Annotated in this window: 104 protein-coding genes, 2 tRNA genes and 1 pseudogene (2 of these 107 only partly in view); 53 read left to right on the forward strand and 54 right to left on the reverse strand. The window is 50.3% G+C overall.

What is annotated here, in order from left to right; translation table 11 throughout:
- Positions 1 to 528, forward strand: the 3' portion of a protein-coding gene (locus tag BLS62_RS21320) for a carbonic anhydrase (protein ID WP_093185565.1). It extends 180 nt beyond the left edge of the window; the window shows 528 of its 708 coding nt (coding positions 181-708); its start codon lies beyond the left edge, outside the window; it ends in the stop codon at positions 526 to 528.
- 47 nt (positions 529 to 575) lie between these two features.
- Here the strand turns inward: BLS62_RS21320 and BLS62_RS21325 are convergent, their stop codons facing one another.
- From BLS62_RS21325 to BLS62_RS21340, 4 genes are all read right to left on the reverse strand, one after another.
- Positions 576 to 2015 carry an APC family permease gene (locus tag BLS62_RS21325; RefSeq protein ID WP_093185570.1) on the reverse strand — a complete coding sequence of 480 codons (1440 nt, stop codon included), beginning with the start codon at positions 2013 to 2015 and terminating at the stop codon, positions 576 to 578.
- The gene (locus BLS62_RS21330) at positions 2015 to 3445 is read right to left on the reverse strand and encodes an amino acid permease (RefSeq protein WP_093185574.1); all 1431 of its coding nucleotides are present in this window, start codon (positions 3443 to 3445) and stop codon (positions 2015 to 2017) included. Before BLS62_RS21330 ends, BLS62_RS21325 begins: the two co-directional genes overlap by 1 nt.
- Before the next feature lie 118 nt (positions 3446 to 3563).
- Positions 3564 to 3899: a VOC family protein gene (locus BLS62_RS21335; protein ID WP_093185580.1), complete on the reverse strand. Its 336-nt coding sequence runs from the start codon at positions 3897 to 3899 to the stop codon at positions 3564 to 3566.
- A complete protein-coding gene (locus tag BLS62_RS21340; protein ID WP_093185584.1) occupies positions 3896 to 4240 on the reverse strand; it encodes a winged helix-turn-helix transcriptional regulator in 345 nt (114 codons plus the stop codon). Before BLS62_RS21340 ends, BLS62_RS21335 begins: the two co-directional genes overlap by 4 nt.
- A 51-nt stretch (positions 4241 to 4291) precedes the next feature.
- Between BLS62_RS21340 and BLS62_RS21345 the strand changes: the two genes are divergently transcribed.
- Complete coding sequence (locus tag BLS62_RS21345; RefSeq protein WP_093185587.1) at positions 4292 to 5179, forward strand: DMT family transporter; 888 nt, start codon at positions 4292 to 4294, stop codon at positions 5177 to 5179.
- Positions 5180 to 5250: 71 nt separating this feature from the next.
- Here the strand turns inward: BLS62_RS21345 and BLS62_RS21350 are convergent, their stop codons facing one another.
- The 3 genes from BLS62_RS21350 to BLS62_RS21360 all read right to left on the reverse strand — a co-directional run bounded on the left by BLS62_RS21350 (position 5251) and on the right by BLS62_RS21360 (position 9264).
- Entirely contained in the window at positions 5251 to 7140 is a 1890-nt protein-coding gene (locus tag BLS62_RS21350) for a hypothetical protein (protein ID WP_093185591.1), read from the reverse strand.
- Complete coding sequence (locus BLS62_RS21355; protein WP_093185596.1) at positions 7137 to 7619, reverse strand: CesT family type III secretion system chaperone; 483 nt, start codon at positions 7617 to 7619, stop codon at positions 7137 to 7139. The genes BLS62_RS21350 and BLS62_RS21355 overlap by 4 nt, the downstream gene beginning before the upstream one ends.
- A gap of 268 nt (positions 7620 to 7887) precedes the next feature.
- Positions 7888 to 9264, reverse strand: coding sequence for an MATE family efflux transporter (locus BLS62_RS21360; protein WP_093189349.1), 1377 nt, complete (start codon positions 9262 to 9264; stop codon positions 7888 to 7890).
- A gap of 284 nt (positions 9265 to 9548) precedes the next feature.
- Here BLS62_RS21360 and BLS62_RS21365 point away from each other — a divergent pair, with 284 nt between their 5' ends.
- Entirely contained in the window at positions 9549 to 9944 is a 396-nt protein-coding gene (locus tag BLS62_RS21365; RefSeq protein WP_093185602.1) for a VOC family protein, read from the forward strand.
- A gap of 18 nt (positions 9945 to 9962) precedes the next feature.
- Here BLS62_RS21365 and BLS62_RS21370 read toward each other — a convergent pair whose 3' ends face one another.
- Entirely contained in the window at positions 9963 to 10886 is a 924-nt protein-coding gene (locus BLS62_RS21370) for an NAD-dependent epimerase/dehydratase family protein (protein ID WP_093185607.1), read from the reverse strand.
- 189 nt (positions 10887 to 11075) lie between these two features.
- On the opposite strand from BLS62_RS21370, the gene leuB reads away from it, so the two are divergent.
- Complete coding sequence (gene leuB / locus BLS62_RS21375) at positions 11076 to 12197, forward strand: 3-isopropylmalate dehydrogenase (protein ID WP_093185612.1); 1122 nt, start codon at positions 11076 to 11078, stop codon at positions 12195 to 12197.
- Positions 12198 to 12267: 70 nt separating this feature from the next.
- Here leuB and BLS62_RS21380 read toward each other — a convergent pair whose 3' ends face one another.
- The gene (locus tag BLS62_RS21380; protein ID WP_093185617.1) at positions 12268 to 13392 is read right to left on the reverse strand and encodes a linear amide C-N hydrolase; all 1125 of its coding nucleotides are present in this window, start codon (positions 13390 to 13392) and stop codon (positions 12268 to 12270) included.
- A gap of 270 nt (positions 13393 to 13662) precedes the next feature.
- Between BLS62_RS21380 and BLS62_RS21385 the strand changes: the two genes are divergently transcribed.
- Complete coding sequence (locus tag BLS62_RS21385; protein WP_093185620.1) at positions 13663 to 14079, forward strand: hypothetical protein; 417 nt, start codon at positions 13663 to 13665, stop codon at positions 14077 to 14079.
- A gap of 74 nt (positions 14080 to 14153) precedes the next feature.
- Positions 14154 to 14663 carry a hypothetical protein gene (locus tag BLS62_RS21390; RefSeq protein ID WP_208991009.1) on the forward strand — a complete coding sequence of 170 codons (510 nt, stop codon included), beginning with the start codon at positions 14154 to 14156 and terminating at the stop codon, positions 14661 to 14663.
- 8 nt (positions 14664 to 14671) lie between these two features.
- On the opposite strand, the gene BLS62_RS21395 is transcribed toward BLS62_RS21390, so the two are convergent.
- Together BLS62_RS21395 and BLS62_RS21400 are read right to left on the reverse strand one after the other, a co-directional pair.
- The gene (locus BLS62_RS21395; protein WP_093185624.1) at positions 14672 to 15181 is read right to left on the reverse strand and encodes a GNAT family N-acetyltransferase; all 510 of its coding nucleotides are present in this window, start codon (positions 15179 to 15181) and stop codon (positions 14672 to 14674) included.
- A gap of 30 nt (positions 15182 to 15211) precedes the next feature.
- A complete protein-coding gene (locus BLS62_RS21400) occupies positions 15212 to 15712 on the reverse strand; it encodes a hypothetical protein (RefSeq protein ID WP_093185627.1) in 501 nt (166 codons plus the stop codon).
- A gap of 569 nt (positions 15713 to 16281) precedes the next feature.
- Between BLS62_RS21400 and BLS62_RS32620 the strand changes: the two genes are divergently transcribed.
- From BLS62_RS32620 to BLS62_RS21430, 7 genes are all read left to right on the forward strand, one after another.
- Positions 16282 to 16416 carry a hypothetical protein gene (locus tag BLS62_RS32620; protein ID WP_280141866.1) on the forward strand — a complete coding sequence of 45 codons (135 nt, stop codon included), beginning with the start codon at positions 16282 to 16284 and terminating at the stop codon, positions 16414 to 16416.
- Positions 16417 to 16522: 106 nt separating this feature from the next.
- Entirely contained in the window at positions 16523 to 17560 is a 1038-nt protein-coding gene (locus BLS62_RS21405; RefSeq protein WP_093185635.1) for an aspartate-semialdehyde dehydrogenase, read from the forward strand.
- Positions 17561 to 17691: 131 nt separating this feature from the next.
- Positions 17692 to 18141 (forward strand): GNAT family N-acetyltransferase, encoded by a 450-nt coding sequence (locus BLS62_RS21410; protein ID WP_093185639.1) that lies wholly within the window; start codon positions 17692 to 17694, stop codon positions 18139 to 18141.
- 169 nt (positions 18142 to 18310) lie between these two features.
- Complete coding sequence (locus BLS62_RS21415) at positions 18311 to 19003, forward strand: TenA family protein (RefSeq protein ID WP_093185642.1); 693 nt, start codon at positions 18311 to 18313, stop codon at positions 19001 to 19003.
- A gap of 421 nt (positions 19004 to 19424) precedes the next feature.
- A complete protein-coding gene (locus BLS62_RS21420; RefSeq protein WP_093185645.1) occupies positions 19425 to 20171 on the forward strand; it encodes an amino acid ABC transporter substrate-binding protein in 747 nt (248 codons plus the stop codon).
- A gap of 39 nt (positions 20172 to 20210) precedes the next feature.
- Positions 20211 to 20885 carry an amino acid ABC transporter permease gene (locus BLS62_RS21425; RefSeq protein ID WP_093185650.1) on the forward strand — a complete coding sequence of 225 codons (675 nt, stop codon included), beginning with the start codon at positions 20211 to 20213 and terminating at the stop codon, positions 20883 to 20885.
- Positions 20882 to 21613 carry an amino acid ABC transporter ATP-binding protein gene (locus tag BLS62_RS21430; protein ID WP_093185654.1) on the forward strand — a complete coding sequence of 244 codons (732 nt, stop codon included), beginning with the start codon at positions 20882 to 20884 and terminating at the stop codon, positions 21611 to 21613. Before BLS62_RS21425 ends, BLS62_RS21430 begins: the two co-directional genes overlap by 4 nt.
- A gap of 47 nt (positions 21614 to 21660) precedes the next feature.
- Here the strand turns inward: BLS62_RS21430 and BLS62_RS21435 are convergent, their stop codons facing one another.
- From BLS62_RS21435 to BLS62_RS21455, 5 genes and pseudogenes are all read right to left on the reverse strand, one after another.
- The gene (locus BLS62_RS21435; protein WP_093185658.1) at positions 21661 to 22611 is read right to left on the reverse strand and encodes a threonine/serine dehydratase; all 951 of its coding nucleotides are present in this window, start codon (positions 22609 to 22611) and stop codon (positions 21661 to 21663) included.
- A gap of 74 nt (positions 22612 to 22685) precedes the next feature.
- Positions 22686 to 23537, reverse strand: coding sequence for an amidohydrolase (locus BLS62_RS21440; protein WP_208991228.1), 852 nt, complete (start codon positions 23535 to 23537; stop codon positions 22686 to 22688).
- Between the two features lie 25 nt (positions 23538 to 23562).
- Positions 23563 to 24390, reverse strand: coding sequence for an IS21-like element helper ATPase IstB (gene istB, locus BLS62_RS21445; RefSeq protein ID WP_093175407.1), 828 nt, complete (start codon positions 24388 to 24390; stop codon positions 23563 to 23565).
- Complete coding sequence (gene istA, locus BLS62_RS21450; RefSeq protein ID WP_093176876.1) at positions 24387 to 25640, reverse strand: IS21 family transposase; 1254 nt, start codon at positions 25638 to 25640, stop codon at positions 24387 to 24389. The genes istB and istA overlap by 4 nt, the downstream gene beginning before the upstream one ends.
- Positions 25641 to 25790: 150 nt before the next feature.
- A pseudogene (locus BLS62_RS21455) lies at positions 25791 to 26177 on the reverse strand (M20/M25/M40 family metallo-hydrolase); the annotation flags it as partial.
- A 240-nt stretch (positions 26178 to 26417) separates the two neighbouring features.
- On the opposite strand from BLS62_RS21455, the gene BLS62_RS21460 reads away from it, so the two are divergent.
- A complete protein-coding gene (locus BLS62_RS21460) occupies positions 26418 to 26783 on the forward strand; it encodes a hypothetical protein (RefSeq protein WP_093185666.1) in 366 nt (121 codons plus the stop codon).
- A 134-nt stretch (positions 26784 to 26917) separates the two neighbouring features.
- Here BLS62_RS21460 and BLS62_RS21465 read toward each other — a convergent pair whose 3' ends face one another.
- The 5 genes from BLS62_RS21465 to tsaD all read right to left on the reverse strand — a co-directional run bounded on the left by BLS62_RS21465 (position 26918) and on the right by tsaD (position 30536).
- On the reverse strand, positions 26918 to 27346 hold the full coding sequence (locus BLS62_RS21465; RefSeq protein ID WP_093189355.1) for an EVE domain-containing protein: 429 nt from the start codon (positions 27344 to 27346) through the stop codon (positions 26918 to 26920).
- A gap of 84 nt (positions 27347 to 27430) precedes the next feature.
- Positions 27431 to 27721: a YciI family protein gene (locus BLS62_RS21470; protein WP_093185671.1), complete on the reverse strand. Its 291-nt coding sequence runs from the start codon at positions 27719 to 27721 to the stop codon at positions 27431 to 27433.
- A gap of 85 nt (positions 27722 to 27806) precedes the next feature.
- On the reverse strand, positions 27807 to 28817 hold the full coding sequence (locus BLS62_RS21475) for an NAD(P)H-dependent glycerol-3-phosphate dehydrogenase (protein ID WP_093185676.1): 1011 nt from the start codon (positions 28815 to 28817) through the stop codon (positions 27807 to 27809).
- A gap of 10 nt (positions 28818 to 28827) precedes the next feature.
- The gene (locus tag BLS62_RS21480; RefSeq protein WP_244283606.1) at positions 28828 to 29295 is read right to left on the reverse strand and encodes an NUDIX hydrolase; all 468 of its coding nucleotides are present in this window, start codon (positions 29293 to 29295) and stop codon (positions 28828 to 28830) included.
- A gap of 128 nt (positions 29296 to 29423) precedes the next feature.
- Complete coding sequence (gene tsaD, locus BLS62_RS21485; protein ID WP_093189358.1) at positions 29424 to 30536, reverse strand: tRNA (adenosine(37)-N6)-threonylcarbamoyltransferase complex transferase subunit TsaD; 1113 nt, start codon at positions 30534 to 30536, stop codon at positions 29424 to 29426.
- A gap of 126 nt (positions 30537 to 30662) precedes the next feature.
- Between tsaD and hemC the strand changes: the two genes are divergently transcribed.
- The 8 genes from hemC to BLS62_RS21525 all read left to right on the forward strand — a co-directional run bounded on the left by hemC (position 30663) and on the right by BLS62_RS21525 (position 41072).
- Positions 30663 to 31586, forward strand: a complete 924-nt coding sequence (hemC, locus tag BLS62_RS21490; protein ID WP_093185685.1) for a hydroxymethylbilane synthase — start codon at positions 30663 to 30665, stop codon at positions 31584 to 31586.
- Positions 31586 to 32305 carry a uroporphyrinogen-III synthase gene (locus BLS62_RS21495; protein WP_093185689.1) on the forward strand — a complete coding sequence of 240 codons (720 nt, stop codon included), beginning with the start codon at positions 31586 to 31588 and terminating at the stop codon, positions 32303 to 32305. The genes hemC and BLS62_RS21495 overlap by 1 nt, the downstream gene beginning before the upstream one ends.
- 193 nt (positions 32306 to 32498) lie before the next feature.
- Positions 32499 to 34343 (forward strand): COG4223 family protein, encoded by a 1845-nt coding sequence (locus BLS62_RS21500; protein ID WP_093185693.1) that lies wholly within the window; start codon positions 32499 to 32501, stop codon positions 34341 to 34343.
- A gap of 21 nt (positions 34344 to 34364) precedes the next feature.
- Entirely contained in the window at positions 34365 to 36179 is a 1815-nt protein-coding gene (locus BLS62_RS21505) for a heme biosynthesis HemY N-terminal domain-containing protein (protein WP_093185699.1), read from the forward strand.
- A gap of 158 nt (positions 36180 to 36337) precedes the next feature.
- Positions 36338 to 36413 (forward strand) — tRNA-Thr (locus tag BLS62_RS21510).
- A gap of 141 nt (positions 36414 to 36554) precedes the next feature.
- The gene (locus tag BLS62_RS21515; RefSeq protein WP_280141867.1) at positions 36555 to 38489 is read left to right on the forward strand and encodes an acyltransferase family protein; all 1935 of its coding nucleotides are present in this window, start codon (positions 36555 to 36557) and stop codon (positions 38487 to 38489) included.
- Between the two features lie 342 nt (positions 38490 to 38831).
- On the forward strand, positions 38832 to 40031 hold the full coding sequence (locus BLS62_RS21520) for an AGE family epimerase/isomerase (protein WP_093189361.1): 1200 nt from the start codon (positions 38832 to 38834) through the stop codon (positions 40029 to 40031).
- A gap of 33 nt (positions 40032 to 40064) precedes the next feature.
- Entirely contained in the window at positions 40065 to 41072 is a 1008-nt protein-coding gene (locus BLS62_RS21525; protein ID WP_093185705.1) for a Gfo/Idh/MocA family protein, read from the forward strand.
- Positions 41073 to 41127: 55 nt separating this feature from the next.
- Here the strand turns inward: BLS62_RS21525 and BLS62_RS21530 are convergent, their stop codons facing one another.
- Together BLS62_RS21530 and BLS62_RS21535 are read right to left on the reverse strand one after the other, a co-directional pair.
- Positions 41128 to 42282, reverse strand: a complete 1155-nt coding sequence (locus BLS62_RS21530) for an alpha-hydroxy acid oxidase (RefSeq protein WP_093185710.1) — start codon at positions 42280 to 42282, stop codon at positions 41128 to 41130.
- 728 nt (positions 42283 to 43010) lie between these two features.
- Positions 43011 to 43087 (reverse strand) — tRNA-Arg (locus tag BLS62_RS21535).
- Positions 43088 to 43351: 264 nt separating this feature from the next.
- Between BLS62_RS21535 and BLS62_RS21540 the strand changes: the two genes are divergently transcribed.
- The gene (locus BLS62_RS21540; RefSeq protein WP_208991011.1) at positions 43352 to 44062 is read left to right on the forward strand and encodes a thermonuclease family protein; all 711 of its coding nucleotides are present in this window, start codon (positions 43352 to 43354) and stop codon (positions 44060 to 44062) included.
- A gap of 21 nt (positions 44063 to 44083) precedes the next feature.
- Positions 44084 to 45553, forward strand: a complete 1470-nt coding sequence (locus tag BLS62_RS21545) for a M48 family metalloprotease (RefSeq protein WP_208991012.1) — start codon at positions 44084 to 44086, stop codon at positions 45551 to 45553.
- Positions 45554 to 45797: 244 nt separating this feature from the next.
- Here BLS62_RS21545 and BLS62_RS21550 read toward each other — a convergent pair whose 3' ends face one another.
- The 4 genes from BLS62_RS21550 to BLS62_RS21565 form a co-directional block, all read right to left on the reverse strand.
- Entirely contained in the window at positions 45798 to 46415 is a 618-nt protein-coding gene (locus tag BLS62_RS21550; protein ID WP_208991013.1) for a CarD family transcriptional regulator, read from the reverse strand.
- Between the two features lie 418 nt (positions 46416 to 46833).
- Positions 46834 to 47172, reverse strand: a complete 339-nt coding sequence (gene fdxA / locus BLS62_RS21555; protein WP_093185716.1) for a ferredoxin FdxA — start codon at positions 47170 to 47172, stop codon at positions 46834 to 46836.
- A 187-nt stretch (positions 47173 to 47359) separates the two neighbouring features.
- Positions 47360 to 47761 carry an RNA-binding S4 domain-containing protein gene (locus tag BLS62_RS21560; RefSeq protein ID WP_093185719.1) on the reverse strand — a complete coding sequence of 134 codons (402 nt, stop codon included), beginning with the start codon at positions 47759 to 47761 and terminating at the stop codon, positions 47360 to 47362.
- A 22-nt stretch (positions 47762 to 47783) separates the two neighbouring features.
- Positions 47784 to 50786, reverse strand: a complete 3003-nt coding sequence (locus tag BLS62_RS21565; RefSeq protein WP_093185722.1) for a helicase-related protein — start codon at positions 50784 to 50786, stop codon at positions 47784 to 47786.
- Between the two features lie 975 nt (positions 50787 to 51761).
- Between BLS62_RS21565 and BLS62_RS21570 the strand changes: the two genes are divergently transcribed.
- The 3 genes from BLS62_RS21570 to BLS62_RS21580 all read left to right on the forward strand — a co-directional run bounded on the left by BLS62_RS21570 (position 51762) and on the right by BLS62_RS21580 (position 57184).
- Positions 51762 to 52481, forward strand: a complete 720-nt coding sequence (locus BLS62_RS21570; RefSeq protein ID WP_093185726.1) for a LuxR family transcriptional regulator — start codon at positions 51762 to 51764, stop codon at positions 52479 to 52481.
- Positions 52482 to 52826: 345 nt separating this feature from the next.
- On the forward strand, positions 52827 to 56273 hold the full coding sequence (pyc, locus tag BLS62_RS21575) for a pyruvate carboxylase (RefSeq protein ID WP_093185730.1): 3447 nt from the start codon (positions 52827 to 52829) through the stop codon (positions 56271 to 56273).
- Between the two features lie 305 nt (positions 56274 to 56578).
- Positions 56579 to 57184 (forward strand): acetate uptake transporter, encoded by a 606-nt coding sequence (locus tag BLS62_RS21580; RefSeq protein ID WP_093185736.1) that lies wholly within the window; start codon positions 56579 to 56581, stop codon positions 57182 to 57184.
- Positions 57185 to 57249: 65 nt separating this feature from the next.
- Here the strand turns inward: BLS62_RS21580 and BLS62_RS21585 are convergent, their stop codons facing one another.
- Together BLS62_RS21585 and BLS62_RS21590 are read right to left on the reverse strand one after the other, a co-directional pair.
- Positions 57250 to 57978, reverse strand: a complete 729-nt coding sequence (locus BLS62_RS21585) for a glutamine amidotransferase (RefSeq protein WP_093185741.1) — start codon at positions 57976 to 57978, stop codon at positions 57250 to 57252.
- Between the two features lie 17 nt (positions 57979 to 57995).
- Entirely contained in the window at positions 57996 to 58472 is a 477-nt protein-coding gene (locus tag BLS62_RS21590; protein ID WP_093185745.1) for a tellurite resistance TerB family protein, read from the reverse strand.
- Positions 58473 to 58842: 370 nt separating this feature from the next.
- Between BLS62_RS21590 and BLS62_RS21595 the strand changes: the two genes are divergently transcribed.
- Positions 58843 to 61824: an AsmA family protein gene (locus BLS62_RS21595; protein ID WP_093185749.1), complete on the forward strand. Its 2982-nt coding sequence runs from the start codon at positions 58843 to 58845 to the stop codon at positions 61822 to 61824.
- A 58-nt stretch (positions 61825 to 61882) separates the two neighbouring features.
- On the opposite strand, the gene BLS62_RS21600 is transcribed toward BLS62_RS21595, so the two are convergent.
- Together BLS62_RS21600 and BLS62_RS21605 are read right to left on the reverse strand one after the other, a co-directional pair.
- Positions 61883 to 64165, reverse strand: coding sequence for a xanthine dehydrogenase family protein molybdopterin-binding subunit (locus BLS62_RS21600; RefSeq protein ID WP_093185752.1), 2283 nt, complete (start codon positions 64163 to 64165; stop codon positions 61883 to 61885).
- Positions 64166 to 64167: 2 nt separating this feature from the next.
- Entirely contained in the window at positions 64168 to 64632 is a 465-nt protein-coding gene (locus BLS62_RS21605) for a (2Fe-2S)-binding protein (protein ID WP_093185757.1), read from the reverse strand.
- Between the two features lie 82 nt (positions 64633 to 64714).
- Here BLS62_RS21605 and BLS62_RS21610 point away from each other — a divergent pair, with 82 nt between their 5' ends.
- The gene (locus BLS62_RS21610; protein WP_208991014.1) at positions 64715 to 65434 is read left to right on the forward strand and encodes a TetR/AcrR family transcriptional regulator; all 720 of its coding nucleotides are present in this window, start codon (positions 64715 to 64717) and stop codon (positions 65432 to 65434) included.
- Here the strand turns inward: BLS62_RS21610 and phnN are convergent.
- From phnN to phnG, 10 genes are read right to left on the reverse strand one after another with little or no spacing between them, the layout of a single operon-like run.
- Positions 65415 to 66011: a phosphonate metabolism protein/1,5-bisphosphokinase (PRPP-forming) PhnN gene (gene phnN / locus BLS62_RS21615; RefSeq protein ID WP_093185765.1), complete on the reverse strand. Its 597-nt coding sequence runs from the start codon at positions 66009 to 66011 to the stop codon at positions 65415 to 65417. The two genes, BLS62_RS21610 and phnN, sit on opposite strands and share 20 nt — an antisense overlap.
- A 24-nt stretch (positions 66012 to 66035) precedes the next feature.
- Positions 66036 to 67229, reverse strand: coding sequence for an alpha-D-ribose 1-methylphosphonate 5-triphosphate diphosphatase (locus BLS62_RS21620; protein WP_093185769.1), 1194 nt, complete (start codon positions 67227 to 67229; stop codon positions 66036 to 66038).
- Positions 67226 to 67924 carry a DUF1045 domain-containing protein gene (locus tag BLS62_RS21625; RefSeq protein WP_093185773.1) on the reverse strand — a complete coding sequence of 233 codons (699 nt, stop codon included), beginning with the start codon at positions 67922 to 67924 and terminating at the stop codon, positions 67226 to 67228. The genes BLS62_RS21620 and BLS62_RS21625 overlap by 4 nt, the downstream gene beginning before the upstream one ends.
- Positions 67925 to 67981: 57 nt before the next feature.
- Positions 67982 to 68605, reverse strand: coding sequence for a DapH/DapD/GlmU-related protein (locus tag BLS62_RS21630; RefSeq protein ID WP_093185777.1), 624 nt, complete (start codon positions 68603 to 68605; stop codon positions 67982 to 67984).
- Between the two features lie 16 nt (positions 68606 to 68621).
- Positions 68622 to 69332 carry a phosphonate C-P lyase system protein PhnL gene (phnL, locus tag BLS62_RS21635; protein WP_093185781.1) on the reverse strand — a complete coding sequence of 237 codons (711 nt, stop codon included), beginning with the start codon at positions 69330 to 69332 and terminating at the stop codon, positions 68622 to 68624.
- A 10-nt stretch (positions 69333 to 69342) separates the two neighbouring features.
- Positions 69343 to 70140: a phosphonate C-P lyase system protein PhnK gene (gene phnK, locus BLS62_RS21640; protein WP_093185786.1), complete on the reverse strand. Its 798-nt coding sequence runs from the start codon at positions 70138 to 70140 to the stop codon at positions 69343 to 69345.
- The gene (locus BLS62_RS21645) at positions 70140 to 71024 is read right to left on the reverse strand and encodes an alpha-D-ribose 1-methylphosphonate 5-phosphate C-P-lyase PhnJ (RefSeq protein WP_093189372.1); all 885 of its coding nucleotides are present in this window, start codon (positions 71022 to 71024) and stop codon (positions 70140 to 70142) included. The genes phnK and BLS62_RS21645 overlap by 1 nt, the downstream gene beginning before the upstream one ends.
- 23 nt (positions 71025 to 71047) lie before the next feature.
- Positions 71048 to 72163, reverse strand: coding sequence for a carbon-phosphorus lyase complex subunit (locus BLS62_RS21650; protein ID WP_093185789.1), 1116 nt, complete (start codon positions 72161 to 72163; stop codon positions 71048 to 71050).
- Between the two features lie 3 nt (positions 72164 to 72166).
- Positions 72167 to 72799 carry a phosphonate C-P lyase system protein PhnH gene (gene phnH, locus BLS62_RS21655; protein WP_093185792.1) on the reverse strand — a complete coding sequence of 211 codons (633 nt, stop codon included), beginning with the start codon at positions 72797 to 72799 and terminating at the stop codon, positions 72167 to 72169.
- A 1-nt stretch (position 72800) separates the two neighbouring features.
- On the reverse strand, positions 72801 to 73271 hold the full coding sequence (gene phnG / locus BLS62_RS21660; protein WP_093185797.1) for a phosphonate C-P lyase system protein PhnG: 471 nt from the start codon (positions 73269 to 73271) through the stop codon (positions 72801 to 72803).
- 185 nt (positions 73272 to 73456) lie between these two features.
- Here phnG and phnF point away from each other — a divergent pair, with 185 nt between their 5' ends.
- Entirely contained in the window at positions 73457 to 74206 is a 750-nt protein-coding gene (gene phnF, locus BLS62_RS21665) for a phosphonate metabolism transcriptional regulator PhnF (RefSeq protein ID WP_208991016.1), read from the forward strand.
- Positions 74207 to 74213: 7 nt separating this feature from the next.
- Here the strand turns inward: phnF and BLS62_RS21670 are convergent, their stop codons facing one another.
- From BLS62_RS21670 to BLS62_RS21680, 3 genes are all read right to left on the reverse strand, one after another.
- Positions 74214 to 75752: a CYTH and CHAD domain-containing protein gene (locus BLS62_RS21670; RefSeq protein WP_093185806.1), complete on the reverse strand. Its 1539-nt coding sequence runs from the start codon at positions 75750 to 75752 to the stop codon at positions 74214 to 74216.
- A 204-nt stretch (positions 75753 to 75956) separates the two neighbouring features.
- A complete protein-coding gene (locus BLS62_RS21675) occupies positions 75957 to 76703 on the reverse strand; it encodes an FCD domain-containing protein (protein WP_093185810.1) in 747 nt (248 codons plus the stop codon).
- Positions 76704 to 77195: 492 nt separating this feature from the next.
- Positions 77196 to 79421 (reverse strand): heavy metal translocating P-type ATPase, encoded by a 2226-nt coding sequence (locus tag BLS62_RS21680; RefSeq protein WP_093185816.1) that lies wholly within the window; start codon positions 79419 to 79421, stop codon positions 77196 to 77198.
- A gap of 290 nt (positions 79422 to 79711) precedes the next feature.
- On the opposite strand from BLS62_RS21680, the gene BLS62_RS32625 reads away from it, so the two are divergent.
- On the forward strand, positions 79712 to 79840 hold the full coding sequence (locus tag BLS62_RS32625) for a hypothetical protein (protein WP_280141870.1): 129 nt from the start codon (positions 79712 to 79714) through the stop codon (positions 79838 to 79840).
- Between the two features lie 3 nt (positions 79841 to 79843).
- Here the strand turns inward: BLS62_RS32625 and BLS62_RS21685 are convergent, their stop codons facing one another.
- Positions 79844 to 80731 (reverse strand): LysR family transcriptional regulator, encoded by an 888-nt coding sequence (locus BLS62_RS21685; protein ID WP_093185821.1) that lies wholly within the window; start codon positions 80729 to 80731, stop codon positions 79844 to 79846.
- 84 nt (positions 80732 to 80815) lie between these two features.
- Here BLS62_RS21685 and BLS62_RS21690 point away from each other — a divergent pair, with 84 nt between their 5' ends.
- Together BLS62_RS21690 and BLS62_RS21695 are read left to right on the forward strand one after the other, a co-directional pair.
- Positions 80816 to 81439, forward strand: coding sequence for a class I SAM-dependent methyltransferase (locus BLS62_RS21690; protein WP_093185826.1), 624 nt, complete (start codon positions 80816 to 80818; stop codon positions 81437 to 81439).
- Positions 81440 to 81775: 336 nt separating this feature from the next.
- Positions 81776 to 82141: a VOC family protein gene (locus BLS62_RS21695; protein WP_093185830.1), complete on the forward strand. Its 366-nt coding sequence runs from the start codon at positions 81776 to 81778 to the stop codon at positions 82139 to 82141.
- Between the two features lie 350 nt (positions 82142 to 82491).
- Here the strand turns inward: BLS62_RS21695 and BLS62_RS21705 are convergent, their stop codons facing one another.
- The 4 genes from BLS62_RS21705 to BLS62_RS21720 all read right to left on the reverse strand — a co-directional run bounded on the left by BLS62_RS21705 (position 82492) and on the right by BLS62_RS21720 (position 87863).
- The gene (locus tag BLS62_RS21705; RefSeq protein WP_093185840.1) at positions 82492 to 84219 is read right to left on the reverse strand and encodes a dipeptide ABC transporter ATP-binding protein; all 1728 of its coding nucleotides are present in this window, start codon (positions 84217 to 84219) and stop codon (positions 82492 to 82494) included.
- A gap of 12 nt (positions 84220 to 84231) precedes the next feature.
- Positions 84232 to 85194 carry an ABC transporter permease gene (locus BLS62_RS21710; RefSeq protein WP_093185850.1) on the reverse strand — a complete coding sequence of 321 codons (963 nt, stop codon included), beginning with the start codon at positions 85192 to 85194 and terminating at the stop codon, positions 84232 to 84234.
- 21 nt (positions 85195 to 85215) lie between these two features.
- A complete protein-coding gene (locus tag BLS62_RS21715; protein WP_093185855.1) occupies positions 85216 to 86196 on the reverse strand; it encodes an ABC transporter permease in 981 nt (326 codons plus the stop codon).
- Between the two features lie 86 nt (positions 86197 to 86282).
- A complete protein-coding gene (locus BLS62_RS21720; RefSeq protein WP_093185860.1) occupies positions 86283 to 87863 on the reverse strand; it encodes an ABC transporter substrate-binding protein in 1581 nt (526 codons plus the stop codon).
- Positions 87864 to 88178: 315 nt separating this feature from the next.
- Here BLS62_RS21720 and BLS62_RS21725 point away from each other — a divergent pair, with 315 nt between their 5' ends.
- Positions 88179 to 88529 carry an ArsC family reductase gene (locus BLS62_RS21725; RefSeq protein ID WP_093185865.1) on the forward strand — a complete coding sequence of 117 codons (351 nt, stop codon included), beginning with the start codon at positions 88179 to 88181 and terminating at the stop codon, positions 88527 to 88529.
- Positions 88530 to 88613: 84 nt separating this feature from the next.
- Here BLS62_RS21725 and BLS62_RS21730 read toward each other — a convergent pair whose 3' ends face one another.
- Positions 88614 to 89855: a B12-binding domain-containing radical SAM protein gene (locus tag BLS62_RS21730; RefSeq protein ID WP_093189375.1), complete on the reverse strand. Its 1242-nt coding sequence runs from the start codon at positions 89853 to 89855 to the stop codon at positions 88614 to 88616.
- Positions 89856 to 89963: 108 nt separating this feature from the next.
- Positions 89964 to 90773, reverse strand: coding sequence for a creatininase family protein (locus BLS62_RS21735; RefSeq protein ID WP_093189379.1), 810 nt, complete (start codon positions 90771 to 90773; stop codon positions 89964 to 89966).
- Positions 90774 to 90980: 207 nt separating this feature from the next.
- Between BLS62_RS21735 and BLS62_RS21740 the strand changes: the two genes are divergently transcribed.
- The 3 genes from BLS62_RS21740 (at position 90981) to BLS62_RS21750 (ending at position 93301) form a co-directional block, all read left to right on the forward strand.
- On the forward strand, positions 90981 to 91793 hold the full coding sequence (locus BLS62_RS21740; protein ID WP_093185870.1) for a hypothetical protein: 813 nt from the start codon (positions 90981 to 90983) through the stop codon (positions 91791 to 91793).
- A 32-nt stretch (positions 91794 to 91825) separates the two neighbouring features.
- Positions 91826 to 92596, forward strand: coding sequence for an ABC transporter ATP-binding protein (locus BLS62_RS21745; RefSeq protein ID WP_093185876.1), 771 nt, complete (start codon positions 91826 to 91828; stop codon positions 92594 to 92596).
- A gap of 177 nt (positions 92597 to 92773) precedes the next feature.
- Positions 92774 to 93301, forward strand: a complete 528-nt coding sequence (locus BLS62_RS21750) for a MarR family transcriptional regulator (protein ID WP_093185881.1) — start codon at positions 92774 to 92776, stop codon at positions 93299 to 93301.
- A gap of 52 nt (positions 93302 to 93353) precedes the next feature.
- On the opposite strand, the gene BLS62_RS21755 is transcribed toward BLS62_RS21750, so the two are convergent.
- On the reverse strand, positions 93354 to 93881 hold the full coding sequence (locus BLS62_RS21755; RefSeq protein ID WP_093185886.1) for a DinB family protein: 528 nt from the start codon (positions 93879 to 93881) through the stop codon (positions 93354 to 93356).
- Between the two features lie 196 nt (positions 93882 to 94077).
- Between BLS62_RS21755 and BLS62_RS21760 the strand changes: the two genes are divergently transcribed.
- Complete coding sequence (locus tag BLS62_RS21760; RefSeq protein WP_208991018.1) at positions 94078 to 95151, forward strand: LacI family DNA-binding transcriptional regulator; 1074 nt, start codon at positions 94078 to 94080, stop codon at positions 95149 to 95151.
- Positions 95152 to 95790: 639 nt separating this feature from the next.
- Complete coding sequence (locus tag BLS62_RS21765) at positions 95791 to 96237, forward strand: AprI/Inh family metalloprotease inhibitor (RefSeq protein ID WP_093185891.1); 447 nt, start codon at positions 95791 to 95793, stop codon at positions 96235 to 96237.
- Here the strand turns inward: BLS62_RS21765 and BLS62_RS21770 are convergent, their stop codons facing one another.
- A complete protein-coding gene (locus BLS62_RS21770; RefSeq protein ID WP_093185896.1) occupies positions 96238 to 97419 on the reverse strand; it encodes a pyridoxal phosphate-dependent aminotransferase in 1182 nt (393 codons plus the stop codon).
- A 245-nt stretch (positions 97420 to 97664) separates the two neighbouring features.
- Here BLS62_RS21770 and BLS62_RS21775 point away from each other — a divergent pair, with 245 nt between their 5' ends.
- The 5 genes from BLS62_RS21775 to BLS62_RS21795 all read left to right on the forward strand — a co-directional run bounded on the left by BLS62_RS21775 (position 97665) and on the right by BLS62_RS21795 (position 101742).
- The gene (locus BLS62_RS21775) at positions 97665 to 98744 is read left to right on the forward strand and encodes a CobW family GTP-binding protein (RefSeq protein ID WP_093185901.1); all 1080 of its coding nucleotides are present in this window, start codon (positions 97665 to 97667) and stop codon (positions 98742 to 98744) included.
- A 7-nt stretch (positions 98745 to 98751) separates the two neighbouring features.
- On the forward strand, positions 98752 to 99729 hold the full coding sequence (locus BLS62_RS21780; protein WP_093189387.1) for a WD40 repeat domain-containing protein: 978 nt from the start codon (positions 98752 to 98754) through the stop codon (positions 99727 to 99729).
- Positions 99730 to 99748: 19 nt separating this feature from the next.
- A complete protein-coding gene (locus tag BLS62_RS21785) occupies positions 99749 to 100258 on the forward strand; it encodes a DUF2937 family protein (protein ID WP_093185906.1) in 510 nt (169 codons plus the stop codon).
- A gap of 32 nt (positions 100259 to 100290) precedes the next feature.
- Complete coding sequence (locus BLS62_RS21790) at positions 100291 to 100653, forward strand: hypothetical protein (RefSeq protein WP_093185909.1); 363 nt, start codon at positions 100291 to 100293, stop codon at positions 100651 to 100653.
- A 147-nt stretch (positions 100654 to 100800) separates the two neighbouring features.
- Positions 100801 to 101742 (forward strand): LysR family transcriptional regulator, encoded by a 942-nt coding sequence (locus BLS62_RS21795; protein ID WP_093185913.1) that lies wholly within the window; start codon positions 100801 to 100803, stop codon positions 101740 to 101742.
- Positions 101743 to 101805: 63 nt separating this feature from the next.
- Here the strand turns inward: BLS62_RS21795 and BLS62_RS21800 are convergent, their stop codons facing one another.
- On the reverse strand, positions 101806 to 102894 hold the full coding sequence (locus tag BLS62_RS21800) for a Glu/Leu/Phe/Val family dehydrogenase (protein ID WP_093185918.1): 1089 nt from the start codon (positions 102892 to 102894) through the stop codon (positions 101806 to 101808).
- Positions 102895 to 103124: 230 nt separating this feature from the next.
- On the opposite strand from BLS62_RS21800, the gene BLS62_RS21805 reads away from it, so the two are divergent.
- The 9 genes from BLS62_RS21805 to BLS62_RS21845 all read left to right on the forward strand — a co-directional run.
- Positions 103125 to 104972 carry a HoxN/HupN/NixA family nickel/cobalt transporter gene (locus BLS62_RS21805; protein WP_093185923.1) on the forward strand — a complete coding sequence of 616 codons (1848 nt, stop codon included), beginning with the start codon at positions 103125 to 103127 and terminating at the stop codon, positions 104970 to 104972.
- Between the two features lie 713 nt (positions 104973 to 105685).
- Complete coding sequence (locus BLS62_RS21810) at positions 105686 to 106777, forward strand: TRAP transporter substrate-binding protein (protein WP_093185928.1); 1092 nt, start codon at positions 105686 to 105688, stop codon at positions 106775 to 106777.
- A 128-nt stretch (positions 106778 to 106905) separates the two neighbouring features.
- The gene (locus tag BLS62_RS21815) at positions 106906 to 107439 is read left to right on the forward strand and encodes a TRAP transporter small permease subunit (protein WP_093185933.1); all 534 of its coding nucleotides are present in this window, start codon (positions 106906 to 106908) and stop codon (positions 107437 to 107439) included.
- A gap of 6 nt (positions 107440 to 107445) precedes the next feature.
- A complete protein-coding gene (locus BLS62_RS21820) occupies positions 107446 to 109026 on the forward strand; it encodes a TRAP transporter large permease (RefSeq protein WP_093185938.1) in 1581 nt (526 codons plus the stop codon).
- 450 nt (positions 109027 to 109476) lie between these two features.
- A complete protein-coding gene (locus tag BLS62_RS21825; RefSeq protein WP_200798556.1) occupies positions 109477 to 111459 on the forward strand; it encodes an AMP-dependent synthetase/ligase in 1983 nt (660 codons plus the stop codon).
- A complete protein-coding gene (locus tag BLS62_RS21830) occupies positions 111456 to 112274 on the forward strand; it encodes an ABC transporter ATP-binding protein (protein ID WP_093185943.1) in 819 nt (272 codons plus the stop codon). Before BLS62_RS21825 ends, BLS62_RS21830 begins: the two co-directional genes overlap by 4 nt.
- 9 nt (positions 112275 to 112283) lie before the next feature.
- Entirely contained in the window at positions 112284 to 113267 is a 984-nt protein-coding gene (locus BLS62_RS21835) for a branched-chain amino acid ABC transporter permease (protein ID WP_244283607.1), read from the forward strand.
- Positions 113268 to 113279: 12 nt separating this feature from the next.
- Positions 113280 to 114356, forward strand: coding sequence for a branched-chain amino acid ABC transporter permease (locus BLS62_RS21840; RefSeq protein WP_093185948.1), 1077 nt, complete (start codon positions 113280 to 113282; stop codon positions 114354 to 114356).
- A 73-nt stretch (positions 114357 to 114429) separates the two neighbouring features.
- Positions 114430 to 115343: the 5' portion of an ABC transporter substrate-binding protein gene (locus BLS62_RS21845; protein ID WP_093189397.1), read on the forward strand. The gene runs 400 nt beyond the window's last position; the window shows 914 of its 1314 coding nt (coding positions 1-914); it begins with the start codon at positions 114430 to 114432; its stop codon lies beyond the right edge, outside the window.

Below are 115343 nucleotides of genomic sequence, written 5' to 3' on the forward strand. Positions count from 1 at the left end.
GAGCTGTTTGTGGTGCGCAATGTGGCCAATCTGGTGCCTCCGTTTATGCAAGGTGGTGGGACACATGGTACGAGTGCCGCGCTGGAATATGCAGTCACTAGCCTGCAAGTGAAGCATGTTGTTGTGATGGGCCATTGCAAGTGCGGCGGTGTTCAGGCGTTCCGCGAAAGCAATGGCAAACTCAGCAAAACCGGACAGTTTGTCGGGCCTTGGATCAAGATGCTTGAGCCTGCTGCAATTACGCTGGCTTGTACGCCTGTTGACAAAAACGAAGACCCTCAGCTTGCGCTTGAATATGCTGGCGTACGGCAGAGTGTAATGAACCTGATGACGTTTCCGTTTGTTGAAAAGCTGGTGACACAAGGCAATCTGCAAATCCATGGCGCATGGTTTGATATTGGATCAGGTTCCTTGCGTGTCATGAACAAAGAGACCGAGATCTTTGAGGATGCGCAAGACATCAAAGCACGACTGCAAGAGCAAGAAGCTGCCCTGCCGATTTCTGAAGAGCTTGATGAGAACGAATAAGGTTTTCGCTGAGGTGATTTGCTAGATTTTTACCATGTGACCGCGCTCTACGGATTAGGGCGCGGTTTTTTATGGGCTTTTGGTGCTTTCCAGGAGGGTTTTTTGAGTTTCCAGAGAACAAAGGGAAAGCATAGGGTCAGGACCACACCGGGGACGATGATTGCTAGATAGGTTATGGCTGATAAGTCTGGTTTATCCGGCGGTCTAAATCCGATGATGAAGGCGATCAATGAAATCGTGAAGCCGATGACGCCTAAAATCCAAATACCCCAATTGCCGAATGGAACTTTGTAGGTACGTGGTACGTTGGGGCACTTGTACCGCAAGCGGATCGCTGTGGTGTACAGTAGCAAATACATAACGGAATAAAGCAGAACTGCTGTAGATGTGAGGTAGAGGAACACCTCATTCGTGTTGGTGTGAAACAGGAATGCCGTTGCAATTATTGTTGCGATGATGGCCTGCACGATCATCAGTGGCACTGGCATGTTATAGGCGTTCAACCCATGTAGTATTGGCGGAAGCATCCCGTCGCGACCAGCTTCTACCAAGCCTCGAATAGGCCCAGCCACCCATGTGCTCACTTGTCCCGCTGCTCCAACTGCAATGAGCAGCGTAGCGAAGGGCAGCATCTGTGAGAGACCATAATGATCCAGAAGCATTGTGAAGGTTTGCAAGACACCAAGTGTGTTTGAGATCTCCGAGGCTGGTATGATCAGCGCTATGGTCAGGCCGCCCAGCAATGAAATGGAAAAGCCGATGAGTGCGGAGATGAGGATGGCGAGGGGGTAGGTGCGGCGAACGTATTGGACCTCTGTTGCGTGCCCTGCAGAGACTTCTATTCCGATAAACCCAAAGAGGAAGCTGAGGAACAAAAACAGCGTTGAGGTCTGGGAGAAGGATGGAATGATGTTGCTGGCCGTCAGGCTTACATCAATAACCGGTTGGGCTGGACCCATAACATAGATCAGACCGAGGGTGATCATCACCAGGGATGGGATGATTGTGCCTGCCAAAAGACAATAGGTTGCAATGCGCTTTGTTACTCTGGTGCCTTTGAAGTTGGCGAAGGTTGCTGCCCAGTAGATAATGAGAACGCCAGTGAAGATAATCCATGGATTATCATCCAAGGGACGATCAAATACGAAAGCAAGTGCCGCGGTTGAATAGGCAACTGTTGCGACCATTGCAAAAATGGCCTGAAACCATTGCAGGAAGACAGCCATAAACCCGAAGGGCGGACCAAAGGCTTCCTGTACCCAAGTGTAGACCCCATGTTGAGGCCAACCGGTCGCCAATTCAGCAGAAATCAACGCAACAGGCAGGATGTAACAAAGAATAACAGCCGCGTTGAAAAACAGCATCTTCATGCCTGTTTGTGCCATTAAAGGCATGTTCAACATCGTCATGAAGAGGGCTGTGGTCATAAACACCAGATGCCAAAGGGTAATATGATGCTTTGGCTTGTGGACCGGTGTTTTTGACATCAATTTTGCCCTCCCTTTTCAGAGGAGCGTTGGATGGTTTTGCGGCGTTTTACCCAAATGCTGATAGGAATGAGCAGCGCGAGGAATACCGCAGCAGCCATCAATATTTCAAAATTTTCCATGGAAAACGGCAGGCCGGCAGGGGGAATAAACCCGATGGCAAAGCAACTGATTGCGGTGAGTGCGCCGATGGCTCCAAGCACCCAAATGCCCCAGTTGCCTCCGGGGACCTTATAGGGCCTTGCAATGTGTGGGTGGGTGTAGCGGAGGCGGATCGCTGCCACATACATGAGCAAGTACATCAAGGAATAGAGAAGAACCGCCGTTGAGGTGAGCACCAGAAAGACCAGATTAACGTCCTCAAACAACAAGAAGCTGAAGGCAATGAGGGAGATCAGGGAAGCCTGCAATATGAGCAGGGCGGTTGGCACGTTGTTTTTGTTTGCCTTTGCAAGGCGTGCGGGGAGCAATCCTCTTCGGCTGGCAGCCCACATGCCTTTGACCGGGCCAACAATCCAGGTGCTGACCTGACCCGCTGCTCCCACTGCGACCAGTAGGGCGATAAACGGGATAAGCGCCGTGAGTCCATAGGCGTTGAGGTACGCGGAGAAGGCCTGAAGCGCGCCGTTGATGTTGGAGATGCTGTCTTTTTCCAAAATAAGGGAAACGGCCAATCCGCCTGCCAGAGTAATGATAAAGCCAGCAATCGCTGCGGTGAAGATGGCGCGGGGATAGTTCTTCTGTGGGTTTTCAACCTCATTGGCGTGGCATGCGGAAACCTCAATGCCGACAAAGCCAAAGACAAAGCTCATGAAGAACACAAGACTGCTGGTCTCTGACAGCGAGGGTACCCAGTTGCTTAGGGATGCTGTGGTGTCGAGTGCAATTGGAGTGCCGGAAGCCAGATAGTAGATGCCAAAGGCGACCAATAGGGCAGATGGGAAGAAGACACCTATTGAAACTGCATAACCAGATATCTTCTCTGAGGTTTCTGTGCCTTTGAAATTGATCAGGGTCGCAGCCCAATACAGGACCAGCACAGAGAAGGTTATGTAATAGCGATTGGAGCCTAATTCTGGATCAAACGCATATGTCAGTGTTGCTGTTGCATAGGCGACAATGGAGGTAACGCCGAATATGGATTGGATCCATTGCAGGAAGACGGCGATGAAACCAATGGGCGTTCCAAAAGCTGCCTCTACCCAATGGAAGACACCATTTTGAGGCCAGCCAGTTGCCAGCTCCGCTGATATCAGGGCAGTGGGGAGAAGAAACGCGAAGACGGTGATTGCGTTGAGCAGCACCATCTGTAATCCGGTTTCCGCCATCATGGGCATGTTGCGCAGGGTCAAAAACAGCGCTGTGGTTATCAGCACCAAGGGTATGAATGCGATTTTGTGCTCAGGGCTGGGCGGGTTTTCCTGTTGCATGGGCCACCGACAGTTTTATGGACATGCTGAACCTTAAATTGTGGGCCTGAAAAAAGACTGAGAGAGCAGGTGGGAAGCACTGCTGTAGAATTAAGCTGCTGTTAGGAGTGCGGCTGGGTTAGATCTCTTCCGCGCAACGGGTGCGGTCCACTTCCATCAGCTCAATTGGTGCGCCGTTGACCTCTATGAAGGCCACGACTAGTCCCTCAATGGGGGAGTTGGGGGTGATGATGACCTTCTGGCCTTTCAGCGCGTCCTCCAGATTCTCAACCTCAAACGCAACATGGGCGACTGTCTTCACCAGTTTTGGATAGGGTGCGTCTTTGTCGTAACGTTGCCATTGGATGCCGTAGGGATTGTTTTTGTGATCGCTTACCGTCATGTGCAGGTGAGGCAATGGGATCTCACCTTCAAACCTCTCAGTTGTGGGAATGCCAACGTGGTTGAATTTCATTGCGGTTCCTTTGTTGCTGCGTGGGACCATGTTTGTGACCATGCGCCGAGCGGTTCCAGATAGACAAACAGCTCTCTTCCTTGCTCGGATAATTCATAGCCGTTCTCGCCTGTTGTCACGATCCCGCATTCTCGGAGTTCTTTCAGGCGCGTGTTGAGGACTGTGGGAGAGACGGAGTCACAGTTGGATTGCAGGCTGCGGAAGGTTTGTGGACCGCTCGATAGGTTCCAGACGATTCCCAGCGCCCAACGCCTTCCCAGCAGATCAAACAGGACCATAATTGGTTTGCCGGATTTTGAGCCTCTGACCGGTTTTCCGGTCTTTGGTATCTGTGCGGACATAGGATTTTCCTTTTTGCTACGTTTATTGTAGCACACTTGGGGAGTTTTGCTATGGTTGTTTTAGCGGTGTCATCTGCTGTTGCTGCGTCTTTCGGGTGGGCGTGCGGCTCAATGCTGGCTCATACACCCGTGAAAACTGTTGGTGTCTTTGAGTTTACGCCCATTCAATTGCTCACCTCTGGTGGGATATTGTGCGCACTATGCACGGCGCTGGGCTATTGGCAGAGTGTGGATTGGACGCAATGGCCGGCGTTCGCCATGAGTGTGATTTTAAGCGTGATCATTGGCAATCTCGCCATGATGGAATGTTTGCGCCGAGCCGGACCGCGGAAAACTGAGCTCCTGATTTCTCTCAAGACGCCAATTGTTGCTGTTCTTGCCTTTGTGTTTCTGGATGAAACGCTGAGTTTGGGGGAGATTGCTGGTATTGCGATTGCACTCTTCGGGATTTGTCTCGCGATCCTTTTTGGTGGACCTGGTCAGGACGAGAAGTCTGCGACCAGCGGTGACTTGCCGTTGATCATCGTGCTGGGGATTATTGCTGCTGCATCGCAGGGATTTGGGTTTCTTATCTTAAAACCCGTTTTGAGCGCAGATACCGAGCCTTTGGCGGCTTCAGCCGTGCGTATAACCGGGGCGGCCTTTGTGGTTTCGCTGGTTGGGTTGATGCCGTTGGCGGCGGTGCGTCCAATTGCTAAGATGAATTGGCTGCTGCTGCTGCGCGTGAGTGTTCCCGGTTTTATCGGCTACGGGATTTCAGTCTTGCTGCTGCTTTACGCGTACGCGCATTATGATGCGGCGATCGCGACTGTTCTCGGATCACTCTCTCCGGTGTTTATTTTGCCGCTGTTGTGGTTTCGAACCGGAAACATGCCGCATCCCTTGGCGTGGGGCGGGGCGATCCTCTCGCTTTCAGGCGCTACGGTTATCCTGCTTTAAGTCAAGGTTTGGCTGAATACCTAAATGCCGGCAATGAGGGAGTTGCCAGCATTTAGGTATGTTACATTCGGCTAGAATGTAACGGTGATTCCGTAATCTCTAAATTGGTCTTGGAGGTTCAGAGCTAGTCCAGCTGCGACTTTGCTTCCGTTTTCCTTGTCTTCCTGAGGATCTGCGAAAGCCTGCATAATGCTGTTGTATTTCTGATCCACTTGCTCGTTATGTTTCACTGCAACATCTTTTTGCGCCTGCCCAGTTTCACTGAGATTTGCCAGATCTGCCTGAGCGTTGACGACGGGTAGCTTTTCCTGATTTGAAATTGTGGCAACGAAATTGGAGAGCAGGTAATCGATTGGCCGAGTAGCTGTTGCTGTGAGAGTATTTACCTCCAAAACGGCATAGTCGGGATCGATGCCATCGCGATTGGCTTTAACAATCAGCTGGTTTTCAACTGTGTCTCTTAGCAAGTTAATTCCTGCACCTAATGCATTCGCATGGTTGAGCAGCTGCCCGTTTTCGACTGCTTGTAGAAGCTGCTGCTTTGCCTCAGGTTGCTCTTTGAAAATCTTATTTAGCTGAATATCCAAGATTTTCCCGATATCATCTGCACCACTGGACTTTGCGTTTTCTGCATAACTCTTCGCAACTTCACCAAACTTGCTCGCATCCAACTCCTGATCGGCCAGGAGACCGACGAATTCTTCGAGAGCGTTGCTGGCAGTTTCCAGATGCGTCAACTGGTTCCAGACTTCTGCTTTCGTGGCCCCTGCCACGCCTCCGACTTCGCTAAAGGATTTACCTGCTAACATGTCGGCCTCGACCTGACTTCTGGCAAGGTGCGAAAGCAACTTCTCCAAATAGGCGGTTGTTTTGGGGTCACCTTCCGTATCGAAGTGCGAAATCGCTGCTGTAAATTCGGGAGTTTTCGCTTCCGCTCTGGAAACGTCTTTTAGAAGGGCCATGGAAACAGCTTGAAGAATGATCTTTTTCTCGGTGCTTTTGAGGTCACCTTTGATCTCTTTGGTGCCGTCTTCGCCCAATATGATTTGCAGCTCATGAGATAGGTCATCAGCAAGTTTGCCTTGTACCTGTTCGCTGATGTCCTCTGGAGAAAGACCAAGGTCACCTAAAACTCGATTGAAGAACTCGCTGCCCGGCAGAGCTGTTTTTATTTCGGAGAGAATTTGAAGCTGGTTTGTGGTGGCCAAATCAACTTTTTCATCATTCACGAATTGTCTGGCTTTGGGTTCCTGCGGGTTTGCGTGGCTTTGCTTTATCAGCTTTTTTTCCAGATTGGCCAGCAACGCAGTTTTGTCTTCTGCACTTACAGTACCCCAATCGATGTCAATCGATGCGCTCGTAGCTATCGCTTCAAGAGCACCGGGTTCTTTGAGCTGGCTAATTCTAGCTGTGATGTCTTCGTTGATGAGGCCAAGATGTTCCTGAAAGACGCCTTTTGCGATTTCGCCGATTGTTTCTTTGAGTTGACCTGTGTTTTCACTTGTCCTAGCAAATTTGCTGGACCCTTCCAGCAGTGTGGTCACCTTAGCAGCGACGGCATCGCCATAGGTTTTACGGGTGCCAGCGAGGATATCTGAGCCGGCATCCTTATTTTGCTGTTTGGTGTTGTTTTCTTCTTTGGTCAGGCCGAATTCAACACTGTCCAGAACCTGCGTTTTCGTCAGGCTGTGAGATTTGCCGTCAGATGGTGCGAAGGCATTGTAGGCTGCTTCGCCAACTTCTGCGCCGAATTTGTCCTTCAGAGCTTCCTGAAAACGGGATTGGTCCGCTGATTTTTGGCTGTCGCCTGTGGTGTTGAGTTTGGCCCATGAGAGCAGCTTACCGCCGACAGCAGTGTGGGACGTGCGCTCTGTTACTGCGTTTTCTACTGTATGCAGCTTGTCCAACCCACTGTCGATCTGTGCTGCGTTTACAAAGCTGGAGAGTTCAATCGCGCTCATACTCTGGCTCCAAATGTTTCAAAGTCATTGTTGTTGTTGTTGATTTTGGTGAGGTTCGGGTGTTCCCAATTCGGGGCTAATGCCTCCGGATTTTTGAGGGAACTGTGCCAGGCGGCAGCGGTTCTAATAAACATGTCCAGCTTGTTGTGCAGGGCATAGGAAGATCTGTCAGAGATCGTCACAACCATGGAAAGGTTGATGTGATTGTTGGCCGGACTGATGTTGAAGGCCATGGCATGGCTGTCAGCGAAAACGCAATTGGCCTGCATCAGCGTTTGCAGCAGTTGCAGATTGTTGCCCTCTCGCGAATTTACGAGAGAGTTGAAAAGTAGGGTTTCTGTCTCTTCGCGCCAGATGATGCTCATGGTGAGTTCGTTTTCCAGACCAAGGAAAAGCTGGTTCTCTGCATTTAAAGAGAAGTCGTCAAACCCGATTCTGTTGCCAACCTCGGTAAGTAACGTGTTCACTAAATCAGTCATAAAGTCCCGCTCGCCTCACCTTGTAAAGTGTAAGTCGTCATGTGCTCTACCTTTTGTGGAAGACGTAATCTTCTCACCTTCGGGGGTGGAGCTGTTGACTTTGAGATCTAGCGGGTCAAACGAGGTGTTACTGTCTTGTTTGGTACACCTTGACGGAAAAAGTGTATTTTAATCCCCCGCAGGTGCAACGCGCACTGCGGGGGACGTTATTTGCTGGAGATACTTGTGCCTATTTCTTTCTGATAGAATTTATCAGGGAGAATGGACTCTAACTCGCCACTGCGGGCTTGGGACTCATTGGGCTTTTGCGTGTGGCGAGGACAACCAGTGTGAGGCCAAGGAGCAAGAACTCTGCGATGACGCCGCTGTACCAAATTCCGCTTTCGCCTGTTGCCAACGGCAAAAGGAAAGTGAGGGGAATTGAGAACATGTATGTTCTCGACAACATCAAAATACTGGCACGAGATGCATCACCAATGGCTTGAAAGAAGGCGCCGATCATCATCAACGGGCCAAACAGAAAGAAGACCATGGTGATGATAGGCGTAATACGGGCTACGTCTGCAATGATCTTGGGGTCATCGACAAATATGGCTCCGAGTTGCGCGCTGAACAGGAAGTACAGCACCTGCACGACACTACAATAAATGAGAGCGATAATGATCGCGGTCTTTATTGAGCTTGCTGTTCTGTCATGTTTTTGCGCACCGTGGTTGTTTCCCACTATGGATTGAAGCGCCATACTGAGGCCGAGCAGAGGCAAAAACGTGAAGGTCGACATTCTTGTTGTGATGCCATAGGCGCCTGCAATTGTTTCGTAGTCGTTTCCGGCCCAAAGTTGCAGGGCATATAGTGTTGCAGCGGCCAGCAGTGATACGCCAATATACCCAAGGCTGTGCGGAATACCGAGTGCGAGCAGGGAGTTCCACTGAAAGCGGACAGGTCTCCATCTGAAGAAGGAGAAGTGCTTGTGCTTCACCGTGTAGTAGGTGACCATAGCTACCAATGAGAACAACTGTGCGGTGAGTGTGCCATAAGCTGACCCGGCCACGCCCCACCCAAACTGTGCAACATACAACCAATCAAAAAAGATATTCAGGAACGCAGACCCCAGAGTGATTGCCGCCATCAGAGATAACAGGCCTTCGCAGCGAAGTCTGTCGATGTTGATGGAGAGCACAAACCCCACTGGTGACCCAATGATGAGAATAGCCATGTAGAGATAGCCAGTCTCTGCCAACTCTGAAGAGCCATTGGTTAGAAAGAGCGCGAGCTTGAACCCAAGCGTGATGAAAAACAGGATGAGTGCTGCGCAGACAATCAAGGAGAGGAAGATTGAGCTGTCGATGATCCTCTTTGCGGTGCGGTGGTTATTTGCCCCTAACGCTCTGGAATATATGCTGGCGAAGCCGTTGGACACCAAGGTGAACAACGCAACAAGCACCATGAACAGTGGGAACATGAGTGTGACGCCCGTTAAGGCTTCAGTGCCGACATAGGTTCCTAAAAAATAGGCATCGACGACTGTGTGAAGACCGTTGACCAGCATCACAATTGTGAGCGGTACTGCGGTTTTGACAAACAATAGCGGTATGGAACCAGACAAGAATATATTGTCTGGCTTAGGCGGAGATATTGTAGACATCAAAACGACTTTCAGTTTCTGATGCGGGGAAATGCTGGTGCTCGCGTTGCCAACGAACCGCAAAATATGTGCGGTTTGATGTTGAAAAATGGAACTTCACCAAAGCAGAATGCTTGCGAGCGGCGGGTGCCCTGACCAGCCAGAACCATAGATCGCGGTTCCGCTTAGGGCAAGAGGGTCAAGTACATAGAGCAAGAAATGCAAAGTGTGGTTGTTGCGCTTGACGAGGGCCATCCCGAAGATTTACCAGTGATCCAAAGTTTAATGCTGAAGAGGTCCTTCCCATGGCAAAAGCAATTCACATGATGATCCGGGTTTTGGATGAGGCGCGCTCAGTTGCGTTTTATCGCACTGCATTTGGGCTGGACGTGGCTGAGCGGTTGGATTTCGACAGCTTCACGCTGGTTTATCTGCGCAATGCGGAAAATGACTTTGAGGTTGAGCTCACCGTTAACAAAGACCGCACTGAGGCGTACACGCTTGGTGACGGGTATGGTCACATTGCGTTCTGCGTTGATAACCTTGATGCTGAGCACAAGCGTTTTCAAGCGGAAGGGCTTGCGCCAGAAGATGTCAAAGAATTCATTGTGGAAGGAAAGCTGTTGGCACGGTTCTTCTTTGTGAGTGACCCTGATGGATACCGCATTGAGATGCTGGCACGGCACGGCAGATACCAATAGGCTTGCTGTATCTGAGGACTAATATTCAATAGTTTTTTCAGCCGTTGTTGAAGGGGAGCTTCTTGCAAGCTCTTCTCTGGAATAGCTGTTGAATGTGTGCGTGAAACCTTCTCGTAGCTTGTAGTGTGGCTGCCAGTCGAAGTTTTCCTGATAGTTGGTTACATCTAAGGCGCAGTCGTAGTCTGTGTAAGGGAAATATTCTCGCGCTGGTATATTGGGTGCTATCTCATAGCCGAGGAGGATTTCCGGTGTGAGCTCTGCAATATCGCAGAGTGTCTTGACCCACTTTTCAATGGTCAGGATATGCGGATCTGCCAGATTGATTGCGCCGGTTGGCATGGAATGTAACGCGAGCAGATGCAGAATGAAGCTTGCCAGATCATCCTCATGCAAAAACTGTAGTTTGGTTTGACCATCAGCAGGCAGAATAATGGGGCGCTTTGTGAGGGCGCGTGCCCAAACGAATTGCTCGCGATCAATGTCATTGTTCGGGCCATAAAGGTAGGGCGGGCGAATGGCGACTGCTTGTGTAATATCCTGATTGAGCAGGAAATGGTCAGCCGCAGATTTCTCTCTGCCGTATTCACCCCAAACAGCTGCGCCGCCAATGCAATCTTTCTCGCTTGGTAGATGATCTCTGGTTTCTTTGTAAACTGCTGCGCTGGACAGGTGGATCCACTTTTTGGCGTGATGCCCGAAAACGGAGAAGGCGATTTCTGCCTGTCGTTTGGTATAGGCGCTGGTGTCAATCACAGCTTCGAACTTCTGCGCAACCCGCTGCATGGCCTTCAGGTCGTTGCGATCCGCAGTTAGTTGGGCTGTACCGGGGATAGGTCGTGAGCCTCTGTTGAGCAGGGTTACAGTGTAGCCCCTCGAAAGCAACATGGGTACAAGCGCTGCGCCAACGAAACCAGACCCACCAATGACCAATAAACTATGCATATTTTACAGTGCCTTAGTTTTATATCTTTACCAGAATGGTTTTATAACACGAAGTCTTTGAGAAAACGTATCCAGCTGGGAATAGTTGAGAACCCATCCATTTTCGTTGAATTATTGAGCCTTGCAATGAGCGAGGTGAAACGGCACAAATGGGCAACTTCAATTTGCAGTAAACGGGGATATTGACCCATGGCTACCAACACACTTCTTCTTCTTCCTGGTGACGGAATTGGTCCGGAAATCATGGTCGAGGTGAAAAAGGTTATCGCTTGGCTCAACGGACAGGGCGAAGATACTTACGAGTATGACGAAGGCCTTGTTGGTGGGAGCGCATACGACGCACATGGCGTTGCTATCTCTGAAGAAGATATGGTGAAAGCAGAGGCTGCTGACGCTGTTATTTTTGGTGCTGTTGGCGGCCCTAAATGGGATAGCGTGCCTTATGAGCACCGCCCTGAAGCTGGCTTGCTGCGCCTGCGTAAAGATCTTGGCTTGTTTGCGAACCTGCGCCCTGCGATTTGTTACCCTGCGCTGGCGGACGCCTCTTCTTTGAAGAAGGATATCATCGAAGGTCTGGACATCCTGATCGTTCGCGAGTTGACCGGCGGTGTTTACTTCGGTGAACCAAAAGAGATCATTGATCTTGGCAATGGCCAGAAGCGCGGTATCGATACGCAGGTTTATGACACCTACGAGATTGACCGCATTGCAGGCGTTGCTTTCGATCTGGCGCGGACCCGTGGCAACAAAGTTTGTTCCATGGAAAAACGCAATGTGATGAAGTCCGGCGTGCTCTGGAACGATGTTGTAACTGCAACGCACAAGGCCAACTACTCTGACGTGACACTGGAACATATGCTGGCGGATGCTGGTGGTATGCAGCTGGTGCGTTGGCCGAAACAGTTCGACGTGATCGTCACGGATAACCTGTTTGGCGATATGCTCTCTGACATTGCAGCGATGCTGACCGGTTCTCTTGGCATGTTGCCATCTGCATCCTTGGGTGCTCCAGATGCTGCGACTGGCAAGCGCAAAGCAATGTATGAGCCTGTGCATGGCTCTGCACCAGATATCTCCGGGACTGGCGCTGCGAACCCGATTGCGATGATTGCAAGCTTTGCTATGGCACTGCGCTACTCGTTCCAGAAGATCGCTGAGGCAGATATGCTGGAAAAAGCGATCTCCAACGCTTTGGATAAGGGCCTGCGCACCAAAGACATCGCAAACGCTGATGAGGCGACTGTTTCTACCAGCGAGATGGGTGATGCGATTATTGCTGAGCTGAACGCTCTTGTTGGCGTTTCTGCATAAGTTAAGCAATCAGACGAATAGATTTTGAAACAGGGCCTCCATCAGATTGGAGGCCCTGTTTTCGCATGGCTTATTGAGCTGGTTTAATCAATGGCACAGATGGGACTGGTCCTGGTAGGTCGACCAGTTTCATTTCTGTTCCTGACACGTCGAAATCATCAAAACTGATTTTAAAGAGTGTCTGGTTCTCGTAGGTCTTGATGTAATACAGCTTCTCTTCCAGATCCGCGATGACGCTCCACTGGGTGTAGTCGCTGATCTCTTCTTTTTGCTGAATTGGAGAGATAGCTGGGCGAACGAACCCTTTGGGAATGTCGAAGTTGTTCAGCACATGCTCTGTGGTGAGGAGGCGACTCTTGTTCAGCTCCGCGGCATCAATGGTGGAGATAAAGCCAATAGCGCGGATAAAGCGTGAGGGTGGGGTTGGATCTCCCGGAATGCCCAGCAGGCCTGAGCCCTGACCAAACGGGGATACTTCCTGACCTAAGATGTCGGTTGTGCCGATGTTGTAGGGCGAAAGATTGATGTAGTTGCGGATATTTTGAACATGCCACTCAAAACTGGGTGAGTTTGTGAGCACGGTGTACGGATTATCGTAGACCTTTAATTCCCCATCAACCGGCTCTATGACAATGGAAAAGCCTGCTGCATCATGCAGAGTATAGTGTACTGGTGGAACGACCTTTAGTGTTTCGTTGTAAACGCCGACCAGAGATATTTTATCTAGATTGGCTTTGACCTCTTCGACCGTTTTGAAGTTGGAGAGGGCCCAGGCGAGAAAGTCGATCTGGTTGAGCTCTTGCGCGCGGTCGCTCGCGCTTTTTGCCGGGTCTTTGTAACTTGCAAAGCCGGGAAAGTAGAGGATGCCACCGGTCAGGCCATATTCGTTCATGCCATCCGCTATGGTTGTGCCGCTAAAGACCCTTGCGCCAATCACAGCGATTGAGCCTTTCCAGCTGTAGCCCGGTTTGCCGTCGATCTCGGACTGGTACTTGTAATCACGCGGGATCAATCCAATCTTTGTTGGAATAAGCTGGCCAAATTCCATGGTCCGGCCATACATGTGCTTTTCATCTGTGGTGGTCAGGACAAAGCTGGTGCAGGCATTTGCGACGATTGGTTGCACGAGAAGTGCAGTTGTTGCGATGGTGAGCTTAAGCAGCGCAAAGGATTTGTTGGCAAAGCGTCTGATCATGGGGCCTCCTGAGCCTTGGGTCTGAGCATATTTTCTTCTGGGAACTGGTATGCACTTTCTGGAATGGGCAATCCTCTTGCGCTTGATGCTACGACAAGGGTGCGAAGGCATCGGTTAGATGCGCATGCGGATTTAACTTTGGTTTTTTTGAGTTTTGCGAGACAGTGTTAATCACGGAGTTTGGCAAAGCTCATGGTTGCGCTGTTTCTTCTGGTGCGGCATAAGCCTTGGCCAAGACACTCACTGCATAGAATTGCTGAAAGACAGAGCATGGACGAACGTTTGAATCCCTTCCTTGGCACATGGATCCTTGATCCAGACCTCTCTCAATACGAGCAGGGTGGTGTGCCGCTGGGTGGCAGCATGAAAATTCTTGAGAAGAATGGTGAAATCGGTTTCTTCATGAAAACCGTTGAAGATGACGGAGAGACTGTGGAAGCAAACTTTGCGGGTATCCCGGATGGTGAAGACCGCACAATGCCGCAGAATCCGTTTGCCGATACTCTCAGTTTGAGCCTTGAAATGGGGCATATTCTGACATCAGAAGCTAAGCGCGGCGGGTTGACCGTTATGGTTGCCAAGCGTGAGCTGAATGATGACAGCACCCAGTTGACAATTTACCAGACGGTGCATTTGCTGGATGCGGGATCGTTTACCAACGAAGCGGTTTATGTGCGCGCCCACTAAGCGCCTTAAGAGGACTCTAGGCCTGCCGGTTTAGTCTGCTGCATAAGCAACCAGATCAGACAGGGAGAGTGGCTATGAGAAATTTGAAAAAAGCGGTCGGGTTATGCCTTTGTATTGGAGGCGGCCTGACCGTTTTTGCATCCGCCGCCGGATCGCAAGCTTTAGTGTTTCAAGGCATTCCATACATGGATGACCGCAGCACTCCGCAAAGTCTGATGGAGAGCTATTACAACGCGATCAACCGCAAGGCCTATGTTCAGGCATTCACCTATCTGAGGTCTCCCAAGCAGAGTTTTGAGGATTTTCAGAAAGGCTATGCGACAACAACATCCGTTGAGTTGAGGTATGGCATCACGCAGCCGGACCCTGGCGCGGGTCAGATTTACTGGGCGTTGCCGGTCGCGATCCGCTCTCACACCAGTGATGGGAAATTTCAGGTCTTTGCAGGGTGCTACACCCTTCACCTGACCAATCCCGGCATACCAACGGACCCGCCTTATGAACCGATGGGCATTGATAGTGGCGAGCTCACACCTTCTAATGAACCGTTTGAGAAAGCTGTGCCGTTGAGCTGTGAACGCTAGGGTTCAGACTAAATCGCAGAAAATGCTTCTGAATAGGCAACAGTGCCTGAGGGCGTAGCACCATCAATTGGTTTTGCCATGAAATACTGCGCGGGTACGCCCGGCAGGATTAGCCTATCAACAGGTTGGAAGCCGAACTGACCGTAATAGCCCGGCTCTCCCAATAGAACGATGCCTTTTGCGCCGAGCCTTTGGAGCTGTGCCATGCCTTCGGTGATGAGTTGCTTGCCAATGCCCTTGCTTTGATGATCAGGGCTGACTGCAACTGGGCCAAGACCAAACCAACCAAGGCTGTTTCCATCGTTTGTGACGGGCGAAAAGGCAATGTGTCCCAAAAGCATTTCAGCCTCTTCAGCAACCAATGACAGAGTAAGCTCACCATTGGCCCGCAGCAGGTCAACAATCAGATGCTCTGTTGGCTTTGCGCCACTCTCATGATGGGGATGATTTTCAAACGCGGCATAGATAAGTGCGCGAATGAAAGCTTCATCCTGAGTTTGTTCAGCACGAATGATCATTGTAACCTCGGTAGTCTTGGTGTTTGGCGGTTATAAGTAGCCGAACAGCCGTCCGCAGATGAGCACGCCGAGCCAGCTGAACAGTGAGATGAAGCCCGTTGTTTTGAAGCGTGGGATTGTGCCTCTAGAATCTACTTGGGCCAGATAACGCCATGGTTTGTTAAAACGCAGCATCAACGCGTTGAGCAGGGCCAGCGTGAAGAAACCAGACTTTGCCCAGAATATGGGTGAGTTGATGTAGACCTGAGCTTTGGCGGAAAGCAGAAAAACGCCTGTTGTGATGGCGATCAGGCTCCCTAGAAGCGCCATTTTTGTAAGCGGGCGGGCTAGATCATGCAGTGGAATTGAGCGCCACATACCCATCATGCGCAGGTCCAGCGGAACAATGGAGCCGAACAATAGCGCAAGGCCAACGATGTGGCCTGTGTTGATTGCCGGATAAACCCACCATGCGTATTTGAAAACCTCAGGAAGCTGGGAGCGTTCAAGATCAGCAGCAAGTGCTTGCAATTGGTAAAGTAGATCCATCATTATTCCGTTGTGATTTTGATCGCTCCATTCAACCTGATTGTAGATTGAGAGCGACGCAAGGATTGATTGGCGTACTTTATTGTGTGCCCACGGTTTTATCAGGGAGAGACTGCTTATGGCTGACTTTGTGCATTTGGAATGGGGTGGAAATGCATGCCGTGAGGGGTATACCGCGACTGTTATTGTGGATTGCTTTTCTACTGCAACTCTGTGGCCTGTCAGGCCGGTGCGCAAGTGGTGCCTGTTGCTGACCGGGAGGTGGGCTTCTCAATTGGATTCGGGCAGCTGTGTCCCTGAGCTGATGTGTTTATCGATTGGCGGACAGCAGGTGATGGCTTTTCAGGATGTTAAGTGAGGCCTTGCGCTGGTTCTCATTGTTGAGCTTACATCAGGTTTATTGGCCTGAATGAAAGTTCTTCCTTGGGAAGTCCCGAAAATCCTCGGTTTTGTTGATACATTGGCGCCACGGTTAGCCAACCGTGGAGGGTCGTGCCGCCAAAGGGAGTTGACAAATGATGCGTGTGAAGGCATGAAACTGGCGATCTATTATTGGGAAAGAGTTACGCGGAATGTTTCTTCGTAAGACCGACATGACAAAAACTATGCGCATTGCAGCTAAAGCTGCGGGCATGATGTCGGCTGCCACATTGACCGCGACGACTACCAAGACAACCATCACTAAAACGACAAAGACCACCGTCTAAGGTGCTTCTCTTTCCCGCGTTCTCCCCGGGAGGGAGGGTGCCAGAGGGCTCACCGGGCGCAGTCAGCCTCCGGAAGCCAGCGGGGGAGACGAAGAGGATAAGACCAATGGGTTATAAGATTGCGATTGCAGGTGCTACCGGCAATGTGGGTGCGGAAATGCTCGACATTTTAGCAGAGCGCGGCTTCCCAGCTGATGAAGTGATTGCACTGGCATCTCGCCGGTCTCAGGGCAAAGAAATTTCCTTTGGTGACAGAACGCTGAAAGTTAAAGCGATGGAGAATTTTGATTTCTCCGACGTGGATATTTGCCTCATGTCTGCTGGTGGCTCTGTTGCAAAAGAATGGGCTCCGAAGATCGCAGCTAAAGGCTGTGTTGTCATCGATAACTCTTCTGCATGGCGTTATGATCAGGACGTGCCGCTCATCGTACCTGAAGTGAATCCTGACGATATCGTTGATTTCAAGAAGAAAAACATCATTGCGAACCCTAACTGTTCTACTGCACAGCTGGTTGTTGCTCTGAATCCAATCCACGAACAAGCTGGCATTAAGCGCCTTGTTGTCTCCACTTACCAGTCCGTTTCTGGTGGCGGTAAAGATGCAATGGACGAGCTGTTTAACCAGACCCGAGCTATTTTCGTAAATGATCCAGTTGAGTCCCATAAGTTCACTAAACGCATCGCGTTTAACGTGATCCCGCATATCGATGATTTTATGGAGGATGGTTACACCAAGGAAGAGTGGAAGGTTCTTGCGGAAACCAAGAAGATCCTCGATCCAGCCATCAAAGTGACCTGTACTGCTGTTCGTGTTCCTGTGTTTGTTGGGCATGGAGAGAGCGTGAATATAGAGCTGGAAAATCCACTTTCCGCTGAAGAAGCACGCGATCTCCTGCGTGAAGCGCCGGGTGTTCTGGTGATTGATAAGCACGAGGATGGTGGCTACATCACTCCATACGAGTGTGCTGGTGAAGATGCGACCTACGTTTCCCGTATCCGCGAAGATGCGACTGTTGAGAACGGCCTGAATATGTGGATTGTTTCAGATAACCTGCGTAAAGGCGCGGCTCTGAACACTGTGCAGATTGCCGAACTTCTGGTGGCCCGCGGCTTGATCAAGCCAAAATCCGAAGCCGTTGCATAAGCTGATTTCGTTTATTTGAGAATTTTGAGGGCACCTTTGGGTGCCCTTTTTGTTTGGTGAACTAACTGTCAGATAACTCCGCAGTACTTTGCAAATTTGTAGTGCTAAGTTCTCCCGGTATTGGAGGGATTATGCAGACTTTGGAAATTAGAGCGGCTCAGTATGAGGACCTTCCTGAGATTGCGAGGGTGTACCGGTCGTCGCGAGATCAAGTTCTTTCTTTTTTGCCGAAGCTTCACACGCCGGATGAAGACTTATGGTTTTTTCGAAATATAGTTTTTAAGAGCAATGACATGACGATCGTCATGGGAGATGGCCAAATCATCGGTATGATGGCCACCAAAGATGACTGGATTGAACAGCTTTATCTGGACCCTTCGCACCTCCGTGAGGGGATTGGTTCCAAGTTGTTGGCGCAAGCGAAAGCAAAGTCCTCCGGCTATCTTCAGTTGTGGTGTTTCGTTGAGAACGTGATTGGGCGAGCCTTTTACGAAACGCATGGCTTTAAGGAAGTAAAGCGGACAAGCGGCTCAGAGAATGAAGAAGGGGCGGCGGACATTTTGTTTGAGTGGCGAGCATGACTTGCCAGGTAATTAACAGGCAAAGTGTCGTAAGTAGGTGGATGCGCACCGTAAATACCTTAAAAATCAGGGGTCATATACGGTGATTTGCGTCTAGTGCAGCCTATCTCTGAGTGGCATTGTTCGAAGTAGATACACATGAGGACAATGTGTTGGGAGGCACACGAGAATGCTGAACACTGCAAGCTATGCCAATTACAAGGTAACCCACTCAGACGAGACCTTCACTGATTGGTTGGTTAAATCGGCGAAAGGGTCCTGGAGTAGGGCCATTGCTCATCCTTTCACCAGTGAGGTGGGGAATGACACAATCAGTACTGCAGCCTTCACCCGCTATCTGATTGAGGATTATCATTATGTTCAGGACCTGGCTTCAGCGCTTGGTTTCCTGATTGCCAAAGCCCCAAATATGGCTTCTAAAGCGCGGCTTTCTGAATTTGCGCATCAGTTGACTTCGAATGAAATTGGTTATTTCCACCGTACATTTATCGAGCTTGGAATTGCACCTGAGGTTTATGAGAGTACAAAACCTAATAGTGTGACCCGCTCGATTGGGGCGACACTGCTTTCCACTGCTGGCAAAGGCCATTATGTGGATGGCATGGCAACCTTGCTTGCTTCGGAGTGGATCTACCGGGAGTGGGGACACCGCGAAGCATCTAAACCACGGCCAGGTCGAGCTTATCTGGCGGAGTGGATCTCGTTTTTGGCAACTGATGAATTTGGTGAGTTCATTGATTGGTTGAAAAAAGAGATCGACACGATTGGTGAGGAAGAGCGGGTTAAACGTCAAAATGAAATCTCTGAAAGCTTTACCCATATGTGTGAGCTGGAAGGTGAATTCTTCGACATGGTGAGTTAGCCACTTTTATAACCGCATCACGGGCCTCTTTTGTTGAAAAGAGGCCCGTTTTTTATTGTCTGAAGCCTGTGAGAGGTGGATGATATTTGGCTCGCGAGTTGATAGGAGGAAAATGTTCTCCAAACTGAGTGAAATCAGCTGAATTTGCTGATTATAGAGTCGCTCTGGGCAGTAAATTTCTATGATATGAGCCGATCGGCTATGTATTCCTGATATCCATGCTCGAATGAATTTCTGTGTGAGACGCACATAAGGAAAATCAATTTTAGTAGATCTTAATATTTTGGAATTAATTACTATTATTGGTGTTAGTTACTAGTTTATATGACTTAAATTCATATCTATATCCTATAATTGTAGAAAAATTTCCTCATTCTGGTAAAACGAGCTCAACAAAAAAATATAGAAATTAGGAATAGATATGTTCTCTCGTTCTACTGTTGCTGCTCTTGCCCTTCTGGCTGCCGTTCCGGCGCAAGCTGAAACAATCCGCGTGGGCATGTCTGGCGGATATTTCCCATTCACATTTGTTAAGCAAGACGTTCTGCAAGGCTTTGAAGTTGACTTCGCTCGTGCACTTGTTGCTGAAACAGGTGATGACGTTGAATTCGTCACTATGAGCTTCTCTGGCCTTGTTGGTGCGTTGGAAGCTGGCCGCATTGACACGATCTCCAACCAGATCACGATTACGCCTGAGCGCGAGAAGGCCTTCACCTTCTCTCAGCCATACGTATACGATGGTGCACAGGTTGTTGTTAAAACTGGCAATTCGGAAATTAGCGGTGTTGAAGATCTCAAAGGCAAAAGCGTTGCCGTGAATCTTGGGTCCAACTTTGAACAACTGCTGCGTGATCTACCATATGCTGATGAGATCACCATCAAGACATATGATAGCAATATTGAGCAAGAAACTGCTCTTGGGCGCGTGGATGCTTTCGTGATGGACCGGGTGAGTGCTTCTCAGGTTATCAAGGCAACTCCATTGCCATTGGCACTTGCTGGTGCTCCATTCTCTGAAATCCGCAATGCATTGCCTTTCCGTAATGATGAAAAAGGTAAAGCTCTTGCTGTTAAGCTGAATGATGGTATCACCAAGCTGAAAGCATCTGGCAAACTTGCTGAGATTTCTAATAAATGGTTTGGCACAGACATCACTAAAGCTGACTAAGCTGTCTGTTCCCCAAAATAAGAATAATAAGACCTTATTATGCGCGCCTTAGATCTGGACTATATGCTCGGCCTTGTGCCGGTTCTCTTAAAATACCTACCCTTAACTCTGGGTATGGCAAGTGTGTCCATGGTCCTGGCGCTCATTCTTGCATCGCTGTTTGCGATTATTCGCGTGGTTCGCTTTCCTGTTCTGGATGCGGCCACGCGCCTCTTTATCAGCTTCTTTCGTGGAACGCCGCTGCTGGTTCAGTTGTTTCTGTTTTACTACGGCCTGCCGCAGTTGTTCTCATTCCTTGCCGTGATTGACGGGGTTTCAGCTGCTATTGTCGGTCTGACGCTGCATTTCTCCGCTTATATGGCTGAGAGTATTCGGGCCGCTATTTTGGGTGTGGATCGCAGTCAGTGGGAGGCGTCCAAGTCCATCGGGATGTCCACCGGGCAGATGATGCGCCGGATTATCCTACCACAAGCAGCGCGTGTTGCAGCGCCTACGCTGATCAACTATTTCATTGATCTGATCAAGAGCACAAGTCTGGCCTTTACACTTGGCGTGACTGAGTTGATGGGCGCAGCTCAAAAAGAAGCTGCTGGTAGTTTCCTCTACTTCGAAACGTTTATCGTGGTTGCACTTATCTACTGGGCTGTTGTTGAAAGCCTTGCTGTCGTTCAGGCACGTATTGAAAACCGACTATCTAAGGCTGTTTCCAGATGATCCAGATCCGCGGGCTCACAAAAATCTATAATGGTGTTCCTGTCCTTGACGGGATTGACCTGGATATTAAAAAAGGTGAGCGCATTGCTGTTATCGGGCCATCCGGGACTGGTAAGTCTACGTTGCTGCGCTGTATCAACTTTCTAGAAATACCTGAGAAGGGTGAGTACATTCTTGATGGTGAAAGCATTGATGTTCAAAATGCCAGTGCTGCTCAGATCAAGGCGATGCGCCTGAGAACTGCTTTCATATTCCAAAGTTATGCTTTGTTTGCCAACAAGACGGCCCGCGAGAATATCGCGGAAGGTTTGATCACCGTTCGTGGTGAGCCTAAGCAAACCGCTTTTGATAAAGCCGACGAAATTCTGCGCAGTATTGGTTTGGCCGACAAGGTTGATGCGTACCCAGCGTCGCTGTCTGGCGGACAGCAACAGCGTGTTGGCATTGGCCGTGCGATGGCGAGTAATGCTGAGCTGATGCTGGTTGATGAACCAACCTCTGCGCTTGACCCTGAATGGGTTGATGAAGTGTTGCAGTTGCTGACGCGGGTCGCGCAGGCGCATCAAACTATGTTGATCGTGACACACGAGATGGCATTTGCCCGCGAAATCGCAGACCGTGTTCTCTTTATGGAAGGGGGACGGATTGTTGAGGAAGGGGTGCCTGAGAAGATCTTCACCAGTCCTGATGATCCTCGGACCCGCAGCTTCCTACGGAAAGTTCTTTAAGTTTATTTAGGAGCGGCTGATCCTTTGGAGGTCGCCGCTCCTAAATCTTATCTGGCAGACAGTGTGTTGTTGACCTGCAGGAGTTCTGCATTTCCGCCACAGAGGAGGATGCCAACACGTTCTCCGTCTTTCGGCTTGTAAACGCCTGAAATCAGTGCTGCCAACGCTGCTGCACCGCCCGGTTCCACAACAAGCTGCATCTCTCTCCATAAGCGACGCTGTGCCGCCAGAATTGAATCATCTGTGACAAGGATTGAATTCGCGATGTGCTTTTGGGCAATTGCAAACGGGTAGGCTCCGCAGCGTTTTGCGCCAAGAGCGTTGGCTGCTATGCTGTTCAACTCCACATCCACAGGTTCACCAGCTTCCAAAGCTGCATGCATGGAGCAGGAGCCGTATGGCTCAACTGCGATAATTTTGGTTGGGCTATCTGCATAATAGCTTGCGACACCAGCTGCGAGGCCACCGCCGCCAACTGCGACAAGGATTGTATCCAGATCGGGGCATTGTTCCGCCCATTCCCGCGCGACAGTGCCCTGACCGTTGATCGTATCAATGGCGTCAAAAGGATGAATGTCGATCGCGCCGGACTGTTTGCGGTATTCAGCGCAGAGGGCTGCTGCGTCGGCATAGGCCGCGCCTTCTACATGAACATCTGCTCCAAAGCTGCGGATCTTATCGATCTTTGCAGGGTTGGAGATTTCCGGGACGAAAATCTTGGCTTTTTTGCCAAGGGCATGAGCTGCACAGGCTACTGCCGCGCCATGGTTGCCACCTGAGGCTGCGGCGATACCAGCTTCTGGAACTGTGCAGTTAAGTAATGAATTGAAAGCACCGCGCGCTTTAAAGGAACCGGAATGCTGAAGATGCTCCAGTTTTAGTGAAATGGAACCACGCAGGCCAAATGTTTCGTTGCCGCTAATAATCGATGGGGTTTTACGAATGTATTTTTGAATTCGTTTATGAGCGATTTCAATATCTTGTTTGGAGATCTGCACGATAGTGACCCAATTCCCATAAAATTACAGATGCCCCGGCGCGAGACCGAGGCATCCAAAATGTAAGGTACATCTTAGGTTGTAGGCATTGCGGTTTCAACTAATTTAATAAAATATGAACAACCATAAGGAATAGCTTCATCGTTGAAGTCGTATTTTGGATGGTGCAAGCCAGCGGAGTCGCCATTTCCTAAGAAGATGAAGGCACCCGGCTTTTCTTCCAAGTAGTATGCAAAGTCTTCGCCGCCCATGGTTGGCGCGATGTTTGTGTCAACTTTGTCTGGGTTGCCGGCGATTTCTGCCGCGATGGTTGTCGCAAATTTTGTCTGATCAGCGTGGTTTGCTGTGGTTGGGTACCCATCGCTGAATTCGTAATCAACGCCAGCGCCATTTGCTGCACATACACCTTCAACAACCTGTTTCACCCGCTCAGCAGCTTGCTTGCGGACGTCCTGATTGAGTGTGCGGATGGTGCCGCCCAGTTTTGCTGTATCCGGGATGATGTTGTACGCGGTGCCAGCGTTAAAGAACGTGACCGAAATGACAACAGATTCCAAAGGTCCAACATTGCGAGATGCAATGGACTGCAATGCAGAAACAATCTGAGAGCCGACGACAACCGGGTCAATTGTTTTGTGCGGGTAAGCTGCGTGGCCGCCAACACCTTTGATGGTGATTGTGAACTCATCGGTTGAGGCCATGAGCGCACCGGTGCGTGTTCCGAAGTGGCCAATCGGAGTGCCTGGCTGGTTATGCTGGCCGTAAATTTCGTCTACATTCCAGCGGGTGAACAGACCATCATCCATCATCGCTTTTGCGCCTGCACCGCCTTCTTCAGCTGGCTGGAACACGAGGATCACTGTGCATGTCAATGCTGAGTCAAATTTCCCCACATGTGCTGGACGGAAAGTCCTCAGTTTGAGTATTTGGTGACCAGCCTTGTCTGTGGGTCTAACTCTCCTTTTTGGGTGGCCTGCCGCGTCGTTTTGGTGGTGGAGGTGGAGCTATTGAAGCGTTAGCCCGTACGTGCTCTGGCATGAGGTCCGCATGGCTGCGCAACCGATAACTAGCACCTTCGATCTGGATGACGACGGCATGATGCAAAAGCCGATCGAGAAGGGCTGTGGCAATAACGCGATCACCAAAGATCTCACCCCATTCCGCAAAGCCACGGTTTGAGGTGAGGATCATGGATCCCTTTTCATATTTGGCATTGACGAGCTGGAAGAACAAGTTTGCTCCCCCATTGGTAATTGGCAGATAACCGATTTCATCGACGATTAGCAGTGAAGTTCGTGCAAAGAAGCGTAGTTTCTCAGTCAACCGCCCTTCTTTTTCAGCTTTTGCCAAGGCTTCGATGAGGTGAGCTAAAGCAATGCGATACACCCGTTTACCCGCTTTAACGGCTGCAACCCCAAGAGCAGTTGCCAGATGGCTCTTTCCTGTACCAGGTGGACCGAGAAAGTGTACCACTTCATTGCGAGTGATGAACTCCAGTTCGGCTAGAGCCATGATGCGATCCCTGTCCAGCGAGGGCTGGAAGGTAAAGTCGAAGCTTTCCAGTGTTTTTATCGGAGTAAGCCGCGCTGTCGTCAGGGCGACGCCGATACGGCGGCCCTCGCGTGTTGAATATTCTTCATTGAGCAGAGAATCCAGGGCCTCCAGTGCCGTGAGTTCCCCTTGTTCCAATTGGCTCAGCGTGTGGTCGAGCACCTCTAAAGCCCGCGGCATTTTTAAGCCTACCAGTGAAGACTGAATGCGTTTACTGAGCGAACTCATGGCTTACCTCCAGTACTGGCAAGTCGTTGGCCTACCGCTTCATAGAACTCCAGTGGGCGTTGGTTTACACCGCTGTGTTTGGTTGGCTCCGCAGCCAGACGACGGCGCTGTGTTGCCCGTGGAGGAGCCTTGCGATGGCATGGATCAACCCGGCGCTGGTTCTTTCCCTCCATGACCGGATGGGTGGCGATGAGCTGACCGTTTTCATAGATGCGCACCTCTTGCGGGTGATGCTGGACTTCGACCATCCGTTTCTTAACGGTGTCCGGCACTGAATAAAGATTACCTCCAACGGAGACCATGCCATCACGCGTGACCCGCCGCTCCACCAGTAAAACAGCATCATAAGGGTGCGCTGGCAAAGGGATCAGAGCGGGCTGTTCCTCTCCAAAGACCTCGCCCACCACACGGTTGGTGGTGGCATGAACACGGACATTGGCAATTTCCTTGCACCAGCGTGTGAACTGGGCATTAAGATCGTCCAGATCGCGGAACGTACGACCAAGGAAAAAATCCTGCCGGATGTAACGAAATGGCCGCTCCACCTTGCCCTTGGTTTTGGCCCGGTAGGGCTGGCAGGCATCCGGCTGAGCGCCATAATGGTCCAGAAGAGCGACAAGAGCAGGATTAAAAAGAACAGTGCCATCTGGCTCCTCTCCCAGAACGGCTGTCTTCATGCGATCATACAGGACTTCCAGTGTCGCTCCGCCGAAGACCTCAAAGGCCGCGATATGACAACGCAGGACTGTCTCTAGTTTTTGATTGGCACAATAGCGCCCCCACAAAAACCGTGAATTACTCAGCACCATTGAAAACAAAAAGACTTTTCGCACCACATCTGGTTCACTGGTGAACTCCACCTGAAACTCAGCAAAATCTACCTGTGCCTGCTGGCCTGGTGCTGTCTCAAAGCGCCGTTCAAATGCATGCGGAGGAGCTGGACGGATCAGGCGAAGATATTCCGTTACAGTGGAGTAACCGCCCTTAAACCCCAGTGTCTTCAGCTCACGAAGCAAGCGCCGGGCAGATAGACCGGGAAACCGCTCCAGTCGCTCAAGTAAATAGCCTTTGTATTCCTCCAGTACACGCCCGTCACGCTGGCGGGGGCCGTAGACAGGAGCTTCAAGGCCTTGGTGTAAGTATTTGCTGACCGTCTTTCTATCCAGCCCGGCTTTGCGCGCTATGGCACTTACAGACAGTCCCTGCTGCTTCAAATTATGGATCATTACGATCTTCCCTAGATTGACCACTCCTCCACACCCCTTCTTTCCAACAGGAACGTAGAGGAGAGTTTGGCCAACTTTTGTTTGAAGGGGCATGCCCCTTCAAACAAAAGTCAAAGCTGAAAAAGTGGGGAATTTTCAACCAGCGCTTTTGGGGAGAATACATCCAGCACTGACAGTGCCATCAAAGTTGCGGGTTTCAGCAAGGTATTTTGCGGTGCCCAGCAGCATAGCTGTGTGGCCATCGTGACCACACGCGTGCATTGCGCCTTCGTTTTTGGAGGCGTATTCCTTACCGGTTTCTTCCGGCATAGGAAGGGCATCCATATCAGCCCGGAGAGCGATGGATTTGCCTGCACCGCCGTTGCGGCCTTTGATAACGCCAACAACACCTGTGCGACCAACACCTGAGGTCACTTCATCAACGCCGATTTCCTTCAGGATCTCCGCGACTTTTGCGGAGGTGCGGTGTGTCTCGTAAAGAACCTCAGGGTATTCATGGAAATCACGGCGCCAGGCTGTAATTTCTTCGTGCATATCGGCAAGGCGATTGATGGTAGGCATATAATTGCTCCCGCAAATACTTCGGATTCTTATTGAGTTAAGAGAATGAATGTCACTTTGGACCGGCACAGTGAAATATTGCAAGAGCTAATCAGTTGCAAAAAGCTCAGTTGAGTAAAATTAAACGAACTGAAGGTGTTGGCCCTTAACCACCAAGGAAACGGCTTAATCACACTAAGTTATTGCTGACGTCAGGTCACATACTGCAGTTTGTTTAACTTTAAAAATGAGTGAGGCGGCATGGCAATTTATCGAAGTGTTTTTCGGAATGTTTCAGAGGACAAGCAGCACTGGATGTTTCACAATAAAGCAAGTCGATATGCCAGTCTGCTTCCGGCTGGATCTGAGTTTGAGACGGGCCCTTTTGACTTCCGGCGCAATATATCCATCAATCTTCTGGTGAATGGCGGTCTTTTCGGCACAACGTTGCGTTACAACTCGTTGAAAGACAGTTGGAGCCTGTGGCCGTTGACCAGTGATTTTTCAGTTCAAGTTGAGAAACGGACGGTGCTTGTGGAGTGTCAATTGACATCTGTGTTTCAAAGTAACGCCAATGTGGACTCGCTTGTCGGCTTTTTTGAGGAGGTGAGCCGGCCTAGTCCTTAATGTGGTTTTTATGTTCCGCTGGCAAAATGGAGAAAGGAAGCATAAGGCCTCCGGTTCATCTGCGAGGTGGAGATAGATGGACGGCGCATGGAGAGCAGGATGAACCTGCGCCGCTCCGTGATTTACAGCGTTGATCAGACCTCAGACGGGTCCATTCCAGCCATTTCCAGAACGATTGCCCACTCTTCCGGCTTTACCGGCTGAACTGAAAGGCGCATGGACGTTACCAGAGCCATATCTTGAAGGCGCTCTTCAGCCTTGACCTGTGCCAGCGTAACAGTATGCGGCAGGTCTTTAACAGCTTTGATGTTTACGCATTCCCAGCGAGGATCGTCCGTGGTGGAGTCTGGATGAATGAGGGCACACACTTCTACAATGCCGATAACTTCCTTACCGATATTGGAGTGATAGAAGAAGCCGCGGTCGCCGATCTTCATGTCGCGCATGAAATTGCGGGCCTGATAGTTGCGTATGCCGTCCCACTCTTCGCCTTCTTCGCCCTTGGCTTTTTGGTGGTCCCAAGACCATTTGTTTGGTTCGGATTTGAACAGCCAGTATTGCAACTTTGCCTCCATTTAAAAAGAGCACCTGTCTACAATGAAAGACCGGTGCTCCAGATTGCTCTGTTGTAAATACTTACAACAAATTTAAATTTCCGGGTTTTTCAATACCCAGTTCCAAGGACGGATCTCAACAGATTCAAAGAGACCAGCGAGTGCATAAGGGTCTTCACTAGCTACTGCCAATGCTTCGTCCCTGTTCGCAGCTTCAATCATGACCAACGAACCTGTCGGAGATACGAGGTCATCGCACATGAAAGGTCCAGCGGCCTTTAAACGATCACCAAGACCGCTTAAAAAATCGAGGTGGTCTTGCCGTGTTTTTTGGCGAAGGTCTGTAGAATGCGCCTTATCAGTGCAGATGAGAGCGTACAGCATATTGGATACTCCAGTAGCAGGTTTTCAACCTAACCATTTGATCCCTGATATACAACCAGGCAATTCTCACATTAAAAGGATTCTATTAGGGGTGGGTCTCTCGTTTGAGGGGGCGCGTCATTAAGTCGCTTAATGCCTGCGCCACGTCGATCTTTCCTGCTACGATTTGTGAGACCGCTTCCGCAATTGGCATGTCTACTCCGTGTTCGGCAGCCAGTGCGACGGCGATATTAGCGGAGTGCGCGCCTTCTGCAAGCTTTTGTCCGGGAGCTACCAGTTCCTGCGGTGTTTTTCCTTGGCCAATTTTTAAACCGAAGGCGAAATTTCGAGATTGAGTGGAGGAACAGGTGAGGACGAGATCGCCTAAGCCGGAGAGGCCGGTCAGGGTTTCGCTTCTTGCATTCAGCGCCATCCCTAAGCGGGAGAGTTCAGCAAATCCGCGGGCGGTTAGAGCTGCTTGAGCACTTGCGCCAAGGCCGTAGCCGACTGCTGCACCACAGGCGATTGCAAGCACGTTTTTGAGTGCTCCGCCAATCTGTACACCCTTCAGGTCGTCCGTCGCGTAGGGGCGGAAGCTGTTGGACGCGAGCGCTGCGGAGAGTTGATCTGCCACAGTGCCATCTTCTGCCGCGATGGTAACAGCGGTTGGTAGGCCCTTGGCAACATCATGCGCAAAGCTTGGGCCAGAGAGCGCTGCCGGAATTGCGTTTGGCGTGACGGATTTGATAACCTCAGACAGCAGACTACCGGTTGATTGCTCGATGCCTTTTGCGCAAAGGACAATAGGTGTTGCGGGTTTGAGGAATGACTTGATCTCTTCCGTCATGACCCGCGTTGTTTGGGCCGGTGTCACCAACAGAACGGCGTCTGCTTCGCTCACAGCCTCTTTTAGCGAGTTGGTGGCTGTGATCTGTTCCGTCCATTCAATACCCGGCAGATATTTGGGGTTCTGCCGGGAGGTATTGATTGCGTTGACCGTTTCAGCGTCACGCGCCCAGATGATCACCTCACGGCCAGCTCTTGCTGCTGCTAGTGCGAGCGCTGTTCCCCACGAGCCTCCGCCGAGTACAGCAATCCTGTTAAGAGCAATGGCCATGTTATTTTCCTTATTGAGCGATGTTCAATCGTTTGCAAAGCTGCTGCAAAGGGAGATCGAACCCTCCATGCATCATTAGCTTGGATTTAGTTTCGTTATTTGCCAAATCAACCCAGAAGAAGCGAAAGAGGATGGGATCTCCACCATCATTTGGGGTCATCTCGTAATGATCCCAGTTTTGCTTTGCTTTTTCCTGAACATTGAGATGGAAAAAACGTCTGCGATGGAGTTCAGCATCCAACGTTTTTGAGTGGTCGTAGAAGTAATCGTGGCCTTCAAAATGCTCGAGGGCACCGGTTACGCTCAGGCCGGTTTCTTCTTCAAACTCGCGCCTGGCAGCTTGAAGGTAACTTTCGCCGGGATCAAGCGTGCCACCGGGGACTTGCAGCGTGCCTGCAATGTTGGTCTCGGGCTCATCAAAGACCAGAAGGTGTGTGCCGCATGTCATGTAAACATAGGCTTTGTGCCGAGGCTGCAATGTTCTCTCCGATAATAAACAGTCAAATCAGTTCCGATGGAATTGAATGAGGATATTTGCAGGCGTTTGTTTAAGGTAGGGCACAAGCATGGCTTGTACATGACAACTTGCTGAAGAGGGGCTGGTGGTTAAACCTTAGCCCCTTTTTTGCCGGAGCCGATGACGCTTTGGGAGGTCTGATCCAGCGGCCAACGCGGACGGGGTGATACATTCATGTCATCCCCTTTACCGTTTTGGTCCAGAATGGATGGATCGTCTTCGATTAGCTTCCTTAGGCGCTCGGCTCCCGCCCATGCGATCATGGCTGCATTATCGGTACACAGTTTGTGTGGAGGAGCGACCAATTCTGCATCATGTTTCGCAGCAACGGCGTTCAAGCGAATCCTAATTGCTTCGTTTGCGGCAACTCCGCCCGCTATAACCATCTTGGGTGGTGTGTTTGGGTAGCGTTCTTTGAACAAATCGAAGGCTCTGGCACTGCGTTGACCGAGAACATCTGCCACCGCTTCCTGAAAGGACGCGCAGAGGTTGTTGACGACCTGCTCGCTGACGGGCTCTTCTTTCAGAGCAGCTGTGCGGACAGCCGTTTTCAACCCAGCGAATGACATGTCGAGGCCAGGGCGGTCCAAAAGCGGGCGTGGTAATTTGAAGACGGTTGGATCACCAAGTTTTGCAGCTTTTTCTACAGCCGGACCACCGGGATACGGCAGGCCGAGTAATTTCGCTGTTTTGTCGAAGGCCTCACCAATTGCATCATCAATGGTCGTCCCCAATCTCTCGTATTCCCCAAGTGCTTTTACGAGGAGATATTGGGTGTGACCACCGGAGACGAGCAGCAGCAGGAATGGAAACTCAACTTGATCCGTCATGCGGGCCGTTAGAGCGTGGCCTTCTAAATGGTTCACTGCAATCAATGGCTTATCAATTGCCATGGCGATGGATTTGGCCGTCATTAAACCAACAATGACACCCCCAATGAGACCGGGACCAGCCGTGGCGGCTACTGCTGATAATTTTGACCAGTCAATATTTGCGCTCTTCATGGCCTGATCTACAATGCCATCCAGCAACTGTATGTGGGCGCGCGCAGCAATCTCTGGTACAACACCGCCGAATGGTGTGTGCTCGGCGATCTGTGAATGCACCACGTTGGACAAAATTTCACAGTTGCCGTCTTGATCAATCTCAAGGACAGCAGCAGCAGTTTCGTCACAACTCGTTTCGATGCCGAGGATGGTCAGCAAGTTTGGTCTCCTTTGGCCCATGGTTTTTGTCGGTCTTTCATGCATAAGGCATGTTTGATTTCGCGGGCCTATGATTTTATGTAGCTCATTTAACATGAGCCCCTAGCATTGGGAATGTGATCCTTGCAAACAAAACCTATAAGAATTGGCACACGTGGTAGCGCTCTTGCTCTTGCTCAGGCGCATGAAACACGTGCTCGTCTCGCGAAGGCTCATGGTCTTACTCATGATGACTTCGAGATTGTTGTTATAAAAACAACTGGCGACCAAATTCAAGATAGGCCTCTTTCCGAAGCAGGCGGCAAAGGCTTGTTCACTAAGGAAATTGAGGAAGCTTTGCTGGATAAGTCCATTGATCTGGCGGTTCACTCTTCCAAAGATATGCCGACTGTTCTTCCTGATGGCTTGGGTATGACTGCTTACCTTCCGCGTGAAGATGTGCGTGATGCCTTCCTGTCTCCGAAGGTGGGAAAGCTGACAGACCTTCCACAGGGGGCTGTTGTTGGATCTTCCAGTCTGCGTCGTCAGGCACAGATTAAGCGTCTGCGCCCTGATCTGGATGTGGTGATGTACCGCGGCAATCTTCAAACCCGTTTACGCAAACTGAATGAGGGTGTGGTTGATGCAACCTTCCTTGCTTATGCCGGTTTGCTTCGTCTGGGGCAGGGGGATCTTGTTACGTCTCTGGCCGATCTGGAGCATTTCCTCCCAGCTGTTGGGCAAGGTGCGATTGGCATTGAGACGCGTCTTGGAGATGAAGAGACTGCTCGCATTCTTGCTCCAATTCACCATGCAGAAACGGAAAGCCGTCTCTTGCTGGAACGGGCTTACCTTGCTGAAATGGATGGGTCTTGCCGTACTCCAATCGCTGGACTTTCTCATGTGGAAGGCGACCGTATTCGCTTCCGCGGTGAGGTTATCAAGCCGGATGGCAGCCAGACCCACACCGTTGAAGGTGAGGGGGCGCTGAGTGATGCGGAAGAGATTGGCCGCGAGCTTGGTAAAGAGCTGAAAGCGAAATCTGGACCTAATTTTCTGGAGCTCTGATGAAAATACTCGTGACCCGTCCTCAGCCACAAGCCGATACGACTGCTCGGAAGCTGGTTGCTATGGGACACGAGGTGGTTCTTGAGCCGATGCTACACTTCCAGCCGCTGTCTCTTGACGAGGATGTGGTTGGAGGCGCTAAAGCAATTGCTGTGACGAGTGCAAAAGCGATTGAGGCCCTTGCCTTCAATAAGCTGATCGAGCCGTTGCAGTTGCTTCCTCTCTATTCTGTTGGCGAAGCGACTGCGCAAGCAGCCAAAGGCGCAGGTTTTCAAAATATCATGTGTGCTGAGGGTGACGTTGGCTCTCTTGCAAACCTGATTGGTGAACACAGTCAGCAAGGGCCGGTGTTTTATCCCGCTGCTGTGGACAGAAGTGGGGATCTTTCCGGGCAGTTGGCGGGGTTGGGCGTGGCCTGTAATATGGTGGAAGCCTACCAAATGTCTGCGGCATCTCAGCTGTCTGCGCAAACCCATCGGCTTATTACGGCTGGAGAGATAGATTGTACATTGTTCTATTCTTTGCGAACAATTCAAGTATTTCTCAGCCTTTGTAATCTTGAAAAAACCACAGTGTTTCTTAACTCTATGAAAGCACTATGCGTTTCAAATCGAGTTGCGGAGCAAACAGCGTCGTTTGGCGAGGTTTTTGTGGCGAAAACGCCTTCAGAGGATGGTTTGTTTGAACTTCTTGCACCTGCGAGAAGTGAGAGAACGTGATTTGAACTTCTCTGGTTCCTATGGAGAAGTCGTAGTTTGTTTGGCAAAGTGCTAATTCTCCCTGATAGCCGTTTGCTTCAGGGATGTTTATGTTAATTGCGGGACATCACGGGATGGCTCGTTGAGATTGCGTGCATAATTAAGATTGGCGCGGCTGGAATCCGCTTGAAACGCGCCGTTGTAGGAGGTTTTGATGGCTGCTGATGACAAGAAGAGTGGGGCATCCACCGGCGCAGGCTCTGGTGGCGGAACGTCCTCACGAAAAACTCCCCTTTCTGGCAGTACGCGCAAGCCAGTGACTATTGATCTGGCTGCGAAAGACGTTTCCAAGATAGATAAACCCGTTGAGAAGCCCGCAGCGACTTCCAAACTGGATGTGACTAAAACAGGTCCTTCCAAGGCAGGCTCGGTGCCTCCGGTAGACAAGCAGCCCTCACAAACACCTCCGAAGACTGAAAAAACTGAAGCGACAATGACTAAGGCGACAGCAAGTGCGAAAGCTACTGCTGGCGCTGCGAAAGCCTCAGATGCCGACAAAAAGCCTACAGAAACATCTCCAACCGGAGCTGCAAAGAGCGCTGCCCAACCGGCGACTTCTGCAAGTGCTGCTTCCAAGCCAACTGATAAAAAAGAGCCGCTAACGGAAAAGGTGCAGGATGCCTCTTCTGGTGGTAAAGGTACGCCACCGCCTCCAACTGGTGGGAAGGGGGATGACCCTTCTGGCAAACCTCCGCATCCGCCTAAGCCGAGTTCTGGGTTTGGTGCGATGCTTGCGGCTGGTGTTGTTGGTGCGTTGATTGTTGCTGGTGCCGGTTTGGGTTTGCATCAGGTTGGTATGTTACAAATGGTTGGTGCAGGCGCTGGCCAGAATGCGACTGAAGTCCAAGCGCTTTTGGAAAGCTCCAAGAGCCGCTACTCGCAACTGCAGCAAGAAATAGCCAATCTGAAAGATGATGCGACCGGGAGTTTTGCGGCTAAAGAGACAATTCAGCAGCTCACTGCTCAGTTGGACGCCTTGCAGAAGGAGACTCGTTCCAGTCTTAAAGATGCGACCTCCGCCGTTTCTGATAATGTTCAGCAGCAGATGGCGACGCTTGGCGCGGAAATCAAAGAACTGAACGAGTTTATTTCCAATGGCGCTGCCGGTGATGGCGCTGCTGTTGCAAGTTTGAAGAAGACACAGGATCAGCTTTCTAAGCAAATGACAGCTCTGATGACGACCTCTCAAGGCTCGGCGCAGAAAGCTATGAAGGATGTTCAAGACAGCCTCACTCATTTGCAGAAGCAGTTTACTGGCTTGAAGGAAACGCCTACGCAGCTGCAGGCTCTCGGCTCTCAACTGGCCATTACAGGCTCTAAGGTTGAGGCAGCTCTTGCTCAAATTGGTAAGCTAACGGCTGAGCAGAAGGTTGTGGAAGGCGAGATTGAAGCGCTTGCTCAAAAATCTGCACAAACCACCAAACTCATTATTGAGCGTGTGGACCGGTTGGAAAAGTCGATTGGAACTGCCAGTGCTCAGGAACGTGCAGCACGCGCTATAGCGATTGCCTCTTTGCGGAATGCTGTTGATTCTGGTGAGAGTTATGAAGCGGAACTGGCTGCTGTTGAAGCCGTGTTGCCGGGGGATACAGCTGAGCTGGTTCCTCTAAAGGCTGCTGCTGCGACTGGCATTCCATCTTCTGCTGCGCTGATTGCCGGATTTGGTAAGGTTGCGCGCGAAATGAGTGCTGTGGTGATTACAGATGAGCAGGGTGATGTTGTTGATCGTCTGTTCTCCAGCGCCAAGTCTCTGGTTTCGATCCGCACGCCGACTGAAAGCCAGGGTACGAGCACAAGTGATGTGCTTGGCACTATGGAAGCGCGCGTGTCTTCTGGTGATTTGGGTGAAGCAATGAAGGCGTTTGATGCCCTGCCGGAGCCAATGAAGACAGTTGGTGCTCCGTGGGCTGAGCAAGTTCAGGCTCGACTGGCTGCAGATGAATTGGTGAAAAAAATCACCGCCCAAGTTTTGAAATCGCTTGTTTCTGAAAACAAGTAGCATCGGAAAGGAGCGAAGGACATGGTCCGCGTTCTCATCTTTTTCGCGTTTGTCTTCTTGCTGGCTCTCGGCGGTGCCTGGATGGCTGATCGTCCGGGCGTTCTTACGCTGGAATGGCAAGGGTACGTTGTTCAGGCAAGCCTGCTGACGGCAGTTGTCGCGTTTGGCGCGTCACTGGTCGCATCCATTGTTATCTGGGGCTTCTTCCGGTTGCTCTGGAAATCGCCAACGCTTGCTTCTCGCTTTATGCAGCGGCGCCGTAAGGACAAGGGCTTTGATGCTCTGTCTCAAGGGCTGATGGCGCTTGGTGCTGGCGATACGCTGCATGCACGCAAGCATGGGTTGAAAGCGGATAAGCTGCTGCTAGGAAATGAGCCTGCGGCGAAGCTGCTGTTGGCGCAAACTGCTCAGTTGAGTGGTGATAATGCTGAAAGCCGCAAGCGGTTTGAGGAAATGCTGGAAGATGGCCGCTCTATGGCTGTTGGTTTGCACGGGCTTTATATTGAAGCTGAACGTGAGAGTGAGCCGGCTGCTGCACGTCACTTTGCAGAGGAAGCCTTCAATTTAGTGCCCGGTTTGCATTGGGCAGGCAATGCGGTGCTTGGCTATCAGGCCGTATCCGGTGACTGGGAAGAAGCGATTGCAACGCTTGAGCGCAATTATGCTGCTCACATGCTGGATAAAAAGACGCTGCGCCGCCATAAAGCCGTTCTGCTGACCGCTCGCGCACTTGAGCTTGAGAATGAAAACCCCGATCGCGCACGAACGCTTGCTGTAGAAGCGCATGGTTTGGCACCGTCTCTGGTTCCTGCTGCCCTTGTTGCAGCACGTTTGCGGACGCGCTCTGGTGATGTTCGTAAGGCAAGTAAAATTATCGAGGCAGCATGGAAGCTTAATCCGCACCCAGACCTTGCTGAAGCTTACGCGCATGTCAGGCCGGGTGATTCCGTTTCTGATCGTCTGAGCCGTGCCAAATCTCTTGCAAGTATGCGGGCCTATTCCTCTGAGGGTGCAATTTCTATCGCGGTTGCTGCTATTGAGGCTAAGCAATTTGATGAAGCCCGTGAGCAGCTTAAACGTGTTCTCCGGTCTGAACCATCTCAACGCGCCTTTTTGCTGATGGCGGACCTTGAAGATCGCGAGCATGGCGATCAGGGCCGTATTCGGGAATGGTTGGCGCGTGCAGTGCGTGCGCCTCAGGACGAAGTTTGGATTGCAGATGGTGTCATTTCTGCGAATTGGACCCCGGTTTCTCCTAGGACAGGCCGTGTAGACGCCTGTAAATGGGCCGCTCCTGAAGGAGTGTTTGGTCAGGACCAGACGGTTGAAGTGATTGATGACAAGCTGTTTGAGCCACCGGTGCTTGCTGGACCGGTTCAAGTTTTGAATGAGCCTGTTGAAGCTGTGATTGTTGTGCCGAAAGCGGCAGACAGCAAGCCGGTTGTTGATACATCTAAAGCTGAAGTTGAGCCAACTTCGGCTCCGGCTACCAAGCCTCAGGTTTTGGAACCTAAGCCAGTTGTTAAGGCCGCCGAGACCCCGCCTCCAGTTGCCAAACCTGCAGGAAAGCCAAAGCCAGAGGAACCAGCGACGGTTGTGCCTGTTGAAGCTTCCAGTTGGGCATCACCTAAAACCAGTCGTGATGGAAAACCTGAGGTGGTGGACTTGGCTAAAGCCGAGAAGAAAACATCAGCCGAAGATGTCGCAAAGCTGGAGAAGAAAGATGATGCGCTGGTGGAATTTCCGCTGTCTCATCTTCCTGACGATCCCGGACCGGAACCAGATGAAGATGACCTTAACCCTCCTAAGGATAAGAGTTTTAGGTTCTTTCGATAGATAAATACTCATCCCAGACATGCGGGGCTCTTATGAGTTTCCTATGAATGTCGATAGGCGGTGGATGCTTGTTCTACTGCTGCAAAACACACTTGCATCTTATTGGGAGCTTGGGTATCAAGCTCCCACTTCCCGGCACACCTCGTGCCAGTTGGTAAGCCGCTGTAGCTCAGATGGTAGAGCGCGTCATTCGTAATGATGAGGTCGAAGGTTCGAGTCCTTTCAGCGGCACCAGTAATTCGATAACTAATCAAATTCAAATTAGTTCCTTTTTGTGGGGGCGGGGGTTATCTGTACGCTTCGTAAACTATTGTTTTATAATCATTATCGACAAGTTTGATTTCTAATCTGTTGTCGAGTTATGCGAGGAATCTGGTGCAGTACAGAAGAGAGATAGATGGCTTACGTTCGTTGGCTATCATCCCGGTTGTGCTTTTTCATGCTGGTGTTCCTGTTTTTTCAGGTGGCTATGTTGGTGTAGATATTTTCTTTGTTATTAGTGGATTTCTAATAACCAGAATTATTTTAAGAGATCTTGAAGTCAATAGATTCAGTTTTTGGGATTTCTCCCAACGGCGTGTACGCCGAATATTTCCTGCACTTTTTGTTGTCTTGGTTATTTCGTTTTCATTGGCATGGATAATTCAAGTTTCGTCTGATTTTAATCAGTTTGCAAAATCAATAGTTTCGGTTGCGACTTTTACATCCAATTTTTTCTTCTATAAGCAAAGCGGCTATTTTGATGGGGCATCTGAATTAAAGCCATTGCTACATATGTGGAGTCTAGCTGTAGAAGAACAGTTCTACATATTCTTTCCAATATATTTATATCTAATTTGGAAATTTTCTCGAGAGAGAATACTTGTATTACTTATGTTGATAGCGGTGTTAAGCTTTACTGCGGCCTCTATTGGAGTTTCGTATTTTCCAGATTTTTCATTCTACCTTTTACCTACACGAGCTTGGGAGCTTTTATTGGGAGCAATTGCAGCATTCGTAGACAGCCGGTCGGCTCGGCGAATGGAAAGCGATAGTTTGAGCTTTCTTGGAATAGGGATGATTGCCTTCTCAGTTTTTTATTTTGATAGGCAAACGCCTTTTCCTGGGTATTCAGCGCTCGCGCCTACTTTCGGAGCTTTTTTTATAATTCTGTTTGCTGGACCCAATACCTTTTGTGGTCGACTTCTTTCGTTTCCTGTTTCAGTGGGATTGGGTCTGATAAGTTACAGTCTATATTTGTGGCATCAGCCAGTTTTTGCATTTTATCGACTCGAATTTGGAGTTGAATTATCTACATCTGAGCAATGCATTCTTATCATGATTTGTCTACTTATGGCCATATTGTCTTGGAGATACATTGAAACTCCAACACGAGCTAAACGCTTTCTTCCAAATAAGAAAATTTTATTTGCTGGGTTCGCTATTTCAATTTCTTTTATTGTAGCCGGGCGTTCGATCATCTTATTGAAAGTTGCAGATTACAAACTAGAAAATTTTGCATCTCTACTCACACCTCCTCGGAGTAGTAAACTTCAATTGAAAGATAAGTGCTTTTTATTGAGTGCTTCTGTAGACACCTTTGATCTTAATTCATGTTTTGAAGGTTATCTTGGTGAGGGCGTAAATGTTTTGATTGTTGGTGACTCTCATGCTGCAAGTTTATATCCAGGCTTAAAACTAGCATTGAACAAGAATAATATTTCACTTTACATGTTAACAGCTGCATACTGCTTGCCATTAATTACGGATTTTCCTAGTAATGTAAGCGAAACAGCTACCCCAAGGTGTAGTAAGATTAATCATCAAGTTAGAAAAACTATTGGATCAATGAAATTTGATTTGGTGTTGATTTCTTCGCATATTAGCGAGTGGGGTTTTTCCCAAAATCTTAGATGGACATATCCTGGGTATTATAGAGATTTCTTGGAAGTCATTGATCAATTAAAACTTTCACAAAAATTGGTAGTTGTAAACCAGTTTCCGATATGGCCTGGGGGACTTCCTAATGTATTAGAACGTGAGCTGAAGGCTACTAATTATAGAAGTGAGGAATTATCAAGGTATTCTGAGAACGGCTTGGATGATAAGTTTTTCTCGGTTGACGAAAAGCTGCAGCTTGATGCCTCTTCAGTTGGTGTCGGCGTTATTTCTCCAGCTGCTTTGCTATGTATCGAAAAAATGTGCCAGCGGTTTGTAAAATATAAAAGTATAAACACGGCAATGAGCTTTGATTACGGTCATCTTTCGTTGGCGGGTAGTTTATTTCTTGGGAAGGCTATGGTGCCGGCGATTACGGAATATCTGCACTAAAGATATCCTTGGAAAAATTTCAGGGTGGAGCAAAGCACTGCTAATAGGCAACATTTTTTTGAAGATTTCCAACTTTAAAGCTCAGTCATTGTTAGTCGGGTTGGTACGCGTAATTCCACTTTATTGTGTACTGGCGCTCCGGCACCAGCAACTCTCTGATACTTCATAATCCCCCACAAACTTGATAGTTTAGCTTTGCCTTGTCGCCTACTCGTCGTAGGTTCCGGAGTGCGTTTTTTGGTCCTTTAGTCGAACCATTGAACATTCTAATTTCATTTGCATATGTGAAGGCCATCACGATTTTGCCCAGTGCAAACAGGTGATGGATGTGGAGTACCGGAAGTGATTGTCGATCACCTGAATAAATTGCGTGCATGGCTGTTTGATGATGCGTTGCCGTTGTGGTTGAAAGCTGGTGAGGATGCCGCCAATGGCGGATTTGCAGAGACCATCACGTTGGACTGCGAAGGTAGCGCCGATAACCGGCGAGGCCGTGTAAATCCGCGGATGGTGTTTGTGTATTGCGAAGCGGGTCGTCTTGGTTGGCAAGGGCCGTGGATGGATGTTGCTTTGCGCACGCAGGCTTATGTTGAGCGTGTGTATGCTACGCCTGATGGATACATTGGTGCTTTAGCAACACCGGATGGTCAGCTGTTGGACACAGCCTTTGATCTTTATAACCAAGCGTTTGCCTTGCTCGCTCTTTCCAGCATTGCTGATGTGAACAGTGAGAAGCGTGAGGAAGCGTGCACCAAAGCCGCCGCTCTGTTGGGTGTATTGAAGAGCCGCTTTAAGCACCCTGTCGCCGGTTTTCAGGAGGCTGAACCGCCACGCGCACCGCTTGGTGCAAACCCGCACATGCATTTGTTTGAGATGTGCTTGGAGTGGGAACGCTCTGAAACTCTTAGCGCTGAACAGAAGGCTGTTTGGGCTGCTCTGGCGGATGAGCTTGGTGGGCTTTGCCTTAAGCACTTCATTTGTGAAAAGACTGGTGGTCTACGCGAGTTTTTTGCTCTGGACTGGTCGCCAATGCCGGGTGACGAAGGTCGTGCCTTGGAGCCGGGGCATCACTTTGAGTGGGCATGGTTGCTGAGCCGCTGGAACAAACTGCGCGGTGACGAGCGTGCGAAAACTGTTGCTGCGCGGTTGTTTGAGATCGCAGAGACCTATGGAGTTGATCGCGAGCGCGGCGTTGCCGTTATGGGCATCAATGATGATTTCTCTATGCGTGATCCTCTGGCGCGGCTCTGGTCTCAGGCAGAGTGGCTGAAAGGCTCTATTGCCATGCTGGAAAGCACGGGTGAGGAAGAACAATCTCGCTTCCATGCGTCAATGCTGAATGCTTTGGCGGCGCTTGTGATGTTCCTTAATGATGTGCCTGCTGGTCTTTGGAAAGACAAATATTTGCCAGATGGTACGTTTGTTAACGAGGCAGCACCTGCAAGTTCTCTCTACCACATCATTTCAGCGATTTCTGAATTGGACCGTTTCTGTAAATCTGATGTTGGTAAGCGTGTTCTGGCGCTCGATACACCGCAGTGAATATGAAAAGTACGAAGGATTGGGAGACTTATAATGGTTAAATGGGGCGTACTATCTACTGCACGGATTGGTCGTGAAAAGGTTATTCCTGCGCTGATGAAAGCGCGCGGTGTGGAAGTTGCTGCCATTGCCTCTCGCACTGAAGAGAATGCCAAGCAAGTGGCTGCTGAACTGGGTATTCCCAAGGCTTACGGCTCCTACGAGGCCTTGCTGGCGGACCCAGAGATTGAGGTGATCTACAACCCTTTGCCAAACCACATGCATGTGCCGATGACCATTGCAGCTGTGAAAGCTGGTAAGCATGTGCTTTGTGAAAAGCCGATTGCGCTGGATGCGGAAGAAGCCCGTATGCTGCTGGATATACCAAGTGACCGCTTTGTTATGGAAGCGTTCATGGTCCGTGCACATCCACAATGGGAACGCGCTTTGGAGATCGTTCAATCCGGCGAGTTGGGCAAGCTACAGGCTGTGCAGTGCTTCTTTGGATACGATAATCAGGACCCGCAAAACATCCGCAACAAAACCGAGCTTGGCGGCGGCGGCTTGATGGATATCGGTTGTTACCCAATTGTGGCGTCTCGCTACTTCTATGACGCTGAGCCTGAGCGGGTCGTGAGTTTGATTGACCGCGACCGGACTTTTGGAACGGATCGTCTGACTTCTGTGATGATGGACTTTGGACAGGGACGACAGGCGCAGTTTACAGTTTCAACGCAATCTGCCCCTTATCAACGCATCAATCTGGTTGGAACGGCCAAGCGTTTGGAGATCCTCATTCCGTTTAACGCGCCTCCGGGTGAAGAGACTATTCTTCGCTTGGATTCGGGTAAGTTGCCTGGCGATGGCGCTGTTGAGGTGGAGCGTATTTCGGCATGCGATCAATACACGCTGCAAGGTGAGTTATTCTCTCGTGTTGTACGTGGTGAGGAAGAGCTGCCTTACGGTATTGCTGATGCGATCCAGAACATGGAAATCATCGACGCGATTGTTCGATCTGAGCGTAATGCAGGCTGGGAGGACGTTGGGTCCTCTGAGGAATAACAGGTTTCAGAGCGGGACCAAATGCATGTGTCCCGCTCTGAAATAGTGTTTTATTTTATAGCTTTACGCCATCTATTGAGTAGATGTTGTCACGGTTGAGCGTGTTCAGATCACGTTTGCCACACAGCGCCATGGTGGTATCCAGTTCTTTCTGGATGATCTCCAGAGACTTGGTGACACCTTGCTTGCCACCAGCTCCCAAGCCGTAAAGGAATGGTCTGCCGATGTAAGTGCCTTTTGCGCCAAGGCTGATTGCTTTCAGCACATCTTGTCCAGAGCGAATGCCGCCGTCGATGTGGATTTCAACTTTATCGCCAACTGCATCAACGATTTCCGGTAGGATCTCGATTGAAGACGGTGCTCCATCCAGCTGACGTCCACCGTGGTTGGAAACGATGATGGCATCACAGCCGGATTCTACAGCAAGACGTGCATCTTCCTTGTCCAGAATACCCTTGAGTATCAGCGGGCCGCCCCAGCGTTTTTTGATCCACTCAATGTCATCCCAGCTTAGGCGCGGGTCAAACTGCTCTGCTGTCCATGAGGAGAGCGATGATAAGTCACCAACGCCTTTTGCATGCCCAACAATATTGCCGAATGTACGGTTCTTGCTGGTTAGCATCTGCATGCACCACAGCGGACAGCTCGCCATCTGCCAGATATGCTTTGGTGTGAACTTTGGCGGGGCAGACAGGCCATTGCGCAGGTCTTTATGACGCTGACCTAATACCTGAAGGTCGAAAGTGAGGACGAGGGCAGAGCAGCCCGCTTCCTTTGCGCGATCAATCAACGCGTTGATAAAATTGCGGTCCTTCATCACATAAAGCTGGAACCAGAATGGCTTTTGCGTTTTGGCTGCAACCGCTTCGATAGAACAGATGCTCATGGTGGAAAGGGTGAACGGTACGCCGAATTCTTCTGCAGCCTGAGCTGCCAAGATTTCTCCGTCCGCATGCTGCATACCTGTCAGGCCTGTTGGAGCCAATGCGACTGGCATGGATACATCCTGACCAATCATCTTGGTCGCTAGTGTGCGGTTGGTCATATCTACAGCGATGCGTTGACGAAGTTTGATCTTCGAAAAGTCGCTCTCGTTTGCTCTGTAGGTGCTTTCTGTCCATGAGCCTGAGTCGGCATAGTCAAAAAACATCTTAGGGACGCGACGGCGTGCGCGCTCTTTAAGGTCGCTTATTTCTAGTATTGGTGCCATGTACGGGCCTCCCTCCCAAACATAATTGTTTTATGTATAGAGGGATTGCACGTATCAGTGATATGTCAAGAATAGCGATATAAGACTTGAGTATACCAATATTAAATTTTGCTCTACTTCACTTCATCTATGAATGAGCTTGAAATGTATACGCAGCTATATATATCACAAAATTACCATAGCGTAATTGATAAGTAACACTCTGAATTTGCTTAGATTGTATGTAGGAGTGAACGTTTAGCGAGTGTTACCGTAATGCTACAGCGTGATTCAGACATAATCTCATGCTTCCTCTAACAGCAATGGTTTTGACAAGGCCGAAACATATCGAGATGTCGTGATTGAATACTCCCAAAGTGCTGTGAGGGAGGCGAAGCGGTCGAGAGAATGAAATTTTGAAATTTGAGTAAAGCAGCTCTGGATGGTCATTTTAGGTGTCTTTGGGGAAACTTTTCTCACTTTGGCGCACATGGTGTGTTGGGAAGCGGAGGTCCTGCTTCCCATAACGCATTTCGACATGTTGGGCATAATTTGTCAGGCTATTTTTTTTGCCGACTAATCCAACTCATCCAGTTGTAGAACCAGTTACGGAGATTATCTCCAAAGCGTTTGAACACATTGGCAAGGTAGTTCATATGTTCTCTCCACGCGCTAGTGTGACCGGCTTTTATGGTGGGCTTAATTCGCTAAATGCCGATTAAGGAACTGGTTCAAGATTTAATTGAAAATGGTGACCCCGACAGGATTTGAACCTGTGACCTGCCGCTTAGGAGGCGGCCGCTCTATCCAGCTGAGCTACGGGGCCTGATGGGGTGGATCATCAGAGCTGATACAATGGTCATTCGAATATCATGAAATGCGTGGCTATGCGAGTGGCATTGGCGGGCTGTGAACAGCCTAGGTATAAGTAAGGTCTGCATAAATTCAATTTGCATGATAGCCCCAGAATGCACTCCGGCTTTTCTGAAGAAGCGTTATCGGAAAACCTGCCTGATATAGTTCGCCTAGTATATAGCGAGGTGACATGATGTGGAGGAAGAGCCTAGTTGTAATGTGTTGGCTTATTCTTGTGCCTTGGAGCGCTCTGGCGGATCCGTGTGCTGAGGAATTTCATGGTTCTTTAAGTGACCTTCCTGCTGTAAGTGCACATGAAATTTCAAACCCATTGCGCTTTCGTGCCAGCGACGACCAATTGTATTATTTTGCTGACCTTGGCTTTGAGCAAACAAGTGGTGGGATGTTTGGGGAAGGCGAGTACTCTCAGAAATATTCGATCTTTGCGTTGAGCGCCTCAACTGATCGCTGGGGACGTAAGCCTGCGATTCTGCTGGACGAGAAGCGGCAGGATTTCAGTGTTCGCTTAATCAAAGATGGAATGGCCATTGTTCAGCCACAATTAAGGTCCTCCAATTGTTTGAAATTACTCATTAATTTGGAAAAAATTGCCAGACAGAAAAACAAAGGAATGTGGTTCGTTAAAAGTGTAATTAACGACTATAGATCAATGGACTACGAGTATTATGGTGAGTACTGGATGGTTGAAGCAATACTCATTTCCGTTGGGCAAACCCGGTCTCGGACTTACTTGAATTTCGGTCAGCGCTGGACAGAGGATTTAACCGGGATTATTCAAAGGGGAGAGCTGGAAGAATTTTCAGATTTCGGGCATGATCTGTCTGGTTTAAACGGGAAGCGAGTTCGCCTTCGGGGAGTCTTGCAGATCAACAAAGGGCCGCAAATCGAGCTTAAGCACCCAGCACAGTTGGAGCTTCTGGACTAAAGTAGGTAGCCGGAAATACGAATGACTTTGAGATACGCATTGCCCGGAGTACGGACAAGCCTCAAATTTGCAACAGTAGGCGTAGTGGCCGTGGCGTTAGCTGCGTGCCAATTGACTGGTTCTGGCAATTTGAGCTCGCAAAAGCCTGGAAGTCTTCGTTCCGGTTTTGGCAGTGACGTTGGCGCGCGTGAGCATCCACGAGTAATTGCGACCTATGGCGGCGTTTATGAGGACAGTAAAGCGGAAATTGCGATCGCCAAAGTTGTTGGTGGTCTTGTTGCTGCGTCTGAAGCTCCTGACGTCCATTACCGTGTGACACTGCTCAACAGCCCGGCTGTAAACGCCTTTGCATTGCCCGGTGGTTACCTTTATGTGACCCGAGGCCTACTGGCACTCTCAAATGATACATCTGAGCTGGCAGCCGTGCTTGCTCATGAGATGGCACACGTTTCCGCGCGTCACGCCATTAAACGACAACGACAGGCGGAAGAGGCCGAATTCGTCACCAAGGTGATGAGTAACATTGGTAAAGACCAGCAGGCAATCGATGAGACTGTGAAGGAAAAGCAGCTGCAATTTGCGCGCTTCTCCCAAGAACAGGAACTGGAAGCTGATGATGTTGGCGTACGAACGCTTGCAGGTGCAGGGTATGATCCGTATGCGGCCGCGCGCTTTCTCAACACTATGGGCCAGTTTGCTCGCTACCAGCAGCTTGGCGGTGAAACCAGTTCTGCACCAGACTTCCTTTCCTCACACCCCAACACGCCTGATCGGATTCAACGAGCTGTTCGGAGTGCTCGGCAGATCGGTGCCCCAGGCATTGGTTTGAACGGACGTGCGGATTACCTTGGCAGCCTTGACGGTATGCTGTTCGGTGATGATCCGCTAGAAGGATACGTGCGAGGACGTCAGTTTCTTCATAAAGGACTGGGTATCTCCTTTGGTGTCCCAAAAGGGTTTGTGCTTGAAAATTCTGCTGAGGCGGTTCTTGCCAGTGATGGGGCAGGCACAGCGATGCGGTTTGATGGTGCGGACTTAACTGGGTATGCAAGCCTAACCGATTACATGCTGTCTGGCTGGATCAATGGGTTGATTGATAACAGCGTTCGTCCAACCACCATTAACGGCCTGCCTGCAGTCATAGGATCCGCGATTACCGATGGTTGGTCTTTCCGGATTGGTGTTATCCGTATCGGATTAACCGGATATCGGTTCATCTTTGCTAATCGCTCACCAACGGCTTCTTTTGCAAAGGATTTTGAAAAATCTCTTGGTAGTTTCCGTCAGCTCAGCCCGACGGAACAGGCACGTCTTAACCCACTTCGAATTAAAATCATTGAGGCGAAGGCTGGTGAGACTGCACGCAAGCTTGCCGTAGGTATGAGTGGAGTTGAGCCTGCCCGACGGCTGGAGCTGTTCACAATTCTTAATCAGGTCAAAGCTAATCAGCGCTTAAATTCAGGTGAACTCCTAAAGGTGATCACTGATTGAGCTTGCCGCCTACCATCATTCGTTTGGGTGGGCGTATGCAATCGATCAGCTGCTTCCATCAACCTATTGCGTTCTTCCTGTGCGATATCAGCGCCTGCTATGTTGCTTGTAAGGCTTTGCCAGGCAAGGAGCTGGTAGACTTGGAGTTGAGATAAAATTCATGGGGTATGGGCTGGGGATTGCAGGACGAAAAAAAACCCGCCAGCTGGCGGGTTTTTTAATAACTTGAAAAAGTGGCTAGTAACTATGCTGCTTCTTCCTGTCCACTGCCTGCAGTTGGAGCGGGAGGTGCAACTGGAGCAACGGGTGCGGGTGCAGCAGGTGCAACTTTTGCAGCGCGACCTGGTGACGTAAGCAGGACGGCTTCGATCTGGCGCACTGCTTCAGTGTCAGTCTGCTTTTGAACAGCTGCGATTTCACGCGCCATACGGTCCAAAGCAGCTTCATAGAGTTGACGTTCTGAGTAAGACTGCTCTGGCTGAGTGTCGGAGCGGTAGAGATCGCGAACAACTTCAGCAATAGAGATGAGGTCACCTGAGTTGATCTTCGCTTCGTATTCCTGTGCACGACGGCTCCACATCGTGCGTTTTACACGTGGCTTGCCAGCGATTGTTTCCAGGGACTTTTTAACTGTAGCTGCCTCAGCAAGCTTACGCATTCCAACAGAAGCAATCTTTGCCACTGGAACGCGGAGCGTCATCTTATCTTGTTCGAATTCAACTACGAGAAGTTCAAGAGAGAATCCAGCAACGGTTTGCTCTTCAACCGCAGTAACTACTCCAACTCCGTGCGATGGATAGATAATGTGCTCACCAGTTTTGAACCCATGACGCTGCGCGGTCTTTTTTGCGGGTGTGGCCATACGCTATACTTCTCCTGCGCAGTGGTTACTCTATGGTCCTTTGAAAGACCAAGTAACCTAGATGCCGCGAGTTCGCTGCATCTTTCTCTTTAGAAAAACGTAAAAATCCAATATATGCGGGCGAAAACTCCTCGCATTTATTGGTTTTACGCTCAATTGTGATCAGTCGAATTTCTTTGTTTGGCTACTTCGGCGAACGCTGGAAAAAGCTTACCACCCGCAATCCCAAGGGAATTACGACCATAAAAAATCCTCCATTTTGGGAGGATGCAACCAGACTGCCAAGTGACTGTGCAAAAAGGTATAGCACATTATCCACGGATTTCCAACCTCTCTCAAGAAAGAGAGGATTAAAGACATCCGCGGATACTGTTTGGCAAAATATAAATGCTTGTTTGTACGAGGCTTTTAGGGAGACTTAGTCTCCTTGCCCAGGCTTGTCAGAAAAGTGTTTTTCCAGCTTTTCTTTTACGCCATCAAACTCAGCTGCTTCTGGAAGTTGATCTTTCTTCACAGTCAGATTCGGCCACTTCTCAGCGTACTCTGAGTTGAGTTCGATCCATTTCTCCAGACCGGGTTCGGTATCTGGGAGAATTGCATCTGCAGGACATTCCGGTTCACATACACCGCAGTCGATACATTCGTCAGGGTGAATGACGAGCATATTTTCACCTTCGTAAAAACAATCGACTGGGCACACTTCAACACAGTCAGTGTATTTACATTTGATGCAATTGTCTGTGACGACGTATGTCATCGCAATCCTCTTCGTCTCTGGCGTAGCATTTTTATCTCTACAAAAATGCTCGGGCTTTGAAGAGCCCTGACGATTTATTCGCCCTGTAAACTTTGTGCTCTTTGCTACCGGTTTTCAGTGGGTAGTGCAAGCGCTGTTGTAGGCGTGGAGATTGCTATATTGGGACAAATTTTGCGTAATTTGTTCGCTAAAAAGGATCGATTTCGTTGAAGCCGCGAATCCGGGCGATTTGTCTTCGTTCCTTCTTCGTAGGGCGTCCCGCGCCGGCTTCTCGCCTGGGCACTTGAGCCACTTCTTCCTTGGGTGGAGGAGGGGGGGACATGTCCTCATAAAGTGTCTGTGCTTCAGGGGCGGGACCTCTGCGCGTGCCAATCTGCAAAACCTTAAGGATCAAAAGGCGTCGCGGCATAGTGATGCTAAGAATATCACCTGGTTTGACGATTTGTTTGGCCGCTGGAATTTTTTCTTGGTTCAGTCTGATATGCCCGGACACTGCCAGCTTCTTTGCCAGTGTCCGGGACTTTGTAATGCGAGCATACCAGAGCCACTTGTCTATGCGAACAGTGCCTAGTGGTTCTGGTGCTGCCATTCACTCAATCCTGATGGAGCGACTATTTGTCGCTCTTTTCCAAGTTCTGCTTCAAGGCCATCAGTGCTGCAAATGGTGAATCTGGATCCAACGGTTTGTCACGGCGCGGCGCAGGTTTTGCCTGATTTGGGCGAGCCTGATCTTTGCTGTGTCCACGACCCTTACCACCAGGTTTACCGATATTCCGACGCGGCTTTTGTTGGTCACGTGGAGCGCCATTGCGACGTGGTTGTTGTTCGCCAGTTTGCTCTGAGTTGCGTTGACCACCTGTATTGCGATTGTTGCGCTGACGATCATTGGTCGCGCGACGACCACCGGCCCGACCCGGACGCCAGATTTCAACGGTGACCGTTTCCATCTCAACTGCTTCGTCTTCTTCGGAAGTTTCCGCAACCGTAGCTTCAACAGCTTCGTCCGCAGGTTTTTCTTCAGTTTCCGCAACGGTTGTTTCTGCTGCAGCTTCGGTCGCAGGAGCTTCTTCAGCTGCAGGGGCGTCTTTATTCGCAGGAGCCTCTTCAGAAGTAGTTGCTTCTTCGACTTCAACCTTCTTCGCGATAGGGCGTTGTTCTTCGCGCGTTTCAAGACGGTAGCCGAGGGACTTCAGAATATTTGTGAAGTCTTCGCCAGCACAGCCGAGAAGGGATGTCATAGAAACGGTGACGGTAAACGCTCCGCCTTCTACCAATGCACCGTCAGGTGGCTCAATGCCTTCTTCCAGCGGCTTCCAGGCGACGAGCGGACGAATAATGTCTGCCAGACGTTCCAGAATGTCGACGCGAACAGCACGAGGACCGCAGACACGGAAACCAACAACACCATAAAGGGCTGCTTCAATTTCGGCATCGACCGGTACAGAGGTTCTGCCTGATGCAGAAAGCTGCGGCAGTTCTGTCAGGCCTTTGATGTCCTCTTTGCCTTCTTTCAGCGCCCAAAGCTGAGCGAGAAGCTGGCTTGGCGCTGGTTTAAGCAGTGCGGGGACATAAATGTGGTAGGCACCAAAGCGCACACCCAGCTTGCGGAGTGATCCGCGCATCTGTTGGTCGAGCTGTTTGATCTCTTCAGAAATTTCCTGGCGCTCAAGAATGCCGAGGCTTTCGGTCAAGCGGAAAGCAACGCCACGAGCGATGCCATCAATTTCTTCAGCATGCTCAAGATCGAAAAGTGGCTTAAGCAACGTTTCGATGTGTGTCTTGATCCAGAGACCAAGGCGCTCTTGCACATTGTCTCTCGCAGGACCTGTCAACTGCTCATCGGCAAGGATGATCAGGACTGGACGTAAAGTTTGATCACCAGCGGTCAGGCGCGCAATCGCTTCGCCTTGCCACCTCAGTGTGCCATCCGCTGAGAGAATAAACTCTTCGTTTGGAGCGCGGGATAGCCGTTCTGAACGGTTTTCTATCTCACCTGCTAGGGCCTTTTGGGCAGCCGCATGGACAGCTTTTTCTTCCTGTCCTTCGGCTGTTGCATCAGGAGCAAACCGGAAGCCATGTAACTGGCCTATATGTTGTCCTTCTACAAGGACGTCTCCGGTTGCAGTGATCTCCGCTTCGAGCATTTTGTTCTCTCTCAGACGTCGCATCAATACGCTGGTTCGCCGATCCACAAACCGCTGTGTAAGCCGTTCGTGAAGGGCATCTGATAATCGATCTTCTATGCCGCGCGTCACCCCTTGCCAGTGGGCAGGGTCTTTCAGCCAATCGGCACGGTTAGCCACAAAGGTCCACGTACGGATATGTGCTATCCGGTTCGCCAATGTGTCGATATCCCCATCTGTTTTATCCGCCAGTTTAACCTGGCTATGGAACCAATCATCTGGAATGGCGCCATCATGAATCAGATGCGAATAAATCTTTGTTACAAGATCTGCATGGTTTGCCGGAGCTATCTTGCGATAGTCTGGAACCTGACAGGTATCCCACAACAAAGAAACTCTTTCCTGTGTCGTCGCGACGGAATTAATATCCCTGTCACGTTTTGCAAGTTCGAGAACACCGATATCCTCTGCCGGAGGGGCTTTGGTCAAGCCCTCTTCTCGTGGAGAATGGTCCAAACTGCGCAAAAGTGCTGGAATAGACGAAAAATCGAGGTTTGGGTTACGCCATTGTAGGATTTTTAGGGGATCGAACTCATGAGATTCGAGTTGATGGACCAGTTCATTGTCAAAGCCGGGAACGCGTCCGGTGACACCAAATGTGCCATCTCGGAGGTGTCGACCTGCTCGGCCTGCGATCTGACCGGTCTCTGATGGGGTTAATTGGCGGTATTGATAACCATCAAATTTGCGATGGCCGGCAAACGCAATGTGGTCCACATCCAAGTTTAAACCCATACCCACAGCATCGGTGGCGATAAGCCAGTCAACGTCACCGTTCTGGAACAGCTCCACCTGCGCGTTTCGAGTGCGAGGAGACAATGACCCCAGAACGACTGCTGCTCCGCCGAGTTGACGTTTGATCAGTTCGGCAATGGCGTAAACTTCGTCAGAGGAAAAGGCGACGATTGCTGAGCGGCGTGGAAGCCGGGTGAGTTTCTTGGAACCTGAATATGTAAGAACAGACATGCGTGGTCTGGTGATCACATTTAGACCCGGCATCAACTTCTCAAGAAGGGGACGTATAGTAGAGGAACCCAAGAGCAGCGTTTCTTCACGTCCTCTCAGATGCAAAATGCGATCTGTGAAAACGTGGCCGCGCTCCAAATCCCCGGCCAGCTGAACTTCATCAATTGCGACAAAGTCCACGTCCAGATCTTTTGGCATGGCTTCTACTGTGGAAACCCAAAAGCGGGGTGACTTGGGTATGATCTTTTCTTCGCCTGTAATAAGGGCGACGAGATCAGGCCCCTTCTTCTCTACAAGGCGGCCATAAACCTCTCTGGCTAGCAGGCGCAAGGGCAGGCCGATTAAGCCGGAAGAGTATGCACTCATCCGTTCAATTGCCAAATGCGTCTTACCAGTATTGGTTGGTCCCAAGATCGCAGTCACAGATCGTGATCTATTTGCTCGGTGCAGCGTGTTCTTGTTCATCTAGAAGTGTAATTTCCGTATGCTATGGCCAAACAGTACTCAGGCTCAAATGTCTCTGACTGGGTTACTGGTATAAAGAATGCCGTGCCGTGCCTCACCCAATGAAGTGGCATTTATATGGCAGAGAAAAACGCTGTAAAGCTCTTGCGTGCATAAACATAAAAAAAGCTGAAAATGAAAACCAGAATGAATGTTTCATTTGCGGCGTTGCTTTGGGTCGGATCTAGACCAAACCACTTCGTATACGTTATCGCAACACGTAGACCTTTGCTGAATACGGTGCATGACTTTAGCGTTTGCGACATCCCCTATAGGGTAGGTTACAACGTGTTAAATGGTTACAGAGCGTATTGTTGTATCCGTTACAGGATGTGACTTACTATTTATCCGCAATCTATTTTTGGGGTAAATTGGCGTAATAGCAGGAAACCTACCATCGCTATTGATTGTAGAGATGCGATAGAGGTGGGTTTGATTGTAAGTGTCGTGACATTTGTTGGTACCAGTCAGTTTTATCCGCAGGCGAGTTATCCCCGCTTTCCCCTTGGTGCGATCGTTAAGTTTTTTGCATCTATGCAGGATGGAAAAGAACGCGGAATCCAGCTTTGGCTCGCTACGGAGTACCGGAATAACTTTACTATGTTCCCTACGCATGCGTATGAAATGTCGTCTTACGTAGGGTTACTAATTTGTTAACCCGCTCCTAGCAAAAGAATATTTGTTGAGAGCAGTAGTACCTGTTTCAAGTTTAAATATTTCCAGGAATTGAATTTCCAAAAAGACATAGTGCAATTTGACAACGTCAATATACATTATGTAAAATATGGTAGTGTCGAAGTTAAATTGAATAGATTTCTTTCCCAATATGAAAATATGGGCCGCGAATATGAGATGGGTGATAGATACACCTTCTATATTGGGTAGGGATTGCGTAGAGTAAGGTTGTTGGAGGCATAATATGTAGGGGTGAGTTAAATGAATCCGTTGACTGCTGCACTTGAATTTGTTGAGTCTATTAATAACGAAGAAACATCTGACGGTGTTTCAAAGCGCATTTCAGAACTTGGACAGTCGTTTGGCTTTACGAGTTTTTGTCTTGCGGCGATCCCCGACACAGGCGCATCATTAGATGGGTCAATTATGTTGAGTGGTTGGCGTCCAGAGTGGCAACAGCGTTATCTAGAGCGTGACTACGTGCAAAATGATCCTATCGTGGCCAAGGCACGGACTGCTAGTCGTCCGTTTTTGTGGTCGAGCGTTGCTCGTGATCGAAACTTGTCTGCTGTTGCTCAACAAATTCTTTCGGAAGCTCGTGATTTTGGCATGTATGACGGGATTTGCGTTCCGATACACGGCCTTCAGAGTTATCAAGGAATGTTGATTTTCGGTGGACCTGAGGTCCGTCTGAATGAACGTGAGATCAGTGTTCTACACTTGGTTGGTATTTATTCGAGCAATAAGGTTCGTGAATTGATTGGTGCTAACACCAGCCGTCCGCGACATCGCCTTACTCCTCGTGAACTTGAATGCCTTAAGTGGTCTGCTGCTGGTAAAACGAGTTGGGAAATTAGCCAGATCCTGAGTATTTCTCAGCATACTGCGGACTGGTATTTAGCATCTGCTGCAAGAAAGCTGCACGCTTCGAATAGAACGCATGCTGTTGCTGAAGGCTTCCGCCTTGGGCTCATTCGCTAGATTAAACTGATTGTATTTACTAATATTATTGCAGCCAGCAGGTTTCACACTCGTGGAACCTGCTGTTTGCTTTTGGGGGTGATAGTATTGTCTCCTTTAGTTGTAAAAGTAGAAAATCATTTGAGATATATTAGTGAAGACAAAATTTAATGGATTTGTGTATATTTTTTAACGTGTTTAGTTTTTCTCAATTATACGATAAATTCCGTAGAATTTCCCCGTTTTCTTAGTGTTTTATGACCTCTGAAATCTAGTAATGGCCTAAGTGACTATAAATTAATCTTTTCAATGGTGGCGCAGCTCGACTATAAATTCCAAAAATACATAGAGACTGGGAGACCTACTTTGACTATTCAACGTATTTTGGTTGCTAACCGCTCAGAAATTGCAATTCGCGTTTTTAGAGCAGCTAACGAACTTGGTCTCCAAACGGTTGCTATCTTTGCTGAAGAAGATAAGCTTGCTTTGCACCGGTTTAAAGCTGATGAAGCGTATCAGGTCGGCAAAGGGTTGGGCCCGATTGAGGCCTACCTGTCTATTGACGAAATTATCCGCGTTGCGAAAGAGCAGCGCGTTGATGCCATTCATCCTGGTTACGGGTTCCTTTCCGAAAGTCCGGAATTTGCTGAGGCATGTGCCGAAAACGGCATCATCTTTATTGGCCCATCTCCAGACACCATGCGCCGGCTTGGTAACAAAGTAGCTGCACGTGAACTGGCGATTAAAGCCGGTGTCCCGGTTATGCCTGCGACTGCCCCGCTTCCAGATGACATGGAAGAAGTGAAACGGCTTGCGCTTGGAATCGGATATCCTGTGATGCTCAAGGCATCGTGGGGTGGCGGCGGGCGCGGTATGCGCGTTATTCGTGATGAAGAAACGCTGCAGCGCGAATTTGTTGAAGCGAAGCGGGAAGCCCGTGCGGCCTTTGGTAAGGACGAGGTTTACCTCGAAAAGCTGGTTGAGCGGGCACGCCATGTTGAAGTGCAGATCCTTGGGGATAGTCATGGCAATCTGGTTCATCTTTTTGAGCGTGACTGTTCCATTCAGCGCCGCCACCAGAAAGTGGTGGAACGGGCGCCAGCGCCTTACCTTGATGAAAAAAAGCGTCAAGAGCTGTGCGAATACGGCCTGAGGATTGGACGCCAAGTTGATTATTGTGGTGCGGGCACTGTCGAGTTTTTGATGGATGCGGATACGGACAAGGTTTACTTTATTGAAGTTAACCCTCGTATTCAGGTTGAGCACACTGTCACTGAAGAAGTGACAGGCATTGATATCGTCCGCGCGCAGATCCGTATTGCTGAAGGTTGCCGTATTGGCGACAAATCTGATACGGGTGTTCCAGAGCAAAAAGGCATTACGCTCAGTGGTCATGCGTTGCAATGCCGGATTACAACGGAAGATCCAGAGCATAATTTCATTCCCGATTACGGACGCTTAAGTGCTTACCGGGGCGCAACTGGTTTTGGCATTCGCCTTGATGGTGGGACTGCGTATGCTGGTGCCGTCATTACACGCTTTTATGATCCGCTGTTAGAAAAGGTGACCGCATGGGCGCCGACTCCGAGCGAAGTTTGTGCGCGTATGGATCGTGCACTTCGTGAGTTCCGAATTCGCGGCGTTGCGACCAACCTGATTTTCCTTGAACGCATTATTGGGCATCCGTCTTTCCTAGCGAATTCCTACACAACGCGCTTCATTGATAATACGCCAGAGTTGTTTGAGAACATCAAAACGGCGGATCGTGCGACCAAACTTCTGAACTACATTGCGGATGTGACTGTGAATGGTCACCCGGAAACAAAAGCTCGTCCGAAGCCGCCAGTTGATGCTCCGAAACCGGTGGCTCCGCAGTTCAATTTGCCTGTTATGGATGGTACTCGCCAGAAGCTTGCACAGCTTGGGCCAAAAGAGTTTGCCAAGTGGGTGAAGGCGCAACCGCAAGTTCTGGTAACGGACACGACTATGCGTGATGCGCATCAGTCTCTGCTTGCTACACGCATGCGGACCTATGATTTGGCACAGGTTGCAGATAGTTACGCGCAAGGCTTTCCAGAGTTGTTCTCGCTGGAATGTTGGGGTGGTGCAACTTTCGATGTATCCATGCGCTTCCTGACAGAGGATCCGTGGGAGCGTTTACGCCTTGTTCGTGACAAAGCGCCCAACCTTTTGATGCAGATGTTGCTGCGTGGGTCAAACGGTGTGGGTTATGCAAACTACCCAGACAACGTGGTTCAGCACTTTGTGAGCCAGGCCGCAGATGCTGGTGTTGATGTGTTCCGCGTGTTTGACTGCCTCAACTGGGTTGAGAATATGCGGGTCTCTCTTGATGCTGTGCAGAAAGAGGGCAAGCTGTGTGAAGCCGCGCTGTGTTATACCGGTGACATTCTGAACAGTGCGCGTCCGAAATACGATCTCAAGTACTACGTCAATCTGGCAAAGGAGCTTGAAGCGGCTGGTGCCCATATTCTTGGTATCAAGGACATGGGCGGCGTGCTGAAGCCGCAAGCCGCAAAAGTTCTGATCAAAGCGCTGAAGGAAGAGATTGAAATTCCAATTCACTTCCATACGCATGATACTTCCGGCATTGCAGCATCTACTGTGCTGGCAGCCGTTGAAAGTGGTGTCGACATTGTTGATTTGGCAATGGATTCACTTTCTGGCCTCACTTCACAGCCGTGCATGGGCTCTGTTGTTGAAGCGTTGAAGGGAACATCCCGTGATAGTTGTCTCAACACAGATCGCATTCAGCAGGTTTCCTTCTACTGGGAAGCTGTGCGGACTCAGTACCGTGCTTTTGAAAGTGATCTGCGTTTTGGGGCTTCTGAGGTGTATTTACATGAGATGCCGGGTGGTCAGTTCACTAACCTGAAAGAACAGGCTCGTTCTCTTGGACTGGAAATGCGCTGGCACGAAGTCGCGAAAGCCTATGCTGACGTCAACATGATGTTCGGTGACATTGTGAAGGTGACGCCAAGCTCCAAGGTTGTTGGTGACATGGCGGTGATGATGGTGTCTCAGGGCATCACGCCGGAAGATGTTGTTGATCCTGATAAGGAAGTATCCTTCCCAGAATCCGTGGTCAGCATGATGCATGGTGATTTGGGTATTCCTCCAGGTGGTTGGCCTGTTGAATTGCAGAGGAAAATTCTGAAAGGTCAGGAGCCGATTTCCGTTCGTCCCGGCTCCTTGTTGGAAGCTGAAGATCTGGATGCGAAACGGGCTGTGCTTACCGACGTTCTAGGCCGCAAGGGGTCTGAGCAAGAACTGTCCTCCATGCTTATGTACCCGAAGGTTTACACGGAGTTTGCTAAGGCGCAGGACAAGTATGGTCCTACCAGTGTTCTGCCAACACCAGTCTACTTCTACGGCCTCAAGATTGGCGATGAAATCATGGCTGAGCTGGAGCCGGGTAAGGTGATGGTGATCTCTTGTCTGGCGATTGGTGAAACCGATGAACATGGCGAAAAGCGTGTGTTCTTCGAGTTGAATGGTCAGCCGCGTAACATCCGTATTATTGATCGGACGCACAGTGCTGCCAAAACGCCTGCGCGCCGGAAGGTGGATGATGACAACGAGCTGCAAGTTGGTGCGCCGGTACCGGGCGTTATCTCGACATTGGCGGTGAAGGCTGGTCAGCAAGTGAAAGCCGGGGATCTGCTGGTATCTATTGAAGCGATGAAGATGGAAACATCTGTTTATGCAGAGTTAGATGGTGTGATCAACGAAGTTTGCGTTGCTTCAGGTGATCAAATTGACGCAAAGGATTTGATTGTCGCTTATAAGGCATAAGCCTACATTCTACTCCATATTACTTAGATAAACCCAGCAATGCGTTTAGTGCATGGATACTATGCGTTGCTGGGTTTTTGTTTCTGTGATCTGGAAAAGTATGCATAATCAACGCCTTGGATAAATATGACCGCTAAATCTAAAAGGTAGGTATTATCACGTTACGTGCTTGTGCGGTTGTTCCGTCATGCAGCTCTCTGTAAGGAGCGCCTCAACTAAATAGATAATTTATTTCCCAGCCTCTGATCTTTAAGGCGGATGTTCTTGCTTGACCAGATGTTGGGTTTTTTATTGAGGGTGCAATCGTGCAGACTAAAACAGGAAACCCAGCAGTCATCGGCTTAGCTGGATTTGGTATGACAACATTCGTTCTTCAGATGGCCAATATCGGTCTTCTGCAGAATATGGGTCCAGTGCTCTGGCTTGGAGTATTTGTTGGTGGTCTTGCTCAGCTGGTAGCTGGCTTCCAGACCGGCAAAACCGGCAATAACTTTGGCTACAGCGCTTTCACAATCTACGGCGCTTTCTGGCTTGCGTTTGCAGGTATCCTCGTTGGTAACAAGTTGGGCTTTTACGCTTCTTCGCATTCTGACATTGGCTTCTTCCTGCTGCCATTCACCATTTACACCGGCATCATGTTCTACGGCGCGTTGCACATCCATGCAGCTGAAGCATCCATTTTCGGAACGTTGCTGGTGGGCTTTATCTTACTTTTGCTTGGCCACTTTGGGCCTGCATTCTTCAACGTGATTGCAGGTTATGTGCTGATCCTGTGTTCATTCTGCGCTTGGTACGTCATGGCGCATATCATCTACAAAGATGTGTGTGGGCGCGATGTTTTGCCGGTTGGTGGGCCAATCCTGCAGCCGGGCGAAAGAATGCCAGCTGCTGACGCTGTTGCTGCAGAGTAAGCAAACACACAGATTGTTTTTGAGGGTCAAAGTGAATGCTTTGACCCTTTTTTGTATCTACCAGCTTACTGCGGAAGAGCAATCGCTGCCCGTCCAATCCAATTGTCCATGAATGTTTCAAGCCAATGTAAGACTGCGGGGTCATAGACGAAACGCTCTGTGAAGTGTTCTTTGCGCTTTTTAGCTCCCGGCAAGACCAGTCGACTGGCTGCTTTCGTCGTCCAACGGTTCATCATGGCGTAGGTCAGCTCTGGGTGAAATTGAATCCCAAAAGCATTTTGACCGACGCGAATAGCTTGGTTTTCGTAGGTTGGACTGGATGCCAACAATTCCGCACCAGTTGGTATTGAGAAACCTTCGCGATGCCATTGATAAACCTGTGTCGGCCAGTTCATGAGACTGGACCCTGCCTGCGTTGCTTTAAGTGGGTAATATCCGATTTCTACCAGTCCATCATCCCGGCCCGTGACATTGCCGCCAAGATTTTTGGAGAGCATTTGTGCACCCAGACAGATGCCGAGAAAAGGTTTGTTTTCTTTAAGTGGTACACTGATCCAGTCGATTTCTTGCTTTACGAAATCATCACTGTCGTTTGCACTCATAGGTCCGCCGAAAATGACGGAGCCTGTGTGTGCATCAAGTGTTTCTGGTAGTGGGTCCCCAAATCGAGGGCGCCGAATATCCAGTTCAAAACCTCGTTTGACCAGCTGCTGACCTACACGACCGGGATTTGATGTCTCCTGATGCAGCACTACCAGTATTTTGGGTTTGTGCTGCTTGTTTCGCTCTAACATTTTAAAAATAGGTACCTTTAAATGGAAGGGTCACTACCGATTTTGCGGTGTGCAACCTTTTGTTTGAGCAGCATGCGATCTCTGGAAGAGACGCCAAGCAATTCTGCAACTCGCCAAACCGTATTGTCTTCAAATTCATGAACTGAGCCGTCAGCGAAAACCATTTCCCACAGTGCTTCAATCACTTTCAGGCGTTGTTCGGGCTCTAGCTTTCGTTTTAAAATGGATGTGAATCCGTATAGATCGACGGCTTCATCATCGCGTTGTTTTGCGAGCTGCATCAGCTCCTTGGTGTCTTCTTCGTCCAACTCATACTGCTGCTGCAAAACACGCTTGAACTGATCGAGTTCCTGTTGCTCAATTTCACCATCTACCGCAATGATGTGAAACATGAGGGCAGCTACTGCGAGGCGTTCATCATCCACAGAGAAGCGCTTATCCTCTTCCTTTTCAAGGGTCAGATTTTTGAAAAACTTCTTCAGGGATTCCAGCATTTAAGTGCTCCGTGCAGCTGCTCTTATTTTCTTGCTCTAGTTATCTAGAGTTTTTGTGTCACTTATAAAGATGAGGATCAATCTAAGTGGAACTCTATTGATACGCAAAAACAATTAAAAAGACCAAGGAAAAGAGCAGAAATACGCCAATTTGAATGGTTGTGATACTGCGACAATGGGGAGTAAATGTGGTAGGGCCTTGTAGATTACACCGTGCAAATCTTACCCATCGTGAATTTAAAGAATTTGCTCAATCATAATTTAGACGTTTTTTCTGGGCTTTTTGCTCTGTATTTGTTGAGTATACGCTGCTTACATAGAAAGAATCCTCTAAGATTGGCGCATTCGTCCATTGGGATACTGAAACTACATGAAACGCTCACTACTTGTTTTTGGAGCTGTCATAGCTCTTGTGGCTTGCGGTCTGGTGCTTGCACCGCTGCTGGTACCACAGCAAAAACTTAAAGCTCAGATTGCTGAATCTTTCGAAACTGCAACAGGTTGGCGGTTACGATTGGATGGGCGCACGAGTGTCGATTTGTTCCCGACTTTGGCGATTGAAGTTGAAAGTCTTGGCGTTGCCGGTATTGCACGGGCGGATGGTATTGAATTTGCGCAGATTGAGCGAGCTCGGTTTGAGCTGAACTCCCTAAAGTTTTTGACCGGCGGCAATATCGTTGAGAATATTGAGCTCTTCAACCCTAAATGGACGTTGGAGTTTGATCAGAGCGGGTCGGCGTCGTGGCAGCCTCACTTGGCAAAGGGGAGCGATGAAGATGGAGCTTCTCAATTTGCCGCGAGTATAGCCGGGCGCGTAGCAGAGTTTATGCAGCAGCTGGATCTGGATAGCGTCAAAATCCACGGTGGTGTGATTTCTTACAGTGAGCCGAAGCAAGAAGCGCCTCTAATGGTTTCTGAGATTGCGCTGCTTCTTAATCTGGAAGACGGCGGTGATGGCCTGACTGCGGAAGGTGGCTTTACGCACTATAATCAGCGGTTTGAGCTTGGTGGCCGGATTGGCTCCGTTCAGGCGTTGAGCGAAGCCCGCGCAACTTCTGTTGAAGCGCATGTTTCTGGTCCTGCAGAAGAAAAACTTAGTTTTGAAGGGCAACTGGCGTTTGGTGAAAGGCCGGTTGGTTCACTAAACGTGGTCCTTAATCTGCCAGCGCTTGCAAAATCAGCTGCTGAATATGACCCAAACCTGCCTGAAAGTGTTGGAGCAGGGGAGCTGGTGACTCAATTGCAGTTCCGCCAGCGCGGTGTCCGCACGAAAGACCTTTCTATCACAACAGGTGCAGTGGCGCTCGGCGGCGATGTTGCGCTGAACTATCTGGAAGACGGGTACGAGCTTAAAGGGCAAGTATCCGGCCAATCTTTGGACTTTGAGCAGCTTTTGCGATTAGCCGGGTTAGACTTTACGAGTTCTGGTTTTGCAAACATAGACGTCTCATTCTACGGCGTTGGGCAATCCTATGATGAGTTGATTGCTGCGCTTGAGATGGACGGTGGTGCCATCTTGCGGAAGGGACGTATCTCCGGAATTCAGATGCCAGAGTTGCTGGCTGTGGACGCACGAGAAGAATCCATCGATGATATGGATCTTTCTCTCGCCTTTACAGGCATCAATAAGCCACTGGAGTTAAAAGGCACTGCGCGCTGGCATGGTGAGCAGGTTTATCTGCAAGGCGGAATGCGCTCTGATGCGAATGTTGATCTTTCTTTCTCTAGCGAGATGTTTTCTGGAAGTCTGACTGGCCCTTATTCTTTGAGTGAAGGGTTTAATGGCCTTGTTGCGTTCCAAACTGATGACTTTAATTCTTTCGCCCGCTGGTATGGACGTCCGCTGCCAAGATACATGCGCGGTAACAAATTACGCGTTGTGGGGCAATTTACACCTGATGCAGACGGGCTTGCCTTTAAGAACACAAGCTTTGAGCTGGATGAAACCAAGCTTTCTGGATCAGGTCGGCTGGACATGGGCGACCTTCCCAAGCTGAGTGGTTCTCTGACCGTTGCAGGAGCTTCTTTTGACGAGATGTTTTCCCGTAGTGACAGGAAGAACGAAAATGGGGAAGGTGCCTATGACTTCTCCGTGCTTCGGAATTTCGATCTTGATCTCGGCCTTTCCATCAAGAACTTAAGTCTTGGTGCGCTTAAGGGGCAGGATGCTGAGCTTAAAGCCACGCTTGAGAATGGCAGACTTGCACTTGATGTGACCCGCGTTGGTTTGTTCCGTGGGGAAGGCGCCGGTAAGCTCTTGTTGAATGGTGCGACTGTTAAGCCGGGTATTGATGCGGAGTTTTCTCTCAAGGGTGTTGATGCTGCACCGTTCCTTGCTTCGCTTGGCGATATGCCGCGCGTTGATGGGAACCTTTATGCCGAAATGGATGTGAAGACCTCTGGCCAGACACCAACTGACATGTGGGTGAATATGGCGGGTGCTCTCAGTTTCCAGCTTGGCAATGGATTGCTTTATGAACTGGATGTGGACCAGTTGGTTGCTGCTGTTGGTAACACGCAGATTACGGGTTGGCCGTTTTCCGCCTCTGACAGCACTGCATTTTCCAGTTGGGGCGCTGATGTTGCCTTTGACAAGGGAACAGCTGAGTTTCGTGGTCTTACCTTGCAAAGTGAGAATGCGCTGGTTGAAGGGCGTGGTTCCATCAACATGAAAGATGGTGAAGTCCTTTGGTATTTGCAACCGAGTATGTTGGATAATTCCAAGGCGAATGACGGATCTGCTTCGCCTCAGCAGAGTGCTGAACTTGCTCCACTGAAAATTCGTGGTTCAATCGGTTTGCCAAGTATTGAACGGGTGAAGAAGCAAGAGTACGCCAGCGCCTCATTTGGCAATGAGCAGAAAATGCAAAGGGTTGCTGAAAAACTCGCTGCGGATCTGGAAGGTTCACAGACCGTTGAAGCAGCTAAGCGTTTGCGTGCTTCTGCTGCGGATACATCTTTGAGTGCTGGTGAGCAACTTACCTCTACATCAGCACCAGCAATTCTTGCTGGCCCCGCTAAAAGTACGGATCAGCAAACGACAGCCTCGATTGATGGTGAAGATCTGCCTCTGCTAGTTGAAGGTGCTGCGCCTAATCCTGAAAGCTCGAAAACTCTCATGCCGGTGGCCAAACCGGAAGGGGTTGCTGTTGCGGCCGTTGAACCAAAAGCACGGCGAAAGAGCAAACTCACTGGTGCGCCAAAACGTGACCTAAAACGGCGTGATGTGGTACCACGCGGACCGGGGAATGTTGATGTCCAAGCGGTTGCTGATGGCACTGCAGATACGGATGCGACGCTGACGTCTCTTGAGGAAGCGTTTGGAATGCCAGCTGGCTACTTGACGGATTAGACCAATACTGAAGACATAAAGAAGCCCGGAGTGATGAGTGCTCCGGGCTTCTTTGCTATTAGATGAAGTCTATTTCGTTGCTGAGCGGCATTTGCCGGATGCGCTTGCCGGTCGCAGCAAAGATGGCGTTTGCCAGAGCTGGTGTTGACGGCGGTGTTCCCGGTTCGCCAGCACCGCCCATCCTCGGTGAATTCTCAAGCAACTCAATGGTGATCTTAGGCGCTTGGTACATGCGCATAGCATCGAATGTGTCGAAGTTGGCTTGTTCCACTTTACCGTCTGACCAGGTGATTTCTTGACCAAGCGCTTGGCTAAGCCCGAAGTTGATGCCGGACATGATCTGGTCTTTGAAGATACCTGGGTCGAGCACAAGGCCCGGATCAGCAACGGCCCAAACTTCTTCGATGGTCACCGTATTATCGGTCACGTCGACCTGAACCACTTGCGCTGTCCATGTGCCGAAAGAAAGGACATGTGCAATTCCGCGGCCTTTGCCTGCGGGGAGTGGTGTGCCCCAACCTGACATTTCTGCAACGCGCTTTAACGCTTCCCGTGCTGGCATAAACTCATCACTGGTCAGATGAGCCAGACGGAATTCCAGCGGGTCTTTGCCTGCTTTATGCGCGGCTTCATCAATGAAGCTTTCATGGAAGAAACCATTGATGGAGTTGCCAACGGAGCGCCAGAAGCCAAGTGGCACCTGAAGATCCGTTACATGAGCCTGACAGCGCTGATGTTCCACATCAAGTGGTTGGTTGAAAACGCCATCCAGCACCGTGTTATCCGGACCAGCAGGGCTAATCGCCGGGAATGTTCTTGGCATCACGCTTGCGATGATGGATGGGGAGGCCACGTGCATGTCTAGTGTTTTGAGTGTGCCGGACTTTGTGATTTGTCCTTTAAACTCACCGATTGCCATGGGGCGATAGGTGTCGTGCTGTGTGTCTTCTTCTCGTGTCCACGTTACTTTGACGGGGTGCGGGGCCGTGGTTTTTGCAATGACTGCGGCATAGAGCGAAAAGTCAGCCTCTAATCGACGACCAAACCCGCCGCCGAGGCGTGTTGTGGTTACATCGACGTCTGCGCTGTCCATATCAAACTGACGAGCGATAGCTGATTGAACCAAGCCCGGTGCTTGGGTCCCAGTCCAAATGCGGACGGTCTCGCCGTCATGCTGTGCAGTCGCGTTCATGGGTTCCATAGTTGCATGCGCGAGGAAAGGCACGCGATACTTGGCCGTGATGGCTTCGCTTTCTGGAATGGAGGAGAAGACTTCGGTGTCTGATCCTGTGCCGCCTAGTTCAAATGTGGCTTCTTCCGTTAATGCGGTTTCTAACGCAGCCCACATCTGCTCTGAGTTCTGGAGAGAGAGTGGATCGTCCCATTCTACTTCTAGCACCTCCGCGCCTTTGAAGGCGGCCCATGTGTTATCTGCGATGATGCCTAAGCCTTCACCGGAGATTGTTTTGATTTCGACAACGTCCTTCACGCCGGGCACTGCGAGTGTTTTGGTTTTGTCGTAGGATTTCAGGCTTACGCCTTTGCGTGGCGCCATTTTCACAGTGCCGTAGAGCATGTCAGGCAATTGAACATCGATGCCGAAGATACGACCACCGGTCACTTTGTCTCTCAGCTCAACACGCTTTTGCGGTTTGCCAAGGATCTTCCACTCACTTGCTTTTTTGAGCTTCATTTCACTTGGCGGGGAGATTGCTACAGCTTTGCTGGTAAGTTCCCCATAGGTGGCGGAGCGTCCTGATTTTTTGTCGGTAATGGTGCCGTTGGCGAGCAAAAGATTGTCTTCTGTCGTGCCGAAATGTTCTTCCGCAGCTTTGACGAGGACATATCTGGCTGCATACCCAGCTTCGCGCATTTTCACAAAGCCATCGGTGGTGGAAGACGAGCCACCTGTCATATTCAGGCCAAGGAACTTGGCAACGACTTTCATGGAGCCGCGTGCCATTTCTGCGAGCAAGCTCTCGTCATAGAACGGGAAGGGTGTGCCTTCTTCCAGCATTGCTGCGTTGAAGTACGCAGGGCTGGATGGCCCGTGTTCCACGATAACCTGTTCTAGAGGGACTTCCAGTTCCTCAGCAACAAGCGCGGCCAGCGTCGTGTGGATGCCCTGACCCATTTCTGCCCGTGGTGCGATGATGGTGATGGTGTTATCCGCATCAATCATCACATAGGGGTTAAACGGAGTTTCGCCTTCAGCCTTCTTTGCATCCAATGGGTTTGCGTAGGGCTTTTGATAGAAGTAATAGCCGACGGCGAGACCGCCAGCAGCAGCGACACCTAGCCCAAGAAAGGCACGGCGGGTGTATTTTCCCAAACGGCTCATTTTTAGGCTCCTAGCGTGTGTGCGGCGTCTTTGATCGCAGCGCGGATTTTAGGGTAAGTTCCGCAGCGGCACAGGTTGGTCATGGCATCGCTGATATCCTCGTCAGAAGGATTTGGGTTTCCTTCTAAGAGAGAAACTGCCGCCATGATTTGTCCGGATTGGCAATATCCACATTGTGGGACAGAATGCTTTATCCAGGCCTGCTGAACTGCATGGAGTTCATTGCCTTGCGAGATACCTTCGATGGTTGTTATCTCGCCGCTCACTTCCCCAACCGGTTGGGTGCAGGAGCGCACGGCTTCTCCATCAATTATCACGGTGCAGGCGCCGCATGAAGCGATGCCGCAACCGAATTTAGGGCCCTTAATATCGAGAGTGTCACGGAGCGCCCACAGGAGCGGCATTTCCGGATCGACTTCAATTTCTTTATTCTGGCCATTCACTGTCAGATTTATTTTCGGGTACATTTGTTTGGCGATCCCGTAAAACTACGATTAGGAGAATGTTGTTCTCTTAATTTATGATCTTACGTAAGTTTGTCAATGGAGTATGCCAAGATTTATTGACAGGAATTTGTTTGCAACTTATCACGAGGCTATGACCAACCAGAGTTTTCAGCGTGCCAGATCGGCAGAAGCAAAAGCGCAGCGCCACAATGATCTTATTTGGGCTGCGACCTGTGTTCTTGATGAGGATGGCGTAGATGGCCTGACATTACAGGCGATTGCCAGCCGTGCCGGTATTGTGAAATCCAATATCTATCGTTATTTTGAGTCGCGCGAAGCGATTTTGGTTGAGCTGTTGCTGCAAGATTTTGTTGAAGTTATCAAAGAGCTTGAGAAGCAGGTCTCAGGCGTGATGACGCCGACGGATATGGCGAACCTGTTGGCGGAAATGTTTGCGTCTCGCAAACGGTTGTGTGAACTGATGAGCTTAATTGCACCAACAATGGAAAAAAACATCTCCATTGAGTGCGTGCGGAACTTTAAGCGGGCATTGCTGAGTGAAGCCGCTCGGGCAGGGGCTGCGCTGCAAAAAGGGTTGCCGTGGTTGAATGCCGAAGAAGCATTGAATGTATTCTTCACCATTCATGTGGTCGTTGCCGGTTTGTGGCCGATTACCAACCCACCACCAGTTCTGGAAACACTTTACAAAGAGCCCGAGTTTGCAGCGCACAGGTATGATTTTTCTCAGGCGCTTTTTGGGATGATTGCTGCCCATCTTGTGGGGCTGGAAGCCTTGAAAAAGCTCAGCCCGCAAACTTCCTGATTTCTCGGCTAAGCACGGCAATGCCGTCCTCCGGGTTGCCGATATTCTGTATTTCCACGAGGTGAGGGACTTCTGGTAAGGATAGGTCTGCCCTGTGCAGGCGCTGCTCTATGTCTTCAGCTGTTTCTCTGCCGCGGGATGCAAGCCGTTCTGCCAGCACTGAGATGGGCGCAGTTATGTGAACGACCAGCACCTTCTCATATTTTGCGACAGCTTCTGCCAATGCTTTCCGAGACCCGTTGGCGATGGCAATGCCACCTTTTGCGATGTGCTCATCTACACATTCAGGCAATGCGTAGACCAGCCCATGGGCTGGCCACGACAAGGCGACACGGCCTTGTGCGATGAGATCTGACATCTCATCATGACAGAGAGCCTCATGAGGCTCTGAGCCAGCATCAGCAGGACGCGTGATGAGACGGCGGACAAACATGATGCTCTCATCATCAGCGCATTGATTTTTGTAACCGTAGATCAGTGTGTCTTTGCCTGCACCGCTTGGACCGACAACGATGACGAGTGCGCCGGGGCCCAGCTTTGATGTGTGTTTTTCGGCTACTCCTGCAGCAGTCACCATAATCTCCCTCTCAATCGTGGTGTCTTAAGCGACTCGGTAACCTTCGCGCCAAACGCCACGCACAATTGGGACATCACCCACTATGCGGACCTGAACCAAGTCTGCTCGGCGACCAACTTCAAGTGCGCCGCGATCAGACAGACCAACCGCCTCAGCTGGAATGCGGGTTACTTTCTGTACGGCTTGCGGCAAGGAGATGTTTTCCACTTGCTGGTCCAGCAGGAAGACTGCTTGAAGCAGGGAAACTGGGACGTAATCTGAAGACAATACATCGAGGTATCCGGCTTCTGCCAGTTCGCGGGCGGAGATATTGCCGGAGTGAGATTTGCCGCGCACCACGTTCGGTGCGCCCATCAGGACTGCCATGCCAGCTTCATGGGATGCTTTTGCAGCCTCAAGCGTCGTTGGGAATTCTGCAACGTTGATGCCGAACTCAATCGCTTCTTCAACGTGAGCAAGAGTTGCATCGTCATGGCTCGCTAGAATCATGCCAGCTGCTTTGGCGCGATCAGAAACTGCAATACGGTTCTTGGCTGAGTTCCGTGCTGCACGGGCTTGCATCTGGTCAGTGAACTCTTTCATCTGCTCATCAGAAAGGCCTTTTTTGGTTTTGTAGTAGAGCTCGAATTGGTCCATGGACGTGAACTGACGTTGACCCGGAGTGTGGTCCATCAACGATGCAAGACGCACGCGCGCATCTTTGTTGAACAGGTCAAAACCTTCAACGCAGTTGTCGGCGGAGACTTCACAGCGCAGGTGGATGAAATGATCAGCCCGAAGGCGACCTTCGTGCTGGCTGATTTCGATGGCATCTGCCATTGCCCGCATGTCGTGTGCTGTCAGGTCTGCTTTATCTTCCATACCAACGCGGAGTGCATCAAACACAGTGGTGATGCCGGAACAAGCGATTTGTGCATCATGAGCCTGCACAGCGGAAACGGCGTTCCAAGTTACGCCGGGACGAGGCTTGTAGTGGTTTTCCAAGTGATCTGTGTGCAATTCCACGAGACCGGGAATGAGGAAATCGCCTTCGCAATCTATAGCGTTGGTCACATTACCTTCGCTTAAATCGTGGATTTTGCCCTGTTTGACGGCCAGAGTGCCATCCATGACCTGCTCTGGCAGGACCAGTTTTGCATTGGTGAATACCATTGGCGTATGCGGCTCAACTAGGGTTGAGGTCTGATGTGGTGCTTCGCTTAAACCGACGTCGCTCATCCTGCGGTTCCTTCCAATGGTGTGATCTCTATAATTTGGAACGGTGCCCCTGCCTCTGGCTCAATGCAGAGAGCGAGGTGGGAAATGGGGAATGGTTGATTAATAACGGGCTTGAAATGGTCCTGCGCAGCAGCCTTAAGAGCTTTACGTTCGGTTTCATTCTCAAGTCGTTTTGACAGCGTCATGTGAAAATGGAAATGCTCAAAAATGTAGGGGTAGCCCCATTCGAGCATATAGCTGTCCTGTTCTGGTGTCAGGTTGGCCTTTCGGCGGCGTTCTATATCTTTGTCGTTCAACGGCGCACGCAGATGATCAAATTCCTTGATGCACCGTGCTGCCAGATCAACGAGCTGCTGTGACTTTGCTGTGGGAGTAAGAGCCAAAAACTTACCGAGAAGGTTTGGGGCCAGCCCTTCAAGAGAGAAGGGAGCTGTTTTCCTTGCTAAGTCCTTTAGTGCAGATTTTACATCTTCCTGCGTTTTATCTTCTGCCAGCTGAAACGGTGGTTTCATGGTGGCATGGAACCCGTAACGCCGCGCGTCCTCTGTGAGATTGTACAGGCGTTCGCCGCCGACATCTTTGAGAGTGGGTTGTTGAAGTTTGTCGTTTGAAAAAGCTGATCGCCCAAGCCACTGATTACCCAAACGGGTCAATTCAGCTGTCTGCGGATGACTGAAGTAGATTGAATATCGCATACGTAAAATCCTTAGGCTTTCGACTTACCGAGTGAACGATGTCTGGACTGTGACAGTTCAGCAAGGTTCGAAGTGCTCAAGAAACCTTTCCACAGACATTGATTGAAACAGGGACAAACGCTCGAAGATATCGTCATCCGGCCAATTCCACCATTTCAGTGTGAGAAGCCGGTTTGTGATGTCTTTTGAGAATCTTGGTTTGATAGACTTCGCAGGGACGCCGCCAACGATCATGTACGGCTCGACGTCCTTTGCAACGACAGCACCCGCTGCGAGGATCGCCCCATCACCGATAGTAACACCGGGAAGGACGGTTACGCCGTGGCCTATCCAAACATCATTGCCGATGAGGACGCGGTTTGCTCGCCGGTTTGCAAAGAAGGTGTGGTCCCGTTCTTTGTCACCCCGATAATATTCAGGTGTGTACGTAAACCGATGTTGGGAAACCCGCTCCATAGGGTGATTGGGAGGACCCAGACGAACATTGGATGCAATGGCCGTGAATTTTCCAATAACAGTGTCTGCTACTGAACTGTTCGGGCCAATGTAGGAGTAGTCGCCGAGCTCACAATATTCCAGATGGGTTGGACCAAGCACTTCGCATTGCCGGCCAATCCTAGCCTCTCTGAGAGAGACGGTTGACTCTATGACCGTCTCTTTGAGTTTGGGGGGCTTTATCATGGAGCGAGTTTCCCGTTTATGCAGCCGAGGCGAAAGACATGACGTCTACGATCCGGTCTGCAATTGCGTCGCGCACGTCGTGATCATGCAAAATGCCGACCATTGCCACGCCTTGTTTCTTTTTCTCTTCCACCAGCTCAACAACAACGGCTCTATTTGCTGCATCGAGTGACGCTGTTGGCTCATCAAGGAGAAGGATTGGGTAGTGGGCAATGAACCCACGTGCGATGTTTACGCGTTGTTGTTCGCCGCCTGAAAAGGTTGCTGGTGGGAGCTGCCACAGGCGTTCTGGCACATTGAGACGAGCGAGAAGATTTCCAGCTCGTTCAAATGCCTCTTCCTCATCAACGCCTTGTGCCATGAGTGGTTCGGCAACCAGTGTCAGAGCCGGTACACGCGGGATGGCCCGCAGGAACTGGGAGACATAGCCGATTGTGGTTTCACGCAGGCGGATGATGCGGCGCGGTGTTGAATCCGCGATGTTGACGATTTCGTCGCCATCGGAGATGAGGATCTGGCCCTTCTGACACCGGTAATTGGCGTAAATCATCTTCAGGATCGAGCTTTTGCCTGATCCCGATGGACCGCCTAAGACAACGCACTCGCCGCTTGCGACGGAGAAGTTGACGCCGGACACCACTGGTATTTCCAAGCCATCTCGCAAGTGCATTGTGAATGACTTTGCAAGATCGGAGACCAGAATTTTCGTCTTTGGAGTGTTTGACATTGTTCTGTCCTCAAGGTTGCAAGATGGAAGACACGAGAAGCTGGGTATAGCTCTGTTGTGGATCATCAAGCACCTGATCTGTCAGGCCACTTTCAATCACATGCCCGTGGCGCATCACCAGAATGCGGTGTGACAGGAGACGTGCAACAGCCAGATCGTGGGTAACGATGATCACGGAAAGACCTAGATCCGCGACCAGTCCTCGGAGTAGATCCAACAAGCGAGCCTGAACCGAAACATCAAGCCCGCCCGTTGGCTCATCCATAAAGATCAACCGGGGGCTGGTTACCAGATTCCGTGCGATTTGCAGGCGCTGGCGCATACCACCAGAGAAGGATCGCGGGTCGTCGTCAATGCGATCTTCTTCAATCTCAACGCGGCCAAGCCAGTCTGTTGCTGTATTGCGAATGTTGCCATAGTGACGAGCGCCGACAGCCATGAGGCGTTCACCGACGTTTGCACCAGCGGAGACTGTCATGCGCAGGCCATCGGCAGGGTGCTGATGCACAAAGCCCCAGTCTGTACGCATCAACATGCGGCGTTCAGCTTCGCTCATCTCATAAAGATTGCGCATCTGGCCCATGCGATTGCGATAGCTCACAGACCCGGAGGTGGGAGTAAGGCGTGTTGCCAGGCTGTTCAGGAGCGTTGTTTTGCCTGAACCACTTTCGCCAACAACTGCGAGCACTTCACCCGGGTAAAGGTCAAAGCTGACATCTTTACAGCCAATGCGGCCCCCATAGAGTTTTGTGGTGTTGCGAACCTGAAGAAGCGGAAGGTCTTCAGTACCTTGAGTATCAAAGGACATTAGTCGTTTCCTTCAGCTTCCAGCGGGTTAACCCCGAGGTGCCCAACATGACCTGCTTCGCGGCGGTCCTCACAATAATCACTGTCTGAACAGACAAACATGCGGTTGCCGGCATCGTCGAGAATGACCTCATCCAGATAAACGCTTTCCGCGCCACAGATCGCGCAGGGCTGTTCGAACTTGTTTATTTCAAACGGGTGATCTTCGAAGTCGAGGCTGACAACTTTGGTGTACGGTGGGATCGCGTAGATGCGTTTCTCGCGACCAGCTCCAAACAGCTGAAGAGCCTCCATTTGGTCCATCTTCGGATTGTCGAACTTTGGCGTTGGAGATGGATCCATCACATAGCGATCTTCCACCAAAACGGGGTAGGCATAAGCCGTTGCGATGTGGCCGAATTTTGCGATGTCTTCGTAAAGCTTCACATGCATCAGGCCGTATTCTTCCAGCGCATGCATTTTGCGTGTTTCGGTTTCGCGAGGCTCCAGAAATCGGAGTGGCTCAGGGATTGGCACCTGATAAACGAGTACCTGATCTTTCGTCAGCGTTTCCTCTGGAATACGGTGACGGGTCTGGATGATTGATGCGTCTTTGGTCTTCGTTGTTGTTTCCACCCCAGTGGTTTCAACAAAGAAGGTGCGCAGGGCGACTGCGTTGGTTGTGTCGTCTGAGCCCTGATCGATCATTTTCAGGCAATCGTCTTTGCCGATGACAGCAGCCGTTACCTGAACGCCACCCGTGCCCCAGCCATATGGCATTGGCATTTCGCGGGCGGCGAATGGAACCTGATATCCCGGAACTGCAATGCCCTTTAGGATTGCGCGGCGGATCATGCGTTTGGTCTGTTCATCCAGATAAGCGAAGTTGTAGTGCTCGTCGGAGATGCCTTGGGTTTCAGCTATCTCAGTCATTGTGCTGCCTCCGCTACGAGTTCTTGCTCTGCCGCGTCCTGTTTTTCCTGCCACTCTTTGCGAACCTTGCGGATCAACTCGAGTTCTGACTGGAAATCAACGTAGTGAGGCAGTTTCAGGTGCTCTACGAAGCCAGTTGCCTGAACGTTGTCGGAGTGGGACAGAACGAATTCCTGATCCTGAGTTGGAGAATCGATCTCCTCGCCCAGTTCTTCTGCGCGCAGGGAACGGTCCACCAGAGCCATTGCCATGACTTTGCGCTCGCCCTGACCTGGAACCAGCCCGTAACCGCGTGTGAACTGCGGTGGGGCTGTTGCTGAGCCTTGGAACTGGTTGATCATTTGACATTCAGAGGCTGTCATGATGCCCAATGGGACTTCAAAGCCGAGCTCTTCCATGAAGAAGTCTACTTCCACTTCGCCAAGGCGAATTTCGCCTGCGAATGGGTGAGTTCGGCCAAAACCACGCTGTGTGGAATAGCCCAGAGCCAACAAGAAGCCTTCATCGCCGCGAGCGAGGTTTTGCAAGCGTAAATCGCGATCTGCCGGGAAGGTGAGTGGTTCACGAGTGAGATCGCCAACCGGGGTGTCTGGTGCCGGTGCTTCGTCTATCTCAATCAGGCCTTCATCGTTGAGGAGATCGGTCACGCGTGGGACGACTTCTTCTTTTTGGAATTCCTGGACTTCAGGTGTTGGTACTTGGCCATCTGCTGCGAGTTTAAAATCGAGCAGGCGCTGGGTGTAATCGAAGGTTGGGCCAAGCAACTGGCCGCCCGGTAGATCCTTATAAGTCGCTGAAATACGGCGACGAATGAGCATTCTGGCGGTGTCGATTGGCTTTGAGTAACCAAAACGAGGCAGGGTGGTTCTGTAAGCGCGCATCAGGAATGCAGCTTCGATCAGGTCACCACGGGATTGTTTGATACCAAGAGCTGCCAGTTCTGTATCGTACAAAGACCCTTCGGCCATGACGCGAGAGACAGACAGGTAAAGCTGCTCTGAGAGCTGCTTGAGGCTAAGGGAAGGAACATCGGTGTTTCCGCGGCGATCCCGAGCCATAAGCTTGTGAGCATTGCGGATGGCTTTCTCGCCACCTTTAACGGCAACATACATGAGTTAAGCCTCCAAACCGGTGATTTTGGTAGAGCGTGGCACGCCAGCAACCTGATTTTCTCCAGCAAAGATCACATCAATTCCGAGCGGGTAGAGCGTGCTGTTTGCCTGCATTTGTTGCCAGAAGGAACTTGGGACCGGGCTTACTGAAAAGAGGTTTTGTGTTTTGATGCCGGGACCTTCCAGCGTAACGCCTTCGCCAGACTTAAGGTCTTCAACCATCAAGATAATTGTGGTGGAGCGATCAGGATATTCTGCTGTGCCTGCCGCAAAGTTAGCGATTGCAGGAAGGTTTTTTCCGCTGGAAACCAGAGCAAATGTTGCCTCGTTAGGGCTTTCAACAAACGGTGCTGCTGTATGGAAGCGGATGTAGTTTTTGACTGCTTCATTTGAGGCAAGGTCTGGATCTAACCAAAGCGGCGTGTCGTAATCGCAGAGCGTCAGGACGAGTGCCGTCGCTGCTGTTGAAAGCGGAGCAGGCGGTGTTAGCGAGATATCGCCAAGTTCCTGAACCGTGCCCGGTTGTGCCAGCGCATTCATAGTGGCGCGGAAAACGGATTGTGCATCATGGACTGCATCTGCAAAGCCGGGGGCAGGTGCTTTTGCGAAAATTGAGGAAGCGGTTTGTGCGGTCATATTATTCTCCCCGAACCATGGTGAAGAAATCAACCTTGGTCGCAGCAACTTCAGCGCGGGTCTCGTTCTCAGAAGTTTCTTGAGATTCTGCGAGTGGTGCCAGTACCTTGGCCTCAACGGTTGCGCGGTGAGCAGGCAGTTGCCACAGCGCGTCGATCAGTGCTGTATGCAGGACTTTCTGCTTGTCGCGGCCCAATGCCTGACCGAAGCCGGTTGTGCCGTCTTCCAGCGCAACAACGCATCTGGTGACGGTTGCCTCGCACAGGTTGAATGGAGCGCCTGTGCCACCTGCGCGGCCTCGTACCATCACAAGCCCGATTTCTGCTGGTCGTATCACAGAGTAACTCGGTTCAATTCTGAGGTTTTTCCATGCATCAGCAATGTCTTGTGCTGATGCCTTCGCCAGAATACCCATTGCATTCTGTCTTGCTGCAATTTCCGGTGAATGCTCCTTGAGCGAACTTGCCGTCATTTCAGCCCCTTTAGACTAGAGGAACCAGCAGGGTTCCCCGGCATTGTGTTGTGACGCGGAGCGGGTTTTGATGCTGCCCTTTCCACGCGCCGGTAATTCGATTGCTAAGTAGTAACAATTATTGTCTAGTTGTATAGACAAATATTTTGCTCGCCAACTAGCTAATGTTGTTTCATGACGAGGGCATGACGATTCCGATGAAATTTGAATTTTCTCCAGTCGAGCGGCGTGCTGGCGTTGCTATGTGGAAACAGATAGCTGAACTTCTGCGGGCTGAGCTTTCTAAGTCGGCTATATCTGAAGGCGAAAAAATGCCGACAGAACAGGTGCTTGCGCAAAACTTTGGTGTGAACAGGCATACTGTGCGGCGGGCAATATCTACGTTGATTGAAGAAGGGCTTTTACGGGCTGATCAAGGCCGTGGAACCTTCGTTGCGAGGGCACCGCTTGTCTACCCGATTGGGCCGCGGACTCGTTTCACAGAGAATTTGTCTGGTCAGGCCCAGGAAATTTCTGGAAATATGTATAAGATTATAGAGGTGGAAGCGGACGCATATACCGCTGAGATGCTGGGAGTGGCGGTTGGAACGCCTTTGTTCCAGAGCGAATCTGTGAGCTATGCGGATGAGGTTCCAATCATCACTGGCGTGAGCTGGTTTGAAAAATCGCGCTTCCCAAATCTTCCGGCAGATTTTGAAGAAACTGAGTCCATCTCCAGAATTATGGAGAAGTATGGGTTTGGGGATTATCGCCGTAAGGAAACACGCATTACTGCAGCTCTTTGCGATGCGCGTAATGCAGAACTGCTCAAGATTTCAGAGGGTTCACCGGTGCTTGTCATGGATTCAATCAATGTGATTGCGGATGATACACCGATCCAGATTGGGCGGGCTTATGTTGCGCCTGAACGAATGCATTTGACCGTCAACAGTTAGGTGCAGCCTACCAGAACTTGGGTGCTTCGACGGCTGCGTTCCAGCGTTCCTGCGCTTCCAGCCATGCATTGTCAGCACGGGCCTGATGCCAGCCAGCGATGTAGCCGATGACCGTTGAGACTTCGTTGTTTTGCAAGGATTGCGGCAGCTTCATTGCGACCAGACGTTCTGCCATCGCGACGTCATTCAAATAGCCGAAGGTATTTTGTAGGCGCTTCAGACACTTAAGAAATATGCTCAGATCTTCAGGCTCATAAAGGGAGTAGAAGAACTCAACGGTGTAACGCATTTTTTTGAGTGCTTTTCGCAGATTATGCCGTTGCTCAATGCTCAGGTCTTGCAGGTTTTCGGCACGTTTTTCGCAGACCTTCCAGCGTTTGCTCAGAGCATTTTGGGCGAACTCTTTAATTGGTTGATCGAGAACACTGGCGAGATTTTTTGTCCATATCCGGCTTTCGGATAGTTGCCCAAGATCCAGCAGAAATGTGTTGAGCTGCGGATTGACCAGCTCTTCCCGCAGTTCATGCTGAGCTTCCTTATGGGCGAGCTGAATGGCTTCGAATAATGCCGTTACTGAATGGCCTTCTGGGAGCAGGGGGATAACTGGGGTGATGATGTCTTCCACCAACACGTCAATATCTCGCTGATTGCCAGCGGTTGTTGCCAGCTGCTTTGCGTTGGTATCCAACTGCCCAATCATCGGGTTCGCGGGGATAGTTGTTTTGTAGATGTTAAAGGCACTTCTCAAACGGCGCAGGCCAACGCGGAGCTGGTGCGGACCCTCTGAGTTGTTTTGCTGCAACACACAGGAACGGTTGGCAATGATTTGGTGGAGGCATTCGCGCAGGATTTTCTGAAAGGCGGAACCGGCGCTGTCTTCATCCGTGAGTGCTATAGGATTGGAGTGCAGTGCATCTGCTTGTAATTCCGGCTGTTCCCCGTTTACAAGTCGGTAGCCTATACCTGCTTTGTTGGTGTTGGAGAACAGAATTGGCCGATCTTTCATCAACGCATTTGCGAGCCGATACAAGCTTTCAATCGGGCCTGACAGGAGTTCCAGCTCGATTTCGTTGATCGGATGTTGCCGGGTTTCCGTCTTGGCAACGCCGGTATCCATAGCGACTTCGATGCGCGCGCCAGCCGCATCTGAGTAATAGGTGAGGGTGCGCGTCATGACCGTTTCGAAGAGGACGCCGTACTCTTTGTCCTTAAGCAGGTCTTCCAGATTTTTACGGATTTCCGGGTCTGTGATTGCATCAAAATCTGGTTTACCCCCGTTGATAGGAGTTTCCAGCTCCACCCTTCTGGACAGGCCAGACTGCATACCGCCGCCCTGTTTTATGGTTTGCAACCAGTTGTCATCGCTTTTGCGAGTCCGCAAGGATACGCGAGCTTTACGCAGAGTGTGGTCGGGGGTGTCGTAGTAGATGGATCGCAGTTGCCGAGTTGATTGCGCACTGGCCTCAAACCCCTCAGGTGGCTTAGCTTTCACCAGCTGCGTCAGAGTTGCTTCATCTACTGTAAGCTTGAGTTCGATCTCATGCATGGTCGTAGGACATCCCTGTACACAGCGCGTGAGCAGAAGATGATTCTTCCGCGTCAGCCCTGTTGGTTTTGCGTAACTAAAACATCTCGCGAACCCACCCTGCTGTAAAGGGCGCGAGAGCTCAAGGGAATTTTACCAAAGATATAGTCCCCGCGAGACTGCATGGTTATGAATAGTGCGGAATAGCTGTTGGTTTGATAGGAGCTAGGCAGGTGTCAGCGGATCCTGCTGGAATAAGTAGGCGTCAAAGGCTGGATCATCGACGTCAGAGAGTTCCAAAAGGCGTTTACGGACGTTTTCCAGATGTTGCCACATGGCCTGTTTCGCAGCCTGAGGGTCGCGGCGTTTGAGAGAGTCCAGAATGTCCTGATGATCTTTCAGCCATTCTTCGCGGTAGGTATGGTCAAAGATGCGTTCATGCAGCTTGTCCCACATCTTGGATCGACTGCGCTGTTGCCATAGGTTTCTAACCATATCGACAAGAACTGAATTCTGCGTTGCCTCAGCAATCAACAAGTGGAATTCCTCGTCTGCTTCATAGCCGCCAGAACCCTGAGCAATCTCGGTACGTTCTTTCTCGAGAGCTTGGCGCATGCGCAGAATGTCTGTTTTGGTCACCATGGTGGCGGCAAATGCTGCGATGTTACTTTCCATCAACTGGCGTGCCTGAAGCAACTCAAAGGGACCGATATCCCCGAGGTTGGCAGTGGCTGCAGTGGGCTCCGTATTGGGCAGGCGAACGACGTAAGTGCCTGATCCCTTGCGCACATCAATCAAGCCTTCAATCTCGAGCATGATCATTGCTTCGCGCAGGAGAGACCGGCTTACGCTCATCTCTTCAGCGATCTGGCGTTCAGGGCGGAGACGGTCTCCTACCTTGAAAGTCCCGTTGCTTAGTTCAGTGCGCAAGACTTCAGCCACTTCTTGATAGCGACGACGCTGACCATCCATCTAGCTCAAACTCCTGTGGCTGCACTGTACGGCAATTTTTCGATGATTTATTGAATGCTAAGAATACTACATAGCCTAGTTTTGCAAGAGAGACAAAAGGTCAGAAATTTGCTGTAGCTCACCAGCTTCTTCTCCAGTTTTCTATTGGCTTCATTGATCTAAGGGTCTGATTAAATTGATTAAAGAAGAAAATAAACCGAATTTCACAAGGTGTTGTGATGCATTGAACTACAGCTTTGGCGAGTAAGTATTGTCAACTTAGATGAATTTTACACCGAGTTGTGACTTGGCCCGCGTGAGTTGTAGCTTCGTGCCCAATAGCTTCTTGTTCGTTAGAAACTACAATGCCCTAGATGGTTGCTAAAGTAACAGCGGTGGGCTGGATTATTTTGTGGCTCAATTTGCCAATATTGGTCAGAGGAATTGGAAATGAAGATGAGGGCAAAAAAAGCCCCTGAAAATTGCTCTTCAGGGGCATAACTTGGTTTTGGCTCAGTCCATGTTCTTCGGTTTCCAGCGCCTTAGGAACATGGCGTTGGTCACGACGGAGACGGAGCTCATTGCCATGGCAGCGCCAGCGATGACAGGGGAGAGTAACCCGAAGGCTGCCAATGGAATTCCGATGATGTTGTAGATGAAGGCCCAGAACAGGTTCTGTCTGATTTTTCTGAGGGTTGCCTTGGAGATGTCCAGCGCAGCGGGGATCATTTTCGGCTCGGAGCGCATGAGAGTAACTCCGGCGGTTTCCAACGCAACATCAGCACCAGAGCCCATGGCAATGCCGAGATCAGCGGCCGCAAGAGCAGGGGCATCATTGATGCCATCGCCGACCATGGCAACGATATAGCCTTGTTCTTTCAGGTCATTTACGACTTCGTTCTTGCCTTCTGGCAGTACACGAGCCTGATACTCATCAACGCCGACCTGATCTGCAATGGTTTTTGCTGCAAGCTCAGTATCGCCAGTGAGCATAACTGTGCGGATGCCTTGCTGTTTGAGTTGGGCAACTGCTTCTTTTGCAGTTTCTCGTGCCTGATCAACAAAAGCAAGAACGCCGATTGCGCGATCTCCGAGTGCGACTGTGACAGCGGTCTTACCTGCTGATTCGTAAGTCTTTATAAGACCTGCGCCAGTCATAGATGGAGTGATATTGAGATCTTCCATCAAGGCAGCGTTGCCAATGGCAATTTGCTGGCCTGTGAGTTCACCAATCAACCCCTTGCCGGGGATAGCTTTAACTGCGCGTGGGCGGGTGAGCTTGAGGCCCTTTTCCTCTGCCGCGCGGATAAGTGCGCTGGCGAGGGGATGCTCGCTGCCGAGCTGAACGCTGGCGGCGATGAGCAGCAGGCGGTCGTTGTTACGGTCAAACGCCTGAGCATCCGTAAGAACCGGCTTTCCAACTGTCAGCGTGCCGGTCTTATCAAAGAGAATGGTATCGACTTTGTGAGCCCGTTCCAGCGCTTCAATATCGCGGATAAGTATGCCAGCTTTTGCGGCAGCGCCTGTACCAGCAACAAGGGCGGTAGGGGTAGCAAGTCCAAGGGCGCAAGGGCAGGCGATGACCAGTACGGCAACGGATGCGCCAACTGCTGCATTAACATCGCCAGAATAAAGCATCCAGCCTGCAAATGTTGCGATTGCGATGAGCACAATAACGGGAACAAAAATAGCGGCGACTTTGTCGACTAATTTTTGTAGGGGCGCTTTGGACGCCTGCGCACCTTCTACAAGGCGGATAATCTGCGCTAAGCGTGTTGATTCTCCAAGGGCCGTGGTGCGTACAAAAATTGCGCCTGATCCGTTGATCGTTCCACCGGTTACCTGATCGCCTGTGTTTTTGTGGATGGGAAGGCTTTCGCCTGTGAGCATAGATTCATCCAGCTCGCTCTCACCGTCTTCGATGATGCCATCGGTTGGAACACGCTCGCCCGGTTTGACAACAATGTAATCGCCCAAGCGCAGGTCGGAGATGCTGGTGGGGATAATCTTATCACCAACGATCTTGTTTGCGGTGGTTGGGCGCAGTGAAAACAGGGACCGCACTGCTGCTGTGGTTGAGCGTTTTGCTCTGATTTCCAGATACTTACCCAGCAAGATCAACGTCAGGATAACGGCTGATGCTTCAAAATATAGGGCGGTGTCATGCGTTTGGGGGGCGAGGAAAACATTGTAGACGCTGAACAGATAAGCTGCAGATGTGCCTAGAGCAACAAGGACATCCATGTTTGCGCCGCCATGACGGAGCGCTGCAAATGCACCCTTGTAGAATCGGGCACCAACAAAAATCTGGATAGGTGTGGCCAACGCAAACTGTGCGAGGCCAGATAGTTCAAATTGCACCCCAAAAGCCATCAAAACCATTGGAATGACTAGCGGAATCGCCAGTAGCGTTGAAAACGCAAAAAGATGAAAGGTTTTGCGTTCTTCTGCGTGGCTTTGTGCTTCGCGCTCATCGTGAGCTTTTTTTGCGGCTTCCGCTTCGTCGTGGCGTTCTTTCGCCTCAAACCCTGCGGTGGAGACAACCATGAGAAGGTCGTTTGCAGCGACCTGTGGCAGATGCTGGACCTCCGCTGACTCAAGCGCAAAATTTACGGTGGCGTTGACCACGCCATCGGTCGCTTGCAGGGTCTTTTCCAAACGGGATGCGCAACCTGCACATGTCATTCCCGTAATATCAAGTTTGACTGTTGTGGCTGGGGAGGCTGAGTGTGCGTTCATCAGAGCTATCTTCGGTTGCCGAGTTTAGACCATCAGGACTTATTACCATTGGTGATGGCGGGTCAAGGGGCTGTGTTGTGAGCAAGTACGTAACCTCCCCTATGTGATGTAGGTATGCCGTGATCTTGATCAAACCCGCGATCACGGCATGATGATTCCTGATGGTATTGGAGGGGTTTCGATTGCTTGTCCTCGAATACACAGGAGAATGAGGATAATTCTCGCTGTGGACAGTTTTCCGCGAACTGATCGTCTGCAATGACGCCGAACTTATTGAGCGGGTGGATGTCATGGGCTTTCTGGGTAGGATAGCCAACTTTAATGCTGTAAAATCTATCGGGTTCGCGGAAACATCAGCCTTCCGGCAGCAGTTCAACGAGCTGCATTATGTGATGGAGAGTGAGTTGGCCTCTGCCTGATCGTTATTTTGAAAGCGCATCTGCCAGAAGGTCGAAGACCAGACGGATGCGTTGGGAGGTGTGAAGCTCGCGGTGGGTTGCCAGCCAGATTGGGACCGGGAATGGATCGAATGATGGTAGAACCTGTTCCATGTCGGGGAACTTTTCCCCGATCTCTTCAAGCATGATGATGATGCCGAGGTCGTTTCTGGCCAGTTCCCAACCAACCACACCGCTCATGGTTGTGAGTTTGAAGTTCTGCGTCGTTAAGGGCAGATTGGTTTGGCTAAAGTGCTTCAGAAATCTGTCTGGCCTGTCGAATCCGATGAAATTGTGATTCGAGAGGTTTCCTGTCGATTGTGGGCGGCCTTTTTTGTCCAAATAACCCTTTGAGGCGTAAAAGAGAGCGAAGGATTCTTTCACCAGCTTTGCAATCAGGTCGGGTTGTTCTGGTCGGACATGGCGGATAGCGATATCGGCTTCGCGCTGTTGTAGATCGCTGACGGAGTTGGTTGCAACAATCTCCACCTCAATCCCGGGAGCGCTCGCTCTGAGGTGCTTGAGGATTGGCGGTAAGATGAACGCTGCCATGGCATCGCTGGCGCTGATGCAGACGTGCCCGTCAATTTCCTGAGATTGCCCGGAAGCTGTGAGGGAGATGCGGCTTGCGGCTTCTCCCATAGATTTTACATGGTCGAGGAGTTCCATGCCTGATTGTGTCAAGGTGAGAGAGCGGCCGGCGCGCTCAAACAGGGTGACACCCAGAGCTTCTTCCAGAGCGGTGACCTGTCTTCCCAATGTTGGCTGCGTAAGCCCCAGAGCGCGGGCAGCAGCAGACAGCGAGCCTTCCTCAGCAGTGACGAGGAAAGCACGGGCTTGATTCCAATCGAAAGAGACTGACTGCCAATTCATGCATATTTGTATATCTAAACAACAATATTAGGCAATTTGTTTTGAGTTTTTGCATGAGTACTATGCTCTCAAAGGAGACACCACATGCAAGATATAGCGAAATTTTGGGACAAACAGGCGCCGGGATACGTTGCTCGGCCAATGAAGGACACAGCATCTTATGAGAGGGCTATGGAGCGGGTGCGATCTTATCTTTCTCAAGATCAGGAGGTATTGGAAATGGGGTGTGGCAGTGGCTCCACAGCGCTTTTGATCTCGCCTTTTGTCAAGCATATTACGGCCAGCGATATTTCGCTGAAGATGATTGAGTTCGGACGCGAAAAAGCGCAGAAGGACGGCGTCGAGAACGTGAGTTTTGTCCATTCGCCAGCTCAGGGCAATTCATTGCAAGGTAAGACATATGATGTGGTGATGGCCTTCAATCTCATCCACCTGATCAAAGATGCCACAGGTACGATTAAACAGACCCATAGTCTGCTGAAGCCGGGTGGTCTGTTTATATCAAAAACACCATGTTTGGGCGATGCCGCTTTTTACTGGCGGTGGCTCATCAACGTGGCCCGCTTTGTTGGCTACGCCCCTTACGTGAAATACTTCAAGCAACGAGAGCTGGCCCGCTCGATTGAAACTGCCGGATTTACAATTATAGAGACGGGTAACTACCCAGCCTCCCCAATGGGCCGGTTTATTGTGGCGCGGAAGGATTGAGTGCGCGTGCTTTTGTTTTGTTCAATTAAGAAATAGAATGCTGAAACTTAACGGTTATTGCTTGTGCTTGAGGCAGGACTAACTCGAATTCTGGCATTCCCTTTCATTTACGGTTGATTGCCTCAACGAGTGTTGGGGCAATTTTTCTTGTTGTTTCCGCCGCGATCGCTGAATAATCAGAGATTGGAGTAAGTTGTATTCTCAAGGCCAGAGGCTGATTTTCGTTGCCAGAATTTCAGCAGGCGTTTCTCGAAAAGCGCTTCGCTGTTTTCAAATAGCGTCCTCCTCCATTAGAGTGGTTGTGGCGCGTCCAAACCATTTTTGAGGAGATTATATATGGGTATTATTGCTTTTGATCATGTTCAGATGACCATTCCTGTTGGCGAAGAAGACGTTGCACGTACCTTTTTCGTAAACCTGCTTGGCTTCACCGAAGTTCCAAAACCTGAGGCATTACAAGGCCGTGGCGGCGCATGGTTCACCTCTGGAGTCGTAAACCTGCATCTAGGTGTTCAAGTTCCTTTTACCCCATGCAAAAAAGGCCACCCGGCATTCCTGTTGGATAACCTGCAGGAAACAGTCGACCGTTTGGCAAAAGCTGGTGCCGTTTTGAAAGACGACAAACCGCTGCCGGGTTATATTCGCAAGTTCACCGAAGATCCGTTTGGCAACCGAATTGAGCTGATGGAGTACAAATTATAGAGGCTTCAACTCTCGTAGCAGCGCATACGAAACGAGCTGAAATTAAAGGAATGTTATGGCAGTTGTCAGATGTAAGGATCACGCCCCTAAGGGACGGACGCGCACCTACATAGCTCATGTGGAGCCCATTGGTTACCCGGAGACAGCGATGGTGTGCGGGGGCAAACATTGTTCTGCACCCGGCCTAATTTGGTTGGATGAGCCTGAAAAAGTCAAATATGATTGCGGCGAGAGAATCTTTGATGCCTTCGTCGCTTCTGCGATGAAAATGAGAGCCAAGCCGTGACCTTTTAATAGTCATGAAAAAGGGGCCTATTGGCCCCTTCTATTTGTTTGGATCTTGGTTGGTTTTAAGCCGTTTCCAGGTCCATGTTCTGGCGGGATAGACCGTCCATGCTTGGCATCAGAGAGAGTAGCTCTGCTGTGTATGGATGTTTTGGCTTGTCGAAGAGTTCTTCCGTCTCCGAGACTTCCAGAAGCTGACCGTGGCGCATGACGCCGGTGCGGTTACACATCTGCCGGATGACCGCGAGGTCGTGGCTGATGAACAGCATAGTAAGGCCAAGCTCGTCCTGCAGGTCTTTGAGCAAGTTGAGGATCTGTGCCTGAATGGAAACATCCAGTGCAGACGTTGGCTCATCACACACAAGGAACCGTGGGCGTGTTGCCAGAGCGCGTGCGATGGAAATACGCTGACGCTGACCGCCGGAAAACTCATGCGGGAACTTTGCTGCTGCTGCAACACCCAGACCAACATGTTCCAGAAGGTCATCGACGATCTGGTTTGCCTCGCTGTTGGAGCTGGCCAGTTTGTGGAACTTGATGGGCTCAGCAACAATGTCACGCACACGCATGCGGGAGTTGAGGGAGGAGAACGGATCCTGGAAGATCATCTGCATCTGACGACGCATAGCCAAAACCTGTTTCCTGTCCTTCAGGCTGGTGAGTTCCTGCCCTGCAAAGTGAACTGTCCCGCCAGCAGGATGGTACAGACCGGTGATGACGCGTGCGATGGTTGACTTGCCAGAGCCACTCTCCCCCACAAGACCGAAGGTCTCGCCCGGGTGAATGTCAAAGCTGACCTTGTCCAATGCGGTGAAGAACTGTCTGTTCTTTGTGATCCATGCGTCCTTGGTGAGGAACTTCATGGTGACGTCTTTAACAGAGAGCAAAGGGCCTTCGACCGCTTTGTAATCGCGTGCTTTACCCAGCCAGTGAGTAGCGATGTCGATCTGCTTGAATGGCTTTGCAGAGCCCTCAATGTAATCCACCTGCGGGAAGCGGTGAACCTTCACATCCGGACGGGGAACAGCTGCAATCAGGCTCTGTGTATATGGGTGCTGTGGAGCGCCCAGAACCTGTTTGGATTCGCCGTATTCCACCAGATCACCGCGGTACATAACCGCCACGTGGTCGGTGAGGTCAGCAATCACGCCCATATCGTGGGTGATGACGACCATGGCCACGTTTTTCTCGGAGCAGAGCTTCTTCATCAGGTCCAGAATTTGGGCCTGAATGGACACGTCGAGTGCGGTGGTTGGCTCATCTGCGATGATCACTTCGGGATCTGCACACAGAGCCAGGGCAATCACAACGCGCTGACGCATGCCGCCAGAGAATTGGTGCGGGTACTGACGGATACGCTCTGACGGGTTTGGAATGCCAACCTGATCCAGCAGTTCGATAGCCCGGTCGCGTGCCTTTGCTTTGGTCAGCGACAGATGCAAGCGAATGGTTTCAACCAGTTGGAACTCGATGGTTTGCAACGGGTCGAGCGATGTCAGGGGATCCTGAAAGATCATACCGATACGCTTGCCGCGCAGCTGCCGGTATTTTTCCGGCGGCAAATTATCGATGCGCTGGCCTGCGAGGTGAATTTCACCTTCAGCAATACGGCCCGGATGTTCCAGAAGGCCGATTGCGGCGTTGCCGACTGTGGACTTGCCCGCGCCACTTTCGCCAACGACGCCGAGGATTTTACCCGGTTCGACGGAGAGGGACACATTACGGGACGCCACAAAGTTTGCCTTGCGGCTTGGGAATTCTACGGTGAGGCCGCGAATATCAAGGATGCTCATGGTCTCTTCTCCCTAGCGCAGTTTCGGGTTCAAGGCGTCGCGGAGCCAATCGCCTAGCAGGTTCACTGCCAGTACGAGGATCGCGAGGGCCAAACCTGGGAAGATCGCAATCCACCACTCACCTGAGAACAGGAAGTCGTTGCCGATGCGGATCAATGTGCCCAATGATGGCTGTGTTGATGGAACACCAACACCGAGGAAGGAGAGGGTGGCTTCTGTGATGATGGCGAGCGCAAGGTTGATGGTTGCGATAACCAGCACAGGGCCAAGAACGTTTGGCAAGACGTGGCGGACCATGATGGTCCATGCCGGAATGCCGATAACGCGTGCCGCCTGAACGTACTCTTTGTTTTTCTCAACCAGCGTGGAGCCGCGCACTGTCCGTGCGTACTGCACCCAGAAGGACAGACCGATGGAGAAGGTCAGAATCCAGATGGCCCATGTTTCCCTATCGAGGTTGCCGAAAATGCCGCTGGCGACACCATCAATGAGGAGGGCGAGCAGAATGGCAGGGAAGGTGAGCTGAACGTCTGCAATGCGCATGATGATTGCGTCGGTGCGCCCGCCTACATACCCGGAGATCAGGCCTAACGAAATGCCAAGGACAGCGGCAAATGCAACAGACATGAAGCCAACAGCCAGTGAGATGCGCATGCCGTACAGAATGCCAGAGACCATATCGCGGCCTTGATCATCAGTTCCCAGAAGATACCGTGGGTCGGACCATTCCATGCCAACCGGCGGAATGCGAGCGTCCATGATATCGAGCTGAGCCAGATCAAATGGGTTGAATGGCGCAATTAGCGGGGCAAACAATGCGGCAAGCATCAAGATTACGGTGGTGATTGCCGCAATGACCGTGACCTTGGAACTTAAGAAGCTGTGGAACAGGTCGCTGTCGAGAAAACGTGCCAAGGCAGAGCGAGGGGCTTTGGGAGCCTCGCTGCCGGAAACGGTGGGGTTGTTATCTGTCATGTTTCTTATCCTTGCCGCTTCTTAAGCGCGTGAGCGTTCGGTGCGCAGGCGCGGGTCGATAACGATGTAAAGAATATCGACAGCCAGGTTGATGACAACGAAGATGAAAGCGGTGAGCAGCAGGTAAGCTGCCATGATCGGAATATCCACGTTCTGCACGGCTTGCAGGAACAGGATGCCCATACCCGGCCACTGGAACACGGTCTCGGTGATAATCGCAAAGGCGATGATGGAGCCAAGCTGAAGGCCGGTGATGGTGATTACCGGAACCATCGTGTTTTTGAGCGCGTGGACGTAATAGACCGAGCGGTTTGGCAGGCCACGAGCGCGGGCAAATTTGATGTGGTCTGTGCGCATAACTTCCAGCATCTCAGCGCGGATGAGGCGCATGATCAGGGTCATCTGGTAGAGGCCCAGTGTGATAGCTGGCAGGATGAGTGCCTTTAAACCACTGATGGTCAGGAAGCCGGTGTCCCAGAACGGGGCAATCGCGACAACTTCACCACGACCAAAACTCGGGAGCCATTGCAGGGTTACCGAGAAGAAGAAGATGAACAGGATACCGATAAAGAATGTCGGGAGGGAAATGCCGATGAGAGACACGGAGAGGAACAGTTTGGACAGCGCTGAATCGCGGTTCAAGCCGGTGTACACGCCCATTGGAATGCCCAGCATTAGTGCGAAAATGGCTGAGGCAAAGGAAAGCTCCAGAGTTGCTGGCAGGCGGCGACCGATAAGGTCAGCTACTGGCTGCTTGAACTGATAGGAGTTGCCAAAGTCAAACTGGATAGCACCCAGAATGTAGCGAAAAAACTGAACAAGCACAGGGTCATTGAGACCAAGACGCTGCCGCAAAGCTTCACGCTGTAAAGGTGTGGTTTCAATGCCGACCATCTGGTTGACAGGATCGCCGACAAACCGGAATAGCAAAAAAGAAATGAGGGCAACGACAAACATGACCACGAGTGCCATGGCGATACGCCGGGATATGAAGCCAAACATGATTTTTTTCTAATTATTCTCGAGGAATGAGATATCCGGCGCCGGGAAGACGCCGGATTGTTATTTTGTTGGCTATGTCCAGAAGACTATTTCTTCATAACGTAGCGGAAATGAAACTCGTTATCAGCACGCTGTTTCAGAGTAATCTTATCGGAAACACCCCATGCAAGACCCTGCTGGTGCAAAGGAATGTGGGATACTTCGTCATGGATGATCTGGTATGCTTCGGAGATGTAACCGTTACGCTTTTCCTGATCGTTCTCGGAAAGAACCATGTCGGTCAGCTCATCAACGCGGGTGTTACAGTAACCACCAAGGTTGAACGGGCCACCAGCGCCTTTGTCGTCGCGACAGTTGTTCAGGTTCATAAGAACGTTGTAGCTGTCGAAAGAACCTGGGGTCCAACCGAGAAGGTAGAAGGAGGTATCAAAACCACCGGACGCCAGAATTTTCGCGAAGTACTTCGCTTTTGGCTGTGCGTTCAGTTTGATTTTGATGCCTACGCGAGCGAGGAAGGATGCAGTTGCCTGACAGATTGCTTCATCGTTGACGTAGCGATCATTCGGGCAGTCCATTGCCACTTCAAAGCCATCTGGGTAGCCAGCTTCTGCGAGCAAAGCTTTGGAAGCTTCTGGATCGTATGGGTAACGAGAGAAATCAGCAGAGTTCGCAAACAGGAATGGCGAGATCATCAGATCAGCAGGCTCGGACAGGCCGCGCATGATTTTTTCTTTGATCGCGTCAACGTTGATTGCCTGGTAGAACGCTTTACGAACGCGAACGTCCTTGAACGGGTTCTTGCCTTTAACATCGGAGTACAGCAGCTCGTCACGGTTCTGATCGAAGCCGAGGAAGATGGTGCGTAGTTCTGGACCAACCAGAGCGGATGTACCGTCATTGTTGTTTACGCGTTTGATGTCCTGTACCGGAATAGGGTAAACCATATCCAGCTCGCCGGATAACAGAGCAGCAACACGGGTTGCATCAGATCCAATTGGAGTGAACTCAACATTGGTCAGGTTGTGCTGCTTCTGGCCCCACCATCCATCGTTGGCAGTGTAGGTTGTTTTAACGCCTGGCTCATGGGAACCGATTTTGAACGGGCCCGTGCCATTTGCATACAAGGATGCGTAGTTCGGGTTGGTGTCAGAAGCGGACGTTACTTTTACAGCATCGTTTGCTTCAGTCCATTCCTTATCCATGATGAACCATGTGGCCCACTCAGAATGAAGGATTGGGTTTGGACCAGGCAGAATGAAATCAACTGTGTAGTCGTCTACTTTGACAACTTTGACGTCCGCATCAATGCGGTTGGTCATGTCTGAGCCTTCAGCGCGGACACGATCAGCAGAGAAAACTACGTCGTCAGCGTTAAAGGTGTTGCCATTGTGGAACTTAACGTCTTTGCGCAGGTGAAAGCGCCAGCGGGTTGGTTCTAAAACTTCCCAGCTGGTTGCAAGAGCAGGTGCAATTTCCAGCTCTGGTGAGCGAACAACAAGGCCCTCATAGACGTTGCCGTGCATGCCCATGGTAAAGGTTTCGTTCAGGCTGTATGGGTCCAACTGGTTGTATGTACCCTGAAACGCGAATTTTAACGTTTCTGCATTTGCCTGAGTTCCTGCAACAAGCGCCATCGCCAATGCTGCGGATGCAATTTTCAAACGCATTCTATAATTACTCCCCTTGCCCCCTTATGCAGATGTAAACGTCACCTGCAGGGCCCCTCTAGTTTCGCCGACCCCTTAATAAACGGGATTCTGACGTCTCCGTGATATTACCCATATGAATGAATGCGTCTAGGGGGCATTGCGTAGTTGAAACGGGGAATTTGTGTGGGTGTTGCGCAATATCCTAGCGTATTCAGGGGGTAATGCATGTATTTCTTGCTGTTTAGTGGGAGTCAGTTGAAAGGCGCTCTTACGTTAAGCTGAGTAAACTTCATCTAATACATGAGGAAATGAAGGGGTCTGATCTTGTTGATTATGTATGGTATCCGCAACTGTGACAGTGTTCGTAAGGCTCGGAAGCTTCTGGATGAAGCAAAAACCGATTACAATTTCCATGATTACAAGAAAGACGGCGCAGATGAAGCAGCCCTGCAAGAGGCTTGTGAGACCTTTGGTTGGGACGTCGTTTTGAACAAACGCGGCACCACATGGCGCAAGTTAGATGATGATACGAAAGCCTGCGTAACTGATCAAGCCAGCGCTATCGCGTTGATGATGAAAGAGACTTCACTAATAAAAAGGCCACTTATTACCGGCGGGAAGCAACTTTTGCTTGGTTTTGATGCGGCTTCATGGGCCGGAATTATAGAAAAAGGAGAGCTGTGAAAGCTCTCCTTTTTAGACGGCCAGAGAATAAGGGTTGGGGCCTTTAGACTTTGCCGACTTTCTAACGATTTGAGGCGTTGGCAATCACGACAATTGTAGTGTGGTTGCCAACCCTAAGTCTTTTATTTGACGTAGTTTTCTCGAGGCGGTTCGTGTGATTGAGTAGAAATGTTGTGAGAATTCTTCTGCCTCAGCTTCAAGCTCTTCGCAGCTCATATTTTTAGGCTGATAGACCGCGTGAGCTCCATCAAAATCCCTCCAGTTATCAGAGAGTAAACGGCCTTCGTCCACGAGCTGATTGTAGAAGCGGGAGCCGGGGAATGGGATGGCAATGGCGGGCGCGGTCAAATCGACCCCGATGTCATGAAAGAACTTGGCGGTTTCGATGAAAATTTCTGTCGTATGTTCATCGAAACCGAATATGGCCGTGGTATCAACTATAATTCCATGCGCATGAATACGAGAGATTTGTTCTTTCAAATTTTCTGGCTTCACAAAACCTTTTCCAGCTCGCTTTAGAGCGGCCTTGGATGAGGTTTCTATTCCAATAAGTAAGTACTTTGCACCAGATTTGGCCGCAGCTTCTAAAAGCTCTGGATCATCTGCAATGCGAATAGTTGTTTCACCGGCCCAACTAATTTTGAGCGGCTCAAGTGCTTTAAACAGCTCCAGAGCGTATTCCCGATCTTCCGTAAGGTGATCTGCGTGGAGTTCAAGCCAGTCAGTTTCCATCTCCGAAATCTCAGCGATGATGTCGGGGATCGGGCGATAACGGGTCTTGCCGAGCATTGCGGGAATGAGGCAGAAGCTGCAGTTATGCTTGCAGCCACGACTGACGAGAACGGACCATTCCCAATTATATTGCTCAGCTGTAATGAGGTGACGCGGATAGGGTTTCAACGTGGACATGTCAACGGTGGTGCCAGTGTAGCGCGGCTTCAAACTGCGGTTCTGTGCATCCTGAAGGAGTTCGTCCCAGACGTTCTCACATTCACCTGTCATTACCGCATCTGCGTATTTGGCTGCCTCTTCTGGAAGGAAGGTGGCGTGGAGGCCACCAATGACAACCTGACTGCCTTTTGCTGAGAAGGTTGAGGCCAGCTCATAGCCTCGGTTGGCATCCGGAGTTGCGAAGAAGATAACCACGAGGTCGGCGGTAATCTTGGCAGGATTGACCATCTTTATGGTTTCATCATGCATCTCCAACTGAAAGCTGCGCGGGGTTGCTGCCGCAGCTGAGAAGATGGACTGAGGCGGGCCTCCTCGCGCTTTTTTGTAATCCTTAAAATAGCTCGGTGCAGATGCTTTTATGAGACAGATCTTCATGCCAACCTCGAGTGTTTGTTTTGAGTAAGTTGTCATAAAAGGCAATTTATGGCAAGAGGAAATTCCAACCCTACTATCTCGTTGAAAATGTGAGGTTTAATGAAGTTGTTAGGTCTGAACCTTCATCAAGGATGTCACGTCAAACCGTTGAACATCCCGCAAAAGTTTGATGAATTCTTGTGATGCGTGGGTTAGAGAAGCCTTGCCTTTATCGACGGTGGCGAGAGCTGCATTGCCCAATGCGCCGGTCTTGTTCAGGTCTTCACTCATCCAGCCGTATTGGTGGCGACCATGGGCGCGTAAATATGCATCCTTGTTGATGTGTTCGGTCTGGGCAGATGTGAAATTGGTGGCCTTCTCCATGCGAACAAGGTCTGGGCGCAGTGCCAGCATGATGGAGGTTTCGATATCTCCGCCATGAATGCCGTAGGTGAATTCATCTGCTGAGAACAAGCCCTCGGGTTGGCCGAAGCGGAGCCAGCTGGATTCTACGGCCAGCATATTATGCTTCATGCGGAGTTCGCGGGTAATGACATCCATCAGCGGGGAGTTGCCGCCATGAGAATTCGCGAGCACCAATTTGCGGATGCCAGCGCGGGCGACACATTCTCCAATTTCGATCCATGATTTGATGGCTGTTTCCCATGAAAGGCTCAAAGTGCCGGGAAAGGAGAAGTGCTCATCTGACTTGCCCACGGCCTGAACTGGTAGGAACGTGACTGGCAGATCTTCCGGCAATAGCTCGATTGTGCGTGCCACTTGCCCCTCTGCGATGCAGGTATCGGTATAGACGGGGAGGTGAGGGCCATGTTGTTCGATTGCAGCGATAGGCAGAACTGCGATCCACTCGCTCGTCTCGCTTTCAGAGAAGTCTGTGGTTGTCATCTCGTGCCAATGGCGGCGGGGCAGGGCGCTCATATTTTTATCCGGTGTTTGTTGTTCTAGCCCTAGAGTAGCGCGTTGTGTGGCTGGCGTCATCGGTCGAGGTGTCATGCCCTCGGGTTTTTCAGAGGTACAGCGTAAGAGGGCGTTTACTCTGATTGCACGGCGGCTTGGCTGGTGGCTCACATGTGCGTCTTCTTCTCGTCCTGAAAGGTGGCGAATAACAAGAAGGAGAAGCCACTTATGTTTTCTAAAACCACACGAAATAGATTGATTGGCGGTGTCGCGCTAACGCTTGCTGGGCTGATGGCAGGTGAGGCAGGCGCGGCCGGGGCCGTGCTACTAACAAAAGAAATATGCTCCAACCCAGCGGATATAATTGTTTCCCATTGGGCCGATAAAAACCACGGCGCAAAAGATGTCTACTTCATGAAATCCGCAGGGGCCGTGGCGAAAATTAATAGCGAAACAGATTTTAACGATCTGAAGAACGTGTTTGTATCTGCACATGGGTCAACTGTCAGCGTAGGTGGGATTGCCAATGCGGACTTTGCCAGTTTCTTTAAAGAAGCCCATGGGAGTACACCTGATGTTATGTTCTTTAGCAGTTGTAGTACTGGAAGTGGGAATGTCCGTAAGCTGCTAAACGATAAGTATAATCAAGATATTGGTTCCTTATACGGTCCACTTGGATCATGTGCGCTGGTTGGAAATGGCAGCCCTGATCTCACGACAGCAAAGAATTTATATAACGTGTCTCACTCAAATGGTGAGGACTTCCAAAAAGTAGTCGCCAACATCAATAAAATCTGGTCGGTTGATGGCGAATACAAAGACACCGGAAAAACCTGGAAAGCTGCATGTGCGGAGTTTGTCGATCCACTCAATGCAGAAAATCTTGCGGAATTCCATAATGCGGTCTACGAGGAATTTATGGTCAATGCCCAAACCGATGACGTTGACACCAGCCATAATTATGGTTTGCTGATAAAATGGAATAATGCAGGAACAGAATTTGATGTTTGTGGTGCTGACCATGAAGCCTGTACTAATTAGATAAACCAGACAAATGATGAGTACTTAGCAGGATGACCGCAATAAACTCCCCCCTCCTGTCCTTAAAGGCCATATCGAAGGCCTTTGAGAATGGAACAGTCGCGCTTAATGGGTTGGACCTTGATGTGAAGGCGGGGGAGTTTTTGAGCATTCTCGGGCCGTCAGGGTGTGGTAAGTCCACCATCCTGCGGCTCATTTCCGGTTTGGAAGAGCAAAGCTCCGGTGAAATTGTTCGCGCTGGTCAGGATGATATCGGTTTTGTGTTTCAGGAACCTACACTGCTGCCGTGGGGAACCGTTGCTGACAATGTCTACTGGCCGTTGAAGGTTAAAGGCGTTTCCAAGCAGGATGCGAAAGAGCGCGTTGAAGATGCTTTGGAGATGGTTGGGCTTTCCAGCTTTGCCAAGCATATGCCCTCAGAGCTTTCTGGCGGCATGAAGATGCGTGTTTCTATTGCACGCGCGCTTATTACAAAACCAAAGCTGTTGCTTATGGATGAGCCGTTTGCGGCACTTGATGAGATTACCCGAAATAAGCTGAATGACGATTTGCTGGATTTGAAGTCCAAGCATGATTGGACCATCCTGTTTGTGACCCACTCGGTTTATGAAAGCGTGTTTTTATCCTCCCGCATTGTGGTGATGGCTGCCCGTCCGGGTCGGATCACCTATGATATGTCGCTGAATGCGCCTTACCCTCGGTCTCGTGATTATCGGATGGCAACACAATACGCCTCTTATTGCCGTGAAGCGGTTGAGGCGTTGGAAGCTGCGATGGGTCACCACATGAAAGTGTCTGCGTGAGTGGTGGAGTCTCACTCAGTAGAACGGAAAGTGCTTAATCGCCTAAGAAATCTCATTAGGTCACTAAATAATCGCCGAACTGTCATCTGACTTATATATTCGGCGGCTATCACTGCTGTGCATTGCCAGTTTTTGGCGTTTTACGATGATTTGTATAGCAGCGAGATTTGCCAAACCATGAGTTTCAATTTTAAAAAAAGCACGACTTTTCGTCTTGCGCAAGCAGCGAAGGCGCAGCGCGCGCGTTCTGGGGCACATCTTTCACGAATTGGACTTCATCCCGGACAGGAAGCTGTTCTGAAGATTTTGAATGAAACTGATGGCAAGACCATGAGCCAGCTCGCTCTAGCGCTTGGTGTTCAGCCTCCGACTGTGACGAAGATGGTGACGCGGCTTGCTGCCCAAGGCTTGGTGTTCCGCAAAATCTCCGAGAAAGACGGGCGTTTGGCGCGGGTCTTTCTAACCGAAGAAGGACGTGCGCGTATCTTCCAGGTGGACCGGGCATGGAAGCGGCTTGAGAAAGAAGCGCTTGTTGGGTTGGACGACAAGGACCGCAAAAGGCTGCGCCGCTTGCTGCGTCAGGTAGAAAAGAACCTTTCTGCCAGCTTTGAAGATGATCCGGACTTGGAAGAAGAGCTGGAAGCTGACGCTCAAACAGCGGAAGCTCAAGTGGAAAAAGCAACTGAGTTAGAAGTTGCTGACTAGTCACTTGCTCGTTGGCCCGCACCGGTGGCGGGCCTTTGTGTGTTCTTCTGCCCTATGCGTCTTCACAGAGGAGAAGTAGGTCAGTATCGGGTGTATTGAGCCCGAATTGACTAAGAAGCGTTGTGATTTGACCTCTGTGGTGCGTTTGGTGGTTGAAGAAATGCAACACCAGATTACCAAAGTTTTTATTGGCTGGAATGCCCTTGGTGTTGGAGTAGGCGAGGGAACTTTCTGCTTGTAAGACCGTGATCTCACCTGCGAACTCTTCAATCATCGCGTCCAGTTTTTGCCGTGCTTTTGTCAACTCCTCCCAGTTTGTAAAGGGAATGGAGGTCAAAGCTGTTGGGTGCGGAAACTGGTCGAGATCTTTAAGGCTTTCATGGCCAATGGGATGGTCAGCAAAACGGCGTAACCAAATTAGATCTCCCACCATAATGTGATTGAGTGTTGCAAATACCGATTTGAAGAATGCGCCTCGATCTTCTTGTCGTTGCTTATCACTGAGTTGGCCCGCACACTCATAGAGCCGAGCATTCATCCAGGTGTTGTATTGAGCTAAGAGTTTGAACTCTGAGGACATATCGGGAAATTCTTTCGCGTGCTTATACCTAATCCTTAATGATATCGGCATGTTATGCGTTTCTTGCAAGAGATCAAAGCTTGAGATTTTGGAGTGAATCCTCTTTGTAGGCAGAGTGGAGGATTGCTATTTGCTGATACTGCTGCGCATAAGTGCTTAAGAATACGGGATGGATCCGGCTGGATATGCGAGGTAATTGGCATTGAACGGCACAGGTAAACCACTGAGATTAGGCGATCTTGCCGAGAAACTGGGTGTTTCGACGGCTACGGTTTCTTTGGCGTTGAGAGACTCTCCGCTAATTGCGAAAGCCACGCGTGCAAGGGTGAAAGCCTATGCCGAAGACGTGGGGTATATCTATAATCGCTCCGCTGCTTCTTTGAGGACATCTCAATCCAACATGATTGGTGTGGCGGTTCACGATATTCTCAATCCCTATTTTGCCGAGGTGTTTCGCGGGCTGGAAGAGACACTGGCAGAGCAAAACAAGACCATCCTGATCTGCAATCACCGGGATATGGTTGAGCGGCAGAAGAACTTTATCGACACATTGCTGCAGCACCGTGTCGATGGGCTTATCTTGTGTGCCTCTGTTGGCACGACGGACAAGGACATCAACGCCATTGTGCGGCAGGGTGTGCCTGTGACGTTGGTTTGCCGTGATGTTGCGGGGGCTGATGCCCCTTGTGTCCGCGGGGATGATTTTGTCGGGTCCTACCGGATTACCAAGCACCTGATTGAGCAGGGTCATCGGCAAATCGCGATGGTTGGCGGGCGGCGTGAAAGCTCTGCCGGGCGTGACCGCAACCGTGGCTGGCGATCTGCACTGGAAGATGCTGGCATTGATGTTGATGCGCAGCTGGATATTCCAGAGTTGATGACGCAGGATGACGGACGCTCTGTTGCCAAGCAGATTGTGCGAGCTGAGCCAAAGCCGAGCGCTGTTGTGTGTTTCAACGACCTTGTGGCGCTGGGCGTGATGAGTGCTGTTCGTCGGCTTGGTATTGAGCCGGGGCCAGAACTGGCGATTGTGGGTTACGATGATACCGATGGAACGGAAAATCGCAGCCCTGCTTTGACCACTGTGGATAATGGTGCGGGGACGATTGGGTTAAAAGCTGCAGAGCTCATGCTTGCGCAAATGGCGGGCGAAAAACCTAAGAATGACTTGATGTTAATTGAGCCCGTACTTCGTATTCGGGAGAGTGCTCCTCGACCTGGTGAGCGGCTGACACCTGTGGGCGGTTTGTGTGCTAATCCTGAGTTATAGACGCTGTACACATTCCGAGCATTAAACAACCGTGAAACTGCCTTATTGAAACCCTATGTTTACCAAGTCGCGTTTATCTATGTGGCTAGTTGTATTGCGTTGGGAGTTTCATGATGGTTAACTATCGTGGTAGTTTGGAAGACAGTAAAGACTTGAAGATGTTTGGCTTTTTTACTCTAGCCATGACCTGTATGGTCCTTCTCGTCGGCTGAATACTCCTATTCGACTCGCCTTTGTTTTTTTGAAGAGTGGAACGTCCTGACTAAAGCATTCTTTTGCTGCTGGCTGAAGGCTTAGGCTTTACCGATTCTGCAGTTCCATCCTTCCTTTTGAATTCACTATGCGTCGTTCTGTTTGGGAAGGAACTAGCAAAACCCGCTTTTGCCATGCTTGTTTTGGTATGGGATACACATGCCAGTGTGTATTCGGCATTCTATGTAAATAATAACTAGTATAAAATTATAGATATTTGATTAAATTGCCAGCATTCACAAGTAATTTCGATATTTGTTTTTGTGTTAAACGCATGAATAATTTATGTTTTTAGAGATGTTATCTTCGGGTTAATTTATAATTAACCTTGAGTTAACTGAATGAGTCGACTATCTCACATGTAAACATGTCCTGGAGGCTGTTCGTATGCGTGGGATTTTAAGAAAAACAATCTTGATTACTGGTAGTGTGCTCGCCATTGCTGGCTGGAGTTCGGTGCCGGGGAATGCCAGTGTAATTTCTGGTAGCTGGTCGATCTCTGATGCACTTTCATCTAAATCTTGCTCTGCTCAGTTAGGGTCAGACCCTGCTGCAAGCGGCTACGGCAATTCGTTTGAGACAGAAAATTGCCAAGGCATTTACGCACCAATCGCGAAAGCGACGGCGTGGCAGTGGAGCTATGAAGATGGCTTATCGCTGCTGGATGCAGATGGTGAGATTGTGCTGCAGTTTGATATTGATGAGCTGGATGGTCTGACCTCTGTTGGCCTTTCTTCGCTGTTCCTTGTCATGCAACCAGATCATCGAGAAAGCAAAGCATCAGACCTTTCCGAGCTGATTGAAAAAGCTGTTGTGGTGACAGCGCAGCGCTGATTAAGACGCTTTGTGGGTACTTAGGAACTCGCTCACGCGGCCTAGTGCGCGTGAGATGTTCTCCTCTGAATTCGCGTAGGAGAACCGCAGGTATCCTTCTCCAAGTACCCCAAAATCTGGTCCGCCAACGAGTGCGACGCCTGCCTCTTCCAGGAGAGCTGAGGCCAGTGGTTTGGCTTGCCAGCCTGTTTCTTTGATGTTGGGGAAAGCGTAGAATGCGCCTTTGGGTGTTTTGCATGAGATGCCAGGTAGATCGTTCAAGCCCTGCACCACCAGCTTCCGCCGCTTATCAAAAGCCAACATCATGTGGTCGACAGCGTCCTGAGGGCCGTTGATTGCAGCAATGCCTGCATATTGGCTTGGAGTGTTGACGCAGGACCAGCAGTTCACGGCAAGCTTGCGGGCTTTATCAATGAGAGATGCGGGCCAAACAGAATATCCCATCCGCCAGCCTGTCATTGCCCATGTTTTGGACCATCCATTGAGCAGGATCAGTTGATCCTTGAGCTGTTCAAACTCCAGCAGGGACGTGTGCCCCAGCCCGTCATAGGTCATGCGTGAATAGATCTCATCGGAGAGTACGGGTAGGTTGGGGTGGTTCTCCAAGCCCTTCACCAGCTTTTCAATCTCAGTGCGTGGTGTGACGCCGCCAGTCGGGTTGGCGGGGGAGTTGAGGATAAGCAGGGCGGTGCGCTTGTTGATCAGGTTGAGGGTTTCTTCAGCTGAAAAGGCGAAGTCATTTTCCTCACGGATTGGCACTGGAATTGGAGTTGCGCCCGTAAACTCGATCATAGAGCGGTAGATTGGAAAGCCGGGATCGGGATACAGGATCTCTTTGCCCGGTTCGCCAAACATCAGGATTGCCATGAACATGGTGACTTTGCCACCGGGCACGACCATTACGTTATCTGGCGAGACAGAGGTGCCGGTTTGTTTGTGTAGGCTGGCGGCAATGGTTTCTCTCAGCGGAAGTATGCCGTTTGCGCTGGTATAACCGTGATGACCATCGCGCAGCGCTTTAACAGCGGCTTCTACGATGTGCTCCGGTGTTTTGAAATCTGGCTGCCCGATGCCAAGATTGATGATATCCCGGCCTTGTTCTGAGAGCGCTGTTGCCCGCGCAAGGACTGAAAATGCGTTCTCATCGCCAATGCGATCAAACGCTCCTACGGTTTTCAGCATGTTCAGTTCCCTCCCGAAGCATCATGATAGTGATTGATACTAGTCCTAGAGGAATTCCGAGTGCTTCACTCATGTGGAATTCTCAGGATAATCTAGAGATAACGCAAACTGAACTGCGGATATTTCGATTAGGTGCAAAGAAGTGGAGTGCTAACCCTTTTGCTGGCAGAGCAACTGTCTATATTGAGGGCATGAGATTAATGTGCCAGCTGATAGCAAGAGCACACCCATCCAAGGAGACGTAAATGTCTGAGGCTGCTGATGGCCGTATCCCTGTTACCGTGCTGACCGGATATCTGGGCGCAGGTAAAACCACGCTGCTCAACCGTATTCTGAGCGAAAATCACGGCACTCGTTATGCTGTGATCGTCAATGAATTTGGTGAAATTGGCATTGATAACGACCTTCTCGTTGAGTCCGACGAAGAGGTTTATGAAATGAACAACGGCTGTATCTGCTGTACAGTTCGTGGTGATTTGATCCGTACCGTTGAGAACCTGATGAAGCGTAAGGGCGCTTTTGATGCGATCATCGTAGAGACAACCGGTGTGGCTGATCCGGCTCCTGTCGCGCAGACCTTCTTCATGGATGATGATGTGCGCGCCGCTGCCAAGCTTGATGCTGTGGTGGCTGTTGTTGATGCGCGTCATGTGCTGCTGCGTTTGAAAGACACAGATGAAGCTGAAGACCAGATTGCGTTTTCTGATGTGATTTTGCTGAATAAGGTCGATCTTGTTTCCGCAGAAGAGCTGGCTGGTGTTGAAGCGGCTATTCGCAAGATCAATCCGTATGCGAAACTGCACCACACCGAACGGTGTCAAATTGCTATTTCTGATGTGTTGGACCGGGGTGCGTTTGCGCTGGACCGCATCCTTGACCTTGATCCTGAATTTCTTAAAAAAGCAGAGCATGTTCACGACCATGAGCATGGGCATCACCATCATGGTCACGATCACAAACATGAGCACGGCCATGCTGACCACGAATGTGGCGCGGATTGCGATCATGACCACGGCCCTGAGGATACACATTCTGTGAAGTCTTTCTCCTTTACGGCTGGTGATCTGGATTCAAAGGTCTTCTTCGACTGGATTAATCAGGTTACGCAGGTTCAGGGGCCGAACATTTTGCGGATGAAGGGTATTTTATCCTTCAAGGATGATCCGCAGCGCTATGTGGTGCAAGGCATTCATATGATTGTTGAAGGCAACCACCAACGGGATTGGAAAGAGGACGAAAAGCGTGAAAGCCGTATCGTCTTTATCGGTCGCGAATTGGATGGTGCTGCGCTGAAAATTGCGTTTGATGCATGTGTGGCGGAGTAAGACGACTGTGGCTGTAATTGCTCCTTTAGATATTGATGGTTTTGTTGTTTCTGCTCACTTTCTGGGTGATGTTGCCGCTTTTGCAAGCGGTGAAGGCTCCGTCTTTTTTGCAGGTGGATCTGAGACTCAAACTCCGGTTCACAAAAACGGTTTGCTGTGTGCGACCCCAACACAGGACGGCTCTGCGTTGGTGACCGGTGGTGGTGATGGTCGTATATGCAAAGTGAAGGCGGATGGCAGCGTTGAAGAACTCGCTGAACAGCCGCGTAAATGGATCGACATTATCGCGACTGGCCCACAGGACAGCGTGGCCTATGCCTCTGGCCGGACGGCGTGGGTGCGTCTGAAGACTGGTGAGATCAAAGAGTTTCAGCTGCAACGTGCCTTTGCTGGGTTGACGTTTGCTCCAAAAGGGATGCGCCTTGCGGCAGCGCGCTATGATGGTGTGACGCTGTTTTGGGTGAATGCGGCTGGTGACCCTCAGGAACTCAGCTGGAAGGGTGCTCATAGCGGCGTCTGTTACTCTCCAGATGGCAAGTACCTTGTGACCACCATGCAGGAAAATGCGTTGCATGGCTGGCGTCTGGCAGACAGTCAGGACATGCGCATGACCGGGTATCCGGGCAAGGTGAAGTCCATCAGCTGGTCAGCCAAGAATAAATATCTGGCAACTTCCGGGGCTCAAGCGGCAATCCTGTGGCCTTTCACGGGTAAAAGCGGTCCTATGGGGCAGGCTCCGTTGGAGCTGGGTACGCGTGGTGACAGCATGGTGACGTTTGTGAGTTGTCATCCAAAGGAAGACATGGTGGCGATTGGCTATCAGGACGGCATGATTATGGCTGTGCGGTTCCATGACAATGCAGAAATATTGCTGCGTCGTCCGGGGGCTGGTCCTGTTTCTGCACTTGCGTGGGACAAAAAAGGCAACCGTCTGGCTTTCGGGACTGAAGAAGGTGCTGCCGGAGTGATCACTCTAGTAGACTAAGAGGCGAGAGGGGATCGTGATGATGTTTGCAAGAGTTCTGACGCTTGGCATTGCACTTATAAGCGGCACTGCGACCTCTCAATTGCCTGAGTTTGCTCAGCAATACCGCCAGCGCATGGGTGGTGCTATCGATGCGCTGGAAGAAGTGAAAGCCGATTTCGAAGCGGATGCAGCAACAACAAGCCGAAGTGTGACGTTAGCTCTTGAGCATATGTCTCAAAGCGGCGACAATTTTGTGCAGCTGCGTGGACAAAGCATTGAACGGTCCCTAGACCGACTGGGTGCTCTCAAAGACCAACAGTTTTCCATGGCGTCTGCTGCTGCGTTTGAGCGGGTTTGGATTTTTGTAAAAGAGCCGGACATCAAGCTCTCGCAAGCGACATGGGATGACTTTGAACCTGCTGTACCTGTAACCGTAGAAGGTGGGGTGTTAGCAGCGCTCGGCTTTGCTACTGGCTTGTTCTTGTTGCGGCTAACTGGTGTTGTTGGGCGCGTAAGACGTCGGCGGGTGCATCAGAGAAGGGCCTGATTTAGTTTCTAATTAATCATCAGGGGTATGCGGTGAACCTATTGTTTCTAAGCGCTTTTTTTGCATTACTTCCACAAGTTGTGTCAAGCCGTAAGGCGCTGCTGATTCTTGAATTGCTCATTGGCTTACCAATTTTGCTTTTAAATTGGTACGAATTTGAAGCAATTGGAAGTATCTCATATCTCTTGCCTAAACTACCGCAAGGAGCTTTGTTGCTGTTTGCTTCACTCTTTCATGTTGGTGTGCTGGTTCGGTTTGTAGGTGTTTATTATGAAGGCAAAATTTCGAGACTAGAAGCGTTTATGTTAGAGCTGATTGGAATCCTTATGATTTTAGTAGTGTACATATCCTATGCCTTTGGGCGATATTATCAAGAAATTGGTTATATTAGGTAATGGCTTAGGCTAGAATTTACTTAAGAGTTCCATTTGTTCAACCCACTGCTTGTTCCAGGGATTACCTGATTAAGGCAGTCAATCTGAATTCGCTTTCTTTGACCTTAGCTGATACTGAACCTTCTCTGCTATCTTGGAGAAAATACGATGGATTCCATCACACGAATTAGATGTTTCTTGCAGGTGGTAGAGAGCGGCGGCTTTTCTGCTGCGGCGCGGGACATGGGACGTTCTAAGGCTCTGATCTCCAAATATGTGAGCGAGCTGGAAGACGAGCTGGGTGTGCGATTGCTCAACCGCACCACGCGCCAAATCTCTCTGACAGAGGTTGGTGAGGCTTATTTTCGGGAAGCGGGCGAGCTTCTACAGCGGTTTGATGAGCTGAAAGATGCTGTCCAGCAGGATCACCGTGAAGTGCGGGGCCGGTTGCGTTTGAGTGCACCGAGGTCTTTCTCCGAGGCCATGCTTGGTCAGGTGCTCGCCTCGTTCCTGCAAGAACATCCGCGCGTTGAGCTGGACATCGAGATGGAAGACCGTTTCGTTGATATTGTTGAAGAAGGATATGATGTTGCTATCCGCGTGGCGGAGCTGGAAGATTCCAGCCTGATTGCGCGTAAAATCCGTGATGTGCGCGTTTTGGTGTGTGCATCACCTGCCTATTGGGAGGCACATGGCATACCGGAGACGCCTTCAGATTTGTCCGCCATGCCTTGCATCATTGATACGAACTACAAATTCAAAGCCAATTGGGGCTTTAAGGTTGATGGGACCCGTAGTTCTGTTGCGGTGACTGGTCCTATGCATGTGAACAGTGCCAAAACTGCTGTGGCTGCGGCTCTTGCAGGGCTTGGTGCTGTACGCTTGCCGATCTTTTATGTGCTGGATGAGATTGAGCGGGGGGCATTGATCCCCGTCCTGGAAGACTATGAGTTGCCTGGGCCTGCAATGTATGCGGTTTATCCGCATCGCCGACATCTCTCGGCAAAAGTGCGCGCTTTCGTGGATTATATGGTGGCCTGGCATAAGAAGTTGGAGCAACGCGGTGACTGCCCCAAACTCCTTGATGGGCCTTTGCCGAAGGATCTATAAAACAGTTTGTTTTCAAGCTGCCTTATCTCCCTTCAGCGTCTTTTAGCTGGTGCGAGGCCTTGTTCAGGCTGGATTGTGGTGATGCTGGAAACGTTCCTCGGCCAACTCATCTGCGATGAGGTTAGTGGGGCGGTTTTCGGCATCTGCACGCTGGAAGATCTGAGAGAGCGTGTTGCCAATTGCCAAAGTCTTTTGGCGCACGATTGCATCAGATGCTCCCGGCTCACCGAGCGCAATAGAGATTACGCCGCCAGCGTTGATGGCATAATCTGGTGCATAGAGAATTCCGCGCTTCATCAACGCTTCTCCGTCTGCAGGTGTTTCCAACTGATTGTTGGCTGCACCTGCAACCACAGCAGCTTTTAGCTCTGGAATAGTGTCTGCATTTAAACCACCGCCAAGAGCGCACGGGGCGAAGATATCGGCTTCCACCAGATGTGCTTCATCCGGGGTGACAGCCCTCGCGCCGAGTTCTTCAATAGCTCGTTTGACTGCTGGCTCGTATATGTCGGAGACAATGAGCTTTGCGCCTGCTTCGTGCAGCTGACGAGCGACATCATATCCCACATGCCCGAGGCCTTTGAGGGATACTGTAAGGCCTGCTAAGTCATCTGAGCCGAACTTATGCTTGGCTGCGGCACGAATGCCAACGAAGGTTCCCAATGCAGTGTATGGAGATGGGTCACCGAAGCCAGTTGCATCCGTCCCGCGCGCGAACTGTGTCTGGCTGCTGATGATTTCCATATCGTCGGGGCTGATGCCAACATCTTCTGCTGTGATATAGCTGCCGGCCAAGCGGTTAATGTGGCGTCCGAATGCCCTGAAAAGCTCTGGTGTTTTGTCAGTACGAGGATTGGCGATGATGACGGACTTGCCGCCACCCAATGCCAGATCAGCCAGTGCGTTTTTGTAGGTCATGCCTTTAGAAAGGCGAAGGACATCGGTTAGCGCTTCATTTGCACTCGTGTAGTTCCACATTCGGCATCCGCCGAGACCGGGGCCGCGGTTGGTGTTGTGAACCGCGATAATCGCTTTCAGGCCTGTCGCGTTGTCCGTTGCAAATACGATTTGCTCGTGGCCAGCGAATTCAGGATGGTCCAATGGGGTCATGTGGGTGTCTATCGTTATCTTGCTGTGCAATGGAGCGTTCATTCAGCCCTCCCAAACGAAATTGAACAAGAAGCATTGCTGGGATAATGGTTTATTCCTAAAGCAATATCCGGTTTATTTCGTAGGTGCAGACCATCGGTTTCGGAAAAAATATCCGGTAGACTCTCAATACTAGGAAAAACCTATCTTATGGGCTTCAATAAATGGGTCTTGAATTTGTCGTTATTTTATTACACTTGTGGGGTCGGGCTCTCATATAGTGTTTAGGTATCATGTCTCACAAACTCCTCCGGTGTTTGGCAACTGTTTATTTGTTGCTTGTATTTGTGTTACCGCCTCAGCCGGTTGCAGCGCATCCGCATGTTTTTGTGCAAGCACATGCAGAGTTGATTTTCGATGATGACGGATACCTGACACACATTCGGCATACTTGGTTGTTTGACGATTTATATACCGCCTATGCAATTCAGGGTTTGGATGCCAACAAAAATGGTTTGTTTGAGGAAAGCGAGCTTACCGGTTTAGCTGCCGTGAACATTCAGGGCTTGGGTGAGTATGGGTATTTCACGTTCGGTGATGATACGCGAACGGAGTTGGACTTTTCAAAGCCGTTTGAGCCATCCATGACTATGAACGCTATTCCTTTTGATGATTATTGGCTGATCAGTGAGGAAGACCGACGGGCAATTGCCGAGGATATTGCAGCTGGGCGCAGTTCTCCTGAAACGAGACCTGTTTCGCTTGTTGAGCTGAGTTTCACCCTTCCACTCAAAGAAAAGGTCAGGGCAGATAAGCCCCTCACAATCGATGTTTACGACCCGACCTATTACATAGATTTCAAATGGCCAAAGAATGGTGTTGCAGTCACGCTCAGGAATGCCCCGGAAACGTGCTCGACTGAGCTGGTGCATCCACCTGAGTTGGATGGTCAAATAGCTGCCCAGCTGGCAACCATTGGAGCAGACCAACGGCAGGTTCCCGAGGAGTTGGAGAGTTTTACGCAATCCTTGGTTAATCAGGTGATTGTAACTTGCGAAGGTGTGCTTCCTGCTGTTGATGTTTCCGGCAGTTCCAACGATCCTGCGTCAACCTTAGATAATGAAGCTGCAAAGACGGCAGAGGCTGCTGTTGCTGCGCTCGCAATGGGTGGTGATCCTATTGCTCTTTCCTCTGTTGAGAATGTTGAAAACACTCAAGATGTAGACATTGAGCTGCGGTCTAATGAGCCAAACATTTTTGCAAGGGGTCTGGCGACGATCACACGCATGCAGAATGAATTTTATCTAAAATTAACCAGTGCATTGCGGAACTTCCGCAGCAGTCCTAATGCGGGTTGGTTGCTGCTGATGATCAGCTTTGCCTATGGTGTTTTCCATGCAGCAGGACCGGGACACGGGAAGGCTGTCATCTCTTCCTATGTGATCGCGGATAAGCAGACCCTTAAGAAGGGGATCATGCTTTCCTTCGCTTCCGCCTTCGCGCAGGCTGTTACCGCAATTGTGCTTGTTGGTGGCGCAGGGGTGTTGCTTCATTTGACCAGTACGGCGATCAGTTCGACAGCCCGATGGTTTGAGCTTGGCTCGTATGTGCTGGTAATTCTGCTTGGGCTCTACATGGTTTGGCAGCGTATTCTTAAGCCGTGGTTTAGAAAGAAGCCTGCATCCGCTTGCGGGCATTCGCATGCTCATCACTCTCATGACCTAGAGGTTCAGGGTGAGGTTTGCTCAAGTTGTGGGCACTCGCATGCTCCAGACCCTAAGATGGTTCAGGGTACAGCAATTACTCTCACAAGCATCTGGTCCATCATACTTGCTGTTGGTTTGCGGCCTTGCACAGGTGCGCTGATCGTACTCGCCTTTTCGTTTTCGCAGGGACTGGTATGGGTTGGCGTAGCGTCAACGCTTGTGATGGCACTGGGAACGGGCATAACCGTTTCAATTCTGGCGAGTTTGGCCGTTCTTTCTCGTGACGTGGCACTGCGTATCTGGGGAGTTGAAAGTAGAGCTGGTGGTATCATTTTGCACGGATTTGAGGTGGTTGGTGCGTTGACCATTTTGGTGATGGGAACATTGATGCTGATTGCAGGTTTGAACGGCGGGGCAACAGCCGGCTTGTTCTAGGCTTTTGGCAATAATTTTAAGAATCGCTGGCCTGAATGAGTGAGAAATTTTCCGTAGTTGCTATTTCACTGGCCTGAAACGAAGAAAATCGCGCTATCATTAATACACGAACGTGTATGGTTTGCCCGTTCGTGTCCTACCTAAGTTTCGGAAAAGTTCTGGAGCGTAATTGTATTTCAGCAATAGCGGAATCAATCAGTAGTTTTCCAAGTTAGTGATGATGGGATTTGCTCTGATATCTGAAATACTCAGCTGGATATTGCCTCGCGAAATCTATTGGTTTGTTAGGTTAATTTATGCTAAATTATTGTATATTAAGATGTTATAGTGATAGATCGCAGTAGTTGCTCGGTATCTGTTGCTGTCTGGTTGCTCCCATTCAGGTCAAACCTTCCCGCTTATTACCGTTGAAATATAAATGATAGTTCATGTTAGTTTTGGGCGCATTATTAGCTTCGGACGGAGGATTTCTTTAAAATATTTCAGCGCTTACGCCACGGGTTATTTCGCCAGAAGAGGTAGAAGTTACATTAGGTAAGCGGATCCTAGAGTTATTAGTTTGTCCAATAGGGTATAGATTTCCTTGTATTTTCACGTAGTTTTTGGGTTATAAGATGTTGGTCATGTTGTTGCGGAGGCCTCGAAGATTGAGGGCAAGCTCTGTGAAAACATAAAAGAGATGTGATTTTAGAAGCTCTTGGGAGGAGTTTTCGATGGACCGCCGTAGTTTTCTGAAAAAAGCTGGCTTAGCAGCAGGCGCAACCGCTGGCGCAGCAACACTTGCAGCACCTGCTCTTGCATCTGGTAAACGCGAACTGAAAATGGTCACCACCTGGCCAAAGAACTTCCCTGGTCTCGGCGTCGGTGCTCAGCGTATTGCTGACCGTATCACTGCTGCAAGTGAAGGCCAGTTGACCATTAAGCTTTATGCCGCTGGTGAACTTGTTCCTGCATTTGAGAGCTTCGATGCTGTTTCTAATGGTACTGCTGATATGTACCATGCTGCTGATTACTACTGGCTCGGCAAGCATAAAGCATTCGGTTTCTTCACTGCTGTGCCAATGGGCATGACAGCTGCTGAGCTGGAAGCATGGATGCACTTCGGTGGTGGCCAGCAGCTTTGGGATGAGCTCGCAGGTCAGTTCAACGTTAAGTCTTTCCTTGCAGGTAACACAGGCCTTCAGGCTGGTGGCTGGTTCAACAAAGAGATCAACTCTTTGGAAGACCTCAAAGGCCTGAAAATGCGTATGCCGGGTCTTGGTGGTGAAGTTCTTCGCCGTCTTGGTGCATCTGCTGTTGCGCTTCCAGGTTCTGAAATCTTCCCTGCAATGCAGTCTGGCGCAATTGATGCGACTGAGTGGGTTGGTGCATGGAACGATATGGCATTTGGCTTCTACAAAGTTGCTAAATACTACTACACCAAAGGTTTCCATGAGCCAGGCGCTGGTCTTTCCTTCGGCATGAATAAGGGCGTTTGGGAAAGCTTCACTCCTGGTCAGCAGGAGCTGGTTCGCTCTGCATGTATGGCTGAGAACAACTACATGTTCGCAGAATACAACCACAACAACGGTGCAGCTCTGGAAGTTCTGCTCACCAAGCACAAAGTTCAGGTTCGTGATTTCTCTGACGACGTGTTTGATGCAATTGGCCGTAAGGCTGAAGAAGTTGTTGCTGAAGTTGCTGAGATTGATGACCTGTCCAAGCGCATCTACGAAAGCTACCTTAAGTCTCGGAAAGATACCTCTGCATGGTCCAGCCTTGCTGAGCGTAACTACCTGACGGCTCGCGATCGTATCCTGGGCTAATATTGCTTTGAACTGTTGCAGCTCTCCGCAGTCCTTGCGGGGAGCTTTTCTTTTAAAATTTCTATCCCGGCCTTGGGGCCCAATAATAAATCCTAGTGGCTTGGTTCAGAACAACTGATGAGGCGGGCATGCGCGCGCTTATGAACCTGATTAATTCAGTCAACAGCAGCATCGGTAAGAGCTGCGCCTGGCTGTCTCTGGGCATTGTTCTTGTCCAGTTCACCGTTGTGGTGATGAGATACGTTTTCGGTATCGGCTCCATTTGGATGCAAGAATCCATCACGTACATGCACGGTTTCCTGTTTATGTTGGCAGCAGCTTATACGCTTAGCGTTGATGGGCATGTGCGTGTTGATATTTTCTACCGTGATGCCAAGCCACGTACGAAGGCTTTGGTCGATCTGATGGGTTCGATCCTGTTCCTTATTCCGATGTGTGCTGTGATCTTCTACTGGTCCTGGGGGTACGTCGTCAGTTCATGGTTGATCTTGGAAGGGTCTCAGGAAGCCTCCGGCATTCAGGGACGTTTTCTCCTTAAGAGTGCGATTATAGGATTTGCTGTTCTCGTAAGCCTTCAAGGTGTTGCCATTATTATTCGGAGTATTCTTGCCCTTGGCGGTGACAAGGAAGCATTGAACTCTTTCCGACAGATTCAGGAGTAAGCGGAGATGGATGGAATTCTTCATACTCTTGATATTTTGATGTTTGCCGTTGCCTGTATTTGTTTGCTTGCAGGCTTCCCGGTTGCCTTTACACTTGCTGGTGTTGCGCTCATTTTCGCTCTGATTGCAACGTTTTTCGGGGGTAGTGTTACTCTTGGGGCAATCCCGAGCCGAATTTTCGGCACCATGTCCAATGAGACTTTGATTGCCGTTCCGCTCTTCATCTTCATGGGTGTTATGCTGGAACGCTCCAAGGTTGCGGAAGAACTTCTGGAAACAATGGGCCGCTTGTTCGGTCGTATGCCCGGTGGTCTTGGTCTTTCTGTTACTATTGTGGGCGCGTTGCTTGCAGCTTCTACAGGTATCGTAGGCGCAACAGTGGTGACCATGGGTCTTCTATCGCTGCCGACCATGCTGCGTAATGGCTATTGCCCACGCCTTGCTTGTGGCTCCATCGCAGCTTCGGGCACTCTGGGGCAGATTATTCCGCCTTCAATTGTGCTCGTGTTCCTGGCTGACCAGTTGTCCAACGGTTACCAGCTTGCACAGCGTGAGATGGGTAACTTTGCTCCAGACCCATTCTCAGTCGGTGACTTGTTTGCCGGTGCGCTTCTTCCCGGTTTGGCGCTTGTTGGTATGTATATTGCGTATCAGCTGTTCGTTGCGTTTACGCAGCCGCACAAAGCTCCGCCAATGCGGGATGATGGGTCTGCAGGTCCTGGTTTCAGCCAGATCCTTCATGCTCTTGTGCCGCCAATTGCGCTTATTATTGCTGTGCTTGGCTCTATTCTTGTGGGTATTGCCACGCCGACGGAAGCAGCAGCCGTTGGTGCTGTGGGTGCGTTGTTGCTGGCTGGCTACCGCATGGACGAGACGAAACCCTGGCCGGTGTATATGGCTGTGCTGTCTCTTGCGGTTATGCTTACGCTGACATCCTATATGGATCTACGCGTTGCTCGTAACGAGATCCCTACGGGGGATATGATTGGTATCTGGGCTGCTGGTCTGGCTTGTGCGACGCTGGCCTATGGTATGCTGGTTTCACTTTACCGCGTGTTTACCCGTGATGTCCTCGTTCCTGTGATGGAGTCTACGACCAAGATCACGTGTATGGTGTTTGTGATCCTGATCGGCGCGACGTTCTTCTCCCTGATCTTCCGTGATCTGGGTGGTGAGGAGCTCGTTCGTGATGCTTTGACAGACCTTCCAGGTGGCGCAATGGGCGCTGTGATTGCCGTGATGCTCGTCATGTTCGTCCTTGGCTTCTTCCTGGACTTCCTGGAAATTGTATTCGTGGTTGTTCCTCTGGTTGCTCCTGTTCTGTTGCAACTTGAGATGCCTAACGGTGAACCTATGAGCCCGGCATGGCTTGGTGTGATGATGGCTGTGAACCTTCAAACATCCTTCCTGACGCCGCCGTTCGGGTTTGCGCTGTTTTACTTGCGTGGGGTTGCTCCGCCATCGATTAAAACAACGGATATCTACTTGGGTATCATCCCGTTCGTGCTCATTCAGCTGTCTATGCTGGCTATCCTATGGTTCTTCCCAGAACTTGCGACGTGGTTGCCAAAAGTGATCTATGGCTAAAGTATTAATAGCTTAGTATTTGTAAGGGGCGCGAGTATTCGCGCCCCTTTTTTGTTGCAGTGCGGCTAGTTCAAACCAGTGATTCGTTTTCGGCTTAGTCCAATGTTCTACAAAAGGAATTGAAACCTAATCAAAGGTATTGTGGCTCAGTTTACCTAGTGTATCTCGCGTGTGCGCCATGAATAGTTGGCATGTATACCTTAGTATAGACATTTTTTTATGTAACCTATTGAAATATCACTGTTTTGCATTGCACAATTGTAATAGGTTGCATTGCGCAACGAATAAAACCGTTAAAAAAACTTCAGTATCTTGCTAGAACTTAACTCAGGGAGGAACTTGCAGGTGAAGCACTTGCGAGGCGGGGGTTTTAATCTTTCGTATTTCCTCAGAGTTAACAGGCAAACCAAAGGCACCATTTTGTGACCTTTGGTGAGAGGTGATTCAAAAATGCAGGTGCCTCCGTCAGCGGGTATGGATACATTTCCGCAGTTGCTTATTCGGAATGCGCGAGATTGGGGGGATCGTCCCGCGTATCGCGAAAAAGATCTTGGGATCTGGCAGACCTGGACCTGGAAAGAGGTCTTGGATGAAGTACGCAAGCTATCGCTTGGATTGAAAAGCCTTGGCTGTAAAGAAGGCGACAAAGTCGCAGTGGTCGGTGCAAACCGTCCGCACCTTTATTGGGTGTTTGCTGCAGTTCAGGCTTTGGGCGGCGTACCCGTTCCGGTTTATGCAGATTCTGTTGCAGAAGAAATTGCATATGTGCTGGGCCATGCCGACGTTCGTTTTGCAGTTGTTGAGAATCAAGAGCAGGTAGATAAGCTGCTCGACATGGCTGAGAAGCTTCCGGTTCTTGAGCACATCATCTATGAGGACCCTAAAGGTCTTCGTGATTACGATCCGGCACGTCTGCATCGGTATCAAACCGTTCAGGACGCTGGTCAGGCATTGCTCGATAATGACGAGAAGCTTGGTGATGAATGGACTGAAAGTCTCAATAGTGGAAAACGCGAGGACGTTGCTGTTATCCTTTACACCTCTGGGACCACTGGTCGCCCTAAAGGTGTGATGCTGACTTTCAACAGTCTGATTGTTTCCGTTCAGAATGCCAACAAGTTCGATAATTTGGATGAGAACGCAGACACAGTCGCCTACCTGCCGATGGCTTGGGTTGGCGATCATGTTTTCTCATATGCTCAGTGTATTACAGCTGGCTATTGTGTGAACTGCCCGGAAGGTCCTGAAACGGTATCCATTGACCGTAAAGAGATCGCGCCGACTTACATGTTTGCTCCACCGCGCGTGTTTGAGGGAATGCTTACGCACATCACTGTTCGCATGGAAGATGCGAGCAAGATGAAGAAATCTCTGTTTGATTACTTCCTGGCTTACGCAGGCAAGGTTGGTGAGCGTATTTTGAATGGAGAGAAAACCTCTCTGTTTGAGCGCATGAAATACGCAGTCGGTGAATTCTGTGTCTATGGACCACTGAAGAACGAGATGGGTTTCTCCCGTGTTCGTGTGGCTTATACTGCAGGGGAAGCAATTGGCCCGGAGATTTTCAAGTTCTATCGGTCAATTGGTCTGAACCTGAAGCAGCTTTATGGTCAGACTGAATCGTCCGTGTTCATCACCTCCCAGCCTGATGGTCAGATTTACGCTGATACAGTCGGCATTCCGATGGAGGATGTTGAGGTCAAGATCGCTGATAGTGGTGAGGTTATGTACCGTTCACCGGGCGCATTCCTAGGTTACTACAAGAACGATGAGGCTACTAAGGACACCATAACCGAAGATGGTTGGGTCCACACTGGCGATGCAGGCATGTTCCTTGAAAATGGTCATCTTAAGATTATTGACCGTGCCAAGGATGTTGGCAAGCTGACCGACGGCTCCATGTTTGCACCTAAGTATATTGAAAACAAACTGAAATTCTTCCCGAACATCAAAGAAGTTGTGACCTTCGGTAATGAGAGAGATCATGTTTGTGCCTTCATCAATATTGACCTGACTGCCGTTGGTAACTGGGCTGAACGTCACAATATTGCTTACGCGTCCTATCAGGAGCTGGCTGCACATCCTGAAGTTTACAACACTATCCAGGGTCATGTGGAGCAGGTGAACAAAGATCTTGCCGCTGAACCGCTGATGGCTGGTGCGCAGATTAATCGCTTCCTTGTTCTGCATAAGGAATTGGATGCGGATGATGGTGAACTGACCCGGACACAGAAGGTTCGCCGTAATTTTGTTGCTGATCGTTATGGGCCACTCATTGAAGCGTTTTATGAGGGTGTGACCAGCAAGCACGTTGTGACTGAAGTGGTCTTTGAAGACGGTCGTCAGGGCAAGATTGAAGCCACTGTCGAGATCCGGGACGTGGAAACATATACTCGTAAATCGATGTCCGCGATTGGGGAGGCGGCAGAATGACTGTGATGGAGCGAACGCTCGAAGAGGTCAAAAGAAAGGCCGAGGAGCGCGAGGTTCTGTTGGATCTTGAGAACGTCTCTCTTTCCTTTGGTGGTGTGAAGGCAATTACGAATATTTCCTTCAACATCAAGAAGGGCGAAATTCGCGCGATTATTGGTCCGAACGGAGCTGGCAAAACATCCATGCTCAATGTGATCAACGGATTTTATCAGCCGCAAGAAGGTGTGATCACGTTCAAGGGCGAGAAGCGTAAATCCATGAAGCCGCACCTTGCGGTGGATCAGGGTATCGCTCGGACTTTCCAGAACGTGGCGTTGTTTAAGGGCATGTCCACGCTCGACAACATCATGGCTGGTCGTGCGACCCGCATGAACAAAAACATATTCTGGCAAATGCTCTATTGGGGACCTGCCCGGCAGGAAGAAATTGAGCATCGCAAGAAGGTCGAGGAAATCATCGACTTCCTCGAAATCCAGCACATTCGTCGAACACCGGTGGGCACGCTGCCTTACGGCCTTCAAAAGCGTGTTGAGCTGGCTCGTGCGTTGGCGATGGAACCGGAACTGCTGCTGCTCGATGAGCCAATGGCGGGGATGAATCTGGAAGAGAAAGAGGACATGAGCCGTTTCATTCTTGATGTGAATGATCAGCTCGGCACCACTATCGCGCTTATCGAGCACGATATGGGTGTTGTGATGGACCTTTCTGACCGTGTTGTTGTTTTGGACTATGGCCGCAAAATCGCTGATGGCGTGCCTGAAGAAGTACAAAGCAACCAAGAAGTTATTGATGCCTATCTGGGCCTCTCGCATTAGGGGGCGATTGTGGAAACGCTTTACTTAGTATTTATCGACCCATTCGTTCAAATGGTTGAGATGCCAGACTTCTTTCTGCAAGTCTTGTGGGAAGGCCTTGTCTCGGGTGTCCTTTATTCTCTGATCGCGCTTGGCTTTGTTTTGATCTTCAAATCATCGCGTATCTTCAACTTTGCTCAGGGTATCATGGTCGTGTTTGCGGCCTTGTCACTGGTGGGTCTGCATTCCTTCCTCATGCCGTATATTGGCAATGAGTTTGTGGCTGCTGCCATCGCGATGCCGCTGACGCTTGGCATCATGTATGCTCTGGCTATGTGTGTTGAGCGTGTGGTTCTCCGTCCGCTTGTTGGTCAGCCAGACATTATCTTGTTCATGGCAACCATCGGCATCACCATGTTCCTCGTTGGCTTTGGCGAGTTCGTGTTTGGTGGCGAGAACAAAGTGATGATCACCGAAGCTCTTGGTATTCCAACTGGTGCGATTGAGTTCGCTCCCTTCGACGGGTTCCTGTTGTTGGAAGAAAAGGATGTCTTCGCAGTTGTGATGGCGATTGTTCTTGTTGTCAGTTTGCTGGTGTTCCTGAATAAATCTGCGATGGGGCGGGCAATTCGCGCTCTTGGAGATGATCATCAGGCAGCGCTCTCAGTGGGAATTTCCCTCAGCACAATCTGGGTGTTGGTCTGGTTCATTGCAGGTGTCGTTGCTCTTGCGACCGGTATCGTCTGGGGTGCGCGTGCAGGTGTATCTTTCGCTCTGGAGGTGATTGCTTACAAAGCACTGCCAGTTCTCATGCTTGGGGGGCTGGAATCCGTATCCGGTGCGATTATCGGCGGCATAGCGATTGGTCTTCTCGAGAAAGTCTTCGAAATCTATTGGGGTCAGCCTTTCTTCGGTGGCAACACTGAAACTTGGTTTGCCTTCATCTTTGCTTTGATTGTTTTGCTGTTCCGTCCGCAAGGGCTGTTCGGTGAGAAGATCATCGAGCGCGTATAAGGGAGGCCTGCCGTGTTTTACAGAACCTCTGGTCAGTTCAAAACGACCTATGAAAGCGATCAGGCCCTGTTTCCGATCAAGCAGGATATGGTCCTGCTGGCCGTGGTCCTCACAGCGATGTATGTGGTGTTTCCGATGTTTGCATCGGAATTCACTTTCAAAGCGCTGCTGGTGCCGGTGTTGATTTTCTCGTTGGCGTCTCTTGGCCTTAACATCCTTACCGGTTTTGCCGGACAACTGTCGCTTGGTACAGCTGGTTTCATGGGTGTTGGAGCTTATGCTTGCTACAAAATCACAACGATTTTCCCGGAAATGAACATCCTTGTTGCGTTGTTCCTGTCTGGCTTCTTCTCATCAGCTGTTGGGGTGGCGTTTGGTTTGCCTTCCCTTCGGATTAAGGGCTTCTACCTTGCGATTGCGACACTCGCTTCGCAGTTCTTCCTGGTATGGCTCTTTGAGAAGTGGGCATGGCTTTACAACTACAACGCATCGGGCGCGATTGAAGTGCGTACCATGGATATGTTCGGTCTTGTCGTGACAGGCCCGAATGCCTCTCCGGTGACGCAGTACTATTTCGTTCTGGTAATCGTTTCCGTCGTGACGTTTGCGATGATCAATCTGACGCGTGGTCGTTATGGTCGTACGTGGAAAGCGGTTCGCGATATGGATATCGCAGCTGAGCTGGTTGGCATCAATCTGATGCGTGCGAAGCTGAGTGCTTTTGCTGTGAGCTCCTACATCGTCGGCATCGCCGGTGCTCTGATGGTGTTCTTCTGGAAGGGCGCTGCTGAACCAAACCTCTTTGACATTCCTATGAGTTTTCAGATCGTCTTCATCGCGATCATTGGCGGCTTGGGAAGTGTTATGGGGAACTTCCTTGGTGCACTCCTGATTGTGGCACTGCCGGTTGTTTTGAATCTACTGCCTAGCATGCTGGGCCTTAATATCGGGTCCGCAACCATGGAACACGTCAACGTTATGGTTGTCGGTTCTCTCATTATTTTATTCTTGATTGTTGAGCCTCACGGGCTTGCGCGGTTCTGGGCGCTTATTCGTGAAAAGCTGATTATTTGGCCATTCCCTCACTAATAATGGACTGCGTTCAGCAGCTGGAGAATCGATGGAATGGCTTGCGGCCTTGGCCGCAAATGCGGAGGAAACTATGAAATATTTTAGTAAAATAGGGAAAACTGTTGCTGCCAGTGCTCTGGCCCTTGCTTTGGGGAGTGCTGCTGTTGCTGCAGAAGGCCTAAATATTCCAAACCTGTCATACCGGACTGGCCCGTTTGCAGCGACCGGTACGCCAATCATGAACGGTCAGCGCGATTACATGTTGATGCTGAACGCACGTGATGGTGGTATTGGCGGTGTGCCGATTGACTACATTGAGTGTGAAACCGGCTACAACACTAACAAAGGCGTTGAGTGCTACGAGAAGACCAAGGGTGATGCTATTATCACTCAGCCATGGTCAACTGGCATCACATTGCAGGTTTTGCCACGTACCAACGTTGATAAGGTGCCAATCCTTGCTCCTGGTTACGGTTTCTCGCCAATGTCTGAAGGGAACACCTTCGCATGGGCCTTTAACCCACCAGTGTCTTACTGGGATGGCGCTTACATGATCCTCGATCACATCAGTGGTGGTGACATATCTTCGCTTAAGGGCAAGAAAATTGCGCTTCTTCACCTGGATCACCCATTCGGGAAAGAGCCAATTCCGCTGCTGCAGAAACTTGCAGATGCGAATGGGTTTGAGCTTCTTCCAATCCCGGTTGGTTTGAAAGAAATGCAGAACCAGTCCGCACAGTGGTTGCAGATCCGCCGTGAACGCCCAGACAATGTCATCATGTGGGGTTGGGGTGCTATGAACGCTGGTGCGATCACCGAAGCGGTTAAAACCCGTTACCCGATGGATCAGTTCGTTGGTATCTGGTGGTCCGGTTCTGATGCTGATCTTCAGCCTCTAGGTGCAAAAGCCAAAGGCTACAAATCCATTAGCTTCTCCGTACCTGGTAACTACCCAGTACTGGACGACATTCGTAAGCATGTTGTTGATACTGGTGATTCCATGAT

The sequence above is a fragment of the Pseudovibrio sp. Tun.PSC04-5.I4 genome (assembly GCF_900104145.1).
GTDB lineage: Bacteria > Pseudomonadota > Alphaproteobacteria > Rhizobiales > Stappiaceae > Pseudovibrio.

What these genes read in the sequence shown, in the direction of transcription:
- BLS62_RS21410 (WP_093185639.1), top strand. Translation starts at nt 17,692, where the DNA reads ATGCAGACTTTGGAAATTAGAGCGGCTCAGTATGAGGACCTTCCTGAG.
- BLS62_RS21360 (WP_093189349.1), bottom strand. Translation starts at nt 9,264, where the DNA reads ATGTCTACAATATCTCCGCCTAAGCCAGACAATATATTCTTGTCTGGT.
- BLS62_RS21430 (WP_093185654.1), top strand. Translation starts at nt 20,882, where the DNA reads ATGATCCAGATCCGCGGGCTCACAAAAATCTATAATGGTGTTCCTGTC.
- BLS62_RS21415 (WP_093185642.1), top strand. Translation starts at nt 18,311, where the DNA reads ATGCTGAACACTGCAAGCTATGCCAATTACAAGGTAACCCACTCAGAC.
- BLS62_RS21785 (WP_093185906.1), top strand. Translation starts at nt 99,749, where the DNA reads ATGATGTTTGCAAGAGTTCTGACGCTTGGCATTGCACTTATAAGCGGC.
- BLS62_RS21750 (WP_093185881.1), top strand. Translation starts at nt 92,774, where the DNA reads ATGAGTTTCAATTTTAAAAAAAGCACGACTTTTCGTCTTGCGCAAGCA.
- BLS62_RS21690 (WP_093185826.1), top strand. Translation starts at nt 80,816, where the DNA reads ATGCAAGATATAGCGAAATTTTGGGACAAACAGGCGCCGGGATACGTT.
- phnH (WP_093185792.1), bottom strand. Translation starts at nt 72,799, where the DNA reads ATGACCGCACAAACCGCTTCCTCAATTTTCGCAAAAGCACCTGCCCCC.
- BLS62_RS21830 (WP_093185943.1), top strand. Translation starts at nt 111,456, where the DNA reads ATGACTGTGATGGAGCGAACGCTCGAAGAGGTCAAAAGAAAGGCCGAG.
- BLS62_RS21610 (WP_208991014.1), top strand. Translation starts at nt 64,715, where the DNA reads ATGCCAAGATTTATTGACAGGAATTTGTTTGCAACTTATCACGAGGCT.
- leuB (WP_093185612.1), top strand. Translation starts at nt 11,076, where the DNA reads ATGGCTACCAACACACTTCTTCTTCTTCCTGGTGACGGAATTGGTCCG.
- BLS62_RS21325 (WP_093185570.1), bottom strand. Translation starts at nt 2,015, where the DNA reads ATGTCAAAAACACCGGTCCACAAGCCAAAGCATCATATTACCCTTTGG.
- BLS62_RS21475 (WP_093185676.1), bottom strand. Translation starts at nt 28,817, where the DNA reads ATGGCCATTGCTCTTAACAGGATTGCTGTACTCGGCGGAGGCTCGTGG.
- BLS62_RS21820 (WP_093185938.1), top strand. Translation starts at nt 107,446, where the DNA reads ATGGATGGAATTCTTCATACTCTTGATATTTTGATGTTTGCCGTTGCC.
- BLS62_RS21405 (WP_093185635.1), top strand. Translation starts at nt 16,523, where the DNA reads ATGGGTTATAAGATTGCGATTGCAGGTGCTACCGGCAATGTGGGTGCG.
- BLS62_RS21730 (WP_093189375.1), bottom strand. Translation starts at nt 89,855, where the DNA reads ATGAAGATCTGTCTCATAAAAGCATCTGCACCGAGCTATTTTAAGGAT.
- BLS62_RS21505 (WP_093185699.1), top strand. Translation starts at nt 34,365, where the DNA reads ATGGTCCGCGTTCTCATCTTTTTCGCGTTTGTCTTCTTGCTGGCTCTC.
- BLS62_RS21345 (WP_093185587.1), top strand. Translation starts at nt 4,292, where the DNA reads ATGGTTGTTTTAGCGGTGTCATCTGCTGTTGCTGCGTCTTTCGGGTGG.
- BLS62_RS21725 (WP_093185865.1), top strand. Translation starts at nt 88,179, where the DNA reads ATGTATGGTATCCGCAACTGTGACAGTGTTCGTAAGGCTCGGAAGCTT.
- BLS62_RS21800 (WP_093185918.1), bottom strand. Translation starts at nt 102,894, where the DNA reads ATGAACGCTCCATTGCACAGCAAGATAACGATAGACACCCACATGACC.
- BLS62_RS21605 (WP_093185757.1), bottom strand. Translation starts at nt 64,632, where the DNA reads ATGTACCCGAAAATAAATCTGACAGTGAATGGCCAGAATAAAGAAATT.
- BLS62_RS21365 (WP_093185602.1), top strand. Translation starts at nt 9,549, where the DNA reads ATGGCAAAAGCAATTCACATGATGATCCGGGTTTTGGATGAGGCGCGC.
- BLS62_RS21650 (WP_093185789.1), bottom strand. Translation starts at nt 72,163, where the DNA reads ATGTATGTTGCCGTTAAAGGTGGCGAGAAAGCCATCCGCAATGCTCAC.
- BLS62_RS21765 (WP_093185891.1), top strand. Translation starts at nt 95,791, where the DNA reads ATGCGTGGGATTTTAAGAAAAACAATCTTGATTACTGGTAGTGTGCTC.
- BLS62_RS21390 (WP_208991009.1), top strand. Translation starts at nt 14,154, where the DNA reads ATGAGAAATTTGAAAAAAGCGGTCGGGTTATGCCTTTGTATTGGAGGC.
- BLS62_RS21685 (WP_093185821.1), bottom strand. Translation starts at nt 80,731, where the DNA reads ATGAATTGGCAGTCAGTCTCTTTCGATTGGAATCAAGCCCGTGCTTTC.
- phnL (WP_093185781.1), bottom strand. Translation starts at nt 69,332, where the DNA reads ATGTCAAACACTCCAAAGACGAAAATTCTGGTCTCCGATCTTGCAAAG.
- BLS62_RS21470 (WP_093185671.1), bottom strand. Translation starts at nt 27,721, where the DNA reads ATGCTGTACGCTCTCATCTGCACTGATAAGGCGCATTCTACAGACCTT.
- BLS62_RS21670 (WP_093185806.1), bottom strand. Translation starts at nt 75,752, where the DNA reads ATGCATGAGATCGAACTCAAGCTTACAGTAGATGAAGCAACTCTGACG.
- BLS62_RS21625 (WP_093185773.1), bottom strand. Translation starts at nt 67,924, where the DNA reads ATGCGATATTCAATCTACTTCAGTCATCCGCAGACAGCTGAATTGACC.
- BLS62_RS21740 (WP_093185870.1), top strand. Translation starts at nt 90,981, where the DNA reads ATGTTTTCTAAAACCACACGAAATAGATTGATTGGCGGTGTCGCGCTA.
- BLS62_RS21370 (WP_093185607.1), bottom strand. Translation starts at nt 10,886, where the DNA reads ATGCATAGTTTATTGGTCATTGGTGGGTCTGGTTTCGTTGGCGCAGCG.
- fdxA (WP_093185716.1), bottom strand. Translation starts at nt 47,172, where the DNA reads ATGACATACGTCGTCACAGACAATTGCATCAAATGTAAATACACTGAC.
- BLS62_RS21630 (WP_093185777.1), bottom strand. Translation starts at nt 68,605, where the DNA reads ATGATAAAGCCCCCCAAACTCAAAGAGACGGTCATAGAGTCAACCGTC.
- BLS62_RS21550 (WP_208991013.1), bottom strand. Translation starts at nt 46,415, where the DNA reads ATGGCCACACCCGCAAAAAAGACCGCGCAGCGTCATGGGTTCAAAACT.
- BLS62_RS21755 (WP_093185886.1), bottom strand. Translation starts at nt 93,881, where the DNA reads ATGTCCTCAGAGTTCAAACTCTTAGCTCAATACAACACCTGGATGAAT.
- BLS62_RS21710 (WP_093185850.1), bottom strand. Translation starts at nt 85,194, where the DNA reads ATGACAGATAACAACCCCACCGTTTCCGGCAGCGAGGCTCCCAAAGCC.
- BLS62_RS21745 (WP_093185876.1), top strand. Translation starts at nt 91,826, where the DNA reads ATGACCGCAATAAACTCCCCCCTCCTGTCCTTAAAGGCCATATCGAAG.
- BLS62_RS21815 (WP_093185933.1), top strand. Translation starts at nt 106,906, where the DNA reads ATGCGCGCGCTTATGAACCTGATTAATTCAGTCAACAGCAGCATCGGT.
- BLS62_RS21560 (WP_093185719.1), bottom strand. Translation starts at nt 47,761, where the DNA reads ATGGCAGCACCAGAACCACTAGGCACTGTTCGCATAGACAAGTGGCTC.
- BLS62_RS21385 (WP_093185620.1), top strand. Translation starts at nt 13,663, where the DNA reads ATGGACGAACGTTTGAATCCCTTCCTTGGCACATGGATCCTTGATCCA.
- BLS62_RS21680 (WP_093185816.1), bottom strand. Translation starts at nt 79,421, where the DNA reads ATGAACGCACACTCAGCCTCCCCAGCCACAACAGTCAAACTTGATATT.
- BLS62_RS21340 (WP_093185584.1), bottom strand. Translation starts at nt 4,240, where the DNA reads ATGTCCGCACAGATACCAAAGACCGGAAAACCGGTCAGAGGCTCAAAA.
- BLS62_RS21355 (WP_093185596.1), bottom strand. Translation starts at nt 7,619, where the DNA reads ATGACTGATTTAGTGAACACGTTACTTACCGAGGTTGGCAACAGAATC.
- BLS62_RS21810 (WP_093185928.1), top strand. Translation starts at nt 105,686, where the DNA reads ATGGACCGCCGTAGTTTTCTGAAAAAAGCTGGCTTAGCAGCAGGCGCA.
- BLS62_RS32620 (WP_280141866.1), top strand. Translation starts at nt 16,282, where the DNA reads ATGTTTCTTCGTAAGACCGACATGACAAAAACTATGCGCATTGCAGCT.
- BLS62_RS21595 (WP_093185749.1), top strand. Translation starts at nt 58,843, where the DNA reads ATGAAACGCTCACTACTTGTTTTTGGAGCTGTCATAGCTCTTGTGGCT.
- BLS62_RS21330 (WP_093185574.1), bottom strand. Translation starts at nt 3,445, where the DNA reads ATGCAACAGGAAAACCCGCCCAGCCCTGAGCACAAAATCGCATTCATA.
- BLS62_RS21420 (WP_093185645.1), top strand. Translation starts at nt 19,425, where the DNA reads ATGTTCTCTCGTTCTACTGTTGCTGCTCTTGCCCTTCTGGCTGCCGTT.
- BLS62_RS21425 (WP_093185650.1), top strand. Translation starts at nt 20,211, where the DNA reads ATGCGCGCCTTAGATCTGGACTATATGCTCGGCCTTGTGCCGGTTCTC.
- BLS62_RS21795 (WP_093185913.1), top strand. Translation starts at nt 100,801, where the DNA reads ATGGATTCCATCACACGAATTAGATGTTTCTTGCAGGTGGTAGAGAGC.
- phnK (WP_093185786.1), bottom strand. Translation starts at nt 70,140, where the DNA reads ATGTCCTTTGATACTCAAGGTACTGAAGACCTTCCGCTTCTTCAGGTT.
- BLS62_RS21395 (WP_093185624.1), bottom strand. Translation starts at nt 15,181, where the DNA reads ATGATCATTCGTGCTGAACAAACTCAGGATGAAGCTTTCATTCGCGCA.
- BLS62_RS21775 (WP_093185901.1), top strand. Translation starts at nt 97,665, where the DNA reads ATGTCTGAGGCTGCTGATGGCCGTATCCCTGTTACCGTGCTGACCGGA.
- BLS62_RS21805 (WP_093185923.1), top strand. Translation starts at nt 103,125, where the DNA reads ATGTCTCACAAACTCCTCCGGTGTTTGGCAACTGTTTATTTGTTGCTT.
- BLS62_RS21770 (WP_093185896.1), bottom strand. Translation starts at nt 97,419, where the DNA reads ATGCTGAAAACCGTAGGAGCGTTTGATCGCATTGGCGATGAGAACGCA.
- BLS62_RS21570 (WP_093185726.1), top strand. Translation starts at nt 51,762, where the DNA reads ATGAATCCGTTGACTGCTGCACTTGAATTTGTTGAGTCTATTAATAAC.
- BLS62_RS21705 (WP_093185840.1), bottom strand. Translation starts at nt 84,219, where the DNA reads ATGAGCATCCTTGATATTCGCGGCCTCACCGTAGAATTCCCAAGCCGC.
- BLS62_RS21495 (WP_093185689.1), top strand. Translation starts at nt 31,586, where the DNA reads ATGAAAATACTCGTGACCCGTCCTCAGCCACAAGCCGATACGACTGCT.
- BLS62_RS21525 (WP_093185705.1), top strand. Translation starts at nt 40,065, where the DNA reads ATGGTTAAATGGGGCGTACTATCTACTGCACGGATTGGTCGTGAAAAG.
- BLS62_RS21380 (WP_093185617.1), bottom strand. Translation starts at nt 13,392, where the DNA reads ATGATCAGACGCTTTGCCAACAAATCCTTTGCGCTGCTTAAGCTCACC.
- BLS62_RS21620 (WP_093185769.1), bottom strand. Translation starts at nt 67,229, where the DNA reads ATGAGCGACGTCGGTTTAAGCGAAGCACCACATCAGACCTCAACCCTA.
- istB (WP_093175407.1), bottom strand. Translation starts at nt 24,390, where the DNA reads ATGAGTTCGCTCAGTAAACGCATTCAGTCTTCACTGGTAGGCTTAAAA.
- phnN (WP_093185765.1), bottom strand. Translation starts at nt 66,011, where the DNA reads ATGGTGACTGCTGCAGGAGTAGCCGAAAAACACACATCAAAGCTGGGC.
- BLS62_RS21825 (WP_200798556.1), top strand. Translation starts at nt 109,477, where the DNA reads ATGCAGGTGCCTCCGTCAGCGGGTATGGATACATTTCCGCAGTTGCTT.
- BLS62_RS21400 (WP_093185627.1), bottom strand. Translation starts at nt 15,712, where the DNA reads ATGATGGATCTACTTTACCAATTGCAAGCACTTGCTGCTGATCTTGAA.
- BLS62_RS21350 (WP_093185591.1), bottom strand. Translation starts at nt 7,140, where the DNA reads ATGAGCGCGATTGAACTCTCCAGCTTTGTAAACGCAGCACAGATCGAC.
- BLS62_RS21675 (WP_093185810.1), bottom strand. Translation starts at nt 76,703, where the DNA reads ATGGATGGTCAGCGTCGTCGCTATCAAGAAGTGGCTGAAGTCTTGCGC.
- BLS62_RS21600 (WP_093185752.1), bottom strand. Translation starts at nt 64,165, where the DNA reads ATGAGCCGTTTGGGAAAATACACCCGCCGTGCCTTTCTTGGGCTAGGT.
- BLS62_RS21695 (WP_093185830.1), top strand. Translation starts at nt 81,776, where the DNA reads ATGGGTATTATTGCTTTTGATCATGTTCAGATGACCATTCCTGTTGGC.
- BLS62_RS21565 (WP_093185722.1), bottom strand. Translation starts at nt 50,786, where the DNA reads ATGAACAAGAACACGCTGCACCGAGCAAATAGATCACGATCTGTGACT.
- BLS62_RS32625 (WP_280141870.1), top strand. Translation starts at nt 79,712, where the DNA reads ATGGGCTTTCTGGGTAGGATAGCCAACTTTAATGCTGTAAAATCTATC.
- BLS62_RS21460 (WP_093185666.1), top strand. Translation starts at nt 26,418, where the DNA reads ATGGCAATTTATCGAAGTGTTTTTCGGAATGTTTCAGAGGACAAGCAG.
- BLS62_RS21500 (WP_093185693.1), top strand. Translation starts at nt 32,499, where the DNA reads ATGGCTGCTGATGACAAGAAGAGTGGGGCATCCACCGGCGCAGGCTCT.
- BLS62_RS21720 (WP_093185860.1), bottom strand. Translation starts at nt 87,863, where the DNA reads ATGCGTTTGAAAATTGCATCCGCAGCATTGGCGATGGCGCTTGTTGCA.
- phnG (WP_093185797.1), bottom strand. Translation starts at nt 73,271, where the DNA reads ATGACGGCAAGTTCGCTCAAGGAGCATTCACCGGAAATTGCAGCAAGA.
- BLS62_RS21590 (WP_093185745.1), bottom strand. Translation starts at nt 58,472, where the DNA reads ATGCTGGAATCCCTGAAGAAGTTTTTCAAAAATCTGACCCTTGAAAAG.
- BLS62_RS21735 (WP_093189379.1), bottom strand. Translation starts at nt 90,773, where the DNA reads ATGAGCGCCCTGCCCCGCCGCCATTGGCACGAGATGACAACCACAGAC.
- BLS62_RS21585 (WP_093185741.1), bottom strand. Translation starts at nt 57,978, where the DNA reads ATGTTAGAGCGAAACAAGCAGCACAAACCCAAAATACTGGTAGTGCTG.
- phnF (WP_208991016.1), top strand. Translation starts at nt 73,457, where the DNA reads ATGACGATTCCGATGAAATTTGAATTTTCTCCAGTCGAGCGGCGTGCT.
- BLS62_RS21545 (WP_208991012.1), top strand. Translation starts at nt 44,084, where the DNA reads ATGACTTTGAGATACGCATTGCCCGGAGTACGGACAAGCCTCAAATTT.
- BLS62_RS21530 (WP_093185710.1), bottom strand. Translation starts at nt 42,282, where the DNA reads ATGGCACCAATACTAGAAATAAGCGACCTTAAAGAGCGCGCACGCCGT.
- BLS62_RS21335 (WP_093185580.1), bottom strand. Translation starts at nt 3,899, where the DNA reads ATGAAATTCAACCACGTTGGCATTCCCACAACTGAGAGGTTTGAAGGT.
- BLS62_RS21715 (WP_093185855.1), bottom strand. Translation starts at nt 86,196, where the DNA reads ATGTTTGGCTTCATATCCCGGCGTATCGCCATGGCACTCGTGGTCATG.